The sequence below is a fragment of the Nocardioides endophyticus genome, assembly GCF_039543845.1.
Taxonomy (GTDB): domain Bacteria; phylum Actinomycetota; class Actinomycetes; order Propionibacteriales; family Nocardioidaceae; genus Nocardioides; species Nocardioides endophyticus.
Map to the genome: position 1 here is coordinate 1 of NZ_BAABKN010000026.1, position 113,694 is coordinate 113,694.

110 protein-coding genes and 1 riboswitch are annotated in these 113,694 nt (G+C 70.6%); of the genes, 15 read left to right on the forward strand and 95 right to left on the reverse strand.

The features are described 5' to 3' along the window. Positions 1-246 precede the first annotated feature (246 nt). The 9 genes from ABEA33_RS19850 to argC form a co-directional block, all read right to left on the reverse strand. Positions 247-861 (reverse strand): DNA-3-methyladenine glycosylase, encoded by a 615-nt coding sequence (locus tag ABEA33_RS19850; protein ID WP_345528691.1) that lies wholly within the window; start codon positions 859-861, stop codon positions 247-249. Beyond that, positions 845-2,260 carry an argininosuccinate lyase gene (argH, locus tag ABEA33_RS19855; RefSeq protein WP_345528692.1) on the reverse strand — a complete coding sequence of 472 codons (1,416 nt, stop codon included), beginning with the start codon at positions 2,258-2,260 and terminating at the stop codon, positions 845-847. The genes ABEA33_RS19850 and argH overlap by 17 nt, the downstream gene beginning before the upstream one ends. Before the next feature lie 153 nt (positions 2,261-2,413). Then, entirely contained in the window at positions 2,414-3,850 is a 1,437-nt protein-coding gene (gene argG, locus ABEA33_RS19860) for an argininosuccinate synthase (RefSeq protein WP_345528693.1), read from the reverse strand. Further along, positions 3,847-4,377 (reverse strand): arginine repressor, encoded by a 531-nt coding sequence (locus ABEA33_RS19865; protein WP_345528694.1) that lies wholly within the window; start codon positions 4,375-4,377, stop codon positions 3,847-3,849. The genes argG and ABEA33_RS19865 overlap by 4 nt, the downstream gene beginning before the upstream one ends. Next, the gene (gene argF, locus ABEA33_RS19870; protein WP_345528695.1) at positions 4,374-5,297 is read right to left on the reverse strand and encodes an ornithine carbamoyltransferase; all 924 of its coding nucleotides are present in this window, start codon (positions 5,295-5,297) and stop codon (positions 4,374-4,376) included. The genes ABEA33_RS19865 and argF overlap by 4 nt, the downstream gene beginning before the upstream one ends. After that, a complete protein-coding gene (locus tag ABEA33_RS19875) occupies positions 5,294-6,436 on the reverse strand; it encodes an acetylornithine transaminase (RefSeq protein ID WP_345528834.1) in 1,143 nt (380 codons plus the stop codon). The genes argF and ABEA33_RS19875 overlap by 4 nt, the downstream gene beginning before the upstream one ends. A 50-nt stretch (positions 6,437-6,486) precedes the next feature. Continuing rightward, the gene (gene argB / locus ABEA33_RS19880) at positions 6,487-7,425 is read right to left on the reverse strand and encodes an acetylglutamate kinase (protein ID WP_345528696.1); all 939 of its coding nucleotides are present in this window, start codon (positions 7,423-7,425) and stop codon (positions 6,487-6,489) included. Next, positions 7,422-8,573 (reverse strand): bifunctional glutamate N-acetyltransferase/amino-acid acetyltransferase ArgJ, encoded by a 1,152-nt coding sequence (gene argJ / locus ABEA33_RS19885; protein ID WP_345528697.1) that lies wholly within the window; start codon positions 8,571-8,573, stop codon positions 7,422-7,424. Before argJ ends, argB begins: the two co-directional genes overlap by 4 nt. A 70-nt stretch (positions 8,574-8,643) precedes the next feature. After that, positions 8,644-9,681, reverse strand: a complete 1,038-nt coding sequence (gene argC, locus ABEA33_RS19890; RefSeq protein ID WP_425577454.1) for an N-acetyl-gamma-glutamyl-phosphate reductase — start codon at positions 9,679-9,681, stop codon at positions 8,644-8,646. An 88-nt stretch (positions 9,682-9,769) separates the two neighbouring features. On the opposite strand from argC, the gene ABEA33_RS19895 reads away from it, so the two are divergent. Genes ABEA33_RS19895 through ABEA33_RS19905 form a run of 3 tightly spaced genes read left to right on the forward strand, consistent with a single transcriptional unit; the run spans position 9,770 to position 12,465 of the window. Beyond that, entirely contained in the window at positions 9,770-10,585 is an 816-nt protein-coding gene (locus ABEA33_RS19895; protein WP_345528699.1) for a maleylpyruvate isomerase family mycothiol-dependent enzyme, read from the forward strand. Between the two features lie 60 nt (positions 10,586-10,645). After that, positions 10,646-11,638, forward strand: a complete 993-nt coding sequence (locus ABEA33_RS19900; RefSeq protein ID WP_345528700.1) for an ATP-binding cassette domain-containing protein — start codon at positions 10,646-10,648, stop codon at positions 11,636-11,638. Next, on the forward strand, positions 11,635-12,465 hold the full coding sequence (locus ABEA33_RS19905; RefSeq protein ID WP_345528701.1) for an ABC transporter permease: 831 nt from the start codon (positions 11,635-11,637) through the stop codon (positions 12,463-12,465). Before ABEA33_RS19900 ends, ABEA33_RS19905 begins: the two co-directional genes overlap by 4 nt. 116 nt (positions 12,466-12,581) lie before the next feature. Here the strand turns inward: ABEA33_RS19905 and ABEA33_RS19910 are convergent, their stop codons facing one another. The 10 genes from ABEA33_RS19910 to ABEA33_RS19955 form a co-directional block, all read right to left on the reverse strand. Further along, positions 12,582-13,808: an IS30 family transposase gene (locus tag ABEA33_RS19910; RefSeq protein WP_425577455.1), complete on the reverse strand. Its 1,227-nt coding sequence runs from the start codon at positions 13,806-13,808 to the stop codon at positions 12,582-12,584. A 105-nt stretch (positions 13,809-13,913) separates the two neighbouring features. Continuing rightward, positions 13,914-17,060: an ATP-binding protein gene (locus ABEA33_RS19915; protein ID WP_345528703.1), complete on the reverse strand. Its 3,147-nt coding sequence runs from the start codon at positions 17,058-17,060 to the stop codon at positions 13,914-13,916. Next, positions 17,041-19,524, reverse strand: coding sequence for a phenylalanine--tRNA ligase subunit beta (gene pheT, locus ABEA33_RS19920; RefSeq protein WP_345528704.1), 2,484 nt, complete (start codon positions 19,522-19,524; stop codon positions 17,041-17,043). Before pheT ends, ABEA33_RS19915 begins: the two co-directional genes overlap by 20 nt. 4 nt (positions 19,525-19,528) lie before the next feature. After that, entirely contained in the window at positions 19,529-20,635 is a 1,107-nt protein-coding gene (gene pheS / locus ABEA33_RS19925) for a phenylalanine--tRNA ligase subunit alpha (protein ID WP_345528705.1), read from the reverse strand. 280 nt (positions 20,636-20,915) lie between these two features. Beyond that, on the reverse strand, positions 20,916-21,935 hold the full coding sequence (locus ABEA33_RS19930; protein ID WP_345528706.1) for a sensor histidine kinase: 1,020 nt from the start codon (positions 21,933-21,935) through the stop codon (positions 20,916-20,918). 26 nt (positions 21,936-21,961) lie between these two features. Further along, positions 21,962-22,735 carry a TrmH family RNA methyltransferase gene (locus ABEA33_RS19935; protein WP_345528707.1) on the reverse strand — a complete coding sequence of 258 codons (774 nt, stop codon included), beginning with the start codon at positions 22,733-22,735 and terminating at the stop codon, positions 21,962-21,964. A 14-nt stretch (positions 22,736-22,749) separates the two neighbouring features. Continuing rightward, on the reverse strand, positions 22,750-23,136 hold the full coding sequence (rplT, locus tag ABEA33_RS19940; RefSeq protein WP_345528708.1) for a 50S ribosomal protein L20: 387 nt from the start codon (positions 23,134-23,136) through the stop codon (positions 22,750-22,752). 76 nt (positions 23,137-23,212) lie between these two features. Next, positions 23,213-23,407 carry a 50S ribosomal protein L35 gene (gene rpmI, locus ABEA33_RS19945; RefSeq protein ID WP_028636711.1) on the reverse strand — a complete coding sequence of 65 codons (195 nt, stop codon included), beginning with the start codon at positions 23,405-23,407 and terminating at the stop codon, positions 23,213-23,215. An 87-nt stretch (positions 23,408-23,494) separates the two neighbouring features. Then, a complete protein-coding gene (infC, locus tag ABEA33_RS19950; protein ID WP_345528835.1) occupies positions 23,495-24,178 on the reverse strand; it encodes a translation initiation factor IF-3 in 684 nt (227 codons plus the stop codon). Between the two features lie 327 nt (positions 24,179-24,505). Next, positions 24,506-25,042: an SseB family protein gene (locus ABEA33_RS19955; protein ID WP_345528709.1), complete on the reverse strand. Its 537-nt coding sequence runs from the start codon at positions 25,040-25,042 to the stop codon at positions 24,506-24,508. 96 nt (positions 25,043-25,138) lie between these two features. Here ABEA33_RS19955 and ABEA33_RS19960 point away from each other — a divergent pair, with 96 nt between their 5' ends. Genes ABEA33_RS19960 through ABEA33_RS19990 form a run of 7 tightly spaced genes read left to right on the forward strand, consistent with a single transcriptional unit; the run spans position 25,139 to position 31,152 of the window. Further along, positions 25,139-25,960, forward strand: a complete 822-nt coding sequence (locus tag ABEA33_RS19960) for an ABC transporter permease (RefSeq protein WP_345528710.1) — start codon at positions 25,139-25,141, stop codon at positions 25,958-25,960. After that, on the forward strand, positions 25,948-26,751 hold the full coding sequence (locus ABEA33_RS19965; RefSeq protein WP_345528711.1) for an ABC transporter ATP-binding protein: 804 nt from the start codon (positions 25,948-25,950) through the stop codon (positions 26,749-26,751). The genes ABEA33_RS19960 and ABEA33_RS19965 overlap by 13 nt, the downstream gene beginning before the upstream one ends. Then, on the forward strand, positions 26,748-27,773 hold the full coding sequence (locus ABEA33_RS19970) for an ABC transporter substrate-binding protein (protein WP_345528712.1): 1,026 nt from the start codon (positions 26,748-26,750) through the stop codon (positions 27,771-27,773). Before ABEA33_RS19965 ends, ABEA33_RS19970 begins: the two co-directional genes overlap by 4 nt. A gap of 1 nt (position 27,774) precedes the next feature. Then, entirely contained in the window at positions 27,775-28,935 is a 1,161-nt protein-coding gene (locus ABEA33_RS19975; protein ID WP_345528713.1) for an LLM class flavin-dependent oxidoreductase, read from the forward strand. Between the two features lie 36 nt (positions 28,936-28,971). Beyond that, positions 28,972-29,406, forward strand: coding sequence for a hypothetical protein (locus ABEA33_RS19980; protein ID WP_345528714.1), 435 nt, complete (start codon positions 28,972-28,974; stop codon positions 29,404-29,406). Beyond that, on the forward strand, positions 29,406-30,623 hold the full coding sequence (locus tag ABEA33_RS19985; RefSeq protein WP_345528715.1) for an amino acid deaminase/aldolase: 1,218 nt from the start codon (positions 29,406-29,408) through the stop codon (positions 30,621-30,623). The genes ABEA33_RS19980 and ABEA33_RS19985 overlap by 1 nt, the downstream gene beginning before the upstream one ends. Continuing rightward, complete coding sequence (locus ABEA33_RS19990) at positions 30,607-31,152, forward strand: uridine kinase family protein (protein WP_345528716.1); 546 nt, start codon at positions 30,607-30,609, stop codon at positions 31,150-31,152. Before ABEA33_RS19985 ends, ABEA33_RS19990 begins: the two co-directional genes overlap by 17 nt. Positions 31,153-31,157: 5 nt before the next feature. Here ABEA33_RS19990 and ABEA33_RS19995 read toward each other — a convergent pair whose 3' ends face one another. The 12 genes from ABEA33_RS19995 to ligD all read right to left on the reverse strand — a co-directional run bounded on the left by ABEA33_RS19995 (position 31,158) and on the right by ligD (position 42,886). Continuing rightward, complete coding sequence (locus ABEA33_RS19995; RefSeq protein ID WP_345528717.1) at positions 31,158-31,640, reverse strand: PH domain-containing protein; 483 nt, start codon at positions 31,638-31,640, stop codon at positions 31,158-31,160. Beyond that, positions 31,624-32,472: an ATP phosphoribosyltransferase gene (gene hisG, locus ABEA33_RS20000; protein ID WP_345528719.1), complete on the reverse strand. Its 849-nt coding sequence runs from the start codon at positions 32,470-32,472 to the stop codon at positions 31,624-31,626. Before hisG ends, ABEA33_RS19995 begins: the two co-directional genes overlap by 17 nt. 21 nt (positions 32,473-32,493) lie before the next feature. Beyond that, positions 32,494-32,757 carry a phosphoribosyl-ATP diphosphatase gene (locus tag ABEA33_RS20005; protein ID WP_345528721.1) on the reverse strand — a complete coding sequence of 88 codons (264 nt, stop codon included), beginning with the start codon at positions 32,755-32,757 and terminating at the stop codon, positions 32,494-32,496. Positions 32,758-32,768: 11 nt separating this feature from the next. After that, positions 32,769-33,254: a 6,7-dimethyl-8-ribityllumazine synthase gene (gene ribH, locus ABEA33_RS20010; protein ID WP_345528723.1), complete on the reverse strand. Its 486-nt coding sequence runs from the start codon at positions 33,252-33,254 to the stop codon at positions 32,769-32,771. 1 nt (position 33,255) lies between these two features. After that, a complete protein-coding gene (locus ABEA33_RS20015) occupies positions 33,256-34,515 on the reverse strand; it encodes a bifunctional 3,4-dihydroxy-2-butanone-4-phosphate synthase/GTP cyclohydrolase II (RefSeq protein ID WP_345528724.1) in 1,260 nt (419 codons plus the stop codon). Beyond that, complete coding sequence (locus tag ABEA33_RS20020; RefSeq protein ID WP_345528725.1) at positions 34,512-35,213, reverse strand: nicotinamide mononucleotide transporter family protein; 702 nt, start codon at positions 35,211-35,213, stop codon at positions 34,512-34,514. The genes ABEA33_RS20015 and ABEA33_RS20020 overlap by 4 nt, the downstream gene beginning before the upstream one ends. Then, the gene (locus ABEA33_RS20025; RefSeq protein WP_345528726.1) at positions 35,210-35,812 is read right to left on the reverse strand and encodes a riboflavin synthase; all 603 of its coding nucleotides are present in this window, start codon (positions 35,810-35,812) and stop codon (positions 35,210-35,212) included. The genes ABEA33_RS20020 and ABEA33_RS20025 overlap by 4 nt, the downstream gene beginning before the upstream one ends. A 1-nt stretch (position 35,813) precedes the next feature. Next, complete coding sequence (gene ribD / locus ABEA33_RS20030; protein ID WP_345528727.1) at positions 35,814-36,848, reverse strand: bifunctional diaminohydroxyphosphoribosylaminopyrimidine deaminase/5-amino-6-(5-phosphoribosylamino)uracil reductase RibD; 1,035 nt, start codon at positions 36,846-36,848, stop codon at positions 35,814-35,816. 73 nt (positions 36,849-36,921) lie between these two features. Beyond that, positions 36,922-37,067, reverse strand: a riboswitch (FMN riboswitch). 136 nt (positions 37,068-37,203) lie between these two features. Beyond that, positions 37,204-39,720, reverse strand: coding sequence for a polynucleotide kinase-phosphatase (locus ABEA33_RS20035; protein WP_345528728.1), 2,517 nt, complete (start codon positions 39,718-39,720; stop codon positions 37,204-37,206). Continuing rightward, positions 39,713-41,074, reverse strand: a complete 1,362-nt coding sequence (locus ABEA33_RS20040; RefSeq protein WP_345528729.1) for a 3' terminal RNA ribose 2'-O-methyltransferase Hen1 — start codon at positions 41,072-41,074, stop codon at positions 39,713-39,715. The genes ABEA33_RS20035 and ABEA33_RS20040 overlap by 8 nt, the downstream gene beginning before the upstream one ends. A 40-nt stretch (positions 41,075-41,114) precedes the next feature. Further along, positions 41,115-41,780 carry a ribulose-phosphate 3-epimerase gene (gene rpe, locus ABEA33_RS20045; RefSeq protein ID WP_345528730.1) on the reverse strand — a complete coding sequence of 222 codons (666 nt, stop codon included), beginning with the start codon at positions 41,778-41,780 and terminating at the stop codon, positions 41,115-41,117. A 143-nt stretch (positions 41,781-41,923) separates the two neighbouring features. Beyond that, on the reverse strand, positions 41,924-42,886 hold the full coding sequence (ligD, locus tag ABEA33_RS20050; protein WP_345528731.1) for a non-homologous end-joining DNA ligase: 963 nt from the start codon (positions 42,884-42,886) through the stop codon (positions 41,924-41,926). Between the two features lie 39 nt (positions 42,887-42,925). Between ligD and ABEA33_RS20055 the strand changes: the two genes are divergently transcribed. The 3 genes from ABEA33_RS20055 to ABEA33_RS20065 are packed head-to-tail and all read left to right on the forward strand — an operon-like array spanning position 42,926 to position 44,887. After that, positions 42,926-43,660, forward strand: a complete 735-nt coding sequence (locus ABEA33_RS20055) for an AAA family ATPase (protein WP_345528732.1) — start codon at positions 42,926-42,928, stop codon at positions 43,658-43,660. Between the two features lie 49 nt (positions 43,661-43,709). Continuing rightward, positions 43,710-44,228 (forward strand): SigE family RNA polymerase sigma factor, encoded by a 519-nt coding sequence (locus ABEA33_RS20060; RefSeq protein ID WP_345528733.1) that lies wholly within the window; start codon positions 43,710-43,712, stop codon positions 44,226-44,228. Continuing rightward, positions 44,228-44,887 (forward strand): hypothetical protein, encoded by a 660-nt coding sequence (locus ABEA33_RS20065; protein WP_345528734.1) that lies wholly within the window; start codon positions 44,228-44,230, stop codon positions 44,885-44,887. Before ABEA33_RS20060 ends, ABEA33_RS20065 begins: the two co-directional genes overlap by 1 nt. 1 nt (position 44,888) lies before the next feature. On the opposite strand, the gene ABEA33_RS20070 is transcribed toward ABEA33_RS20065, so the two are convergent. The 22 genes from ABEA33_RS20070 to ABEA33_RS20175 all read right to left on the reverse strand — a co-directional run bounded on the left by ABEA33_RS20070 (position 44,889) and on the right by ABEA33_RS20175 (position 68,805). Next, positions 44,889-46,226: an RsmB/NOP family class I SAM-dependent RNA methyltransferase gene (locus ABEA33_RS20070; protein WP_345528735.1), complete on the reverse strand. Its 1,338-nt coding sequence runs from the start codon at positions 46,224-46,226 to the stop codon at positions 44,889-44,891. After that, positions 46,216-47,142, reverse strand: a complete 927-nt coding sequence (gene fmt, locus ABEA33_RS20075; protein WP_345528736.1) for a methionyl-tRNA formyltransferase — start codon at positions 47,140-47,142, stop codon at positions 46,216-46,218. Before fmt ends, ABEA33_RS20070 begins: the two co-directional genes overlap by 11 nt. After that, on the reverse strand, positions 47,142-47,687 hold the full coding sequence (gene def / locus ABEA33_RS20080) for a peptide deformylase (RefSeq protein ID WP_345528737.1): 546 nt from the start codon (positions 47,685-47,687) through the stop codon (positions 47,142-47,144). The genes fmt and def overlap by 1 nt, the downstream gene beginning before the upstream one ends. A gap of 27 nt (positions 47,688-47,714) precedes the next feature. Next, positions 47,715-49,745 carry a primosomal protein N' gene (locus ABEA33_RS20085; protein ID WP_345528738.1) on the reverse strand — a complete coding sequence of 677 codons (2,031 nt, stop codon included), beginning with the start codon at positions 49,743-49,745 and terminating at the stop codon, positions 47,715-47,717. A 38-nt stretch (positions 49,746-49,783) separates the two neighbouring features. After that, positions 49,784-52,573 (reverse strand): M4 family metallopeptidase, encoded by a 2,790-nt coding sequence (locus tag ABEA33_RS20090; protein ID WP_345528739.1) that lies wholly within the window; start codon positions 52,571-52,573, stop codon positions 49,784-49,786. A gap of 76 nt (positions 52,574-52,649) precedes the next feature. Then, positions 52,650-53,840 (reverse strand): methionine adenosyltransferase, encoded by a 1,191-nt coding sequence (gene metK / locus ABEA33_RS20095; RefSeq protein WP_345528740.1) that lies wholly within the window; start codon positions 53,838-53,840, stop codon positions 52,650-52,652. 78 nt (positions 53,841-53,918) lie between these two features. Then, a complete protein-coding gene (gene coaBC / locus ABEA33_RS20100; RefSeq protein ID WP_345528741.1) occupies positions 53,919-55,166 on the reverse strand; it encodes a bifunctional phosphopantothenoylcysteine decarboxylase/phosphopantothenate--cysteine ligase CoaBC in 1,248 nt (415 codons plus the stop codon). Positions 55,167-55,178: 12 nt separating this feature from the next. Continuing rightward, positions 55,179-55,499: a DNA-directed RNA polymerase subunit omega gene (gene rpoZ / locus ABEA33_RS20105; protein ID WP_345528742.1), complete on the reverse strand. Its 321-nt coding sequence runs from the start codon at positions 55,497-55,499 to the stop codon at positions 55,179-55,181. Between the two features lie 9 nt (positions 55,500-55,508). Then, positions 55,509-56,090 (reverse strand): guanylate kinase, encoded by a 582-nt coding sequence (gene gmk, locus ABEA33_RS20110; RefSeq protein ID WP_345528836.1) that lies wholly within the window; start codon positions 56,088-56,090, stop codon positions 55,509-55,511. 117 nt (positions 56,091-56,207) lie between these two features. Further along, positions 56,208-56,528: an integration host factor, actinobacterial type gene (gene mihF / locus ABEA33_RS20115; protein ID WP_345528743.1), complete on the reverse strand. Its 321-nt coding sequence runs from the start codon at positions 56,526-56,528 to the stop codon at positions 56,208-56,210. A gap of 113 nt (positions 56,529-56,641) precedes the next feature. After that, positions 56,642-57,073, reverse strand: coding sequence for a hypothetical protein (locus ABEA33_RS20120; protein ID WP_345528744.1), 432 nt, complete (start codon positions 57,071-57,073; stop codon positions 56,642-56,644). After that, the gene (pyrF, locus tag ABEA33_RS20125; RefSeq protein WP_345528745.1) at positions 57,070-57,879 is read right to left on the reverse strand and encodes an orotidine-5'-phosphate decarboxylase; all 810 of its coding nucleotides are present in this window, start codon (positions 57,877-57,879) and stop codon (positions 57,070-57,072) included. Before pyrF ends, ABEA33_RS20120 begins: the two co-directional genes overlap by 4 nt. Further along, positions 57,876-58,910, reverse strand: a complete 1,035-nt coding sequence (locus ABEA33_RS20130) for a quinone-dependent dihydroorotate dehydrogenase (protein WP_345528746.1) — start codon at positions 58,908-58,910, stop codon at positions 57,876-57,878. The genes pyrF and ABEA33_RS20130 overlap by 4 nt, the downstream gene beginning before the upstream one ends. Beyond that, the gene (gene carB / locus ABEA33_RS20135) at positions 58,907-62,212 is read right to left on the reverse strand and encodes a carbamoyl-phosphate synthase large subunit (RefSeq protein WP_345528747.1); all 3,306 of its coding nucleotides are present in this window, start codon (positions 62,210-62,212) and stop codon (positions 58,907-58,909) included. Before carB ends, ABEA33_RS20130 begins: the two co-directional genes overlap by 4 nt. Next, on the reverse strand, positions 62,212-63,339 hold the full coding sequence (gene carA, locus ABEA33_RS20140; RefSeq protein ID WP_345528748.1) for a glutamine-hydrolyzing carbamoyl-phosphate synthase small subunit: 1,128 nt from the start codon (positions 63,337-63,339) through the stop codon (positions 62,212-62,214). Before carA ends, carB begins: the two co-directional genes overlap by 1 nt. Then, on the reverse strand, positions 63,336-64,640 hold the full coding sequence (locus tag ABEA33_RS20145) for a dihydroorotase (protein ID WP_345528749.1): 1,305 nt from the start codon (positions 64,638-64,640) through the stop codon (positions 63,336-63,338). Before ABEA33_RS20145 ends, carA begins: the two co-directional genes overlap by 4 nt. Continuing rightward, positions 64,637-65,593 (reverse strand): aspartate carbamoyltransferase catalytic subunit, encoded by a 957-nt coding sequence (locus ABEA33_RS20150; protein ID WP_345528750.1) that lies wholly within the window; start codon positions 65,591-65,593, stop codon positions 64,637-64,639. The genes ABEA33_RS20145 and ABEA33_RS20150 overlap by 4 nt, the downstream gene beginning before the upstream one ends. After that, positions 65,590-66,162, reverse strand: coding sequence for a bifunctional pyr operon transcriptional regulator/uracil phosphoribosyltransferase PyrR (gene pyrR / locus ABEA33_RS20155; RefSeq protein ID WP_345528751.1), 573 nt, complete (start codon positions 66,160-66,162; stop codon positions 65,590-65,592). The genes ABEA33_RS20150 and pyrR overlap by 4 nt, the downstream gene beginning before the upstream one ends. Before the next feature lie 110 nt (positions 66,163-66,272). Further along, entirely contained in the window at positions 66,273-66,893 is a 621-nt protein-coding gene (locus ABEA33_RS20160; protein ID WP_345528752.1) for a cytochrome b/b6 domain-containing protein, read from the reverse strand. Beyond that, entirely contained in the window at positions 66,886-67,572 is a 687-nt protein-coding gene (locus ABEA33_RS20165) for a molybdopterin-dependent oxidoreductase (RefSeq protein ID WP_345528753.1), read from the reverse strand. Before ABEA33_RS20165 ends, ABEA33_RS20160 begins: the two co-directional genes overlap by 8 nt. Further along, the gene (locus tag ABEA33_RS20170; RefSeq protein ID WP_345528754.1) at positions 67,556-67,747 is read right to left on the reverse strand and encodes a hypothetical protein; all 192 of its coding nucleotides are present in this window, start codon (positions 67,745-67,747) and stop codon (positions 67,556-67,558) included. The genes ABEA33_RS20165 and ABEA33_RS20170 overlap by 17 nt, the downstream gene beginning before the upstream one ends. Positions 67,748-67,788: 41 nt before the next feature. Further along, entirely contained in the window at positions 67,789-68,805 is a 1,017-nt protein-coding gene (locus ABEA33_RS20175) for an NADPH:quinone reductase (protein ID WP_345528755.1), read from the reverse strand. A 56-nt stretch (positions 68,806-68,861) separates the two neighbouring features. Here ABEA33_RS20175 and ABEA33_RS20180 point away from each other — a divergent pair, with 56 nt between their 5' ends. Continuing rightward, positions 68,862-69,269, forward strand: coding sequence for a PPOX class F420-dependent oxidoreductase (locus ABEA33_RS20180; protein ID WP_345528756.1), 408 nt, complete (start codon positions 68,862-68,864; stop codon positions 69,267-69,269). 3 nt (positions 69,270-69,272) lie between these two features. On the opposite strand, the gene ABEA33_RS20185 is transcribed toward ABEA33_RS20180, so the two are convergent. The 28 genes from ABEA33_RS20185 to ABEA33_RS20320 all read right to left on the reverse strand — a co-directional run bounded on the left by ABEA33_RS20185 (position 69,273) and on the right by ABEA33_RS20320 (position 98,829). Continuing rightward, the gene (locus ABEA33_RS20185; protein WP_345528757.1) at positions 69,273-69,725 is read right to left on the reverse strand and encodes a hypothetical protein; all 453 of its coding nucleotides are present in this window, start codon (positions 69,723-69,725) and stop codon (positions 69,273-69,275) included. A gap of 106 nt (positions 69,726-69,831) precedes the next feature. Then, complete coding sequence (locus ABEA33_RS20190) at positions 69,832-71,163, reverse strand: MinD/ParA family ATP-binding protein (protein WP_345528758.1); 1,332 nt, start codon at positions 71,161-71,163, stop codon at positions 69,832-69,834. Between the two features lie 77 nt (positions 71,164-71,240). Next, the gene (locus tag ABEA33_RS20195; RefSeq protein ID WP_345528759.1) at positions 71,241-72,539 is read right to left on the reverse strand and encodes a dihydrolipoyl dehydrogenase family protein; all 1,299 of its coding nucleotides are present in this window, start codon (positions 72,537-72,539) and stop codon (positions 71,241-71,243) included. Beyond that, positions 72,536-73,342 (reverse strand): DUF1206 domain-containing protein, encoded by an 807-nt coding sequence (locus tag ABEA33_RS20200; protein ID WP_345528760.1) that lies wholly within the window; start codon positions 73,340-73,342, stop codon positions 72,536-72,538. Before ABEA33_RS20200 ends, ABEA33_RS20195 begins: the two co-directional genes overlap by 4 nt. Further along, complete coding sequence (locus ABEA33_RS20205; RefSeq protein ID WP_345528761.1) at positions 73,308-74,714, reverse strand: dihydrolipoyl dehydrogenase family protein; 1,407 nt, start codon at positions 74,712-74,714, stop codon at positions 73,308-73,310. Before ABEA33_RS20205 ends, ABEA33_RS20200 begins: the two co-directional genes overlap by 35 nt. Before the next feature lie 4 nt (positions 74,715-74,718). Next, on the reverse strand, positions 74,719-75,126 hold the full coding sequence (gene nusB / locus ABEA33_RS20210; RefSeq protein ID WP_345528762.1) for a transcription antitermination factor NusB: 408 nt from the start codon (positions 75,124-75,126) through the stop codon (positions 74,719-74,721). Next, positions 75,126-75,689, reverse strand: a complete 564-nt coding sequence (gene efp, locus ABEA33_RS20215) for an elongation factor P (protein WP_345528763.1) — start codon at positions 75,687-75,689, stop codon at positions 75,126-75,128. The genes nusB and efp overlap by 1 nt, the downstream gene beginning before the upstream one ends. A 96-nt stretch (positions 75,690-75,785) precedes the next feature. Continuing rightward, on the reverse strand, positions 75,786-76,580 hold the full coding sequence (locus tag ABEA33_RS20220) for an SIMPL domain-containing protein (protein ID WP_345528764.1): 795 nt from the start codon (positions 76,578-76,580) through the stop codon (positions 75,786-75,788). Positions 76,581-76,617: 37 nt separating this feature from the next. After that, positions 76,618-77,061: a type II 3-dehydroquinate dehydratase gene (locus ABEA33_RS20225; protein ID WP_345528765.1), complete on the reverse strand. Its 444-nt coding sequence runs from the start codon at positions 77,059-77,061 to the stop codon at positions 76,618-76,620. Continuing rightward, a complete protein-coding gene (aroB, locus tag ABEA33_RS20230; RefSeq protein ID WP_345528766.1) occupies positions 77,058-78,149 on the reverse strand; it encodes a 3-dehydroquinate synthase in 1,092 nt (363 codons plus the stop codon). Before aroB ends, ABEA33_RS20225 begins: the two co-directional genes overlap by 4 nt. A gap of 67 nt (positions 78,150-78,216) precedes the next feature. Further along, a complete protein-coding gene (locus tag ABEA33_RS20235) occupies positions 78,217-78,717 on the reverse strand; it encodes a shikimate kinase (RefSeq protein WP_345528767.1) in 501 nt (166 codons plus the stop codon). Between the two features lie 7 nt (positions 78,718-78,724). Beyond that, positions 78,725-79,903, reverse strand: coding sequence for a chorismate synthase (gene aroC, locus ABEA33_RS20240; protein WP_345528768.1), 1,179 nt, complete (start codon positions 79,901-79,903; stop codon positions 78,725-78,727). Between the two features lie 40 nt (positions 79,904-79,943). Beyond that, positions 79,944-80,657, reverse strand: a complete 714-nt coding sequence (locus ABEA33_RS20245) for a prepilin peptidase (RefSeq protein WP_345528769.1) — start codon at positions 80,655-80,657, stop codon at positions 79,944-79,946. Continuing rightward, the gene (locus ABEA33_RS20250) at positions 80,654-81,472 is read right to left on the reverse strand and encodes a shikimate dehydrogenase (protein WP_345528770.1); all 819 of its coding nucleotides are present in this window, start codon (positions 81,470-81,472) and stop codon (positions 80,654-80,656) included. Before ABEA33_RS20250 ends, ABEA33_RS20245 begins: the two co-directional genes overlap by 4 nt. Positions 81,473-81,483: 11 nt before the next feature. Next, positions 81,484-82,683, reverse strand: coding sequence for an endolytic transglycosylase MltG (gene mltG / locus ABEA33_RS20255; protein ID WP_345528771.1), 1,200 nt, complete (start codon positions 82,681-82,683; stop codon positions 81,484-81,486). After that, positions 82,680-83,150: a Holliday junction resolvase RuvX gene (gene ruvX, locus ABEA33_RS20260; protein WP_345528772.1), complete on the reverse strand. Its 471-nt coding sequence runs from the start codon at positions 83,148-83,150 to the stop codon at positions 82,680-82,682. Before ruvX ends, mltG begins: the two co-directional genes overlap by 4 nt. Positions 83,151-83,167: 17 nt before the next feature. After that, on the reverse strand, positions 83,168-85,843 hold the full coding sequence (gene alaS, locus ABEA33_RS20265) for an alanine--tRNA ligase (RefSeq protein ID WP_345528773.1): 2,676 nt from the start codon (positions 85,841-85,843) through the stop codon (positions 83,168-83,170). Further along, positions 85,843-86,130, reverse strand: coding sequence for a DUF6167 family protein (locus tag ABEA33_RS20270; protein WP_345528775.1), 288 nt, complete (start codon positions 86,128-86,130; stop codon positions 85,843-85,845). Before ABEA33_RS20270 ends, alaS begins: the two co-directional genes overlap by 1 nt. Positions 86,131-86,140: 10 nt before the next feature. Continuing rightward, entirely contained in the window at positions 86,141-86,647 is a 507-nt protein-coding gene (locus ABEA33_RS20275) for a hypothetical protein (protein ID WP_345528777.1), read from the reverse strand. Between the two features lie 507 nt (positions 86,648-87,154). Further along, complete coding sequence (locus ABEA33_RS20280; protein ID WP_425577456.1) at positions 87,155-88,510, reverse strand: replication-associated recombination protein A; 1,356 nt, start codon at positions 88,508-88,510, stop codon at positions 87,155-87,157. A gap of 14 nt (positions 88,511-88,524) precedes the next feature. Continuing rightward, positions 88,525-89,802, reverse strand: coding sequence for an ABC transporter ATP-binding protein (locus tag ABEA33_RS20285; RefSeq protein WP_345528779.1), 1,278 nt, complete (start codon positions 89,800-89,802; stop codon positions 88,525-88,527). Continuing rightward, on the reverse strand, positions 89,799-90,830 hold the full coding sequence (locus ABEA33_RS20290; protein WP_345528837.1) for an ABC transporter ATP-binding protein: 1,032 nt from the start codon (positions 90,828-90,830) through the stop codon (positions 89,799-89,801). The genes ABEA33_RS20285 and ABEA33_RS20290 overlap by 4 nt, the downstream gene beginning before the upstream one ends. 59 nt (positions 90,831-90,889) lie before the next feature. Next, entirely contained in the window at positions 90,890-91,906 is a 1,017-nt protein-coding gene (locus ABEA33_RS20295; protein WP_345528780.1) for an ABC transporter permease, read from the reverse strand. 101 nt (positions 91,907-92,007) lie between these two features. Continuing rightward, positions 92,008-93,753, reverse strand: a complete 1,746-nt coding sequence (locus ABEA33_RS20300) for an ABC transporter substrate-binding protein (protein ID WP_345528781.1) — start codon at positions 93,751-93,753, stop codon at positions 92,008-92,010. Between the two features lie 99 nt (positions 93,754-93,852). Beyond that, a complete protein-coding gene (locus ABEA33_RS20305) occupies positions 93,853-94,884 on the reverse strand; it encodes an ABC transporter permease (RefSeq protein WP_345528782.1) in 1,032 nt (343 codons plus the stop codon). Positions 94,885-95,019: 135 nt separating this feature from the next. Beyond that, positions 95,020-96,798 carry an aspartate--tRNA ligase gene (aspS, locus tag ABEA33_RS20310; RefSeq protein ID WP_345528783.1) on the reverse strand — a complete coding sequence of 593 codons (1,779 nt, stop codon included), beginning with the start codon at positions 96,796-96,798 and terminating at the stop codon, positions 95,020-95,022. Continuing rightward, the gene (gene hisS, locus ABEA33_RS20315; protein WP_345528784.1) at positions 96,795-98,156 is read right to left on the reverse strand and encodes a histidine--tRNA ligase; all 1,362 of its coding nucleotides are present in this window, start codon (positions 98,154-98,156) and stop codon (positions 96,795-96,797) included. Before hisS ends, aspS begins: the two co-directional genes overlap by 4 nt. A gap of 1 nt (position 98,157) precedes the next feature. Further along, positions 98,158-98,829 carry an MBL fold metallo-hydrolase gene (locus ABEA33_RS20320; RefSeq protein ID WP_345528785.1) on the reverse strand — a complete coding sequence of 224 codons (672 nt, stop codon included), beginning with the start codon at positions 98,827-98,829 and terminating at the stop codon, positions 98,158-98,160. 160 nt (positions 98,830-98,989) lie between these two features. On the opposite strand from ABEA33_RS20320, the gene ABEA33_RS20325 reads away from it, so the two are divergent. Next, positions 98,990-100,216, forward strand: coding sequence for a DUF349 domain-containing protein (locus ABEA33_RS20325; protein WP_345528786.1), 1,227 nt, complete (start codon positions 98,990-98,992; stop codon positions 100,214-100,216). Positions 100,217-100,294: 78 nt separating this feature from the next. Here ABEA33_RS20325 and ABEA33_RS20330 read toward each other — a convergent pair whose 3' ends face one another. From ABEA33_RS20330 to ABEA33_RS20395, 14 genes are all read right to left on the reverse strand, one after another. Beyond that, positions 100,295-102,604 (reverse strand): RelA/SpoT family protein, encoded by a 2,310-nt coding sequence (locus ABEA33_RS20330; RefSeq protein ID WP_425577457.1) that lies wholly within the window; start codon positions 102,602-102,604, stop codon positions 100,295-100,297. Between the two features lie 16 nt (positions 102,605-102,620). Further along, on the reverse strand, positions 102,621-103,169 hold the full coding sequence (locus tag ABEA33_RS20335) for an adenine phosphoribosyltransferase (RefSeq protein WP_345528787.1): 549 nt from the start codon (positions 103,167-103,169) through the stop codon (positions 102,621-102,623). 10 nt (positions 103,170-103,179) lie between these two features. Continuing rightward, on the reverse strand, positions 103,180-104,436 hold the full coding sequence (secF, locus tag ABEA33_RS20340) for a protein translocase subunit SecF (RefSeq protein ID WP_345528788.1): 1,257 nt from the start codon (positions 104,434-104,436) through the stop codon (positions 103,180-103,182). Next, on the reverse strand, positions 104,436-106,196 hold the full coding sequence (secD, locus tag ABEA33_RS20345; protein WP_345528790.1) for a protein translocase subunit SecD: 1,761 nt from the start codon (positions 106,194-106,196) through the stop codon (positions 104,436-104,438). The genes secF and secD overlap by 1 nt, the downstream gene beginning before the upstream one ends. Before the next feature lies 1 nt (position 106,197). Next, positions 106,198-106,518: a preprotein translocase subunit YajC gene (yajC, locus tag ABEA33_RS20350; protein WP_345528791.1), complete on the reverse strand. Its 321-nt coding sequence runs from the start codon at positions 106,516-106,518 to the stop codon at positions 106,198-106,200. 138 nt (positions 106,519-106,656) lie between these two features. Further along, on the reverse strand, positions 106,657-107,730 hold the full coding sequence (gene ruvB / locus ABEA33_RS20355) for a Holliday junction branch migration DNA helicase RuvB (protein ID WP_425577458.1): 1,074 nt from the start codon (positions 107,728-107,730) through the stop codon (positions 106,657-106,659). After that, on the reverse strand, positions 107,727-108,320 hold the full coding sequence (gene ruvA, locus ABEA33_RS20360) for a Holliday junction branch migration protein RuvA (RefSeq protein WP_345528793.1): 594 nt from the start codon (positions 108,318-108,320) through the stop codon (positions 107,727-107,729). Before ruvA ends, ruvB begins: the two co-directional genes overlap by 4 nt. Further along, positions 108,317-108,856 (reverse strand): crossover junction endodeoxyribonuclease RuvC, encoded by a 540-nt coding sequence (gene ruvC, locus ABEA33_RS20365; protein ID WP_345528840.1) that lies wholly within the window; start codon positions 108,854-108,856, stop codon positions 108,317-108,319. The genes ruvA and ruvC overlap by 4 nt, the downstream gene beginning before the upstream one ends. 134 nt (positions 108,857-108,990) lie before the next feature. Beyond that, positions 108,991-109,770, reverse strand: a complete 780-nt coding sequence (locus ABEA33_RS20370; protein ID WP_345528795.1) for a YebC/PmpR family DNA-binding transcriptional regulator — start codon at positions 109,768-109,770, stop codon at positions 108,991-108,993. An 11-nt stretch (positions 109,771-109,781) separates the two neighbouring features. Next, positions 109,782-110,324 (reverse strand): pyridoxal 5'-phosphate synthase glutaminase subunit PdxT, encoded by a 543-nt coding sequence (pdxT, locus tag ABEA33_RS20375; protein ID WP_425577459.1) that lies wholly within the window; start codon positions 110,322-110,324, stop codon positions 109,782-109,784. 53 nt (positions 110,325-110,377) lie between these two features. After that, the gene (gene pdxS / locus ABEA33_RS20380; RefSeq protein WP_345528797.1) at positions 110,378-111,265 is read right to left on the reverse strand and encodes a pyridoxal 5'-phosphate synthase lyase subunit PdxS; all 888 of its coding nucleotides are present in this window, start codon (positions 111,263-111,265) and stop codon (positions 110,378-110,380) included. Continuing rightward, positions 111,258-111,887, reverse strand: a complete 630-nt coding sequence (gene pgsA / locus ABEA33_RS20385) for a phosphatidylinositol phosphate synthase (RefSeq protein WP_345528798.1) — start codon at positions 111,885-111,887, stop codon at positions 111,258-111,260. The genes pdxS and pgsA overlap by 8 nt, the downstream gene beginning before the upstream one ends. A gap of 69 nt (positions 111,888-111,956) precedes the next feature. Then, entirely contained in the window at positions 111,957-112,292 is a 336-nt protein-coding gene (locus tag ABEA33_RS20390) for a hypothetical protein (protein ID WP_345528800.1), read from the reverse strand. 215 nt (positions 112,293-112,507) lie between these two features. Continuing rightward, positions 112,508-113,692 carry an ROK family protein gene (locus tag ABEA33_RS20395; protein WP_345528801.1) on the reverse strand — a complete coding sequence of 395 codons (1,185 nt, stop codon included), beginning with the start codon at positions 113,690-113,692 and terminating at the stop codon, positions 112,508-112,510. Positions 113,693-113,694: the final 2 nt, after the last annotated feature.

Consider the following 113,694-nt stretch of genomic DNA (forward strand, 5'->3'; position numbering starts at 1 on the left):
CATAACAAACTAATTCGTCGACTATGACACACTGTTGAGTTCTCAAACATCAGACGCACACCGAAGCAGGCCCTGGTGAGGGCCGCTGCCGGGGCAACCTGCAAAAACTTACCGGTTCCGATCCGCCCCGTCAACTTGCGGGCCGATCCTCACCTGCGCCGGGCGTGCGAGAACTCCGTCCAGTTGGCCTTGCGGCCCGAGGGGGAGTCGCTCACCGCGACGTGGAGAAACGTAGCAGCGCTCTGGTCAGAGTCCCAAATCGGGTCGGTTCGCACGCCTGAGCGGGGCTGCCGGACGGTAGGTGGAGACGCTTCGCTCCCCCGTGATCCAGTACCGCCACGGCCGATCCGGTGCCTGACGCAGGCCCACCCGCGGGCCGGTCGACACGTCGGTCGCCGGCTCGCGGAGGGTCACCGTGATCGGTCCGTTGACGAGGTCGGCGCCGTCATCCGAGAGCCGGATGTCGAGCGCACGGCACAGGCGCGCGGGCCCGCGGGCCAGGTCACGATCGGACGCCCCGGGTCGGCGCTGCCGGGCTACGTCGAGCCCGTCGGCGATCTCGCCGGCGCGCAGCAGGACCGCACTCGGGGTGCCCTCCGGGCCACAGACGACGTTGCAGCACACGTGCATGCCGTAGGTGAAGTAGCAGTACAGGTATCCGGGCGGCCCGAACATCACCGCAGTGCGCGCCGTCTGCCCGCGGAACGCGTGAGAGCCGGGGTCGTTGGCGCCGTCGTACGCCTCGACCTCGGTGATGCGTACGGCGACGTCGCCGTGGCGGAGTACGGCGCCCAGCAACCGGGGCGCGGCCTCGAGGACCGGCCCCGCCAGCACGTCGGGAAGCTCAGCCGAGCCGGGCACGGTGTGCATCGACGACGGCGGTCAGCTCGCCGAGCTGCTCGCGGACGCGGGCCGGGGCGGTGCCGCCACGACCCACCCGGGAGGCGACGGACCCTTCCACGGTGAGGACGTCGCGCACCGCCGGGGTCAGAGCCGGCGAGATGTCGGCGAACTGCTCGTCGGTGAGCTGGTCGAGCTCGATGTCGAGCTCCTCGCAGCGGCGTACGCAGGCGCCGGCCACCTCGTGGGCGACTCGGAACGGCACCCCCTCACGCACCAGCCACTCGGCGATGTCGGTGGCGAGCGAGAAGCCCTGGGGCGCGAGCTCGGTCAGCCGCGCGGTGTTGAAGGTCAACGTGGCGACCATGCCGGTGAAGGCGGGAAGCAGCACCTCGAGGGTGTCGACGGAGTCGAACACCGGCTCCTTGTCCTCCTGCAGGTCCCGGTTGTATGCCAGCGGGAGCGCCTTGAGCGTCGCCAGGAGGCCAGAGAGGTTGCCGATCAGGCGCCCGGCCTTGCCGCGAGCGAGCTCGGCGATGTCCGGGTTCTTCTTCTGCGGCATGATGCTCGACCCCGTCGACCAGGAGTCGTGCAGCGTCACGAAGCCGAACTCGCGGGTCGACCAGAGGATGACCTCCTCGGCGATCCGGCTGACGTCGACCCCGATCTGAGCCGTGACGTAGGCGAACTCGGCCACGAAGTCGCGGGAGGCGGTGCCGTCGATCGAGTTGGCCGTCGAGCCCGTGAAGCCGAGCTCGGCCGCCACACCTTCGGGGTCGAGACCGAGGCTGGATCCGGCCAGTGCACCTGAGCCGTACGGCGAGTCAGCGGCCACCCGGGCATCCCAGTCGCGCAGCCGGTCGACGTCGCGCAGCAGCGGCCAGGCGTGCGCCAGCAGGTGGTGTGAGAGCAGCACCGGCTGCGCGTGCTGCAGGTGCGTGCGGCCCGGCATCACGACATCGAGATGGTCACGCGCCTGCACGGTGAGGGCGTCGACCAGGTCGAGGACCTGGTCGGCGATCTCGGCGGCGTGGTCACGCAGGAAGACCTTGAAGAGCGTGGCGATCTGGTCGTTGCGGCTGCGTCCGGCGCGGAGGCGACCACCGACGTCGGTGCCCACCTCGTCGACGAGCAGCCGCTCGAGAGCACCGTGGACGTCCTCGTCGGACGGGTCGGGCAGGAGGTCGCCGGCGGCGTACCGCTCCCCCAGCACGTCGAGGCCGCGCAGCAGCTCGGCGTGGTCGCCATCGGTCAGCAGGCCGGCGCGGTGCAGCGCGTTGGCGTGCGCACGCGATCCGGCGAGGTCGTACGGCGTGAGCCGCCAGTCGAAGTGCGTCGAGCGGGAGAGCGCGTCGAGCTCGGGCGAAGGACCGCCAGCGAAGCGGCCGCCCCACAGCTTGCCGGTGTTGGTGGTGCTCACGGTCGTCCTCTCACGGCACGGATGGCGCTGGTCATGATGTCAGGGAGTCCCCGCCACAGCGGGACGGGCGGGGGTGCGGCACGAGCAGGAGCAGACTCCTGTCGACGTCCGCGACCGGGAGAACCCGCGCGGCGCTGCGTGGGAGGCGGACCATCAGTCGGTGCCGGACTCCATGGCGGCGTAGTCGAGAGCCTCGTCCTCGCCGGCCTCCTGCTCGGCGGCCGGGTTGCGCGCGATGCGGTCGGCTCCGCCGGCCTCGATCTCGCCGAAGAGGGTGCCGTTCTCGACGAGCACCTGGCCCTGGTCGAGCGGCTGCGCGGCGTACAGCTCGAGCTTGGCGCGCGAGTCGGCGATGTCGAGGTTGCGCATCGTGAGCTGGCCGATCCGGTCGTTGGGACCGAACGCGGCGTTGTCGGTGCGCTCCATCGAGAGCTTGTCGGGGTGGTAGGAGAAGTTCGCGCCGTCGGTGCGCAGGACCGTGTAGTCCTCGCCCCGGCGCAGCCGCAGCGTCACCTCGCCGGTGACCAGCGAGGCGATCCAGCGCTGGATGGACTCGCGGATCATCAGCGCCTGCGGGTCGAGCCAGCGGCCCTCGTAGAGCAGCCGGCCGAGCTGGCGGCCCTGCGCGTGGTAGTTGGCGATCGTGTCCTCGTTGTGGATCGCGTTGAGGAGGCGTTCGTACGACGTCCACAGCAGCGCCATGGCAGGCGCCTCGTAGATGCCCCGGGACTTGGCCTCGATGATCCGGTTCTCGATCTGGTCGGACATGCCGAGGCCGTGGCGGCCACCGATCACGTTGGCCTCGTGGACGAGGGCGACCGGGTCGTCGTACCGGACGCCGTTGATGGCGACGGGACGGCCCTGCTCGAAGCGGATCGTGACGTCCTCGGTGTCGATGACGACGTTGGGGTCCCAGAACTTCACGCCCATGATCGGCTCGACGGTCTCGAGCGAGACGTCAAGGTGCTCCAGGGTCTTGGCCTCGTGGGTGGCGCCCCAGATGTTGGCGTCGGTGGAGTAGGCCTTCTCCTGGCTGTCCCGGTAGGGCAGGTTGTTGTCGACGAGCCACTGGCTCATCTCGTGCCGGCCACCGAGCTCGGTGACGAAGTCGGCGTCGAGCCAGGGCTTGTAGATGCGCAGGTCGGGGTTGGCGAGCAGGCCGTAGCGGTAGAAGCGCTCGATGTCGTTGCCCTTGAACGTCGAGCCGTCGCCCCAGATGTCCACGCCGTCCTCGTGCATCGCGCGGACCAGCATGGTGCCGGTGACCGCCCGGCCGAGCGGGGTGGTGTTGAAGTAGGTGCGCGCTCCGGAGCGGATGTGGAACGCGCCGCAGGCGATCGCGGCCAGGCCCTCCTCGACCAGCGGGAGGCGACAGTCGACCGCGCGGGCGATCTCCGCGCCGTACTGCACCGCACGGTCGGGTACGCCGCTGATGTCGGGCTCGTCGTACTGCCCGATGTCGGCGGTGTAGGTGCAGGGGATGGCGCCCTTGGCGCGCATCCAGGCCACGGCGACCGACGTGTCGAGCCCTCCCGAGAACGCGATGCCGACGCGTTCGCCGACGGGGAGGGAGGTCAGGACCTTGCTCACGGAGTTTCTTCCTTCTGGTGGTGGGTGTCGGCGAGGGCCAGGAACCGGTGGGCGAGCGCGTCGCCGCCGCTCGGGTCACGGCCGATCACGAGGACGGTGTCGTCGCCGGCGATGGTGCCGAGGATCTCGGGGAACTCTGCCTTGTCGAAGGCGGAGGCCAGGAACTGGGCGGCGCCGGGAGGGGTGCGCAGCACGACCAGGTTGGCGCTGGCGTCGGCGCTGACGAGGAGCTCGCCGCACAGCCTGGCCAGCCGGGTCGCGGCGGCGGCGGTCTCCCCCGGCGCCGCGGGTCGTCGGTCGCCGCCCTCGGCGGGTACGGCGTAGACGAGCGCGCCGGACGGCGTACGGACCTTGACGGCGTCGAGCTCGACGAGGTCGCGCGACAACGTGGCCTGGGTGACCCGCAGGCCGCTCTCGGCCAGCAGCTCGGCGAGCTCACCCTGCGAGCGCACCTCGTGCTGGGTGACGATCTCGACGATGAGCTGGTGGCGCGCGTTCTTGGTCGTCGGCCGGAGGGCGGTGTTCATCGGTGCGCCTCGGCGAGGAAGGTCATGATTGCCTTCTGCGCGTGCCGGCGGTTCTCGGCCTCGTCCCAGACCACGCTCTGCGGACCGTCGAGCACGTCGGCGTCGATCTCCTTGCCGCGGTAGGCGGGCAGGCAGTGCATCGCGATGGCGTCGGGCTTCGCGCGCTCGAAGAGCGAGCTGGTGAGCGAGTACGGCGCGAACACCCCCGCGCGTGCGGCGGCCTCGTCCTCCTTGCCCATCGAGATCCAGGTGTCGGTGACGACGACGTCGGCGCCGGTCACCGCGGCGATCGGGTCGGGCTCCAGGACCGCGGAGCCGCCGGTGGTCTCGGCCATGGCTCCTGCGCGCTCGACCATCGCGAGGTCCGGCGCGTAGCCCTCGGGCGAGCTGACCCGCACGTGCATCCCGGCGATGGCGCCGGCGAGCAGCCAGGAGTTGCCCATGTTGCAGGCACCGTCGCCGACGAACGCGACGGTGAGTCCGGCCAGCTGCTGCTTGTGCTCCTGGATCGTCAGCAGGTCGGCGAGCAGCTGGCAGGGGTGGAAGTCGTCGGTGAGCGCGTTGATCACCGGGACACCGGAGTGCTCGGCCATCTCCTCGAGGTTGCTCTGCGCGTAGGTGCGCCACACGATCATCGACGACTGGCGCCCGAGGACCCGAGCGACGTCGTGCACCGACTCGCGCACGCCGATGCCGGCGAGCGCACCGTCCACCAGCATCGGGAAGCCACCGAGCTCGGCGATGCCGGCGGCGAACGACGACTGGGTGCGCAGCGTCTGCTTGTCGAAGATCATCGCGACGGTGCGCGGGCCGGCGAGCGGCTTCGCGTCGTACGGCGCGTGCTTGAGCTCGGCCGCTAGGGCGAGGACGCGCGCCTGCTCGGCGGGGCTCAGGTCGTCATCCGCCAGGAAGTGCCTCACGACTGTGCTCCCATCGCCTCGTCGAGGATCGCCGGCCAGGCGGCTAGGAACGCGTCGACGTCGTCGGCCGTGATCACGAGCGGCGGCACGAGCCGGATCCGTTTCGGGGTCGGGTTGTTGACGATGAAGCCCGCCCCCTGCGCGGCCGCCGCAACGTCGGCCGACGCGTCCGCGGACAGGTCGAGCCCGACGAAGAGCCCGGCACCGCGCACCTCGGCCACCCGCGGATCGGCGGCCAGTCCGTCGCGCAGCTTCTGGCCCAGGACGGTCACGTGCTCGAGCAGCTCCTCGTCCTCGATGGTGCGGATGACGGCGAGCGCGGCCGCGCAGGCGACCGGGTTGCCGCCGAACGTGGTGCCGTGGTTGCCGGGCTGCAGGAGGGACCCCGCGTCGCCGAGGCCGATGCAGGCGCCGATCGGGAAGCCGCCGCCGAGTCCCTTGGCGACGGTGACGATGTCGGGGCGGACGTCGGCGTCGTGGGCGAACCACTCACCGGTCCGACCCATGCCGGACTGGATCTCGTCGAGCCACAGCAGCGCGCCGTGCTCGTCGGCGATCGTGCGGGCGGCGGCCAGGTAGCCGTCGGGAGGTACGACGACGCCGGCCTCGCCCTGGATGGGCTCGACCAGGATCGCGGCGGTCCGGTCGGTGACGGCGGCGGCGAGCGCGTCGGCGTCGCCGTACGGGACGAAGGTGACGTCGCCCGGCAGCGGCTCGAACGGCTTGCGGTAGGCCTCCTTGGACGTCAGCGCGAGCGCACCCATGGTGCGGCCGTGGAAGCTGCCCTCCGCCACCACGATCTGGGTGCGGCCGGTGCGCCGGGTCAGCTTGAACGCGGCCTCGTTGGCCTCAGTGCCGGAGTTGGTGAAGAAGACCTTGCCCTCCCCCGGCTGCCTGCCGAGAAGAGCGAGCAGCTTCTCGGCCAGCTCGACCTGCGGGGCGCTGGTGAAGAGGTTGGAGATGTGCCCGAGCGTGCCGAGCTGGTTCGTCACCGCCTCCACCAGGGCCGGGTGGCCGTGGCCGAGTGCGTTGACGGCGACGCCGCCGAGGAGGTCGACGTACTCGTTGCCGTCGACGTCCCAGACGTGGGCGCCCTCACCGCGGGCTAGGACGAGCTTCGGCGGGCCGAAGGTGTTCATCAGGCTGGCGGCGTACCGCTGTGCGTAGCTCGAGTCGTTCACTGCGTCGTTCACTGCGAGTCCCTCGCCTTCCGGGTCTTGGTCTCGACGCCGGGCAACACCTGGGTGCCGACGCCTTCGTTGGTGAAGAGCTCGAGGAGTACGGCGTGCGGCTCACGCCCGTCGACGACGGTGGCTCGCGGTACGCCGCCCTGCACGGCCAGGAGGCAGGCACCCATCTTGGGCACCATGCCGCTGGCGAGGGTCGGGATGATCTCGGCGAGCTCCTCGGGGCTGATCTCGCCGATCACGTCGTCTGAGTTGGGCCAGTCCAGGTAGAGGCCCTCGACGTCGGTGAGCACGAGCAGCTTCTCGGCCTCGAGCGCGACCGCGAGCGACGCGGCGGCGGAGTCGGCGTTGACGTTGTGGATCACTCCGTTGACGTCGGGTGCGACGCTGGAGACCACCGGGATCCGGCCAGCCTCGATCAGGTCGAGGACCGACTCGGGTCGCACGCGTGCGACCTCTCCGACGAGGCCGAGATCGACCTCCTCGCCGTCGACGATCGTGCTCGCCGGCTCAGCGGTGAAGAGCCCGGCGTCCTCGCCGGAGCAGCCGACCGCGAGCGGCCCGTGCTCGTTGATCAGGCCGACGAGCTCGCGCTGCACCTGGCCGACGAGGACCATCCGGACGACGTCCATGGCCTCGGGCGTGGTGACCCGGAGGCCACCGCGGAACTCGGACTCGATGCCGAGCTTGTCGAGCATGGTCGAGATCTGGGGACCGCCTCCGTGCACGACCACGGGCTTGAAGCCGGCAAACCGCAGGAAGGCGATGTCCTCGGCGAACGCGCGCTTGAGCGTGTCGTCGGTCATGGCGTTGCCGCCGTACTTCACCACCACGATCTTGCCGTGGTAGCGCTTGAGCCACGGCAGCGCGGCCGCAAGGGTGCGCGCCTTGGCCTGGTCGGGCTTGCTGGTGTCGAACTGGCCGGAGCTGGAGTCGTTCATGAGGAGTACGCGCTGTTCTCGTGGACGTAGGCGTGGGTCAGGTCGTTGGTCCAGACGGTCGCCCGTTCGGAACCGGCCTTCAGGTCGATGGTCACGCTGACCTCGCGCGGCTTGAGGTCGACGGTCTCGGGGTCGGCGTGCGGCGTGGACTGCTTGCAGACCCAGACTCCGTTCATCGCGACGTCGAGGTCGGCCGGGTCGAAGGCGGCCTGCGTCGTACCGATGCTGGCGAGGACGCGGCCCCAGTTGGGGTCGTTGCCGAAGACAGCGGCCTTGAAGAGGTTGGAGCGCGCCACGCTGCGACCGACCTCGACCGCCTCGTCCTCGGAGGCCGCGTTGAGCACGGTGATCGCGATCTCGTGGTCGGCACCCTCGGCATCGCGGAGCAGCTGCATCGCGAGGTCGGTGCAGGCCTGGGTGAGCGCCTCGGTGAAGTCCGGCAGCGACGGGGTGATCCCGCTGGCACCGCTCGCGAGCACGGTCACCGTGTCGTTGGTCGACATGCAGCCGTCGGAGTCGAGCCGGTCGAAGCTGACCCGGGTGGCCGCACGCAGCGCGACGTCGAGGTCGGGGGCCGGCACGACGGCGTCCGTGGTGAGGACGACCAGCATCGTGGCGAGCTGGGGCGCCAGCATGCCCGCACCCTTGGCCATCCCGCCGATGGACCAGCCGGCACCCTCGACGACGACCTGCTTGCTGACCGAGTCGGTGGTCATGATCGCCTCGGCCGCCTGCTGCCCGCCGTCAGCCGCCAGGGCGTCGTACGCCGCGGTCGCGCCGGCGACGACCTGCTCGCGGTCGTTGGTGAGGCCGATCAGGCCGGTCGAGCAGACGACCACGTCGAGCGCGCCGATGCCGAGCTTGCCGGCGACGGTCTCGGCGACCGCGTGCGTGGTCTGGAAGCCCTCCGGGCCGGTATAGCAGTTGGCGCCACCGGAGTTCAGGAAGACCGCGCGGACGGTGCCGTCCTTGACGACCTCCTGGCTCCAGAGGACCGGATTGGCCTTGCAGCGGTTGGCGGTGAAGACGCTGGCGGAGTCGAAGGTCGGGCCGTCGTTGACGACAAGCGCGACGTCCTTGGCTCCGGTGGACTTGAGGCCGGCGGCGACGCCGGCGGCCCGGAAGCCTGCGGGGGTGGTGATGGTCATTCGGGCCCCCCGCAGAAGTGTGGGATGGAGGAGCGAAGCGGGGGAATCCCGCAGTTTTGTGGGGTGAAGTTCATGGGGCGATTCCTACTGTCGTGAGGCCCAGGCCTTCGTCGAGGCCGAGCGCGAGGTTCATGCACTGGACGGCAGCGCCGGCGGTGCCCTTGGACAGGTTGTCCACGGCACCGACGGCGATCATTCGTCGTGCGTCCTCGTCGACCGTGACCTGCAGGTGCACCGCGTTGGAGCCGGTCACCGACTTGGTCTGCGGCCACTGGCCCTGCGGGAGCAGGTGGATGAACGGCTCGTCGGCGTACGCCTTGGCGTAGACGTCGTACACCTCTTCGGCGGTCACTCCCCCGGTGAGCTTCGCGGAACAGGTCGCCAGGATGCCCCTCGACATCGGGACGAGCAGCGGGGTGAAGCTGACCGAGACGGTGCCGTCGGTCAGCTTCGACAGGTTCTGGGTGATCTCGGGCGTGTGCCGGTGGACGCCGCCGACGCCGTACGCGCTGGCGTTGCCCATGATCTCGCTGCCGAGCAGGTGGGGCTTCGCGGCCTTGCCCGCCCCGCTGGTGCCGGACGCGGCGACGACGGTGACGTCGGGCTCGACGATGCCGGCAGCGACTGCCGGGGCCAGCGAGAGGCTGGAGATGGTCGGGTAGCAGCCAGGCACGGCGACCCGGGTCGCGCCACGCAGCACCTCGCGCTGGCCGGGGAGCTCGGGCAGGCCGTAGGGCCAGGTGCCAGCGTGCTGACCGCCGTAGAACTTCTCCCACGCGGCGGAGTCGGCGAGCCGGAAGTCGGCCCCGCAGTCGATGACCACGGTGTCGTCGCCCAGCTGGGCTGCGACAGCGCCGGACTGGCCGTGGGGCAGGGCGAGGAAGACCACGTCGTGCCCGGACAGGGTTTCGATGCTGGTCTCCTCGAGCACCCTGTCGGCCAGGGGCACCAGGTGTGGCTGCAGCGCACCGAGCGGCTGACCGGCGTTGGAGGCACCGGTGAGCGCACCGATCTCAACGTCGGGGTGGCCCAGCAGGAGGCGCAGCAGCTCGCCCCCGGCGTACCCACTGGCTCCGGCGACAGCAACGCGCTTCCTCGTCATATGCATGACTATACACAGTATTGCATGTTCATTTGCACGGGGTCGCTTTTTACCCGGATGCGCGGTGTCGGTCCTGATGGCTACGTTGCTCATCATGGCGAGGCTCGCGTTCGACGACTACCTGGGGCACATCGAGAGCGACTCCGCGCGGTTCCGCGCGGTGCTGGCGGACTGCGATCCCGAGGCGCGGGTCCCCGGGTGCCCCGACTGGACGGCAGCCGACCTGCTGTGGCACCTCGCCCGGGTGCAGTGGTTCTGGGCCACCACGATCCGCAACCGCCCGGCGGCGCCGGAGGGCGACGATGACGACGATGACGACGAGGTCGCCGGGCCGGAACGCCCCACGTCGTACGACGGGCTGCTGGCGGCGTACGACGAGTACTCCGCGTCGCTGGTCCGCGAGCTGCGGGCGGCGGACCCGACGGAGCCCGCGTGGAGCTGGTCCGCCGAGCAGACCGTGGGCTTCACCTACCGCAGGCAGGCGCACGAGGCGCTGATCCACCGCTTGGACGCGGAGCAGACCGCGGGCCACGAGACCCCGCTCGACCCGGCGCTGGCGGCGGACGGCGTGGACGAGGTCCTCGACGTCATGTTCGGGGGCGCACCGGAGTGGGGCGAGTTCGCGCCGCTCCCCCACTACGTGCGGGTCGACATCACCGACCGCGAGGAGTCCCTGTGGGTCCAGATCGGCCGCTTCACCGGCACCGATCCCGACGGGCAGCACCACGATCTCGAGGACATCCGGGTGGTCCCGGCCCCCGGCGCCGAGCCGGACGCCGTGGTGAGCGGCACCGCGCCTGCGCTCGACGCGTGGCTGTGGCGGCGCAGCGACGACAGTGACGTCCGGGTCGCCGGTGACCTGGGCGTCTACGACAGGTTCCGGTTGGCCGTGAACCAGCCGATCACCTGACGAAACCGGTGAAACCGGTCTGAAGGCGGCACGAAACCGGGTCGCCGCAGTATTCGTGGCATGACACCAGCACCTGACACCGACCTGGCCGTCGCGGCCTCCGGGCTCGTCAAGACGTTCGCCGACTTCCGCGCGGTCGACGGGATCGACCTCGAGGTCCGCCGCGGCGAGGTCTTCGGCGTGCTCGGCCCGAACGGCGCCGGCAAGACCACGACCCTCAAGATGCTCGCCACCCTGCTGCCGATGGACGGCGGCGAGGCCAGCATCTTCGGTGTCGACGTCCGTCGACACCCCCACATGATCCGCCAGCTCGTCGGCGTGACCGGGCAGTACGCCTCGGTCGACGAGAACCTCACCGGCTCGGAGAACCTCTGGCTCTTCGGCCGTCTGCAGGGCCTGTCCTCCTCGAGGTCGAAGGCGACCGCCGCCGACCTCCTGGAGCGGTTCGGCCTGACCGAGGCCCGCGACAAGCAGATCTCCACCTTCTCCGGCGGCATGCGCCGCAGGCTCGACCTCGCGGCCAGCCTGATCTCGCAGCCGCCGCTGATCTTCCTCGACGAGCCGACCACCGGCCTCGACCCCCGCACTCGCGGCCAGATGTGGGAGACCATCCGAGAGCTGATCCGCGAAGGCAGCACCGTGCTGTTGACGACCCAGTACCTCGACGAGGCCGACCAGCTCGCCGACCGGATCGCGGTCATCGACCGCGGCATCAAGGTCGCCGAGGGCACCCCCGACGAGCTGAAGACGTCGGTCGGCAGCTCCACGCTGCAGCTGCGGATGTCCGACCCGGGCGAGACCGACGGTGCCGTCGACGTCGTACGCCGGGTGCTCGGCGAGGAGCCCGTCCTCACTCCCGAGTCGGGTGGCATGAACGCCGCCCTCACCGACGCCAACCAGGCCGCCGACGTCCTCATCGCGCTGCGCCAGTCCGGCCTCTCGATCGCGTCCGCGACCGTCCAGAAGCCCACTCTCGACGAGGTGTTCATGGCCATCACCGGCCACGGCGCCGAGAACGAGACCCACGAGCCCCAGATGGAGGCTGTCCGATGAGCACCACCCTCCTTGCCGAGCACGAGACCACCGAGGTGCTCGACCGCACCATCGTCACCCGACCGTCGTTCCGCGACACCCTCGACCAGAGCCTCGCGATGGCGTGGCGCGCGCTCAAGAAGATGCGTCGCAACCCTGAGCAGTGGTTCGACGTCACGATCCAGCCCCTGCTCTTAACGGCGATGTTCGCCTACATCTTCGGCGGCGCGATCTCCGGCAGCGTCGAGGACTACCTGCCGATCGTGATCACCGGCATCCTCGCGCAGACCGCGCTCACCGCCTGCATGGCGACCGGCATCCAGCTCCGCGAGGACATGGACAAGGGCGTCTTCGACCGGTTCAAGTCTCTGCCGATCGCCCGGATCGCCCCTCTCGTCGGGCCGGCCATCGCGGACCTGCTCCGCTACGCCACCGCGGCGACCCTGACCATCCTGACCGGACTGCTGATGGGCTACCGGCCCGGCGGTGGCTTCCTCGGCGTACTCGCCGGCTGGACGCTGACCATCGTCGCCGGCTGGTCGCTCGCCTGGATCTTCACCTACCTCGGCACCCGCGCGCGCAGCGCCCAGGCCGTCCAGGGCATCTCGATGGTGATCATGTTTCCGCTGACGTTCCTCTCGAACGCCTTCGTGCCTGCGGAGACCCTGCCGAACTGGCTCGAGGCCTTCGTCAAGGTCAACCCGGTCTCGCTGGTCATCTCCGCCGTACGCGACCTGATGAACGACGGGGCCCTCACCGCCAACGTCGGTTGGGCGCTGCTCGGGTGCGCGATCGTGGTCGCGATCTTCCTGCCGCTCTCCGTGCGGAGCTACTCGCGCAAGATGTGAGACGGCCAGCCAGATTGACCAAGCGACGCGACTGAGGAACGAAGTCGCACGAGCGCGTCGAAGTCCGGTGAGCCGAGAAGGAGCGGTGGTTTCGAGACGGGCCTGGCGGGGTGGATTCAACCGGTGAGTGCAACGCCGGGTGGGTTGTCGTTGTTGGAGAGTAGTTGGTCGAGGGCTTCGGCAGGGGTGCGCCAGGCGAGGCGTTTGCGGGGTCGGTTGTTCATCTCGAGGGCGACTTGCTGGAGGTAGCCGGGGCCCCAGAAGGACAGGTCGGTGCCTTTGGGGAAGTACTGGCGTAGCAGGCCGTTGGTGTTCTCGTTGCTGCCTCGCTGCCAGGGTGAGGCGGGGTCGGCGAAGTAGATATCCAGGCCGGTGGCGGCTGCGATCTGGGCGTGGTTGGCCATCTCGCTGCCGCGGTCCCAGGTCAGGGTCTGACGCAAGGTGTCGGGCAGGGTGGCCATGTATTCGCAGATCGCGGTCTGCATGGTGATGGCGGTGTGGTCTGTGGGCAGATGCAGCAGCCCGAGGAATCCGGTGGCGCGCTCGACCAGGGTGCCGATCGCGGAGGCGTTGACGGCGCCCATGATCAGGTCACCTTCCCAGTGACCGGGCACGGCGCGGTCCTCGGCCTCGGCCGGGCGTTCGCTGATCGAGATGACGTTGCGCAGCGCGCCGCCGCCGGTGCGGGCGGCGCGGTCACGTGCCTGGGCGCGTGGTCGGCGCAGCGCCCGTCCGGTGCGTAGATGCCCGGCCAGGTCCCTGCGGAGCGCGCCACGGCCCTGGACGTAGATTGAGGTGTAGATCGTCTCGTGGGACACGCGCATCTCCGGGTCGTGGGGAAAGTCCAGTGGCAGCCGGTTCGCGATCTGCTCAGGGCTCTCATTGTGCTCAAGGCGCCGTTCGACCTCGTCGCGTAGCCGGGTACATACCGCGAGCTTGACCTGCTTCGCGTGACCCTGCCGGGCCCGGTCGTCAGCCATCTTCTGAGCCGTCGTCGCCCGATACTGGGTGCCGCTGCTGTTGCGGCGCAGCTCGCGGCTGACCGTGGACTTGTGCAACCCGATCTCCTCGGCGATCTCGCTCAGCGTGCGCCCCAAGCGGTTCAGGTGGGCGATGTCCTCCCGATCAGCCGCGCTGAGGCGCCGACCGTGTGAACACGAGGAGGCAGGAGGGGACTCTCGGATCTGACGGGCCGGCATCACACCACCAGATGCTGCAAACCATCGATACGCCACCGGCCGGGACACGCCGACAGCGACCGCAGCACTCTCGGTGGATAACCCGGCCGCAACCTGCCGCCAAAACGCCTTCTGGACCTCACGCGGCCAAGGAGGACGAGCCATCAGCACACCTCGCTCAGATCAAGGCGTTGCACTCACCCCTGAACTCAAGCAGCCCTCCTCAACCAACGTCTGAACGGGCCTGGCGGCCCTCCTCAACCACCGCTGTCAGCGCAGCGCGAGGAGCAGGTCGCGCACGTGCTCGCGCAGGTCGGGCCCCAACTGGTCGCCGATCTCGGCGCGGACCCGGGCGACCTCACCGGGGAGCGCCGCCTCGGCGAGGGCGAGCGCGGGCTCCCAGCTCAGGCTGGGCAGCAGCCGGTTGTAGCCGAACGCGTCGGCGCAGACGAGCAGGCGTACGGCGCGGGCGAGGTCGACCGGCGTTGTGGCCGTGACGAGCTCCCACTCGGCCAGCGTGAACACCAGCGCTCCGACGACCGGGTAGTCGAGGAACCCCATCTTCGCGCCGAGCGCTCCTGGCGCCTTGACGAGCAGGTCAGCCCGCAACCGGGCGCCGTCCTCGAGCTGTCCGTGCCGGATGTGTGCCGACAGCGCCGCCGCCTCGGGGAACAACACCCACGGCTCGTAGTCCAACGCCACGTTGACGTTCGGGAGCGGTCGGTTGGTCAGGACCTCGACCGCCCGGCGGTAGCCGAGCAGCCCCTCCTCGATCCGGCCCATCGCCAGGTCGAGCTCGGGACGGCCGCACTGCACGATGATCGACGACCCGAAGACGCCGCCTCCGCCGTCGTCCTCGGCGATCTCGTCGAAGATCCGGCCGGCCTCGGCGTACCGGCCATCCGCCATCGCCGACATCGCGAGCACCGCCTTGAGCTGGGCGACGTCCTCGGTCGCCCCGAGCGCCTCCATCGCGGGGATCGCCGCGACGGCGAACCCGAGCGCTTCGTCGAGGTGGCCGACCTGCATCTTCAACCCGGCCAGCTGCGATCTCACCAGCGCGCCGGTCCACGGGCCGTCCCGGTCGTCCACGAGCGAGAGCGAGCGCTCTGCACGGACCCGTGCCTCGTCGAGGTCGCCGAGGTTCTCGTAGAACTGGCTGGCCCACTGCAGCGCCAGCTGACGAATCCGCGGCTGGGGGTGGTGGCACAGCCGGTCGAGAGCGTCGGCATCGCCATCGGTCATCCCGAACCGGGCGGTCAGGAGCACCATCGTCTGGGCTTCAGATCGGGTGCTGCCGTCGCCGGGCGGCAGGCTCTCGAGACGCGCGAGCGCCCGGTCGGTGCCGTACTCGGAGAAGATCATCGAGTTGAACGCGATCGCGGAGAGGGTCGAGCGCAGTGCCGGCACCAGGTCGTCGGTCACGTCAGCGTCGGCGACGACCTCCTCGACCTCGTGGGCGAGCGTCACGACCTTCAGGTGGCTGCCCTCGACGGTCCAGAAGTCCGAGAGGCAGGCCATCAGGGGGATCACGGCCGCTGCATCTCCCGCACACAGGCAGCGACGGAGCAGGTCGACGAGGTTACCCTCCTCGATCCGGATGGCGGTCATCGTCTCGATCTGCCGCGGACCGAACAGCTCGTCCGAGGCGCGGCGGCAGAAGTCGATGCCCCATGCCCGCAGCCGATGCCGGGTGCCCTCGTCGTCCCCGGCGTCGACGAGCTGCATCTGGCCGAACTCCCGGACCGTCTCGAGCAGACGGTAGCGCAGGTCTCCCCCGCCTTCGTGCACGGTCACGAGTGACTGCTCCACCAGGCTGGAGATCGCCGCGAGCGCGTCGCCGTCGACCACGGCATCGGCGCCTGCGAGCGAGAAGCCGTCGCGGAAGATCGACAGGCGGCGCAGAGCGATGCGCTGCTCCTCGTCGAGCAGGTTCCAGCTCCAGTCGATGACCGCGATCAGGGTCTGGTGGCGCTCCGGCGCCTCGCGGGAGCCGCCGCGCAGCAGCGCGAACCGGTTCTCCAGGCGTCGCTCGATCTCGGCGACCGACATCGCACGGACCTTGGCGGCGGCCAGCTCGACGGCCAGCGGGAGGCCGTCGAGGCGCGCGACCAGGGACCGCACCTCGTCGAGGTCGAGGCGTACGCCGGGCCGCGCGGCGGTCGCGCGCTCGCGGAACAGCTCGACGGCGTCGTCGAGGCCGAGCTGAGGCAGCTGGTAGACCCGCTCGGCCGCGATCCCGAGCGGGGCCCGGGTCGTCGTGAGGACCCGGAGTGCCGGCGTCCGGGTGACCAGCACCTGCACCAGGTCGGCGACCGCCTCGACGAGGTGCTCGCAGTTGTCCAGGATGAGGAGTGCCGGCACGGTGCCGATCTGGTCGATGATGCGGCTCAAGAGATCGGTACGGCGCGCGCCTCCGGTCAGCTTGCCGGCGAGCGACTCCCGGACGCCGAGCACGTCGCCGACCTCGACGACCACGCCGTCTGGCGAGGTCACGCCGGCGAGTTCGACGAAGTGCACGACCGGCTGCTCCGCGAGCCGGCCCATCAGGTGCGCGAGCCGGGTCTTGCCCAAGCCGCCAGGGCCGACGATCGAGGTGACCCGGGAGGTGCGGATCGTCTGGGCCAGGGCGACGACGTCCTCGTCGCGGCCGATCAGTCGGGACGCCTCGTAGAGCAACCCCTCGCGGACCGGGCTGTCGCGGACCAGCAGCTCGGCGTACAGCGCCTGGAGCTCGGGTGACGGGTCGATGCCGAGGCGGTCGACGAGCCGCTCACGGATGCGCTCGTAGCGTTGGAGCGCCGCCGGCACCCCGCGCACCGCAGCCTCGCTGCGCAGCAGCGCGACCAGCGTCGCGTCGGCGTCGCCGCCCTCCTCGAGAAGCGGCAGCGCCTCGGCGTGTCGGCCCAGCGCGGACAGCGCCCGACCGGCGATCGACCGGGTCGCCGTCAGCAGCCCGCGGGCCTGGTGGCGGAGCCGACCGAGCTCGCCCTCGTCATCGTCCTCGACGGTGAGCCCGAGCAGCGGCTCGGCCGCCGCCAGCGCGGCCGGCCAGTCCCCGGCCGATTCGGCGCTCCGGGCACCGTCGTGACCGCGCACCACGCGAGCCAGATCGGTGTCGGTGACGCCGAGGCGGTAGCCGTGCGGGGTCCGCACGACTGCCTCGGCGCTGGTGGCCGTCCGGGCCCGCGAGACCACGACCTGGAGCGCCTTGGTCGGATTCGCGGGCTCGTCGTCGCCCCAGATCTCGTCGATCAGACGGCCCTCGCTCACCCCTTCGTCGGGGCTGGCGGCGAGCGAAGCGAACAGCGCCTGGGTGCGCTCACCGGCCACCGGTACGCCGTACCAGCGGACGTCGGAGAGCAGCGTCAGCGCCGGTGTCGTGCCGGCGCTGTCGTCAGCTCCGCTGGACGGCACCGGTCCGCTCGGCGGCGAGCGCGACGGCTGCGTCGCGCGCGGCCGTCGTCTCCTCCTCAGTGAGGGTGCGGTCCGGCGCCCGGAAGCGCAGCGCGAACGCGAGCGACTTGCGCCCCTCGCCGACCTGGTCGCCCGTGAACACGTCGAAGAGCCGGATCGACTCGAGCAGGTCACCGGCTCCCTCGCGCAGCGCGGCCTCGACGTCGGCCGTGGTGACGACGGCGTCGACCACGAGCGCGACGTCCTCCTTCGCCTGGGGGTACGTCGAGAACTCGGGTCCGGGCGTGACGTCGCGGGCGTGCCGCATCAGGAAGTCGAGGTCGATCTCGACGGCGGCGCTTCGGGCGGGCAGACCGAAGGCCTGGCAGACCTTGGGGTGCAGCTCGCCGGCGTGGCCGAACTCGACGCCATCGACGAGTACCTGGGCGCAGCGACCCGGGTGCCACGGTGCGCGGGCGGTGGAGACGACCTCGACCTCGACGCCGAGCTCGGTGGCGAGGCGTCGCACGATGCTGATCGCGTCGGCCCAGCCGGCCTCACGGCCGGCGCCCCACCAGCCGGCGCGCTCCCGCTCACCGGCGAGGACCACGGCGAGGTGGAGCGGCTGCTCGGGCAGTGCGTCGAGCAGCTTGGCCAGCTCGTCGTCGCTCGGCCGCCAGTCGACGCCGTAGATCGGCGCAGGCCCGCGGTCAATAGGGAAGGCGACCGTGCCGGTCTCGAAGAGAGACACTCCGGCGGCGCCCCGACCGACGTTGCGAGCCGCAGCCTTGAGCAGGCCGGGCAGCAGCGTCGTGGTGTACGACGGCTCCTCGCTGGAGAGCGGGTTGGCCAGCCGTACCGTCTTGCGCAGCACGTCGTCGGCGGGCAGCCCGAGCGCGTCGAAGGCGGCGTCGCCGACGAACGGGAAGCTGATGACCTCGACGCAACCGGCCCCGGCCAGGGTGCGGCCGATCCGGCGACGCAGGCGCTGCTCGCGGGTCAGCCCGCGACCGGCGGCCTCGCGCGGCAGCACCGACGGGACCTGGTCGTAGCCGACGATCCGGGCGACCTCCTCGACCAGGTCGAAGGGGTCGCTCAGGTCCGGGCGCCACGGCGGCGGCGTCGCCGTCAGCGTGGTGTCCTGCTTGTCCAGCACGCAGCCGATCGCCTCGAGGTTGGCGACCGTGGTGGCCGCGTCGATCGGCATGCCGGTCACCCGGGCCGGCAGGTCGTAGGCCATCTCGATCGGTGCCTGCTGCGGCGGGATGCCGACGACCGTCACACCGGCGTCGGCCGTGCCGCCGCCGTACGTCGTCAGGAGCTCGACCACCCGGTCAGCCGCGGCCTGGGTGACCTGCGGGTCGACGCCACGCTCGTTGCGCTTGCCGGCCTCGGAGGTCAGCTTGTGGCGCTTCCCGGTGCGGAACATCGAGGTGGCGTCCCAGTGGGCCGCTTCGACCAGCACCGACGTCGTGGTCGCGGACATCTCGGTCGTCTCACCGCCCATGACGCCGCCGAGGCCGATGATCCCGGAGTCGTCGGTGACGACCAGGTCCTCGGTCGACAGCGCCCGGTCGATCCCGTCGAGCGTGGTCAGTCGCTCCCCCTGGCGCGCCCGGCGGACCCGGATCGGGCCGATGAGCTTGTCGGCGTCGTACCCGTGGATCGGGCGGCCGATCTCGAGCATCACGTAGTTGGTGATGTCGACGGCCAGCGAGATCGGCCGCATCCCGGCCTGGGTCAGCCGGCGCACCATCCAGTCCGGTGACGGAGCGGCGGGGTCGAAGCCGGTGACCTTGCGGGCCACGAAGACCGGACAACCGGACGGATCCTCGATCTCGACCGGGTAGCCGGTGGCGTTGGGCTCGGCGACCGCACGCTCGCCCGGGTCGTGGTACGGCGCGCCGTACGCCAGCGCCGCCTCACGGGCCACGCCACGCAGCGACAGCGCGTACGCGCGGTCGGGGTTGATCTCGAACTCGATGACCTCGTCGCTCAGGCCCAGCACCTCGAACGCGTCGGTCCCGGGAGCGCCGGCGTCGGCCGGGAGCACGATGATGCCATCGTGGTCCTCGCCCAGACCGAGCTCGCGCGAGGAGCAGATCATCCCCGCCGAGAGGTGGCCGTAGGTCTTGCGCGCGGAGATCTCGAAGGCCCCGGGCAGGACGCCGCCGGGGAGGATCACGACGACCAGGTCTCCGGGCTTGAAGTTGTGCGCACCGCAGACGATGCCCTGCGGCTCGCCGGTGCCGTTGGCGTCGCCGACGTCGACAGTGCACCAGTTGATGGTCTTGCCGTTCTTCTGCGGCTCGGGCTCCATCGTGAGCACCTTGCCGATCACGAGCGGGCCGGTGATCTGGTCGCCGGGCTTCTCGATCGCCTCGAGCTTGAGGCCGAGCGCGGTCAGTCGCGCGGCGAGGTCCTCGGTGGTGACGTCGGCCGGCAGGTCGACGTACTCCCGGATCCAGGAGACAGGGGCCTTCATGTCTTTAGAGTTCCGTTCCGAATGCCGTGGTGAAGCGGATGTCGCCCTCGAAGAGCTCGCGCAGGTCCTCGATCCCCTGGCGGAACATCAGCGTGCGGTCGATGCCCATGCCGAAGGCGAAGCCGGTGTAGCGCTCCGAGTCGATGCCGCAGGCCGCGAGCACCCGCGGGTTCACGACGCCGCAGCCGCCCCACTCGATCCAGCCCTCGCCGCGACAGGTGCGGCAGGGCGCGCCGTCGAGCACGCCGGCGCCACGGCAGACGAAGCAGACCAGGTCGACCTCGGCGCTCGGCTCGGTGAACGGGAAGTACGACGGACGGAAGCGGGTGCTGATGCCCTCGCCGAACATCGACGCGGCGAAGTGGTCGAGGGTGCCCTTGAGGTTGGCCATGGTGATGCCCTCGTCGATCGCCAGGCCCTCCACCTGGTGGAAGACCGGGCTGTGCGTGGCGTCGTACTCGTCGGTTCGGAAGACCCGGCCCGGGCAGACGACGTAGATCGGCGGCTTGCGGGTCAGCATCGTGCGCGCCTGCACCGGGGAGGTGTGGGTGCGCAGGACGAGATGGTTCTCCGGCGGGTCGGTCCAGAACGTGTCCTGCATGGTGCGGGCCGGGTGGTCCGGGCCCAGGTTGAGCGCGTCGAAGTTGAGCCACTCGGCCTCGATGACCGGACCCTCGGCGACCTCCCAGCCCATCGCGACGAAGATGTCGGCGATCAGCTCGGCGCCGGTGGTGAGCGGGTGCCGGGCGCCGGCGGGGACGCGGTCCGTCGGCAGCGTGACGTCGACGGTCTCCTCGACGAGCATCCGCTCCTCGTGCTCCGCCTCGAGCACCGCCTGTCGCTGGCCGAGCGCCTGGTTGACGGCACCACGGGCCTGGCCGATGCGCTGGCCGGCCTCCTTGCGGGCCTGGGGCGGCAGAGCGCCGATCTCGCGGTTGGCCAGCGCCAGCGGGGACCGGTCCCCCGTGTGGTCGATCCGCACCTGCTTCAGCTCGGAGAGGTCGGACGCCGCTGCGATCGCAGCCAGCGCGGCGTCACGGGCCGCCTCGACCTCCTCGGGCTTCAACGGGGTGACCTCCACAGGGTCGTAATCGGTGTTCGGTCCCGACATGTCTGCCTCTCGAGCGCGCGTGCAACTGGGCAAGTCTAGGAAGGTAGCGGGCAGTCGCGCGAACTGGTTCCCCACGCGGACGGCCGGGTCGATGATCGAGGCGTGACGTCACCTCGTCTGGAGCGCACGGTAGCCCTGCCCGCGATCATCTCGCCCTGGTCTGCCTGCTCGACGGCGCCCGGGGCGGGCGGTTTCCCCGGCTGCCCGGTGAAACCCCCGCGACACGCCGTACGGCACCGGCGTGTCGTGCGGGTTTCGGCTGACGGGTGCAGCGGTGTCGTCAGTCGACCGTCGCCGGCAGCTCGACGTCGATCCGGGCGCCGCCCCCGTCGGCGTCCCCGATGGTGACGGTGCCGCCGTGCGCCTTGACCAGCCCGTTGACGAGGTAGAGCCCCAGGCCGGAGCCGCCGCGCCCGCCGCCGGTCCAGAACTTCGTGAAGACCCGACGCCGCATCTCGGGTGATATCCCCTCGCCCTGGTCCTCGACGCGGATCCGGACCCCGTCGGCGTCGCCGGCCACGCTGACCTGGACGACTCCCTCTCCGTGGCGTACGGCGTTCTCGACGAGGTTGGTGACGACCTGGGTGAACTTGTCGGGGTCGACCGAGATCTCGGGCAGGCCGTCGCCGACGTCGAGCTCGATCGGGCGGCTGGTGCCGGCGTCGACCGACTCGATGACCCGCCGGACCAGGACCGCGGCGTCGGACGGGCGCGGGTAGAGCTGCAGCCTGCCGGTGTCGATCCGGGCGACGTCAAGGAGCTCTGCGATGAGCCGGCTCAGGCGATCGGAATCGGCGCTGACCGTGGTCAGCATCAGCTTCTTCTGGTCGTCGGTGAGCTTGTCCCAGCGGTTGAGGAGCGCCTGCACGAAGCCCTTCACGCCCGTCAGCGGCGACCGCAGCTCGTGAGCGACGGTCGCGACCAGGTCGGAGCGCTCCCGGTCCAGCCGGGCCCGGCCGCGGCCAGAGCGCAGGCTGACGGCGACCCGGGCGACCGGTTCGGTGAGGGCCGGGCGATGGATCCGGGCCACGACGAGGACCTCGGTGCCGTCGGGCAGCAGCCACGCCTGCTCGGGCACAGCGGAACGAGTGGGGAGGCCGCGGTAGGGGCAGTTGTAGGAGCACCAGTCACGGCCGTCGTGGTCCTGGAGCGCCAGCACTTCGTCGAGCGGACGGCCGACCGCCGTCACCGGGTCGACGCCGAGCCAGCTCGCCGCCACAGCATTGAGCGCCGTCACCACTCCCGCGCCGTCGGCGAGCACCACGCCGTCGGCGAGCAGGTCGAGGTCGGGTGGCTGCACGTCGCTCACCCTATGCGCGCGGTGCGCTAGCGGCGGTGCGCCCGCGCGGAGGCGTAGAGACACAGTGCGGCGGCAGTCGAGAGGTTGAGGCTCTCGGCGCGGCCGTGGATCGGGATCCGTACCCGGTGGTCGGCGAGCTCGGCCAGCTCGGCCGGGAGGCCCCAGGCCTCGTTGCCGAACAGCCATGCGGTGGGCGCGGCCAGCAGCTCGTCGGCGTGGTCGAGACCGACCTCGCCCGCGCCGTCGGCCGCGAGCACCTGCAGACCGGCGGCCTGGGCGGCGCGTACCGCGGCGGCCGGATCGGGCTCGATCGCAACCGGGAGGTGGAAGAGGCTGCCGACACTGGCCCGGACGGTCTTCGGGTTGTAGGCGTCGACGGACTGACCCGCGAACACGACGCCGTCGGCGCCCGCCGCGTCGGCGCAGCGGATCACGGTGCCGGCGTTGCCGGGGTCGCGTACGTCGGCGCAGATCGCGACCAGGCGTACGCCGTCGAGCACGTGCTCGACCGGTCGGTCGAGGAAGCGGCAGAGCCCGACGACTCCGGCCGGGGTGACGCTGTCGCTCAGCGAGGCGAGGGCCCGGTCATCGACCAGCGTCCACTGCGGCGCGACCGCGGCGAGGTCGGCGTACTGCTGGGTGGCCGCTTCGGTGGCGAACACCTCCACGACGCAGCCGGGCACCTCGAGCGCGCCTTCGACGGCCTTCGGGCCGTCGGCAAGGAAGAGCCGCCGCTCGGAGCGTTCCGAGCGGCGGCTGAGCTTCCGTGTCTCCTTGAGGCGAGCGTTGCTCGCGACCAAGGGAGCGTCGTGCGTCAGGCCGAGACCTTGGGCGCGTTGACGTCCTCGGGCAGCGCGGCCTTGGCGGCCTCGACGAGGACGTTGAACGCCGCGACGTCGTTGACGGCCAGCTCGGCGAGGATCTTGCGGTCCACCTCGATGCCGGCCAGGTTGAGACCCTGGATGAACCGGTTGTAGGTCATGCCCTGAGCGCGAGCGGCAGCGTTGATCCGCTGGATCCACAGCTTGCGGAAGTTGCCCTTGTTCTTGCGACGGTCGTTGTAGCTGTAGACCAGGGAGTGGGTGACCTGCTCCTTGGCCTTGCGGTACAGACGCGAGCGCTGGCCGCGGTAACCGCTGGCCCGCTCGAGGACGACCCGGCGCTTCTTCTGGGCGTTTACCGCCCGCTTGACGCGTGCCACGATTTACTCCTTGTTGCTGAAAAACTTCTCGGGTGCGGGGGTCTCGACAGGCTCGACCACCGAAGGGCGGGGTCGGTCAGAGACCGAGCATCTTCTTCGCGCGCGGGACGTCGGCCTTGGCGACCTCGACGGTGCCCGTCATGCGACGGGTGACCTTGGAGGGCTTCTTCTCCAGGTTGTGGCGCTTGCCGGCCTTCTCGCGAAGGATCTTGCCGGACCCGGTCACCCGGAAGCGCTTGCTCGCACCGGAGTGCGTCTTGTTCTTCGGCATCTCTGCTCTCTCTTCTCGTCCTGCTGGCGTGCTCGCGGCTGGCGCGGCCACCCGCGTGGTTCCGACGGCCCGGAGGCCGCCGAGGTCTCAGGCCTCGATCTCGGGATCGAGGTTCTCGGAGCGACCGCGCTCCTTCTTCTGGGCAACCGGCCCAGCGGCGTGCGCGGCGTCGCGCTCGGCCTGCTCGTCGGCGACCAGGGCGGCGCGCTCGGCAGCCTTGGCGTCCTTCTCGGCCTTGAGGTCGACCTTGGCGTCGGCCTTCTTCTTGTGCGGGCCGAGCACCATGATCATGTTGCGGCCGTCCTGCTTCGGCGACGACTCGACGAAGCCCAGCTCCGTCACGTCCTCGGCGAGCTTCTGCAGCAGCCGGAAGCCCAACTCGGGGCGGTGCTGCTCGCGACCGCGGAACATGATCGTGATCTTGACCTTGTCGCCCGCGCGCAGGAACCGCACGACGTGACCCTTCTTGGTCTCGTAGTCGTGGGCGTCGATCTTCGGACGAAGCTTCATCTCCTTGATGATCACGTTCGTCTGGTTGCGACGGGCCTCGCGCGCCTTTTGGGCGTTCTCGTACTTGAACTTGCCGTAGTCCATGAGCTTGCAGACTGGCGGCTTGCCCTGCGGGGCGATCTCGACGAGGTCGAGGTCAGCCTCCTGGGCGAGCTTCAGGGCCTGGTCGGTCGGCACGATGCCGACCGTCTCCCCGTTGGGTCCAACGAGTCGGACCTCGGGAACCCGGATCCTGTCGTTGATGCGCAGCTCGGTGCTGATGTGTCCTCCTGATGGCCATGTGACCGGAAGTCCCTGCCGGCCGGGCCTGGAGCAGGTCCGAAATCAACAAAGGCTTCCGCTTGTACAAGCGGAAGCCAGTCGCGACGCCCCCCACGCCATGGGAGTGCCGTCGAAAGCCGAGAGGCTCACGCCGTGGAACATGTCCACGCCGCAGGCCAAGCCTTCGGGACCGGACCCGACGACCTCTGGTGCAAGACCCAAGTTCTGGGGCGGTCGATGCGGGTGGGAGACGATGCTGCTGACTCCGCTTGTGAGATCTGCTCCGGCTCGGCCGCGGACGGACGGGTCGGAACTGATCGGTCAACGCTAGATGCTAGCCGAAGATTCCCGGTCCGGCCGAATCCACGCGGCGCCACCGGGGAGCCGGGCCAGCGTCCAGCCCTCCGCGAGCCCGCGCAGGTCGTCGCCCTCGACGACGAAGCGCACCGGCCCCGCGAGGTCGATCACGAGCGCCGCCGCCCCGTCCTGGACGGCGGACTGCGCTGCGACCTGGGCCGCGACCGGGACCGGGCGAGCCCGCGGATCCCAGCCGGTGAGCGTGGCCGTGGCGGTGAACGCGAGCAGGGCCAGCCGACCATCCGCCCCCTGCACCAGGACGGTGGCCATGTCGCTGTCCTTCTCGCGGGCGAGCCCGGCGTCGTCGTACTCGACCTCGCCGAGGACCGCGATGACCGGCACCAGGAGCCGCGAGCGCTGGAGCACCGCCAGCGCCTCGACGTACGTCGATGGGTCGCGCTGCCAGGCGGCCAGGGCCGCGGCGAGCTCCGGGTCGGCGGAGCCGTCGTCGCCGGCGAAACCGGGGTCCGGTATCACCCGCGACTGGCTGGGGTCGGGCTCGAGCACGTCTCCATTGTCACCAGCCGGCGGTCGGACACCGAATCCCAATTGTCGAGTGTTTCACTTGATTTAATAAGGGAAAGCGGTCTAGACATGAGCCCCATGTCCACAACAGCCCTGGCCGGAAGCCCGGCCACCGCTCCCCGACCACCCCGAGCCGCTCGCCGCCGCACCAGCTCACGCTTCGCGTTCGTGCGCCGCTGGGTCTCCCCGATCGCCATCATCGTGATCTGGCAGCTCCTCTGCATGGGCGGCTTCATCGACCCACGCACGATGGCCGCGCCGTCCGACATCGCGCAGACCGCGGTCGGCCTCATCAAGGACGGCACCTTGGGCGCCGAGACCCTGGTCTCGCTGCAGCGGGTCGTCCTCGGTCTGGTCATCGGCGGCTTCATCGGACTCTCACTGGCCGTCGTCGCCGGTCTGAGTCGAATCGGTGACGATGCCATCGACCCGCCCATGCAGATGCTGCGGACGCTGCCCCACCTCGGCCTGATCTCGCTCTTCATCACGTGGTTCGGGCTGGGCGAGACCCCGAAGGTCACCCTGATCGCGATGGGCGCCTGCTTCCCGCTCTACCTCAACACCCTCGGCGGGATCCGCGGCATCGACCGCAAGGTGCTCGAGGCCGCACGATCCATGCACCTGACCCATCGCCAGCAGATCCGGCACGTGGTCATCCCGGGTGCCCTCCCCCAGACCCTGACGGGCCTCCGGCAGAGCCTCGGCATCGCCTGGCTGTCGCTCATCGTCGCGGAGACGATCCCGACTGACGCCGGCCTCGGCCACCTGATCAACGAGGCTCGCGAGTTCCTCCAGGTCGACGTCATCGTCGTCGGCCTCGCCGTCTACGCCGCGCTCGGACTGACCACCGACGCCATCGTCCGCCACCTCGAGAGGAAGGCCCTCGCATGGCGAGCCTGACCCCGTCCCGCGCCACGTCCGCTGCAGCGCCCTCGGGGCCCGTCGCCCGGGTGCGCAACCACGACCGATCGTTCGGCGACACCCACGTGCTCCGCTCGGTCGATCTCGACATCGAGCCGGGTGAGTTCGTGGCGCTGCTCGGGCGCAGCGGCTGCGGCAAGTCCACGCTGCTGCGCAGCCTCGCGCACCTCGACCCGCCCCCTGTGGGCGAGGTCGAGGTGTCCGGTCGCACCTCCGTGGCCTTCCAGGAGCCGCGGCTGCTGCCGTGGCGCAAGGTGCAGGAGAACGTCGCTCTCGCCCTGCTCAACAGCCCCGAGCGCAAGCAGCGGTTCGAGCTCGCCGAGCAGACGCTCACCGAGGTGGGCCTCACCGACAAGCTGGACGCCTGGCCACTCCAGCTCTCGGGCGGGCAGGCCCAACGGGTCTCCCTGGCCCGGGCCCTGGTCAGCAACCCGGCGCTGATGCTGCTCGACGAGCCCTTCAGTGCCCTCGACGCCCTGACCCGCATCGACATGCACCAGCTCGTGATCGAGCTGTGGCGCCGGCACTCCATGGCCATCCTGATCGTCACCCACGACGTCGACGAGGCCATCGCGCTCGCCGACCGGGTGCTGGTCATGGACGGCGGCCGGATCGCCCGCGAGTGGTCGATCGAGCCGCGCCGCGACGACCGAGCGCCCTCCAAGCCCGAGATCGCGCGGATCCGCGCCGAGATGCTCTCCGCTCTCGGCGTGCACCCCACCCCGGCCAACCCCAACCGCAAGGCCGTCCACAAGCAGGGAGCAGCATGACTCCGCGTTCCGACCTCCGCCGCACGAAGCTCACCGTCCTCGGTGCCGTCCTCACGTCCGTCCTGGCCTTCGCCGGCTGCGGTGGCGACGCCACCGGCAACGAGGGAGCCGTCGATGACAACGGCAAGGTCGACCTGTCGAAGGTGACGCTGATCGTCGGTGACCAGAAGGGCGGCTCGAAGGCCCTGCTGCAGGCTGCCGGTCAGCTCGACGACGTCGACTACGAGATCGAGTGGAAGGAGTTCACGTCCGGGCCGCCGCTGCTGGAGGCGCTGAACGCCGGTGCGATCCACGTCGGCGGAGTCGGCAACACGCCGCCGCTCTTCGCGGCCGCCGCCCAGAGCCCGATCAAGATCGTCCAGGGCGCGACGTACGGCGGCACCGGCGACGCGATCGTGGTCCCGTCCGGCTCCCCCATCAAGGACGTGTCCGGGCTGAATGGCAAGACCGTCGCCGTCGCCGAGGGCAGCTCTGCCAACTACAACCTGCTCGCGCAGCTGGAGGAGGCCGGCCTGAAGTACTCCGACGTCACGGTCAAGAACCTGCAGCCCGGTGACGCCCTCGCCGCGTTCGACGCCGGCCACGTGGACGCCTGGGCCATCTGGGAGCCGTTCACGTCGCAGGCCGAGCAGGAGGCCGGCGCGAAGGTGATCGCCGACGGCAGCGAGCTCGCCAACGGCTACGTCTTCCAGGTCGCGTCCGAGACCGGGCTCGAGGACCCGGCGACGAAGGAGGCGCTCCAGGACTACCTGTCTCGGATCGCCCGAGCCCAGGTGTGGTCGCAGACCCACCAGGAGGACTGGGCGAAGGTGTGGGCTCAGGAGACCGGTCTCTCCGCCGACATCACGCTCGCCGCGGTCAAGAAGCGGAAGATCCAGGTCGTGCCGATCGACCAGACGGTCATCGACTCCGAGCAGGAGATGGCCGACTCGTTCGTGGCCAACAAGCTGCTGCCGGAAGAGTTCGACGTCGCACCGTTCTTCATCGACGACTTCAACGCGTCCACCACCGGGGAGCAGTGAGATGACTGTCAAGCTGCACTGGTTCCTGCCCACCTCCGGTGACAGCCGGTCGTTGGTGGGCGCCGGCCAGGGCGTGCCGGGCGGTCTCACCGGCCTCGGAGAGACGATCGAAGGCGACTTCCGGGCGCCGAGCATCGACTACCTGGCCCAGGTCGCCCGCACCGCAGAGCAGGCGGGGTTCGAGGGCGTCCTGACCCCGACGGGCACATTCTGCGAGGACGCCTGGCTGACCACGGCCGCCCTGCTGCGTGAGACGTCACGGCTGAAGTTCCTCGTCGCGTTCCGCCCGGGCGTCATCAATCCGGTGCTCGCGGCACAGATGGCGGCGGCCTACCAGCGTCTGTCGGGCGGTCGGCTGATGCTGAACGTCGTCACCGGCGGTGAGCCGCGTGAGCAGGCGCGCTTCGGGGACACCGCATCCAAGGAGGAGCGCTACGCACGCACAGACGAGTTCCTGTCGGTGGTGCGAGGCACCTGGACCCAGGCGCCGTTCGACTTCCACGGCCGCTACTTCGACGCCGAGGGCGCCCAGATCAGCGGCGGCATCGACCCGCTGCCCCAGATCTACTTCGGCGGCTCGTCCGGCCCGGCCGGGCCCGTGGCCGCGCGGCACGCGGACGTCTACCTGACCTGGGGCGAGCCTCTGGAGCAGGTGGCCGAGAAGCTGGAGTGGATGCGCGGACTGGCCGCGGAGCAGGGCCGCACGTTGCGGTTCGGCCTGCGCATCCACACGCTCTCGCGCGACACCTCGGAGGAGGCCTGGGCGCACGCCCAGTGGCTGCTCGACGGTCTCGACCCGGCGACCGTCGCCAAGGCCCAGGAGGCTTTGCGAGAGAGCGAGTCGACCGGGCAGCGCCGGATGATCGGGCTGCGGTCGCGTACGTCGTACTCCTCGGCGCGCGAGCTAGAGATCAGCCCGAACCTGTGGACCGGCGTCGGCCTGGTCCGCGGCGGCGCCGGTACGGCGCTGGTGGGCAGCCACGAGGAGGTCGCCGACCGTCTGGAGGACTACCACCGCCTGGGCATCGACGAGTTCGTGCTGTCTGGCTACCCGCACGTCGAGGAGGCGTACCGCTTCGCGGAGGGCGTGACGCCCGTGCTCCGGCACCGCGGGCTGCTCGGTGGTTCACCCGCACACGCCCGGGTTACTGCGCTCGCCTGAGCCCCCGCGTCACCTGGCATGTGGGACGCTGGAGACGTGGACGACGCAGCGTGGGCGGCACTCACTCTCAGCCTGACGGTGGCCGGTGGCATCTGGACCTGGTTCGCCTTCCGCAACCGGGGGCTGGCCTCGGGAACGCGCGCCCTGGGCTTCACGCTGCTGCCGCTCGCGGCGTACCTCACGAAGACGCTCCAGATGTTCACCGGCATCGCCGGCGAGATCGGAGACTGGGCGAGCCACCTCGTCTTCAGCCCGGTCGTGTGGATGGGCGTCGTGCTGGCGGGTGTCTCCGTGGTGCTGATCGGCGTCTCCGGGCGGCTGCGCAGCCGTCAGGTGGGGCGGGCCGAGAAGTCCGGCAAGACGAAGCCGCTGCCAGCGCCCGGATCCGATGGCAAGGGTCGTCCCGCGTTGGCCCAAGATGACGACATGGCCGAGATCGAGGCGCTGCTGCGCAAGCGAGGCATCAGCTGATGCCCCCCTCCGTCGTGGACCGCAACCAGCTGTGGTCCCGCCTGACCGACGCGGTCGCCAAGGAGGGCGTCCCGCTGCCCACCCCCGTCTTCGTCGTCGACCTCGACGCGTTCGACGCCAACGCCGACGACCTGGTCCGGCGGGCCGACGGTCTCCCCATCCGGGTGGCCTCCAAGTCGCTGCGCGTCCCGGCCCTGATCGAGCGGGCGCTGGTGCACGAGGGGTTCCACGGGGTGCTCGCGTTCACGTTGCGTGAGGCGCTCTGGCTGCACGTCGAGGGCATCTGCGACGACATCGTCGTGGCCTACCCGACGGTCGACCGCGGCGCGCTCGCCGAGCTGGTGGCTTCCCCGTCAGCAGCGGCAGCGATCACGCTGATGGTCGACAGCACCCCGCACCTCGACGTGATCGACAGCGTCCGGGTCTCCCCCACGACGCCGGTCCGGGTCTGCGTCGACGTCGACGCCGGTCTCCGGCTCGCGGGCAAGCACGTCGGCCCCAAGCGCTCTCCGCTGCAGGACACCGCTGCCGTCATCGACCTGGCGAGGGAGATCACCGGCCGCCCGGGCTTCCGGCTCGTCGGCGCGATGACCTACGAGGGCCAGGTCGCCGGATTGCAGGACTCCCTGCCGACCGCCCGGTCCCGGTCGGCGATCGTACGCCGCCTCAAGTCGCTCTCGATGTCGCAGCTCGCCGTACGACGCCGCGAGATCGACGTCGCGCTGCGCCAGCTCACCGACCTCGAGTTCTGGAACGCCGGCGGATCCGGATCGGTGCAGGCCACCGCCGCCGACCCCGTCGTCACCGAGATCGCGGCCGGCTCCGGCCTGCTGGTGCCGACCCTCTTCGACCACTACAGGTCCTTCGAGCCGCGCCCGGCGTCGTACCTCGGGCTGCCGGTCGTACGGCGTCCCAGCCCCGGCATGGTCACCGTGCACGGCGGCGGCATCGTCGCGTCCGGCCCGGCCGGCCCCGACCGGCTGCCGACGCCCTGGGCACCCGCCGGCCTGGAGCTCACCGGTCTCGAGGGCGCCGGTGAGGTGCAGACCCCGATCATCGGACAGCCTGCCGACCTCCTGGAGATCGGCGACCTGGTGTGGTTCCGGCCTGCGAAGTCGGGCGAGCCGTTCGAGCACGCGACGACCGTGCACCTGCTGTCGGGCAGCGAGCTCGTCGACACGGTGCCGAGCTACCGGGGCTGTGGCCAGGCCTTCTGACGCGCAGGGAGTCCTCGACCTGCTCCAGGCACGACCCCCGGCGTACGGCGGAGGGCGCCTGCTCTGCATCGACGGGCCTTCGGGCTCGGGCAAGACGACGCTCGCCGCTCAGGTCGCGGAGCACGAGTCGGGTGCGCGCGTGGTCCACATGGATGACCTCTTCGAGGGGTGGGGCGGCCTTCCCACCGTCGACGCCCAGCTCGACGGACTGCTCCGCCCCATCGCCGAGGGAGGCCCGGGGCACTACCGGCGCTACGACTGGCACCTCGGGTCGTACGCCGAGACCGTGACCGTGGAGCCCGCTCCCCTGCTGGTGCTCGAGGGCGTCGGATCCGGGTCGCTCGTCGTGGCAGATCTGGTCACGGTGCTCGTCTGGGTGGAGGCGGCACGCGACGTGCGAATGCGGCGCGGGATCGAACGCGACGGCGAGGCGTTCGCGCCGTACTGGGAGGCCTGGGCGGTCGCCGAGCAGGAGCACTTCGATCGGCACGGCACGCGCGAGCGCGCCGATCTGGTCGTCTCGACCTAGCGAAGCTAGGTTCGGTCCTGACGGGTCTGCTGCTCGGCGAGCGCGCGCAGCTGGCGTACGGCGGCCTTGGCGCGGGCGCCGTCGGAGTCCTGGATGCCCATGGCGGCGACCGTGGTGCCGTCCGCCAGGTCGAGGGTGGCCCAGGGAGCCCCAGGCGGCAGGCGCACCGCGACCAGCTGCGCCCAGACGAACTCGCGCCGCCGGTAGCCGTTGACGACCACCAGACGCTCGACCTCGGCGACGACCCGCGAGCGGACCAGTGCGTACCAGAGCGTGAACGCGAACAGGCCGAGCGCGATCACGGTGCCGCGCTGGAAGCCGGTGAACTTCGCCTGGGTCTCCTCGTCGAAGCCGACCCACGCGAGCGCACACACCACGAGCAGTCCCCCACCGAGGACGGCGCCGGCCATCCGGACTCCGAAGGGTCGCCAGGTGTGCGGCAGGGTCGGCAACGCAGGAGCCGCCGGGCGGTCAGAGTCGGCAGGCATGGATATCGGTGAGCAGGATGCCGCGGGCACCGATGTCGAACAGCTCGTCCATCAGTCGCTGGGAGCCGTCACGCGGGACCATCGCCCGGACCGCGACCCAGCCCTCGCGATGAAGCGGCGCGATCGTCGGGCCCTCGATGCCGGGCGTGAGGGCGACGGCCTCGTTGACGTTGGCCGACTCGATGTCGTAGTCCATCATCACGTAGCTGCGCGCGACCAGGACGCCCTCGATGCGGCGCTTGAAGACGCCGAAGCCGGACGGCACCGAGCTGCCACGAGTGACGAGGACCGCCTCGGACTCGAGGATGGTCTCGCCGAACACCTCGAGGCCGGCCTGGCGCATCGTGCTGCCGGTCTCGACGACGTCGGCGATCACGTCGGCGACGCCGAGCTGGATGCTGGTCTCCACGGCGCCGTCGAGGCGTACGACGATCGCCTCGATGCCGCGCTCCTCGAGGAAGGACCGCACCACGCCGACGTACGACGTGGCGATGCGGGTCCCGGCGAGCTGGCTCAGGTCGGTGAAGGAGCCCTGCGGGCCGGCGAACCGGAAGCGGCTGCGACCGAACCCGAGCCCGGTGACCTCCTCGGCCTTCGCGCCGGAGTCACGGAGCAGGTCGCGGCCGGTGATACCGACGTCGAGGGTGCCCTCGCCGACGTACAGCGCGATGTCGCGCGGGCGCAGGTAGAAGAACTCGACGCCGTTCTCGGTGTCGATGAGGGTCAGCTGCTTGGAGTCCTCGCGCTGCCGGTAGCCGGCCTCACGCAGGATCTCCGTGGCCGACTGCGAGAGCGAGCCCTTGTTGGGGACCGCGATTCTCAGGAGAGACATGTCAGGGCCTTCACGGGGCTTTCAGAGGTGGGCGTAGACGTCGTCGAGCTCGATGCCGGTCGCGAGCATGAGCACCTGGGCGTGGTAGAGCAGCTGGCTGATCTCCTCGGCCGCCCGCTCCTTGCCCTCGTGCTCAGCGGCCATCCAGGACTCGGCGGCCTCCTCGACCAGCTTCTTCCCGATGAAATGGACCCCGGCGTCGAGCTCACTCACGGTGCCGGATCCCTCGGGGCGCGACCGGGCCTTCTCACTCAGCTCGGTCCAGAGCTCGTCGAACGTCTTCACGGGCAGTCAGCCTACGGCGTACGACCTGCCAGCTCCGCCAGGGTCCGTGCGGTGAGCAGCGCGGCCGCCGTGGCCTCGTAGCCCTTGTCCTCGCGCGAGTGCGGCAGGCCGGCGCGTTCGAGCGCCTGCTGGTCGTTGTCACAGGTGAGTACGCCGAAGCCGATGGCGACCGTGTGATCGAGGCCGACCCGGACGAGGCCGTCGGTGGCGGCGTTGCAGACGTAGTCGAAGTGTGGGGTGCCGCCGCGGATCACGACACCGAGCGCCACGACCGCGTCGTACCCCTGCGCGGCGAGGGCGCTCGCGACGACCGGCAGCTCGAAGGTGCCGGGCACGCGGACGACCTGGTGGTCGGCGACACGGTAGTCGGCCAGCGCGCGTTCGGCGCCGGCGAGCAGGCCGTCCATCACCTGCGTGTGCCAGCTGGCCGCGACGACGGCGACCCTGAGGTCGCTGCAGTCGATGGGCTCTTGGTCAGGGGCTCCGTGTCCGGCCATGTCAGGCTCCGTTCGCGAGGTCGGCTGCCTCGGCAGCGAGGTTGGGCATGTCGTGGCCCATCCGGTCCCGCTTCGTCAGCAGGTAGGCCAGGTTGTGGTCGTTGGGGTGCGGCGTGAGGCCGACCCGCTCGGAGACGTGGACCCCGAAGTCCTCGAGGTTGTTGACCTTGTCCGGGTTGTTGGTCATCAGGCGGACGTTGGTGACGCCGAGGTCGCGCAGCACCTGGGTGGCCGTGCCGTAGTGGCGGGCGTCGGCCGGCAGCCCGAGGTCGAGGTTGGCGTCCACGGTGTCGCGACCCCCGTCCTGGAGCTGGTAGGCCTGCAGCTTGGCGACCAGGCCGATCCCCCGGCCCTCGTGGCCGCGCAGGTAGACGACGACGCCGCGGCCCTCCGTCACGATCCGCTCGAGCGCCTCGTCGAGCTGCGGACCGCAGTCGCAGCGGCTGCTGCCGAAGACGTCGCCGGTCAGGCACTCGGAGTGCACCCGGGTCAGCACCGGCTCGGGCCCGGAGACGTCGCCGTACACGAGGGCGATGTGCTCGGAGTCGTCGACGGTGATGCGGTAGCCGTACGCCGTGAAGTCGCCGTGGCGGGTCGGCAGGCGGGTCTCGGCGACCCGCTCGACGAGGTTCTCGTGGCGGCGGCGGTAGCGGACCAGGTCGTCGATCGAGATCATCGCGAGGCCGTGCTCGTCGGCGAACGCGCGCAGCTCGGGAGCCCGCTTCATGGTGCCGTCGTCGTTGACGACCTCGACCAGGACCCCGGCCGGGGTGAGCCCGGCGAGCTTCGCCAGGTCGACGGCCGCCTCGGTGTGACCGCGGCGGACGAGCACGCCGCCCTCGCGGTAGCGCAGCGGGAAGACGTGGCCAGGCCGGGTGATCTCCCACGGCTCGGTGGCCGAGTCGGCGAGCACACGCGCGGTGTGCGAGCGGTCGGCAGCGGAGATGCCGGTGCTGACGCCGTCGCGGGCGTCGACCGAGATGGTGTACGCCGTGCGCAGCTTGTCCTTGTTGTGCGGCGTCATCAGCGGGATCTCGAGGCGGTCGAGCATGTCGGCCGGCATCGGCACGCAGATCACGCCGCTGCTGTGCCGGATCGTGAACGCCATCAGCTCCGGGGTCGCCTTGCTGGCGGCGAAGATGATGTCGCCCTCGTTCTCGCGGGTCTCGTCGTCGACGACGATCACGGCCTTGCCGGCCGCGATGTCGGCGATCGCGCGCTCGATGCTGTCCAGGCGGACCTTCTCGCTGCGCTCGCTCATGCTGGAACCTTCTCTCGGAGTTGCTGGCCGGGTGCGGCCGCGGTGGCGCGCCACCAGGTGACGAAGCCGGCGATGCAGAGCCCGCCGTAGAAGACGTAGAGGATCGCGGAGGGGTAGTAGCCGGAGTGCCACAGCAGCGGTACGCCGACGAGATCGACGGCGATCCAGGCGAGCCAGAAGTCGTTCCAGCCGCGGGCCATGGCGTACGTCGCCAGCATCGAGCCGACGAAGATCCAGGCGTCGCACCAGTAGTACCAGCGCGGGGCCGGCCAGCCGGCCCCGACGACGGAGAACACCCACTGGCAGACGAGCACACCGGCCGCGGCGGCGATCAGGTAGGCCACCCGCTCTCGAGCCGTCGCCCAGCGCGGGTCGATCGCCGGGTCGTCCCCGCCACCGTGAGCGGCCTTGGCCTGCTGCCACCGGTGCCAGCCGTAGACGCTGGTGATGATGAAGAAGACTTGGCGCCCGGCCTGCCCGAAGAGCGGCTGCTGGGCCTGCGCGTCGAAGGTCGCCGCGATGAAGACGGTGAAGAGCAGGACGTTGCCGACGATGCCCACCGGCCAGGCCCACACCCGGCGGCGGAGGCCGCCGACGGCCGAGGCGAAGCCGAACCCGTTGCCGACGATCTCGCGCCAGGTGATCGGGTGGCCGGCGATGGTCAGATGGGCATCGTAGAAGGACGCGAGTGCGCTCACGGACGGTCCCCGGCGTAGGGCAGCAGGCGCTCGACGTACTTGGCGATGATGTCGACCTCGAGGTTGACCCGGTCGCCGGGCTGCCGAGTGCCGAGCGTGGTGCGGGCGAGGGTCTCGGGGATCAGGCTGACCGTGAACCGGTCGTCACCGGCCTCGACCACGGTGAGACTCACGCCGTCGACGGTGATCGAGCCCTTGTCGACGAGGTAGCGGGAGAGCGGCTCGGGCAGTGAGATCTCGACGACCTCCCAGTGCTCGCTGGGGGTCCGGCTCACCACCGTGCCGACGCCGTCGACGTGGCCCTGCACGATGTGGCCGCCGAGGCGCTTGTCGGCGGTGACCGCGCGCTCCAGGTTGACCGGGTCGCCGGGGCGTACGCCGTACAGGCTGGTCTTGTCGAGGGTCTCCTGCATGACGTCGGCGGTCCAGGTGCCGGCGTCGTACGACGTGATCGTGAGACAGCAGCCGTTGACGGAGATGGAGTCGCCGAGCCCGGCGTCCTCCAGGACGGTGGTGGCGTGGATGCTGAGGCGGATCGCGTCGCCCTGGTCCTCGATGGCGGCGACGGTGCCGAGCTCCTCGACGATTCCGGTGAACATGTCAGATCCTCTCTGGTGCCAGCGTGAGCCGGACGTTGTGCTCGGGATCGTCCTCGAGCACGGTGATGTCCGTGACCCGGGGACGGAACGCGTCGGTGATCGTGGTGATTCCGAGGTCGGCGACGGCGGAGCGACCCGCGCCGAGGAGCATCGGGGCGACGTAGACGACGATCTCGTCGACCAGGCCCGCCTGCAGGAAGGCTGCGGCCAGGGTGGGGCCACCTTCGAGGAAGACGTGCTGGTGGTCGCGGGCGTAGAGCTCGGCCAGCGCCTCCCTCGGGTCGCGGGTGCGCAGGTGGACCGACTCCGCGTCGCCGTTGAAGATCCGGCGACCCGGATCCAGGTCGCGCTCGCCCATCACCGCGCGCAACGGCTGGACGGCGAGGGGCCGGTCCTGGCCGTCGCGGACGGTGAGCAGCGGGTCGTCGACGGCGACGGTGTTGGTGCCGACCAGCATCACGTCGCAGAGCGCGCGCAGCCGGTGGGTGTCGAGGCGGGACGCCTTGCTGGACACCCAGCGGCTGGTGCCGTCGGCGGCGGCGCTGCGGCCGTCGAGGGTGGTCGCGAACTTCCAGGTCACGAACGGGCGGCCATGGTCGACCGCGAACGTCCAGACCCGGTTGAGCTCGCGCGCCTGGTCGGCCAGCAGTCCGCTCTCGACCTCGATCCCGGCCGCCCTCAGGGTGTCCGCTCCACCAGCAGCTGCCGGGTTGGGGTCGGCCTGGGCGAAGACCACGCGTCGTACGCCGGCCGACACCAGCGCCTGCGCGCAGGGGCCAGTGCGTCCGGTGTGGTTGCAGGGCTCGAGGGTGACGACGGCGGTGGTGCCGGCCGCCCGGTCGCCGGCCCGTGCCAGCGCGTCGGCCTCGGCGTGCGCGGTGCCCGCGCCCCGGTGGTAGCCCTCGGCGACGGTGGTGCCGTCGGCGCCCAGCAGGACACAGCCGACCCGGGGGTTCGGGCCGAGCGGGACGCCGGGGGTCGCCGCCAGCGCGAGGGCGCGCCGCATGGCTGCCTGCTCGGCAGCGGTGCTGGTCATTGCGGGCCCCTCATGTCCGATCACGGACTCCGGGGCTGGACGGGTCGCACACGTACGCCGTACGTGAGGACACCTGCGTGCGCTTCCCATCCGGACTTTGACCGTCGGTCCAGGAATCTCACCTGGTCAACCGGTCGCTGGCTGCGACCGGGTCGCGGACTTCTGGACTCTCGTCCAGTCACCGCCGGCTCGGAATTACACCGACCCCAGAGCACGCGAGTTGAAAACTCGTCGTGGCGAGTCTGCCACAGGGCAGCCTGTTCGGCTCCGTGGGACGAGTCACATCGTGGACCGGCTGGCCTCGGGACCGCCGGTTGGTCGCCAACCGGTGCACACGGCGGGACCCGGCAACCCATCAAAGCCGTGGGTCGACCGGCTCCGACTCGAGCGCGAGCACCGCGAAGACCGCCTGGTGCACCCGCCACAGCGGCTCGCGGTCGACGAACAGGCTCAGCGACTCCAAGCCGAGCCCGTGCTCGCGCAGCGCCAGGCTGCCCTTCTTGCCGGTGTTGCGGCCGCGGAGCAGGTCGAGCGAGTCGAGGTAGTCCGGACCGTAGACGAGGCGGAGGTACTCACGACCGCGCACCTTGAGCCCGGGCTGCACGCCGCCGCCGACCAGGTGGGCCGGCTTCACGACCATGCCCTCGCCCCCGGACCCGGTGAGCTCGAGCCACCACTCCGTCGCCGCGGCGCGCTCCGCCACCGACGAGAGGTCGACGAAGCGGTGCCGGGTGGGCGTCACCAGGTCGCCCCCGACCTTCGCGAGCTGCTCGAGGTGCCACGGGTGCGGCTCGGTGACCGCGAGCGTGCGTCCTTCGGCGGCCAGCACCTGGAACGGCGCCAGCGTGATGCCGTCAAGCCCGTCGGTCGGGAGGCAGTACGCCGCGTAGACGTCACGGAACGCCTCCGCCGACGTCGTACGGCGTGAGGTGCGGGCCGCGAGGTCCCCGACGTCGAGGCCGCGCGCTGCCGCGGAGTCGAGCACGGCCGCGACCGCCGGAAGGGCGTGGTGGGCGGCGGTACCGACCGCGGCGTACTGCTCGCGTACGAGCCCCATGGCCTTGGCCGACCACGGCAGCAGCTCGGCGTCGAGGACCAGCCAGTCGGTGTCGAGCGAGGCGAAGAGCGGCACGCACGCGGCCCGCAGCCGGTCGACGAGCGTCGCGGTGAGGTCAGGGTCGAAGAACGGCCGACCGGTCCGGGTGTGGACCGTGCCCGACGTGCCGTCGGTGACGCCGAACCTGGCCGCCGCCGCGTCGGCGTCGCGGGCCAGCACGACGATGGCGCGCGAGCCCATGTGCTTCTCCTCGCAGACCACCCGGGTGACGCCCGCCTTGGCGTACGCGTCGAAGGCGCGCTCGGGATGCTCCAGGAAGCCCGCCACCTGCGCCGCCGGGGCGGGGCCCATCGTCGCCGGCAGGTGGACCAGCCACCGCGGGTCGACGGCAAAGCGACTCATCACCTCGAGGGCCGCGGCGGAGTTCTCCTCGGCGATCTTGACCTTGCCGGCGTGGGTGGTGCTGAGCCAGGTCGGACCGCCGACGGTCAGCACGTCCTCCAGGCGGAGAGTCTCGGGCTCGCGCCCGACCGTCGCAGGGGCGAGCGGGCGGACCGGCTCGAACCACTGCTGCTCGGCCGAGACGGACACGATCTCCTTGGTCGGGTAGCGGAGAGCGGTCAGCGCGCCGCCGAAGACGGCTCCGGTGTCGAGGCAGATCGTGTTGTTGACCCACTCGGTCTCGGGCACCGGCGTGTGGCCGTAGACGACCATCGCGCTGCCGCGGTAGTCCCTCGCCCACGGGTAGCGCACCGGCAGTCCGAACTCGTCCGTCTCACCCGTGGTGTCGCCGTACAGCGCGAACGAGCGGACCCGGCCCGAGGAGCGGCCGTGGTAGGCCTCCTTGAGCCCGGCGTGGGCAACCACGAGCCGCCCCTCGTCGAGCACGTAATGGCTGATCAGCCCGCCCATGAACACGAGCGCGGCGTCGCGGAAGTCCTCGGGCTCGGCAGCGAGCTGGTCGAGGGACTCGGCCAGGCCGTGAGAGGTGGTGACTTTGGCGCCCTTGAGCGCGCGGACCAGCTTGGCCTCGTGGTTGCCGCTGACACACAAGGCGGTGCCGGCGGCGACCATGCCCATCACCAGCCGCAGCACCCCGGGAGTGTCGGGGCCGCGGTCGACGAGGTCGCCGACGAAGACGGCCGTCCGCCCCTCGGGGTGGGTGGCACCGACCGCCTTGCCCCGGTCGTCGAGGTCGAGGGTCCAGCCGAGGTCGGTCAGCAGGGTGCGCAGCTCGGAGGCACAGCCGTGGACGTCGCCGACGATGTCGAACGGGCCGGCGAGGTCGCGTCGGTCGTTCCAGGACCGCTCGGTCGCGAGCGTGGCTTCGGCGATCTCGTCCTCGCCGCGGAGCACGTGGACGCGACGCATCCGCCTGCCCATCTTGGACAGTCCCTTCTGGAGATCGCGGTGCTGGCGGGCGACGACGTGCGCGCCGAAGTCGCGGTCGGGCCGCTGCCGGTTGCGCTCCTGGGCGACGGCCTCCGGTACGTCGAGGACGATCGCGTCGACCAGGACGTCGTGCTCCTTGGCCAGCTCGATCAGGCTGGTGCGCGCGTGCTGCTGGACGTTGGTGGCGTCGACGACGGTCAGCAGGCCGCGACGCAGTCGGGTGTCGACGATGTAGTGCAGGACGTCGAAGGCGTCGCGGGTGGCGTCCTGGTCGTTCTCGTCGTCGGCGACCAGGCCGCGGCAGAAGTCGCTGGAAATGACCTGCGTCGGCAGGAAGTGGCGGGCGGCGAACGTCGACTTGCCGCTCCCGGAGACGCCGACGAGCAGCACCAGGCCGCGCTCGGGCACTCGGATCTCAGCCACGGCGGAACACCCCCAGCTGGGTCGGGGCGCCGAGCTCGGGGTCGGCGTCGCCGATGCCGCGCAGCTCGACCGTGTAGCCGTGGCGGTCGGCGACGCCGTCGGCCCAGGCGGAGAACTCCGCGCGCGACCACTCGAAGCGGTGGTCCGGGTGGCGCATCCCGACCAGCTGCCCGTAGCGCGGGTTGTAGTCGGCGTTCGGTGTCGTCACCAGCACCGCGCCCGGTCGGGCGCTGCCGAAGACGACGTGCTCGAGAGCGCCCAGGCGCGACGGGTCGATGTGCTCGACCACCTCCATCAGCACGGCGGCGTCGTACCCCTCGAGGCGCGGGTCCTCGTAGGTCAGCGAGCCCTGGAAGAGCTCGAGCCGGTCGGCCTGGCGCTCCCCCATGTCGTCGACGCGCAGCGATCGGGCTGCCTGGCGCAGGGCGTGGCTGGAGACCTCCATGCCGGCGACCTTCGCGTACGACGAGTCCTGGAGCAGCGCCGAGACGAGCTGGCCCTGTCCGCAGCCGAGGTCGATCACCGTGCCTGCCTTGAGCTCGCTCAGCGTCGCGATGACGGCGTCCCGGCGGCGAACGTTGAGCGGCGCGGGCCGCTCCTCGAGCTCCTCTGCCGGCTGGTCGTCGACCTCGGCGAGGCGGGCCAAGGCGACGCGGGTCAGGCCGGTGCGCGCCAGGTAGCGGCGGGTGATGAGCTCGCGCTCCGGGTGCGTGGCCAGCCAGTCACCGCCGGAACGCAGCAGCTTGTCCACCTCGTCGGCGGCCTGCCAGTAGTGCTTGGACTCGTCGAGCACCGGCAACAGCACATAGAGCTGGTTGAGCGCGTCGGAGAGCCGAGCCGCGCCGGTCAGACGGAGCCGGACGTAGCGCGACTCGCCCCAGTCGGGGAAGCGCTCGTCGAGCGGCAGCGGGTCTGCCTCGACTGTCCAGCCGAGGGGCTCGAAGAGCCGGTGCGCGACGTCCGCTCCCCCGCGGCACGGCAGCACCGGGAGCTCGAGCTCGAGCGGGATCGCGGTGTCGGCCAGGTCTTGACGGGAGTTACAGCGTCCGCTGCGGGCGGTGGCGAACACGTCGCCGAGCGCGACGGCCAGCAGCGAGGACGCGGCGTACGACCGGTCGTTGACGTACTGCGCGAGGCTGAAGTCGGGGGCGTTGCGCGGTCGCGACCGGGCCAGCCGGACCGGGTCGACGTCGAGCACGAGCGCGGCGGTGGTCCGCTCGTCGGTCGCCTCGGGGAACAGCACGGTCGCGGAGCCGAAGGACTGCTGGAACTCCTGGACCCGGTCGGGGTGCTTGTGCAGCAGGTATCCGAGGTCGCGTGCGTGCGCGATCGTCGTCGAGATGGTCAGGAGCACCGGCACAGTCTGCCCGCCGACAGGACGGGCGTCGCGCGGATTAGCCGCGAACGGCGTCGGCCTTCGCGCGTAGCTCCCCGATCATCCGGTCGGGGTCGCCGGCGGAGTAGACGGCCGACCCGGCCACGAAGACATCGGCGCCGGCCTCGGCGCAGCGCTCGATCGTCTCCAGGCTGACGCCGCCGTCGACCTGGAGCCAGGTCTCGACGCCGTGCTTGTCCATCAGCTCACGGGCGCGGCGGATCTTGGGCAGGCACAGGTCGAGGAACTTCTGGCCGCCGAAGCCCGGCTCGACCGTCATGATCAGCACCATGTCGAGCTCGGCGAGGAGGTCCTCGTAGGGGTCGATCGGCGTCGCCGGCTTCAGCGCCATGCTGGCGCGGGCACCGTGGGCGCGGATCTCGCGGGCGAGGCGCACCGGCGCCTTGGTGGCCTCGACGTGGAACGTCACCGAGCCGCAACCGGCCTCGACGTACGCCAGCGCCTCGCGGTCGGCGTCCTCGATCATCAGGTGCGCGTCGAGCGGTACGTCGGTCGACCGGGCGAGCGCCTCGACCATGGTCGGGCCGAAGGTCAGGTTCGGCACGAAGTGGTTGTCCATCACGTCGACGTGCACCCAGTCGGCACTGCCGATCCGGGCGACCTCCTCGCCCAGCCGGGCGAAGTCGGCGTTGAGGATGCTCGGCGTGATCTGGATGTGGCCCACGGGGCGTGAGTCTAGTGACGGGCTAGCGTGACGCCATGGCGACCTTCGAGGAGGACCTCGCCAGGGTGAGCGACCGCCCCTCTCAGGACGTCATACGGATGGTGTGTCCGCTTGCTCTGACCGTATGACGTCCTGAGGCGCCGTTACTCGTCCGGGTCGGCCGGGGGCTCGGCGCCCGCGGCATCGTCACGCTCCGCCCATTCCAGCAACGGCGCGATGTCGAAGACGTGGTCGTCGATGTCGGCGTGCAGGTCGCCGAGCTCAGCGAACCGGTCGGGCACCGTGAAGATCGTGAAGTCGTGGGGATCCGCGTCATCGACCTCGTCCCAGCGGATCGGGGTCGAGACCCGGGCGTCGGGCAGCCCGCGGACCGAGTACGCCGCGGCGATGGTGTGGTCGCGGGCGTTCTGGTTGTAGTCCACGAAGAGGTGGTGGGGGTCGCGGTCCTTCTTCCACCAAGTGGTCGTGACGTCGTCGGGCGCCCGGCGCTCGACCTCGCGGGCGAAGGCGAGCGCGGCCCGGCGTACCTGCTTGAAACCGTGCTCAGGGCGGATCCGCACGTAGATGTGCATCCCCTTGCTCCCGCTGGTCTTGGGGAAGCCGACGGCACCGAGCTCGTCGAGCACCTCGTGGGCCACGTGGGCCACCCGGCGTACCTGCGCGTAGTCGCTCAGCGGGCCCGGGTCGAGGTCGATGCGCCACTCGTCGGGCACCTCGGTGTCCTCGCGGCGGCTGTTCCAGGGGTGGAACTCCACCGTCGACATCTGTACTGCCCAGATCACCGCTGCGAGCTCGGTGACGCAGAGCTCGTCGGCCGTGCGGTTCCAGCGCGGGAAGTGCAGCTGGACCGTCTCGAGCCAGGCCGGCGCCCCCTGAGGGACCCGCTTCTGGTGCACCTTGTCGCCGGCCAGGCCCTTGGGGAACCGGTGCAGCATGCACGGGCGCTCGAAGAGGGCGTTGACGATGCCGGGGCCGACCGCGAGGTAGTACTCGACCAGGTCGAGCTTGGTCGCACCGCTCTCCGGGAAGTAGACCCGGTCCGGGTTGCTGACCCGCACCACCCGGTTGTCGACCTCGATCTCGACCGACGGCGACTTCGCGGGCATGGACCCAATGTAGGGGGTACGTCGTCGTACGGTTCGGACGTGGACTTCGACCAACCGCCCGTGGTGCGGGTGTCCGTGGAGGGCGGCCTGCCGGCAGGAGACTGGCCGATGACGATCCCGGCGGTGGCACAGCTGGCTCGCGACGGACTCGAACTGTCGCCGTTCGTCACCTTCCTCGTGGGTGAGAACGGCTCGGGCAAGTCCACGATCGTCGAAGCGGTGGCGGCGGCGTACGGCCTCTCGCCGGAGGGCGGTTCGACGCAGGGTCACCACTCGACCCGGGTGAGCGAGTCGCCGCTGGACGACGTGCTGCGGCTGGAGCGGGGCTTCGGTGCTCCCCGGTGGGGCTTCTTCCTGCGGGCGGAGACGATGCACAGCTGGTACACCTTCTACGAGGACGCCGGGAGCCAACTGCCGCCAGGGACACCGCGCGGCCCGGCGTACCACGAGATGAGCCACGGCGAGTCGTTCCTCGAGGTGCTGCGCACCCGTTTCGACTCCCCCGGCTTCTACTGCCTCGACGAGCCCGAGGCCGCGCTGTCCTTCTCGTCGACGCTCGCCCTGATCGGGGCGCTCGGCAGGATCGTGGAATCCGGCGGGCAGGTGCTCTGCGCGACCCACTCCCCGGTGCTCGCGGCCATGCCCGGCGCCACCATCCTCGAGGTCGGCGACTGGGGACTTCGCAGTACGACGTGGGAGGAGCTGGAGCTGGTCCAGCACTGGAAGGCCTACCTGGACTCCCCGGGCCGCTATCTCCGGCACGTCCTCGACTGATCCCCGGATCGGTGTAACGCGGGGCAGGGTTCGAGGAGTCTGATCTGGTGTGACGAGGAACGATGCCGAGGAGTTCACCGAGTTCGTGCGGGCGACCGCGCCGCGGTTGCACCGAGCGGCCCTGCTGCTCACCGGCGACCACCACCTCACGGACGACCTGACCCAGGCGACGTACGCCCGGGTCTACGCCTCCTGGCGGCGAGTCTCCCGGGCCGACGACCCGCTCGCCTACGCGCGGAGGACGCTGCTCAACACCTACCTCTCCCATCGCCGGCTGCGCCGCAACAGCGAGCTGCCGGCCGACCCCGCCCTGATGCCCCCGCTCATGACAGAGCACTCCGGTCCTGAAGGCGACCACGCGACCCGGGTGGACCTCCTGGACGCGCTCGCGATGCTGCCGCCGCACGACCGGGCGGTGCTGGTGCTGCGCTACTGGGAGGACCGCAGCGTCGCCGACACGGCTCACGACCTCGGGATCACCGAGGGGGCCGTGCGCACCCGATCCTCCCGCGCGCTCCAGCGGCTCCGGCCACTGCTCGGCGCCGACCTGACCGAAAGGACACCCTGATGACCGACCACGACCCCACCCAGCTCAGTGCCGCCCTCCGCGAGCGCGTGCGCGACGAGGACCCGGATCTCGACCAGCTGATCCAGGTGTCGACCCGCACCGGCGTCCGCCTGCGACGCCGGCGGACCCTCGGCATCTCGCTCGCCGGCGCGGCCGCCGGGGTCGCGGTCATCGGGATCGTCGGCGCGTCGCTCGGCGACTCCGGAGGTACTCCGGGCTCGGAGCCCGGCTTCGCCACCCAGCCGACGGCCGCAGCGTCGCCATCGGCACCGCCGGTCACGGCGGACGGCTTGGTGCTGGCCCCGATGAAGAGCTCGCCTCCGGCCTCGATGGATGTGCTGGCTCCGACGTCAGGGCTGCACCCCCAGAAGCTGCCGGTACGCGTCGCACCCTCGCTCAAGGGCTGGGAGATCGGCACGGCCGCGGATGACAAGTTCCCGGCGCTCAAGGATCGCTACTTCGTCAGTGTCAACGTCCGCCCGATGTCCGAGTACGCCTCGTGGTCGGGCAGTGACCCCGACCGCCCGGCCAGCCAGGTCGTGCACGTCGGCGACAACTACTTCGTCACCGTGCATGCACCGCCGGGCAGCGGCGTACCTCAGGGCGACATCGACGAGCTCGTCGCCGCGCTCCGCTACAAGCCGATATGGCGCAGGTAGCTCAGCTCTTGCGCAGCAGCGCCAGGAACATCGCGTCGGTGCCGTGCCGGTGCGGCCACAGCTGCATCGTCCCCGGCAGCGGACCGGCGGCATCGGACACATCGGGCAGCAGCTGGCCGACGTCCTCGAGCACGGCATCGGCGCGGCCCTCCAGGACGGCCGTGACCACTCCGCTGGTCTCGGCGAGCACGGGCGAGCAGGTCGCGTAGAGCACGATCCCGCCGGGTCGGGTCAGGTCCAGGGCGCCGTCGACCAGCCTCCGCTGCAGAGCCGTCAGCTCGACGAGGTCGGCGGGGCGCCGTCGCCACCGGGCCTCGGGCCGGCGACGCAGGGCGCCCAGCCCGGTGCAGGGTGCGTCGACGAGCACCCGGTCGAACGTCCCGGGGCGGTACGGCGCCGCGGTGCCGTCGGCCGCAACGACACCGAGCACGCCGCCAGCACCGCGCAGCGAGCGACGCACCAGCTGGGCCCGGTGCACCTGCCGCTCGGACGCGACCAGACCGGCTCCGCACTCGGCGGCCAGCGCCGCGAGCAGGGCGGCCTTGCCGCCGGGGCCGGCGCAGAGATCGAGCCAGCGCGCGTCCAGTCCCTCGACAGGGGCGGCGGCCGCCGCGATCGCGACCAGCTGGGAGCCCTCGTCCTGCACGCCCGCACGGCCCTCGGCGACGGCCGGCGCCTGGCCGGGGTCACCGCCGGGCAGCACGACGCCGTACGGCGAGAAGGCGGTCGGCTCCCCCGGGAGCTCATCGCGCGTGGAGCGCCCGGGACGGGCGACCAGGGTGACCTTCGGGGGTTCGTTGTCGGCGGCGAGGAGTGCGCCGAGCTCGGCGTCACCGCCGAGGGCCGCTCGCAGCTCGTCAACGACCCAGCCCGGGTGGCTGTAGGCAGTGGTCGGGTCGGTCCCGACCTGGGCGACCCACGCCTCGAGGTCCTGCTGCGCGACCTTGCGGAGCACCGCGTTGGCGAAGCCGGCCGCGCCCGCGCTGACCCGGTCGCGCACCAGGTCCACCGTGGTGCTGATCGCTGCGTGCGTCGGGACGCGCATGGCGAGCAGCTGGTGACAGCCGAGGCGGAGCGCGTCGAGGACCTTGGACTCGACCTTCCTCAGCGGGCGGTCGATGCACGCGGCCAGGATCGCGTCGTACGTGCCCTGCCACCGGATGGTGCCGGAGGCGAGCTCGGTGGCGAACCCGGCGTCGCGGCCGGTCAGCCCGTGCCGGCGGAGCAGGGCGGGGAGCACGAGGTTGGTGTAGGCGTCCTCGACCCGGACGGCCTTGAGGACCTCGAACGCGACGAGTCGCGCCGGGTCCGCGCCGGTCCGTCGTTGGCTACGGGGCATCGAAGCCGGCGCCGCTCTCGAAGCGAAGCCCGCGCGCCCAGTCGGCGGCCGCCATCTGCTTCTTGCCGTGGGCCTGCACGTCGCCGAGGCGTACGGCGTGGGTGCCGGTGCCGACGAGCACCTCTGCCTTGCGCACCTCGAGCACGCCCGGATCGAGGCGATCCTCGGTCAGGGTGACCGGACCGAGCTTGAGCCGCTCCCCGGCGTGCGTGGTCCAGGCACCGGGAGCGGGCGTGCAGGCACGCACCTGGCAGTCGACCGCGATCGCCGGGCGGGTCCAGTCGACGCGGGCGTCCTCGACCGAGATCTTCGGGGCGAAGGAGACCCCCTCGGCCTGCTGCGGCCAGGCTTCGACGGAGCCGTCGGCGATGCCGTCGAGCGTGGCGACCAGCAGCCCGGCACCACCCTCGGCCAGCCGCTCCAGCAGGTCACCGGAGGTGTCGTCGGGCCGGATCCGCTCGGTCATCACGCCGAACGTCGGTCCCGCGTCGAGCTCCTTGACGATCCGGAACGTGGTGGCTCCGGTGACCTCGTCGTTGTTCCAGATCGCGTGCTGCACCGGGGCCGCGCCACGCCAGTGCGGGAGCACCGAGAAGTGCAGGTTGACCCAGCCGTACGGCGGGATGTCGAGCGCCGACTGCGGCAGCAGCGCGCCGTATGCGACCACCGGGCAGCAGTCGGGCTCGAGCGCGCGCAGCGCGGCCTGGAACTCCGGGTCGCGCGGGTGCTCGGGCTTGAAGACCGGGACGCCGAGTTCTTCGGCGCGCAGGGCGACCGGGCTCGGCGTGAGCTTGCGGCCGCGACCCGAGGGTGCGTCGGGGCGGGTGACCACGCCGACCAACTCGTGGTCGGACGCGGCGACGGCGTCCAAGGCGGGTACGGCGACCTCGGGAGTGCCGGCGAAGACGAGGCGCATCAGAAGCCGAGGCCGTTGGTGGCGTGCGGGGAGACCTTGACCCGCGGTTGCTCCAGGCCGAACCACTCGGCCTCCCGGATCGCCTTCATCGCGGCCTTGCGGGCGTCGGCGTCGAGACGGTCGACGAAGAGGACGCCGTCGAGGTGGTCGGTCTCGTGCTGGATCGCGCGGGCGAGCAGCTCGGAGCCCTCGATCACAACCGGCTCGCCGTGCATGTCGAAACCGTGGGCGACCACCGACAGGGCACGGGTGCAGTCGAAGCTCAGGTCCGGGATCGACAGGCAGCCCTCGGGACCGTGCTGGGTGTCGGAGGACAGCTCCAGTCGCGGGTTCACCAGGTGACCGAGCTCCCCGTCGACGTGCCACGTGAAGACCCGCAGGCCGACGCCGATCTGCGGAGCCGCGAGCCCGGCTCCGGGCGCCTCCATCATCGTGTCGGTCAGGTCCTCGACCAGGCGACGCAGCTCCTTGTCGAAGTCCACCACCTCGATCGCGGGCTTGCGGAGGACGGGATCGCCGAACAGGCGGATGGGCTGGATGGGCACGGAGCGAGTCTAGTGAGCGCCCGCAGGTCACAAGGTCGGCGGATCGACCTGGATGCGTACGGCGTCGAGCTTGCGCGCCGACCGGAGCCGCTGCAGCTCGCCGAGCGCTCGGGACAGGTCGGGGCCTTCGGCCCGGGGCACCCGCACGACGATCCGGCTCTCCCCCTCGGCACCCCGCCCGTCGATGGCGACCGGCCCGAGGAGCTCGGCGGAGGCCGGCGCTGCGAGCAGGGTGACGGCGTCGTCGACCGCGCCGGGGTCGCCGGTGATCGTGGCCAGTCGGCTGGCCGGTGGCAGGTGGGCAGCCAGCCGCTCGTCGGTCTCTCGCTCGGCGTTGCCGGCCGGGTCCCAGCGCACCAGGGCCTGGAGGGTCGGGTGCGCCGGGTCGCCGACCGCGACGACCCGCCCACCGGGGCGGACCAGCGCGGCCGCGTCAGCCCACCGGCGCAGGGCCTCCTCGCCGGCGCGCAGGTCGATCCGGGAGAGCAGCAGCCAGGTGTCGAGCAGGACGACGGCGGCGTAGCCGCCCTCGGCGACCGGCTCGGCACCCGGCGTCGCGACGACCACCTGCTTGGCGGCGGAGACCGTCGCCAGCACGGTGTCTCCGGAGCTGGTGCGGACCCGGGTGTTGGGCAGCGCCCGGCCCAGCTCCTCTGCCGTACGGGCGTCTCCGAGGATCGGCGCCCGCAGACCACGGTGCCCGCACTCGGCGCAGGCCCAGGCCTCGTCGACGGTGCCGCACCAGCGGCAGGCCGGCGGCGTCGCCGGACCCGCGAGCGCCAGCGGGCCCAGGCACACCTGGCAGCGCGCGGGCGTGCGGCAGCGCTCGCACGCCAGGATGTTGACGTAGCCCAGCCGGGGCGTCTGGACGAGCACCGGCCCGGTCTCCAGGGCGTCCCGGACGGCGAGGTGGACCTCGCGCGGGATGCGTCCTCCCCGGGCCCGATCGGTCTCGGTGCCGGCGAGCTGCACGGTCACCCGTCGGCGTACCTCCGCCCGGTCCGCCGCGATCTCCTGCGCCCACCCGGTGCGCAGCAGGTAGGCCGCCTCCACCGTGCGCACGAACCCGCCGATCAGGGCACCAGCGCTCTCCCGCTCGGCGCGCAGCAGCAACGTTTCGCGGGTGTGTGGGTACGGCGCGCGCGGCTCGGCGTGCAGGTCGTCGCCGTCGTCCCAGATCACGACGAGCCCGAGGTCGTCGACCGGGGCGAAGCTCGCCCCGCGGGTGCCGACGACGATGCGCCGGGCCCCGCGGCTGATCGCGAGGAAGTCGCGGTAGCGCCGGGCCGGGCCGGCGTCGGCGGTGAGCGTGACGTGCTGGCCCTCCCCCAGGACGGCGATCAGCGCGCGGTCGACCCGAGCGACGTCCTTGCCGTCCGGGACGCAGATGACCACGCCCCGACCCGAGGCGTGGGTTGCGGCAGCAGCGTGCGCGACCAGCGCCGGCCAGTCCGTCGCCGGTGCTGCCGACCAGACGGCCCGCGGGCTGCCGCCGGTCGCGAGGTGCCGCAGGAACGCCGGTCCCGGCTGGTGGTCGACCCACGCCGCCTCCCCTGCGGCAGCGTCATGCGCCCAGGGACCGGCGGGGGCGGACGGTTCCTTCTCCGTGGTCGCATGCCGTTGCGGGATCGCGAGCCGGAGCACGTCGGAGCGGGTCCCGGCGTACCTCTCCGCCAGCTCGCCCGCCAGCGTCGCGATCTGCGGGTGCAGGACGGGCTCCGCGCTGACGACTCGGCGCAACGGGGCGAGCCGGCCGGTGTGGTCGCTCTCGGCGCCGCGGGCGAGCACGAAGCCGTCCACGTCCTGCCCGGCGAAGCGCACCTTCACCCGGGCACCCGGCACCGCTGTGTCGGCCATCGCGACCGGCACCGTGTAGTCGAAGGTCCGGTCGAGGTGTGGCAGCGGCACGTCGACCAGCACCCGCGCGACCGGGTCGACCGCCGCCGGCTCAGCCTCGGCAGCCTTGCGTGCCTTGGTGGCGCGCGCCTTGGCCTGCGACGCCTTGACCGTCGCCCGGACCATCCCGGGCAGCAGCTCCGGATCGTCGGCGTCGGCCATGGGCGCAGTTCTACCAGCGCCCACGGACGACCTCAGGACTACTGTCGCTTCTTGGGCTTCGCCTTCACCTTCCCGGTGGCCTTCGACGTCGCCGATGCCGTCTGGTAGCCGCTCTTCGACCCGGTCACCCGGACCGAGATCTTCTTGCCCTTGTCTCGGGCCACCAGCTTGTACTTGGCCTTCGTCGCCTTCTTGATCGGCTTGCCGTTGCGCAGCCACTGCAGCTTCACGCTCACGCCGGCGGGGCCCCAGGTCCCAGGTTTGGCGGCCAGGACCGAGCCGACCCGGGCCTTCCCCTTGATCGTCGGCTTCCCCTTGACGAGCGTGCCGGCGGCCGCAGCTGCCGTGGGAGCGCTGACCGCGGTGCTGGGGTTGGAGCCGGGGCGAGTGCCGGTCACCTGGACGGCGAGTGCCGCCCCGACGTCGGACGCGGTCGGCGTGTACGTCGTCGAGGTAGCGCCGGCGATCGGCGCGGCGTTGCGCAACCACTGGAAGGCGAACGCGACCTGGCCGGCTGGCGTCCACGCCCCCGGCGAGGCGGTCAGCGGCGAGTCCACCCGGGGGGTTCCGGAGATGATCGGTAGCGCGGAGTTCACGACGAGGATGTCGCAGGTGTACACGGTGATGTCGTCGAGGGCCCACCCGACGAGGCCGACCGAGCTGTCCGTCGAGAGCGTGAACTGTGCCTTGACGGTCTTGCCAGCGTACGACGAGAGGTCAGCGCGGCTGGCCACGAAGCCGCGGCTGTCGCCGCCGAAGCCGACCGTTGCGGTCGTCGGTGTGCCGTAGGTCTTGTCGATCACGTCTGTCGGACCGTTGACCCACGGGAGGCCGGCGGCATCTGCGGCAGGCGCGGCGTCGCCGGTGTCGTCCACCTCGACCGTGCCCGCGTCGTAGAAGGCGCCGGGCTCCCAGTCCAGCGCCCGCCACTGCTGGAAGTGGAGGTAGGAGGCCTGACCGGCGGGTAGCGTCACCCCGGCGCTCATCGCGAGCGACATCGTCCTCGTGGTCGAAGCGTCGGCCACGCTCCACGAGTCTGGTCCGGTGTGGGCGATCGCGCCGTCACGGCTCCAGCTGGTCGACGTGAGCTTCGTCGCCGCGACGCCGGTCTCGCTGTCGAAGAGGACCCGCTTGACCCCCGTCGGACAGGTCGCCTCCGCGTCCGCAGGCTGGGGATTGTTGGTCGGCGTCTGGCGCAGTTCGGTCGCCAGGGTCGCCTTGTGGACCTCGATGCAGTCGGCGGCGGTGAATCCGGCGGTCCCGGCGGCGAGCAGCGCCTGGCAGCTCTGGTCCAGCACCGCCGCCTCGTCGGCGTAGTCGCTGCCCGAGGTGAGGGTCTGGTCGACGAGGAGCCAGAGCTTGGCGGACTTCGTCAGCGCGGTGTCCCCGGAGTCGATCCCGGTCATGGTCTGGCCGTTGAACGACCCGCCCTGGGAGATCAGGTACGCCGTCTTGTTGCCGACGCCCGAGTTGGTGTGGACGCCGTCGTTGTCCGGGTAGGTGTAGGAATCCTGGACGTAGTGGGTGCTCGAGGTCTTGTCCGGGTCGCCCTTGAGCGTCGGGTCCTTCATGTTGCGGAGCCCGGTCGGATAGCCCGGGATGTCCTCTCCGAGGTTCCAGTCGGCATCGGACTCGACGCCATGTCGGTGGTCGACGATCTCGCCGATGATGTCCGAGATCGACTCGTTCATCGCCCCCGACTGGCCCCAGTAGAAGAGCCCGGAGTTGCGCTCGGTGAAGCCGTGAGTGATCTCGTGACCCACGACGTCGTCGGCGCCGGCGTAGCCCTGGCCGTAGTACATCTGCGAGCCGTTCCAGAACGCGTTGTTGTAGGGGCAGGAGGTTTCGACGTCCGTGTAACACCACCGAACCGTCGAGGCGAGCTTCTTGACGCCACCCACGTTGATGCCGAGGACCTCGGTGAGGTCGGTACCACCGACCTGCTGGTAGAAGTCCGAGACGACGCCGCTGAGGTCGTACGCCGTGTTGACGTCGGCCCCGGCCGTGGGGCCGCCCTCAACACGGGCGAAGCCCGCCGTGCAGGCGATGTCGTTGGCCCGCCGAACATTCCCGTTGTCGCAGACCACCCGGTCGGCGTGTGCGATCTCGTCGGTGTCCATCAGGATGCCGCCGGTGCGGTCGTCGACCAGGATCTGGCGCCGCTGGTCGACCCCGCGGGAGACGTGGACCCGCCACACGGTCCGGTCGGCCTGAGCGGGATCCCCGCCGATGAGCCCGGCGTCGAGCAGCCAACGACCGTCGCTCTCGACCGTCAGGTCACCGGCGCCGTTGCGCTTCACGAACGCGGCACGTGCCGCGTCGAGTGCCTCGTCCTCGGTCACGGTGGCGCCGGCCACGCTGGTCGCGTCGCTGGTCTCGGCCAGGATCGAGGAGAGCTCGTTCCCGGAGCCCATGCTGACGACGACCTGACCGCCCAGCACCGGGACGCCGTCCACCCTCTGCTGGTAGCGGACCACGTCACCGGTGGACGTCTCCGAGACATCGGTCCGGGCCAGCGTCGTACCAGACTCGGCGGTGCCGAAGGCGGCGCCGTAGCGCGCCACGTGAGCTGCCGCCGCGGCCGCCGGGCTCATGGAAGCCCGCACAGCCGGGTTGTCGACGTCGGCTCGGGCCGGGACGCCGACGAACTCGGCGGTGCCGTCACCGGACGCCCGGATCGTCAGCGGACGATCGGCATCCTGGTCGAGGCGAGCCAGCGCCTGGTCGACCGGGTCGGCGGCATCCGACGGCGCAGGGGTGACGGCGACGAGAGCACCTGCAGCGAGGGTGACGGCGAGCAGACGAGCGAGGCCATTGTCTCGGGGCACCCGCTCAGGCTAGGGGCACCAACAGACAGCGGACATGCCCCAGGTGGGCATGTCCGCTGTCCGGATGCTGTGAGACTCAGAGACCGGCGGCGGCCTTCAGGGCGTCGGCGCGGTCGGTGCGCTCCCAGGTGAACTCGGGGAGCTCGCGGCCGAAGTGGCCGTACGCCGCGGTCTTGGCGTAGATCGGGCGCAGCAGGTCGAGGTCGCGGATGATCGCGGCGGGCCGCAGGTCGAAGACCTCGAGCACGGCCTTCTGGATCGCCTCGTCGGGCACGACGCCGGTGCCGAACGTCTCGATGAAGACACCCACGGGCTGGGCCTTGCCGATCGCGTAGGCGACCTGGGCCTCGCAACGGCGGGCCAGACCGGCGGCGACGACGTTCTTGGCGACCCAGCGCATCGCGTAGGCGGCCGAGCGGTCGACCTTCGACGGGTCCTTGCCGGAGAAGGCGCCGCCACCGTGGCGCGCCATCCCGCCGTACGTGTCGACGATGATCTTGCGACCGGTCAGGCCGGCGTCGCCCATCGGACCACCGACCACGAAGCGACCCGTCGGGTTGACCAGCAGGCGGTAGCCCTCGGACGGGATCGGGAACGTGTCGAGCACCGGGTCGATCACGTGCTTCTTGATGTCGGCCTCGAGCGCGTCGAGCTCGGTCTCCTCGGCGTGCTGCGTGGACAGCACGACGGTGTCGACGCGCACCGGACGGTTGTCGGCGTCGTACTCGATGGTGACCTGGGTCTTGCCATCGGGGCGCAGGTAGGCCAGCGTGCCGTCCTTGCGGACGGCGCTCAGCTGCTCGGCGAGGCGCTGCGCGATCACGATCGGCAGTGGCATCAGCACGTCGGTGTCGTCGCAGGCGTAACCGAACATCAGGCCCTGGTCGCCTGCGCCCTGCTTGTCCATCGCGTCCACGGAGCCGGTGCGGCTCTCGTGGCCGGTGTCGACGCCCTGGGCGATGTCGCCGGACTGGCCGCCGATCGCGACCATCACGCCGCACGAGGCGCCGTCGAAGCCCTTGACGGACGAGTCGTAGCCGATCGCGAGGATCCGGTCGCGGACCTTCTGCTTGATGTCGACGTAGCCGGTGGTGGTCACCTCGCCGGCGACGACCACGAGGCCCGTGGTCAGCAGCGTCTCGACAGCCACTCGGCTGTGCGGGTCCTGCTCGAGCATCGCGTCGAGGACCGAGTCGCTGATCTGGTCGGCGATCTTGTCCGGGTGGCCCTCGGTCACCGATTCCGACGTGAAGAGACGTCCAGTCACTGCTGCTCCTTGTTGCACGGTGGTGGTGCGGAACACCCTAACGGGCGTCCCAGATGGCGGTACGGCGGTCTCAGAGCCTCATGCGAGGCGGGCGAGCACCTGGTCCCAGATGACATGGGCGAGGGCGGCCTTCGAACCGCGCGGCACTTCGACGACGGCACCGTCGGCCGCGAGGATCACGGCCTCGTTGTCGGGGCTGCCGAAGACGGCTCCCCCGCTCACGTCGTTGACGACGAGCAGGTCACAGCCCTTGCGAGCCAGCTTCGTCCGCGCCAGGTCGAGCACCGATCCCGTGGCGTCGCCGGTCTCGGCGGCAAAACCGACGACGACCTGCCCGGCGCGGGCCCGGTCGGCGCCGATCTCTCGGAGGATGTCGGGGTTCTGGACCAGCTCGATGGCCGGCGCGGACCCGTCGGCGGCCTTCTTGATCTTCGCGTCGCTGACGCCGGTGGGGCGGAAGTCCGCCGGGGCCGCGGCCATCACGACGGCGTCGGCAGCGGTTGCCGCGGAGACGACCTCCTGCCGCAGCTGCGCGGTGGTCTCGACCCGGACGACCTTCACGCCGGCAGGGTCCGGCAGGGTCACGTTGGCGGCGACCAGGGTCACCTCGGCGCCGCGGGCGGCCGCCGCACGGGCCAGCGCGTAGCCCTGGAGCCCCGAGGAGCGGTTGCCGAGGAACCGCACCGGGTCGAGGTACTCCCGGGTGCCTCCGGCCGAGACGACGAGGTGCCGGCCGGCGAGGTCGAGGCTCGTCGTGCCCCGGGCGAGCACCTCACGGCAGATCTCGAAGATCTCGTCGGGCTCGGGCAGGCGACCCTTGCCGGTGTCCTTGCCGGTCAACCGGCCCTCGGCCGGCTCGATCACCAGCACGCCGCGGGAGCGCAACGTCGCGACGTTGGCGCGCGTCGCGGGGTGCTCCCACATCTCGGTGTGCATCGCCGGCGCGAAGACCACCGGACAGCGGGCCGTGAGGAGCGTGTTGGTGAGCAGGTCGTCGGCCAGGCCGTGGGTGGCCTTCGCGAGCAGGTCGGCGGTCGCCGGCGCGACCACGACGAGGTCGGCCCCCTGCCCGATCCGGACGTGCGGGACCTCGTGGACCCCCGACCAGACATCGGTCGAGACCGGCTTGCCGGACAGCGCGGCCCAGGTCGGGGCGCCGACGAACTCCAGGGCCGCGGCCGTGGGGACGACGGTGACATCGTGGCCGGACTCGGTGAAGCGCCGGAGCAGCTCGCACGCCTTGTAGGCGGCGATCCCACCGGACACCCCCAGAACGACACGAGGCCGCATCCCGGAGGAAACGGCCTCGTCGTGGGTCTCGGTCATGGACCCTTCAGGTCACTTGTCCGCGGCCTCGGCGGCAGCCTGAGCGGCAGCCTCCTCGGCGGCGAGCTCGGCGGGGTCGATGTCCTCACAGACCAACAGGTCGTCGTTGATCTCGCGGAGCGCGATCGACAGCGGCTTCTCCTGCACGTGGGTGTCCACGAGCGGGCCGACGTACTCGAGCAGGCCCTCACCGAGCTGCGAGTAATAGGCATTGATCTGCCGGGCGCGCTTGGCGCTGAAGAGAACCAACTTGTACTTGCTGTCGGTCTTGGAAAGCAGGTCGTCGATCGAAGGGTTGGTGACACCCTCGGCGGCGATGTTCGGGGCAGACACGCAGAAGCCTCACAGGTTAGTTGGGGATTGCAGCATCAAGGCTACCAACTCCTCGGCTGCAGCGTGAACTTCGTGGTTCACGATGCTCACGTCGAACTCCGCCTCGGCGGCCAGTTCCTCGCGCGCGGTGACCAGTCGACGCTCGCGCTCCTCCTCGGTCTCGGTGCCGCGACCGACCAGCCGGCGGACCAGCTCGTCCCAGGACGGCGGCTTCAGGAAGACGAAAAGTGCGTCGGGCATCGTCTCCCGCACCTGGCGGGCACCCTGAAGGTCGATCTCGAGCATTGCCGGCCGCCCCTCGGCAAGCGCGGCCTCGACCGGCTGCCGCGGGGTGCCGTAGCGAGCGGCCTTGTGGACGACCGCCCACTCGAGCAGGTCTCCGCGCTCGACCATCGTGTCGAACTGGTCGTCGTCGACGAACCAGTAGTGCACTCCGTCCTGCTCCCCCGGTCGCGGCGCCCGCGTGGTCGCGGAGACCGAGATCCAGGCCTCGGGGTGGTGGCGGCGTACGTCGGCGGCGACGGTGCCCTTGCCGACCGCGGTCGGTCCCGCGAGCACGACGAGGCGGGAGCGTGGGGCCGAGCCCGTCACGGTCGGCGCGTCGGCTGCGGAGGTCTCGACACGCTCCGTCACGACCTCGTCCCTCGGTCGTGGTCGCTGCTCGACCACCATCGAGCGAACGCCCGTTCGTTCCTCACGGGCCTCCGCTCAATCACGCGCCGCGAACTCCTTCTCGAGCGCGGCCACCTGCTTGGTGCCCAGGCCCCGGACGCGGCGGCTCTCGGCGATGCCGAGCCGCTCCATCAGCTGACGGGCGCGCACCTTGCCGAGCCCGGGCATCGCCTGGAGCAGGTCGACGACCCGCATCTTCCCGATGACCTCGTTGCGCTGGCCCTCCTGGAGCACGTCGGCGATCGAGGCGCCGGAGTTCTTCAGTCGGTTCTTGACCTCGGCCCGCTCTCTCCGAGAAGCGGCGGCCTTGTCGAGGGCCGCCTGACGTTGTTCAGGGGTGAGCGGGGGCAGAGCCACGAGCGCGGGTCCTTCGGGGTGGGAGACGGGGGCAGGGACGCAAGTGGTCAATCTAGTCAGAACCGAGGACCCGCAGCAATCGGCGTCCACGGTGGTGCGGACGGCCCACAGCGTCAGAGAAAGAGCGGGGTGTGACAGACGTCGCGCACCTGCTGCTCGACGGCCTTCAGGGCCTGGAGGGTCTCCGCAGACGTGAGCCGGCGCGATGCCGCCAGGATCTGCTTCTGCTCCTCCGGTGTCACGCCGGGTGGCGGGCTCGCCGGGTCGTAGGTGTCCGGGTCTGCGCCTGCGGCCTCCACGGCCTCCCGCAGCCCCCCGATGCCACCTACCAGTGCCTGCCACTCGTCGGCGATGTCGCTCGGCGCCCGGTCCTGCAGCTCCCGGAAGATGTCGAGGGCCTCCAGGAGGGCATCTGGGTCCGTGCTCCCGATCTGCTCGCTGAGTGCCTTCTGGTTGTCCTTCACCGCGTCGCAGTAGCCGTCCTTGTCGTCCCCGCAGGCAACGAGCAGGGGCACGACCAGCCCGAGCAGGACCAGGCGCCTCACGAGCGCAGGTCGTCGTTGGCTCGCTGGACGGCGTCGCGCATGGCGGTCTGGTCGGGGCCGGCCCGGAGCACCTCGCGCGACGAGCTCGGCAGCACGACGGCGCTGCCGAAGATCCGCCGTACGTCGGCGACGGTCCCGCCCTGGGCTCCGAACCCCGGCGCGAGGATCGGGCCGTTGAAGCCGAAGTCCTCATCGGACTCGCCGATGGTGGCGCCGATGACGGCACCGAAGGATCCGAGCGGCTCGGCACCGTCGTTGAGCCGGCGCAGGTGCTCGAGCATCAGTCCGGCGACCGTGGCGCCGTCGTCGGTGCGCGCGTGCTGGACCTCCGGGCCCTCCTTGTTGGAGGTCAGCGCGAGCACGAACAGCCCGGCGTCGTTGACCCGGGCGGTCTCGACGAACGGGTCCAGGGACCCGAAGCCGAGGTAGGGGCTGACCGTCACGGCGTCGGCCGCGAGCGGCGAGCTCTGGTCGAGGTAGGCGTCGGCGTACGCCTGGCTGGTGGATCCGATGTCGCCGCGCTTCACGTCGAGCAGGGTGAGCGCGCCGGCGGCGCGGGACTGCGCCAGCACCTTCTCGAGGACGGCGATGCCGCGGCTGCCGAACCGCTCGTAGAAGGCCGACTGCGGCTTGACCACCGAGACGTACGGCGCGACCGCCTCGACGACCGTCAGCGCGAACGTCTCGAGGCCGGCGACGTCGTCGGCGAGCCCCCAGTCGAGCAGCAGGGCCGAGTGCGGGTCGATGCCGACGCAGAACGGGCCGCGGTCGGCGATCGCGGCGTGCAGACGGGCTCCAAAGGTCACTGGGCGACTCCCTTGACGATCCGGCGGGGCCACAGCGGCCCCTCGTAGATGAACGCGGTGTAGCCCTGGAGCAGGGTGGCGCCGGCGTCCAGGCGGGCCTGAGCGTCAGCGACCGTGGTGATGCCACCGACCCCGATGAGCGTGAGGTCCGGGCCGACCCGGCCGCGCAGCAGGCGGAGCACCTCGAGCGACCGGTCGGTCAGCGGGCGACCGGACAGTCCACCGGCGCCCACCTCCTGGACCTTGCTCGTCGGAGTCCGCAGTCCGGCACGGGAGATGGTCGTGTTGGTGGCGATGATGCCGTCCAGCCCGATCGCGAGCGCCATGTCGGCCACGCCGAGCACGTCCTCGTCGGCCAGGTCGGGGGCGATCTTCACCAGCAGCGGCACGCGGGTGTCCCGAGCCTGGTCCGCCGCACGACGGACGTGCTCGAGGAGCGGCTGGAGCTTCTCGACGGCCTGCAGGTTGCGCAGGCCGGGCGTGTTGGGCGAGCTGACGTTGACGACCAGGTAGTCGGCGTACGGCGAGAGCAGGCGGGCACTCTTCTCGTAGTCCGACTCGACCGCGGCCTGGTCGTCGTCGGGGACGACCTTGGTCTTGCCGATGTTGACCCCGAGGACGACGCCGGGCCTGCGGCCGCGGGCCTTCAGACGGGCGGCGACCACCTCGGCGCCGTCGTTGTTGAAGCCCATCCGGTTGACGACCGCGCGGTCCTCGGGCAGCCGGAAGAGCCGCGGCGTCGGGTTGCCGGGCTGACCCTCCCCCGTCACCGTGCCGATCTCGACGTGCCCGAAGCCCAGAGCCGCGAGGGCGTCGATGCCGACGGCGTTCTTGTCGAAGCCGGCCGCCAGGCCGAGCACGTTGGGGAAGGTCAGGCCCAACGCCTGCACCGGTGTCCCCGGCGCTCCGACACTTCTGGCCAGGAGAGCGGTGACCGGTCGCCCCGCCCGGATCGCCCGGAACGCCGTGTGGTGCGCCCTCTCCGGGTCGGTGCGGGTCAGGACGTGGTCGAAGAGAGCCCGGTAGATCACCGGCGGGCCCAGTCCTGCAGCGAGCGCACACCGATCTCGCCGCGCTTCAGCGCCTCGATGCCCTGGACCGCCGCGCCGAGGCCCTGGACGGTCGTGATGCACGGGATGTTGGCCATGATCGCCGCGGTGCGGATCTCGTAGCCGTCGAGCCGTGCGGACGCGCCGCTGGTCGAGCCGTTGGGTGTGTTGATGACCAGCTGGATGTCCCCGTCGAGGATGAGCTGCACGGTGGTCTGCTCACCGTTCGGGCCCTCACCCTCCCAGTGCTTGCGCACGATCGTGGTCTGCACGCCGTTGCGCCGCAGCACCTCCGCGGTGCCCTGGGTCGCGAGGATCTCGAAACCGTGGTCGGCGAGCACCTTGATCGGGAAGATCATGTGCCGCTTGTCGCGGTTGGCCATGCTCACGAAGACCTTGCCGCTGGTCGGCAGCGGGCCGAACGCCCCGGCCTGCGCCTTGGCGAAGGCCGAGCCGAAGTCGGCGTCGAAGCCCATCACCTCGCCGGTCGACTTCATCTCCGGGCCGAGCACGGTGTCGACCTGCTTGCCGTCGGGACTGCGGAACCGGTTGAACGGCATCACCGCCTCCTTGACGGCGATCGGCTGGTCGGCGGGCAGCGTGCCGCCGTCACCGGTCGCCGGCAGCAGCCCGGCGGTGCGCAGGTCGGCGATCGACTCACCGAGCATCACCCGCGCGGCGGCCTTGGCGAGCTGGGTCGCGGTCGCCTTGGAGACGAACGGCACGGTCCGGCTGGCGCGCGGGTTGGCCTCGAGCACGTAGAGCACGTCGGAGCCCAGGGCGAACTGGATGTTGAGCAGACCGAGCACACCGACGCCCTTCGCGATCGCCTCGGTGGCCGTGCGGATCCGGTCGATCTCGGCCTTGCCCAGGGTGATCGGCGGCAGCGCGCAGGACGAGTCGCCGGAGTGGATGCCGGCCTCCTCGATGTGCTCCATCACGCCGCCGAGGAAGAGCTCGGTGCCGTCATACAGCGCGTCCACGTCGATCTCGACCGCATCGTCGATGAACCGGTCGACCAGCACCGGGTGCGCCGGGCCGATCTCGGTCGAGCGGGCGATGTAGCCCTCGAGCGAGGTGTCGTCGTACACGATCTCCATGCCGCGGCCGCCCAGGACGTACGACGGCCGCACCATGACCGGGTAGCCGATCTCGGCCGCGATCCGGTGGGCGTCGGGGAAGCTGGTGGCCATGCCGTACTTCGGCGCCGGCAGCCCGGCGTCGGCGAGCACCCGCCCGAAGGCACCGCGCTCCTCGGCCAGGTGAATCGCCTCGGGTGAGGTGCCCAGGATCGTGACGCCGTTGTCCTTGAGTCCCTGCGCGAGACCCAGCGGAGTCTGTCCGCCGAGCTGGCAGATGACGCCCGCGACCGGTCCAGCCTGCTCCTCCGCGTGGACGATCTCGAGGACGTCCTCGAGGGTCAGCGGCTCGAAGTAGAGCCGGTCGGAGGTGTCGTAGTCGGTCGAGACCGTCTCGGGGTTGCAGTTGACCATGATCGTCTCGTAGCCGGCCTCGGAGAGCGTCAGTGAGGCGTGCACGCACGAGTAGTCGAACTCGATGCCCTGGCCGATCCGGTTGGGGCCCGAGCCGAGGATGATCACGGCCTGCTTCTCGCGAGGGGTCACCTCGGACTCCTCGTCGTACGACGAGTAGTGGTAGGGCGTGGCCGCGGCGAACTCGGCCGCGCAGGTGTCGACGGTCTTGTAGACCGGCCGGATGCCGAGCGCGTGCCGCACTCCGCGTACGACGTCGGCCGTCATGCCGCGGATCTTGCCGATCTGCACGTCGGAGAACCCGTGCCGCTTGGCCTTGCGCAGCAGCTCGGGCGTGAGCTCGGGAGCGGCGGTGACCTCCTCGGCGATCTCGTTGATCAGCAGCAGCTGGTCGACGTACCAGGGATCGATCTTGGTGTGCTCGAAGACCTCGTCGGCCGTCGCGCCGGCGCGGAGCGCGTCCATGACCTTCTTGAGGCGGCCGTCGTGCGGGACCTCGATCTCGGCGAGCAGCGCGTCCTTGTCGAGCGCGACCCACTCCTGGTGCCAGTCGAAGACGGCGTCCTTCGACTCCAGCGAGCGCAGCGCCTTCTGCAGCGCCTCGGTGAAGTTGCGGCCGATCGCCATCGCCTCGCCGACCGACTTCATGTGCGTGGTCAGCCGTGGGTCGGCACCGGGGAACTTCTCGAACGCGAACCGCGGCACCTTCACCACGACGTAGTCGAGCGTCGGCTCGAACGCCGCCGGGGTGCTCGAGCCGTCGGCGCGCAGGGTGATGTCGTTGGGGATCTCGTCGAGGGTGTAGCCGATCGCGACCTTGGCCGCGATCTTCGCGATCGGGAAGCCGGTCGCCTTGGAGGCGAGCGCGCTCGACCGGGAGACACGGGGGTTCATCTCGATGACGATCACCCGCCCGTCTGCGGGGTTGACGGCGTACTGGATGTTGCAGCCGCCGGTGTCGACGCCGACCTCGCGGATGATGCCGATCGCGAGGTCACGCAGGTGCTGGTACTCGCGGTCGGTCAGGGTCATGGCCGGCGCGACGGTGATCGAGTCGCCGGTGTGCACGCCCATCGGGTCGAGGTTCTCGATCGAGCAGATGATGACGACGTTGTCGGCCTTGTCGCGCATCACCTCCAGCTCGTACTCCTTCCAGCCGATGATCGACTCCTCGATGAGGACCTCGGTCGTCGGGCTGGCAGCGAGGCCGGCGCCGGCGATGCGCGCCAGGTCGTCCTCGCTGTACGCGATGCCGGAGCCGGTGCCGCCCATCGTGAACGACGGACGGACCACCACGGGGTAGCCGAGATCGGCGACCGCCTTCTCGCAGTCCTCGAGCGTGTGGCACACGAAGCTCTTCGCGGTCTCGCCGCCGACCTTCTCGACGATCGCGTTGAAGAGCTCGCGGTTCTCACCGCGGTGGATCGCGTCGAAGCTGGCGCCGATCATCTCGACGCCGTACTTCTCCAGCACGCCGTTCTCGTGCAGCGCGATCGCCGCGTTGAGGGCGGTCTGACCGCCGAGCGTCGGCAACAGCGCGTCGGGGCGCTCCTTGGCGATCACCTTCTCGACGAAGTCGGGCGTGATCGGCTCGACGTACGTCGCGTCGGCGAACTCGGGGTCGGTCATGATCGTGGCCGGGTTGGAGTTCACCAGGATGACCCGGATGCCCTCCTCCTTGAGCACCCGGCAGGCCTGGGTGCCGGAGTAGTCGAACTCGCAGGCCTGGCCGATGATGATCGGCCCGGAGCCGATCACCATGACGGACTTGATGTCCTCGCGCTTCGGCATCAGACGGTGCCCTCCATGAGCTGTACAAAGCGGTCGAAGAGGTACGCCGCGTCGTGCGGGCCGGCGGCGGCCTCGGGGTGGTACTGGACGGAGAAGCCCTTCAGCTTCCCTGCATCGCGGAGCTCGAGGCCCTCGACCACGTCGTCGTTGAGGCAGACGTGGCTCACCGTCGCCTCGCCGTACGGCGTCGTCGTGCTGCCCTCGAGAGGTGCGTCGACCGCGAAGCCGTGGTTGTGCGCGGTGACCTCGACCTTGCCCGTGGTGCGGTCCATCACCGGCTGGTTGATGCCGCGGTGGCCGTACTTCAGCTTGTAGGTGCCGAACCCGAGCGCGCGGCCGAAGAGCTGGTTGCCGAAGCAGATCCCGAAGTAGGGCAGGTCCCGCGCCAGCGCGCCCTGCAGCAGGGCGACCTGGTCGGTGGTCGCCGCCGGGTCGCCGGGACCGTTGGAGAAGAACAGCCCGTCCGGCTGGATCGCGAGCACCTCGTCGAGGGTGGCGGTCGCGGGGACCACGTGCACCTCGACGCCACGCTCGGCCATCCGGTGCGGCGTCATCGTCTTGATGCCGAGGTCGAGCGCGACGACTGTGAACCGCTTGTCACCGTGCGCCGAGACGACGTAGGTCTCCCCCGTCGACACCTCGGAGGCGAGCTCCGCGCCCGCCATCTCGCCCGACGCACGCACCCGCTCGAGCAGGGCTGCCGCGTCGGTCTCGGTCGACGAGATCCCGACCCGCATCGCGCCGCGCTCGCGCAGGTGGCGGGTCAGCGCGCGGGTGTCGATGCCCGAGATCCCGACGACACTCTGCGCCCGCAGCTCGTCGTCGAGGCTCCGCTCGGCGCGCCAGTTGGAGACGCGGCGGGCGGGGTCGCGCACGACGTACCCGGCGACCCAGATCCGCGAGGACTCGGTGTCCTCGTCGTTGACGCCGGTGTTGCCGATGTGCGGAGCCGTCATCACGACGACCTGGCGGTGGTACGACGGGTCGGTGAGCGTCTCCTGGTAGCCGGTCATACCGGTGTTGAAGACCGCCTCGCCGAAGGTCTCCCCCTCGGCGCCGTACGCCTCGCCGGTGAAGGTGCGCCCGTCCTCGAGGACCAGCAGTGCCGACTTCTTGCGGGCGCTCATGCGAGCTTCCCGTCGAGCACGGTCGCCTTGCCGCGGAGGAACGTCGCGACCACGCGGCCGGGCAGCTCCATCCCGCGGTACGGCGTGTTACGGCTCAGGCTGGCCGACTCCGAGGGGTCCACCGTGCGGGTCGCCGCCGGGTCGTAGAGCACCACGTTGGCAGGCTCACCCAGCTCGATCGGGCGGCCGTGCTCGGCCACCCGGCCGATCCGGGCCGGGGCGTAGGACATCCGCTCGGCGACGCCGGCCCAGTCGAGCAGCCCGGCGTCGACCATCGTCTGCTGCACAATCGAGAGCGCGGTCTCGAGGCCGAGCATGCCGAAGGCGGCGGCCGCCCACTCGCAGTCCTTGTCCTCGTGCGGGTGCGGCGCGTGGTCGGTGGCGACGATGTCGATGGTGCCGTCTGCCAGACCGGCGCGCAGCGCCTCGACGTCGGTCTGCGAGCGCAGCGGCGGGTTGACCTTGTAGATGGGGTCGTACGTCGTGGCCAGCTGGTCGGTCAGCAGCAGGTGGTGGGGGCAGGCCTCGGCGGTGACGTCGACGCCCTTGCTCTTGGCCCAGCGCACGATGTCGACCGAACCGGCGGTGGACACGTGGCAGACGTGCAGCCGGGAGCCGACGTGCTCGGCGAGCAGCACGTCGCGGGCGATGATCGCCTCCTCGGCGACCGCGGGCCAGCCCGCCAGGCCGAGGCGGCCCGAGAGCTCGCCCTCGTTCATCTGCGCGCCCTCGGTGAGCCGGGGCTCTTGGGCGTGCTGGGCGATCACCCCGTCGAACGCCTTGACGTACTCCAGCGCCCGGCGCATCAGCACCGCGTCGCTGACACACTTGCCGTCGTCCGAGAAGATCCGGACCCGGGCGGCCGAGTCGGCCATCGCGCCGAGCTCGGCGAGCCGCTCGCCCTCGAGACCGACGGTGACCGCGCCGATCGGGTAGACGTCGCAGTGGCCGGCCTCGCGGCCGAGGCGCCAGACCTGCTCGACGACGCCGGCGGTGTCGGCGACCGGCTCGGTGTTGGCCATCGCGTGCACGGCGGTGAAGCCGCCGAGCGCTGCGGCCTGGGTGCCGGAGTCGACCGTCTCGGCGTCCTCACGGCCCGGTTCGCGCAGGTGCGTGTGGAGGTCGACCAGGCCGGGCAGCGCGACCAACCCGGTGCCGTCGATCTCGACGACCTCGTCGTGGACGCCCTCCTCGGGCCGCACGCCGACGCCCCAGACAGATCCGTTGGCGATCACCAGATCGGTCGGTTCGCCGTCGAGGATGCGGACGCCGCGGATCCAGTAGGCGGTGGTGCTGGTCATTCCGTCTCTCCGATCGATGGCTCGGAACCCCCGAGCAGCAGGTACAGGACGGCCATCCGTACGGCGACGCCGTTGGTGACCTGTTCGACGATCACCGAGCGGTCGCTGTCGGCGACGTCCGCGGTGATCTCCATGCCCCGGACCATCGGCCCGGGGTGCATCACGATCGTGTGGTCCTGGAGCATCGCCATCCGCTTACCGTCCAGGCCGTAGCGGCGCGAGTACTCCCGCGCGGTCGGGAAGAACCCGCCGTGCATCCGCTCCCGCTGGACCCGCAGCATCATCACGGCGTCGGCCTTGGGCAGCACGCTGTCGAGGTCGTACGACGTCTCGACCGGCCAGCCCTCGATGCCGACCGGCAGCAGGGTCGGTGGCGCGACCAGGGTCACCTCGGCGCCGAGGGTCCGCAGCAGCAGCGCGTTGGACCGGGCGACCCGGCTGTGCAGCACGTCGCCGACGATCGCGATCTTGCGACCCTCCAGCCCGCTGGGCTTCGACTCCCCGAGGTGCTTCCACATCGTGAAGGCGTCCAGCAGCGCCTGGGTCGGGTGCTCGTGGGTGCCGTCTCCGGCGTTGACGACACTGGAGCGGACCCAGCCGGAGTGCGCCAGCAGGTGCGGGGCGCCGCTGGAGCCGTGCCGGACGACGACCGCGTCGGCGCCCATCGCCTCCAGGGTCAGCGCGGTGTCCTTGAGGCTCTCGCCCTTCGACAGGCTCGACCCCTTGGCCGAGAAGTTGATGACGTCCGCGCTGAGCCGCTTGGCCGCCGCCTCGAACGAGATCCGGGTGCGGGTCGAGTCCTCGAAGAAGAGGTTGACCACGGTGCGACCGCGCAGCGCCGGCAGCTTCTTGATCGGCCGATCGGCCAGCGACCTCATCTCGTCGGCGGTCGTGAGGACCAGCTCGGCGTCGTCGCGGCTCAGGTCGGCCGCGCTGAGCAGGTGCCGCTTCACGCCCCCACCCCCTGGATCGTGACCGCGTCGGTCTCGTCGACCCCGGCGAGGGTGACCTTGACCCGCTCGACCAGCGAGGTCGGCAGGTTCTTGCCGACGAAGTCGGCGCGGATCGGCAGCTCGCGGTGCCCGCGGTCGACCAGCACCGCGAGGCGCACCGCCTTGGGCCGGCCGATGTCGTTGAGCGCATCGAGCGCTGCGCGGATCGTGCGGCCGGAGAAGAGGACGTCGTCGACCAGGACGACGACCTTGCCGTCGATGCCGCCGGCCGGGATCTGCGTGGGCAGCAGCGCACGCGCCGGCTTCATCCGCAGGTCGTCGCGGTACATCGTCACGTCGATCGAGCCGACCGGGACGTCGAACCCCTCGACGGCTGCCATCCGCTCGGCGATCCGCTCGGCGAGCGGCACGCCGCGGCTCGGGATGCCCAGGAGGACGAGGTCCTGGGCGCCCTTGTTGCGCTCGAGGATCTCGTGCGAGATGCGGGTCAGAGCCCGGGTGATGTCACCGGCGTCGAGGACGACGCGGGACGCGGTCGATGGTTCGGGGGTTGCAGGCTGAGCACACACCAGTGCTGAGACCTCCTTCTCCGCCTCACGGGACGGCTCGTTAAAGGATGTCGATCGAGAGGAACCCTACCCGCGCCGCAGGCACCGGGCGAACCGGGCCCGGGCGATTCTCAGGAGTTGGACTGATCCTGTATCTCCTCGGCCCAGGCCCCGTGCTCGACGCGGGCCCAGTGCCGCGCGACCCGCCCGGTGCGCATCCCTCGGCGCGCCTCCGGGTCCCGGATCGCGTAGACGATGTGGCCGATCACCAGCAGCCCGAGACCGAGCGCGAACCAGTCGTGCACGAAGGTCGCGCCGGACCGCCAGGACAGGCGGACCAGCCCGGTCCAGTACATGACGGCGCCGGTGCCGAGGAGCACGCCGGTCGAGCCGGCCACCAGCCAGGCGTTGATCTTCTGGCCGGCGTTGAACTTGCCCACCGGGATGGTGTCGTCACGCCGGGTCCGGCTGCGCAGCCACTGCCAGTCGGCGGGGGTGAACCGGTTGAGCCGTCGCACGTCGGAGCGGTACGCCGCCGACAGCGCGCCGGCGATCATCGGGACCGGCAACGCGAGCCCGCTCCACACGTGGATGGTCTCGACGACGTGCCGGTGGCCGACCGCCATCATGATCGAGCCGTTGTAGAGGATCGCCGCGGTGATCAGGCAGCTGCCCATCAGGATCGCCACCAGCCGGTGCACGAGCCGCTCGGCGGGCGCGAACCTCGCGAACGACCCCGTCGGCTCACTCACCGATGAACCCGTCCAGCGGATAGCCGCGGTCCTCCCAGTAGCCCGGTTCGTTGTTGGGCGTCACCTCGATCTCGGACAGCCACTTGGTGCTCTTGTAGCCGTACATCGAGCCCGAGTAGATCCGCACCGGTCCGCCGTGGTCGTGAGTGACCGGGGCGCCGTACATGCTCAGCGCGACGATCACATCGTCCGCGCGAGCCTGGTCGAGCGTCATGTTCACCGAGTAAGTGCCGTCGAAGGAGTGGAACCGCACGCCGACCGCCTCAGCCGTCGGAGCGGCCGCATCCAGCAGGCCGGCGAGCCGTACGCCGGTCCACGGGACGTCGGGGACGTGCCACCCCGTCACGCATTGGAAGGTGTCGGTGAAGGCGGTCTGCGGTAGTGCCTCGAGGTCGGCCAAGCGGTACGTCGTCGGCCGGTCGACGAGCCCCGAGACCGTCAGCGCGTACGAGGTCGCATCGCGCGGCGTGACCGAGCCCGTCACCGAGTAGTAGCGCCAGGTGTTGCCGAGCGGGACCAGTGCGGTGAACCCCGTCGGGTCGCGCAGCTGGACCGGGGCGAGCAGCTCGCTCAGTCCGCCCTGGATCTTGCTGCCGGTGACGATGCCGACCGCACCGAGGCCGAACAGTCCCAGCACCACCCGGCGGCCGACCGGGGCGCCGTCAGGGTCTGCGCCCACGGATGCCGACCGACATGATGAAGGCGCCGACGAGCAGCACGATCGGTCCGATGATCGACCACGTCGTCGTACCGCTCATCGAGCTGCCCTCGATGACGTCGATCCCCTGCAGGGTCCACAGCAGGCCGAGAAGCACCAGGACGACGCCGGCAACCACCCACAACGGTTTGGCCATGGGTCCAACTCAACCACGCCCCTGGTCAAACGGTCTCGGTGTCAGTCGTCCGCCACGTCGACCAGGACCTTGCCGACGGCGCCCTCCTCGACCGCGTCCTGGGCCGCGGCGGTCTGCTGGAGCGGGAAGTGGTGCAGCGGTACGCCGGCGTCCGCGCCGACCCGCAGCGCACCGGCCGCGACGGCGGCATTGACGTCTTCGACGGCCGCCTGCACGAGGTGCTGGTGGAGCGTGTAGAGGATGAGGAACTGGAAGCGCAGGTTCTTCCCGAACGCCGCGCGCAGCGGCATGGTCAGCTCGTCGCCGCCGTTGTTGGCGTAGATCGAGACCAGGCCGTGCTCCTTGAGCACGTCGAGGTCGATGCCGATGTTCTGCGCCGGCGCCACCTCGACCGCGATGTCGACCCCGTCAGGCGCGATCGCCCGGATCTCCTCCGTCGTGTCGGACGTGCGGTAGTTGACGACATGGTCGGCGCCTGCGGCCCGGGCGAGGTCGGCCTTCTCGTCGCTGCTCACCGTCGTCACCACGGTGGCGCCGGACCAGCGGGCGAGTTGGATCGCGGCGTTGCCGACCGCACCGGCTCCCCCGGCGACCAGCACGACCCGGCCCGCGAGCGTGCCCGGCCCGAGCCGGTGCGGACCGTCCTCGGCCGCGGTCAGCGCCCGGTGCGCCGTCACCGCCGGGACGCCCAGGCTCGCGCCGAGATCGTACGACGCGGCATCGTCCAGCGGGGCAACCCGCCCGACAGGCTGGACCGTGAACTCGGCGGCGGTGCCGTAGGGCCGACCGTGCTGCGCCAGCACGGTCCACACCCGGTCGCCCACGGCGTACGCCTCGACGTCCGGGCCGACCGCGTCGACCACACCCGCACCGTCCTGGCCGGGAACGACTTCGTCGTGGCCCGCCATCATCCCGGCGCGGAACTTCCAGTCCGTCGGGTTCACGCCCGAACGGATAACCCGGATCCGCACCTCACCCGGGCCAGGCTCGGGCAGGTCACGCTCGACGACCTCCAGCACCGACGACGGACCGGTCTCGCGGTAGACGACTGCACGCATGCTGTTCCTCTCGGTGGGGACCCTAGGTTGGAGGTAACCCACGACGAGGAGGATCCATGCCCGAGCTGCCGTTCCCCGACGACGTCCGCGCGCTGCTCACCAAGGCCAACCCGGCGGTGGTGACGACGCTGCGCTCCGACGGCCAACCGATCTCGGTCGCGACGTGGTACCTGCTCGAGGACGACGACCGAGTGCTGCTCAACATGGACGACACCAGGGTCCGGCTGAAGCACCTGCGCCGCGATCCCCGCGCCACCCTCACCGTCCTCGACGAGGACAGCTGGTACACCCACGTCTCCCTGATCGGGCGGGTCGAGGGGCTGCGGCCGGACGAGGAGCTGGTCGACATCGACCGGCTGAGCAGGCACTACGGCGGCAACCCCTACCCCGACCGCGAGAGCCCGCGGACCAGCGCCTGGCTGCGGGTCGAGCGGTGGCACGGCTGGGGTGCCGCGAAGGTATGAGCGTCAGACGGACGCGCCGCGCTGGCCCCAGACGTGACCCCACTTGTCGACCTGGAGCTGGATCCGCTCCTCCCGCCTCTCGAGCACGGCCAGCAGCCAGAAGAAGGCACCGATGCCGAACGTCAGCACGGTCAGCACGGCGTACAGGAGATGGTTGACCGTCTTCGGGTAGCCGAGCACCGGACCGTGCGGGCCTTCGTGAATCACGGTCCCGCCGTGGTCCATGACGTGCCGCTCCACGGCCAACGCCAGCACCCGGTCGAGACGGTGCGCGGGCAGCTCCGGCCAGGTCGGCGGAGCTGCCTGCGCGCGGAGCACGTCGGGCTGCAGGGAGTAGAGCGCGGCCTTCCACTTCTTGCCGTCCCACCGCTGCCACCGCTCGCCGTACCAGGCAAGGTCGCCCACGACCCGGGGACCGACCTGGGCACGACTGCTGCGGGAATCGAGAACCGTCACCGGGTGAGGGTACGACGCCTCGGGCACCGCCGGCCGTGACTGGACGAAATGACGCCGACCCGCCCTCCCGGCCGGGTCGAGCGGCCGGGAGCAACGGGTCGACGGGTCAGAGGGCGGCGGCCATCCCGGCGCAGGCCTTGAGCCACTGCCTGCGGGTGTTGGCGGACAGCTGGGCGTAGGGCACGACTGATCCGGCGACGAGGGCAGGGTCGTACGGCACCCGGTAGACCCCCCGGGTGCGCTGCTGGTAGACGTCCACCAGGTCGGCCGCGAGCTTGGCGTCCACGTTGGCGGACGGGTCCGACAGCACCGTGACCGTCTTGTGCTTCAGGTCCTGGTAGCCGGCGTCCTGCAGGGCGTCCAGCATCCACAGGCCGCTGTAGCCGGTGTCCTCGCGGACCGTCGACGTCACGACCAGGAGGTCGGCGGCACCGGCGGCGGCGAGCCAGTTCTCGGCGCGCATGTTGTTGCCGGTGTCGATCAGGATCACCCGGTAGAACCGCTCCAGGAGCTTGTGCACCGAGTCGAAGTCCGAGGCCCGGATCGTGCCGGTCACGTCGGGCCGCTCGTCGGAGGCGAGGACGTCGAAGTGGGCGTCGCCCTGCGACCGCACGAAGGCACCGAGGTCACCGATGCGGGACTGGTAGACGTCGGTGAACCGCTCCAGGTCCTCGAGCAGCTCTCGCGTGGTGTTGCGGTGGGTGCTGCGAGTCCCGCGGATGCCGAGCGTGCCGCGGGTCTCGTTGTTGTCCCAGGCGACCACACCACCACCGCGCACGGTGCCGAAGGTGAAGCCCGCCGCCAGCACGCCGGTGGTCTTGGCCGCACCGCCCTTGGGGTTGATGAACGCGATGGTCCGCGGCCCGTCGAAGTCGCGCTGGATGGTCGCGCGGTCCACCTCGTACGCCAGCTCGTCGGGACCCATGCGCGGCGTGATCAGTCCACCGCTCCAGCGGCGCACCGTGCCGCGCCAGCCCCAGGTCGCGGGACCGTGCTCCTGCTCGGCGTCGCGGCGGTCGAGGAAGTCGGTGGCGCTCATGAAGCGCCGGACGTCGCCGTCCGGCTCGGGGTCCGTGGCCGGCGCCGTCGTCGGCGAAGCCAGCGCGTGGGCCGGCGGCTGGGGCGGGGCAGCGGCAACGACCGGCGGGTCGACGGGCGGCCGATAGGCCGGCGGCGGGGCCGCCGGTGGCGGCGTCGACGGCCGGTACGCCGGCGGTGGGCTCGTGGGGGCTGTCGGCGCCTGGACAGGCTGCACGGCACCCGGGAGCGGATCGGTCAGGGGGTCGCCGTACGTCATCGGCTCCCGGCCACCCGCCCCGCCGTCGCGGGTCTCCCGGCGCGCGGCGTACGCGGCGAAGTCCTCGGGCGTGTAGAGCTTGTCGCTGGTGTCGTCGGCCTCGTGTCGCGAGCCCCCGGAGCTCCATGCTTCCTGCGACATCGGTCCCTCCCTCAGAGCCAGGACCGTCCCGGCTCCCGCAGGTCCTTCCCCGAAATTGAGGTAGCCACACGCGTCGGTCAGAGGTCACCCAGCGCGGCCGCGATCGCGCGGTGGAACGTGGGGTAGGCGTAGTGCATCCCGCGCAGGGTCTCGACCGGGATCTCGGCGTGCACGGCCGCGGTGAGCAGGCCGAGCACCTCACCGCCGTACGGCGCCACGACCGTGCCACCGACGAGAACGCCCCGGTCCGCGTCCGCCACCACCTTGACGACGCCCTCGGCCTCGTTGATCCAGCCGCGCGCGGCCCGTGAGATCTCCGCGTGCCCGACCTCGATCCGCGTGCCCGTGTCGCGAGCCTGCTGCTCGGTGAGCCCGACCGAGCCGACCTCCGGGTCGGTGAACGTCACCCGGCTGACCGCTCGATAGTCCGCTACGGGACGATCCGCGCCGAGAAGGTCCGCCACAGCGACCTTCGCCTGGTAGAGCGACACGTGGGTGAACGCGCCCTTCCCGGTGATGTCGCCGACCGCCCACAGCCGCTCGGCGGCCCGCATCCGCTCATCGGTGTCGATCCGGTCGCCGCCCGGGTCCAGGCCGACGGTCTCGAGCCCGAGGTCGTCGAGGTTCGGCTTGCGGCCCACGGCCACGAGCAGGTGATCCGCACCCACCACGTCGCCGCCGACCTCCAGGACGAACCCGCCGTCATGCTGCACACGGGTCAGCTCGGCGCCGACCCGCACATCCACGCCGTCGGCGCGGAGCACCCGCGTCACGACCTCGGCGGCCTCCGGCTCCTCGGGACCGAGCAGGCGGTCCTCGGCCTCCACGAGCGCCACCCGAGTCCCGAACCGGGCGAACGCCTGCGCCAGCTCGCACCCGATCGGCCCGCCGCCGAGCACCACCAGCGAGCCCGGCGCCTCGACCTCGCGCATCACGTCGCGGTTGGTCCAGTACGGCGTACCGGCGAGCCCGTCGACCGGCGGGACGGCCGGCTCCGTGCCGGTGTCGAGCACCACGCCCAGCCGCGCGTCGTACGTCGTGCCGTCGACCTCGACCCGACCGGGACCGACGAGTCGACCGTGTCCGCGGACGATCCGGACACCGGCCTCCTCGAGCGGACCGGCGTGCTGGTCGTCGTGCCAGTCGTGGTTGGCCTCGCGGATGCGGGCGGCCGCGCGGGCGAAGCCCTGGCCCTCGTGCGCGGAGTAGATCATCAGCTTCGACGGCGTGCAGCCGTAGAACGGGCATTCGCCCCCGACGAGCTCACGCTCGACGCCGACCACGTCGAGCCCGGCGTCGGCGAGCTTGCGGGCGGCGTACTCGCCGCCGGCACCGAGCCCGAGCACGACCACGTCGACCGAGTTCGATCCGCTCATCTCGACAGGTGCCGGGCCTGCGCGAAGGTGAACAGCCCGAAGCAGACGAGGCCGAGCGCGACGAGCGTGAGCAGGACCGGGCCGAACGGCTGATCGAGGACCTCGAAGAGCGCCTGGTCGAGCCCGCCGGACTTCTTGGCGTTGTGGGTGACGGCTGCGTAGACGAACAGGCCACCGACGATCGCGAAGGCGACGCCTCGCGCGGTGTAGCCGGCCTTGCCGAACGCGATGTACGCCGTGCCCGACGTCCCGCTGCGGCCCTCGCCGTCGAGCTTGTCGGCGAAGCCCTCGGTCCAGGCGCGGTAGAACTGGAAGATCCCGAAGCCGATGATGGCGAGACCGACGACCGCGACCAGCACCTGTCCGGCCGGCAGGTTCATCAGCTTGGCGGTGAACGTCTCCTCGCCCTTGCCCGACGAACCGCTGCCGACCGCGATCTTCACACCGCTGAACCCGATGGCGACGTAGACGACCGCCTTGCCCACCGACGCGGCCCGCTTGGCGAGGCGCTTCTTGCCGTCCTCGTCGCGGTGCCCGAAGCCGGCCTCGAGCAGCTGCCACAGGGCGAGGAGGAACATCCCGATGGAGACGACCCAGATCAGCGCGCCGCCGAACGGCTGCTGCGCCAGCTCGCGCAGGGCACCCGAGCTCGACGGTGCACCGGACCGGTCACCCCAGGCCAGCTGCAGCGCCAGCCAGCCGATGAGGACGTAGACGACGCCGTACGCGACAAGACCGGCGCGGGCGACCCAGTCGATCCAGTCGCTGTCAGAAGAGATCGGCGAGCGCGGACTCGATGGCACGGTGGAAGGTCGGGTAGGCATAGATCATCGTCCTGAGCGTGTCGACCGGGACCTCCGCGTGGACCGCGACGGCCAGGAAGCCGAGGATCTCGCCACCGGCCGGCCCCACGGCCGTCGCTCCGACCAGGACCCCGCGGTCGGCATCCTCGACGACCTTGATCATCCCGTGCCCGCCCGGGCCGTGCGTGAAACCGCGCGAGGACTGCTCGAGCTTCGTCAGGCCGGTGCGCACGGTCAGTCCGGCATCTCGGGCCTGCTGCTCGGACATCCCGACGCCGCCGATCTCGGGATCGGTGAAGGTGACGTGCGGGACCGCGTGGTAGCGCGCCGCCGGGCCGTCCTCACCGAGCACGTCGCGCAGCGCGACCGCGGACTGGTACATCGAGACGTGCGTGAACGCGCCCTTGCCGGTCACGTCGCCGATCGCCCAGAGACGATCCTGCACAGCCCGACCCTGCACAGCCCCGTCCTGCACCCGTAGCCGATCGTCGACGTGGAGCGTCCGCGCGGTCGGGTCGAGGCCGATGGTGTCCAGCCCGAGGTCGTCGAGGTTGGGCGTGCGACCGGCGGCGACCAGCACCTTGTCGGCCACCAGCTCCTCCCCCGTGTCGAGCGCGAGGGTGAACGCGCCGTCGGCGTACGACGCACGCTGGAGCTCGACGTCGGTGAGCACCCGGATGCCCTCATGGGTGAACACCTCGGCGAGCAGGGCCGCCGCCTCGGGCTCGTTGGCCGGGACCAGCCGCGGGCCGTGCTGGACGACGGTGACGCGGACGCCGAACCGGGCGAACACCTGCGCGAGCTCGCAGCCGATCGGCCCACCACCGACCACGACCAACGACGCCGGCAGCTCGGAGAGCTGCACCGCGTCGCGGTTGGTCCAGTACGGCGTGTCCGCGAGCCCCTCGACCGGCGGCACCGCCGGACGGGTGCCGGGGTTGAGCACGGTGCCGCGGCGGGTCGTGTAGGAGATGACCTCGCCGTCGGCGGTCGTCACCTCCACGCGCCCGGGTCCGGCCAGACGGCCGACGCCGTGGTGCACGGTCGCGCCCGCGTCCTTCAGCCGGTCGACCGCGATGGTGTCGTCCCAGTGCGTCGTGGCGTCCTCGTCGACGCGTCGGTGCACCGGCGCCCAGGACGTGGCGATGGTGGCGTTCCCGGCGAGGGACGCGGCCCGGCGTACCTCGGCGACGGCGTCGCTCGCGCGCACCATCATCTTGGTCGGGATGCACCCGTAGTAGGGGCACTCGCCCCCGACCAGGTGCTTGTCGACGGCGACGACCTTCAGCCCCGCCTTGGCGGCCCCGGTGGCGAGGGCCTCGCCTCCCGGTCCGGTGCCGATGACGACCAGGTCAACCTCGAGAGCAGTCATGCCCTCAGACTAGGGACTCCTTGTTGCGCTGCACGGCTCCGAGCACGCCGTTGACGAACTGCGGCGACTCGTCGGTCGACAGATCGGTCACCAGGGCCATCGCCTCGGTGATCGCGACGCTGTCGGGCACGTCCTCGGCGTACAGCAGCTCCCAGACGCCCAGGCGCAGCACGTTGCGGTCGACGGCCGGCATCCGCTGCAGGGTCCAGCCCTCGGCGTACTGCGCCAGCACCTCGTCGATGTGGTCGCGGTGGTCCTCGACCCCCCGCACCAGGACGGCGGTGTAGTCGTTGGTCGGACCCTCGCCGTCGGCGATCGCGGTCTCGAGAGCCGTGGTCGCGGACTCACCACGGACGTCGGAGGCGAAGAGGACGTCCAGCGCGCGCTTGCGGGCCTTGGAGCGAGCTGACATCAGGACTTGACGCGACCCATGTAGGAGGAGTCGCGGGTGTCGACCTTGACCTTCTCGCCCTGGTTGATGAAGAGCGGCACCTGGATCTCGTGGTTGGTCTCGAGGGTCGCCGGCTTGGTGCGTCCGGTGGCCGAGTCTCCGGCGAGGCCGGGCTCGGTGAAGGTCACGACGAGCTCGACCGAGGCCGGGAGCTCGATGAAGAGCACGCGGCCCTCGTTGGTGGCCACGACGGCCTCCTGGTTCTCCAGGAGGAAGTTGGCGGCGTTGCCCACGATCTCGGGCGCGATCTCGATCTGCTCGTAGTCGGAGACGTCCATGAAGACGAACGACGAGCCGTCGTTGTAGAGGTACTGCATCGTGCGGCGGTCGACCGTGGCGGTCTCGACCTTGGTGCCGGCGTTGAAGGTCTTGTCGACCGTCTTGTTGGACTCGACGTTCTTGAGCTTGGTGCGCACGAAGGCGGGACCCTTGCCCGGCTTCACGTGCTGGAACTCGACAACGGCCCAGAGCTGGCCTTCGATGTTGAGAACCATGCCGTTCTTCAGGTCGTTCGTGGTTGCCATGCGCGCGTGCCAGCCTTCGTACGTCGGGAGGGTTCGTGAGGTCGCCCAACGGATGGGCACCAGCGGAGGAGTCTATCGGCTGCCGCGACGACTCCCCTATTTCAGGTGCCAGACGATCCGCACCGTCACCGACGCCTCGTCCCGGCCCGCCCGGATCGGCATCGCCGCCAGGTCCTTGGTCACTCGCGACAATGCGGCGTATCCCTCGACGGGCGTCGGCAGCGGCCGGGTCTTCACCTCGCTGATCGTCGCCACGTCACCGAGCTCCTCGCCCGAGGCCGCGGCGTACTGCTCCGCTTTGGCCCTGGCCTCGTCGACGGCAGCGTCCCGGGCCTGCTCCATCACCACGTCGGTGTCGCCGACGAGCAGCTTGAGATTGTCGACCCGGACCTCGTTGCCACCCGCGGCGACGGCGGCCGAGACGGCCGCACCGCCCTGCTCGAGCTCGCCGACCAGGACGTTGGCTCGCTCCGACACGCGGTAGCCGCGCAGCACAGGCGGACCGTAGTTGGGGTAGTCGTAGACCGGATCCATCGACAGGCCGGTGGTCTGCACGTCGCCCTTGTCGACGCCGTGCTCCTTGAGCGAGCCGAGCACGCGCGCCATCGACCTGTTCGCCGCCTCGAGCGCGGCGTCGAGCTCGGGTCGGGTGAGGTGGACCTCGAGGGAGAAGGACAGCTGGTCGGGCACGGCGCTCGCGTCGCCGGTGCCGGTCATCGTCAGCTCCCGCGGCGGGGCCGGATCCGACGACGCGGTGTCGTCGTCCGTCGCCCTGGCTGCCGCGGGCGACCCGCCCCCCGAGCTGCCCAGCAGGTAGGCCACGACCAGCGCCACCAGGACGACCAGGCCGATCACGAACGTACGGATGCTGAGGGTGATGTTCCCGTTCATGGAGGGTCGGACGATGCGGCCCTCCAGACGGTTCCGATCAGGAGCGCGCGATGACCTCGAGCGCCATCCGGTAGCCGTCGATGCCGTGGCCGGCGACGACCTCGACGGCGTACGGCGTCACGACCGACGTGTGCCGGAACTCCTCGGGCCGTTGGTGCGGGTCGGAGATGTGCACCTCGACGAGGGGGGCGACCAGCTGGGCGCAGGCGTCGAAGATCGCGTACGAGTAGTGCGTCCAGGCCGCGGCGTTGAGCACGACCGGGTTGCCCTCGTCGGCGGCACCGTTGAGCCAGTCGAGCATGGCGCCCTCGTGGTTTGTCTGGCGCACCTCCACCTCGAGGCCGAGCTCACGGCCCCACTCGACGCACTTCTCGGCGAGCTCGGCGTGGGTGGTGCTGCCGTAGATCTCGGGCTGGCGCTTGCCGAGGCGGCCGAGGTTGGGTCCGTTGAGGACGAGCACTCGGTTGTGGGTGGGGGTCACGAGGGGCCTCCGATCGCTGCGTACGCCGCGCGCAGGTCGTCCTCGCTCGGGCCGGCGAGCACCGTCGGCCGGGCCAGGTCGCTGAGCACGACCAGGCGGAGCAGGTTGCCCCGCGACTTCTTGTCGACCTTCATGGCTGCGTGCAGCGTGTCGAACGCGGCGCCGCCGTACGTCGTTGGCAGCCCGACCCGCGCGAACGCCGAGTGGTGCCGGGCCACGACGTCGGGAGCCAGGAGGCCCGCGAGTCCGGCGACCTCGGCGACGAAGACGCAGCCGATGGCCACCGCCTCACCGTGGCGGATCGTGTAGTCCTCGGTGCGCTCGATGGCGTGCGCGAGGGTGTGGCCGTAGTTGAGAGCCTCGCGACCAGGGTGGCCGTCGGTGCCACCGGTCTCCTTCAGGTCCCCCGCGACGACGTCGGCCTTGACCTGGACCGCCCGCTCGACGAGCTCACGGAGCACAGCGGAGCCGGCGGTGAGGTCGGCCGGCTCCGTGGCCTCGACCAGGTCGAGGATGACCGGGTCCGCGATGAAGCCGCACTTCACGACCTCGCCCAGGCCGGCGACCAGCTCGGCCCGCGGCAGGGACGCGAGGGTGGCGAGGTCGCAGAGCACACCGGTGGGCTCGTGGAACGAGCCGACGAGGTTCTTGCCGGCACCGGTGTTGATGCCGGTCTTGCCGCCGACCGCCGCGTCGACCATCGCCAGGAGCGTGGTCGGCACGTGCACGACCTTGACGCCGCGCAGCCAGGTAGCCGCGACGAACCCGCCGAGGTCGGTGGTGGCACCCCCGCCGTACGTCACGACGGCGTCGGACCGGGTGAAGCCGGCCTCGCCCAGGACCTCCCAGCACGCGGCGGCGACGGTGGCCGTCTTGGCGCGCTCCCCGTCCGGGACGGCGATGCCGATGACCTCGTAGTCGCGCTCCAGAGCCTCGATGATCTGGTCAGCGACGAGCCCCTCCGGGTGCACGACCGCGACCCGGGTGACGCCGTCGCCGAGCAGGGCGGGCAGCCGGTCGGCGACACCGTGGCCGATGACGACGTCGTACGGCGCCGGGCCGGCGACCCGGATGACGGTCTCGCTCATGCGGGGTCCCCGCGGAAGCGTGGGCTGGAGGAGCGAAGCGGGGGAAGACTGCGGTTCCGTGGGGTGTTCATGCTCGTGCTCCCAGGGCCGCGACGATCTCGTCGGCGATCTCCTGCGGCTCACGTCCGTCGGTCTCGACCGCAAGAGTGGCGACCGACTCATAGACGGGGGTGCGTTCGTCGAGCAGGGTCTTGATGCGGCCGCGCACGTTGCCCAGCAGCAGGGGTCGCGACGTCCCGAGCCCGACGCGCTTCACGGCGTCGGAGAGGCCGACCCGGAGGAAGACGACGTCATGGCCGACGAGCAGGTCCCGGGTCTCGGGGTCGAGCACCGCTCCCCCGCCCAAGGCCAGCACACCGTCGTGGGTCGCCAGGGCTTCGGCGACCGCGGCGCGCTCGAGCGCGCGGAAGGCGGCCTCGCCCTCGTCGACGAAGATCTCCGAGATCTCGCGACCGGCGGCGGCCTCGACGTCGTGGTCGGTGTCGCGGACGGCGGTTCCGAGCCGCTCCGCCACCAGTCGGCCGACCGTCGTCTTGCCGGACCCCATCGGGCCGATCAGCACGATCATCGACGGCTCACTTGTATCGGAGCGTGTCGAGGTAGGACTGCGCGTTGCGCCGGGTCTCCTGGACCGAGTCGCCGCCGAACTTCTCCAGCACCGCCTCGGCCAGCACGAGCGCCACCATCGCCTCGGCGACGATGCCCGCCGCCGGGACCGCGCACACGTCGGAGCGCTGGTGGTGCGCGACGGTCGCCTCGCCGGTGGCGAGGTCGACGGTGCGCAGCGCACGCGGGACGGTGGCGATGGGCTTCATCGCCGCCCGCACCCGCAGGATCTCGCCTGTGGTCATGCCGCCCTCGGTGCCGCCGGAGCGGCCACTCACCCGACGGATGCCGCCGGACGTCGACACGATCTCGTCGTGCGCGAGCGACCCTGGGGTGGCGGCCAGCTCGAAGCCGTCGCCGACCTCGACGCCCTTGATCGCCTGGATGCCCATCAGCGCGCCGGCCAGGCGCGAGTCCAGGCGACGGTCCCAGTGCACGTGCGAGCCGAGGCCGGGCGGGAGCCCGTGGACGACCACCTCGACGACGCCACCGAGGGTGTCGCCGTCCTTGTGCGCCTGGTCGATGCGCTCGACCATCCGCTTGCTCGTCTCGGCGTCGAGGCAGCGCACCTCGTCGGCGTCGAGGCGAGCCACGTCGTCGGGTTCAGGCCACTCGCCAGCGGGGGCACGCACGCCACCGAGCTCGATCACGTGGGAGACGATCCGGGCGCCCACGGCCTGCTCGACGAAGTTGCTGGCCACCCGGCCGAGCGCCACCCGGGCCGCGGTCTCGCGGGCAGAGGCCCGCTCCAGGATCGGCCGGGCGTCGTCGAAGGCGTACTTCTGCATGCCGGCGAGGTCGGCGTGGCCGGGTCGGGGGCGCGTCAGCGGAGCGTTGCGGGCCATCGCCTCGAGCTCGACCGGGTCGACCGGGTCGGCCGACATCACCTTGTCCCACTTCGGCCACTCGGTGTTGCCGACCTGGACCGCGACCGGGCCGCCCTGGGTCTTGCCGTGCCGGACGCCGCCGACGATCGTCACCTCGTCCTGCTCGAACTTCATCCGGGCACCGCGACCGTAGCCGAGCCGTCGCCGGGCGAGGGCGTCCGCGATGTCGTCGGAGGTCACCTGCACATGGGCAGGCAGCCCCTCGAGGATCGCGACCAGGGAGGGGCCGTGGGACTCGCCCGCGGTGAGCCAACGCAGCATGGGGGCAGTCTTTCACGGCCGGCACGACGTGCTCGGTCGGTCACCCGGAGACGAGATACCCCCACAGCGGTCCGCCCAGCACGACCCCGGCGAGCACGCCGGCGAGCAGGAACGGCCCGAACGGCATCGCGGTGCGCAGCGCCGACCGGTCGCGCCGTGCCGCCGCCCGGACGACACCGAGCACGGCGAAGACCAGGAAGGCGCCGTACACGCCGATCAGGAGCTCGGCCCACCCGAGGTAGCCGAGCACGAAACCGACGATCGACGAGAGCCGAACGTCGCCGTACCCCATGCCGACGGGGTAGACCCACCACAGGGCGTGGAAGAACCCGAAGACCACCGCCCCCGCGACGGCGGCACGGACGAACGCGCGCGGGTCGCTGTCCGCCAGGGCGGCCACCGCCGCCAGCACGACCGTGGCCGCGAGCGTCGGCCAGATGACCTTGGTCGGCAGCAGGTGGGTGTGCAGGTCCACGAAGGACAGCGCGACCGAGACGGGCACGAGCGGCAGCAGGAAGAGCAGCGGCCAGTCGAGACCGATCGCGCCGCCGATCAGTCCTCCAGCGACAGCGGCGATCACGGCCGCGCGGCCCCAGAGACCGGGCAGTGCGGCGACAGGGCCGTAGCGCGGGACAGGCTGCGCGCCGTCCTTCGGCACCGGTTCGGGGATCCGCGCGATCAGGGCCGGCACCCCCGCTCCGGCCGCACCGCAGAGCAGCGCGCCCAGCAGGACGCCGGCGACGTCGAGGTTCATGGGGAGGAGTGTCTGGCCGTGAGCTCGGCCTCGCCGGCGGCCCGCATGGCGGCCAGCGGGGCGGGTACGCCGGTGAAGAGCTGGAACTGCAGGACCGCCTGGTGCACGAGCAGGTCGAGGCCGGACACGAGCACGCGGTCCCCCGCCGCCGCCGCGATCGGCGTCGGCCACGGGTCGTAGATCACCTCGAAGACGACGGGCACGTCAGCGCACCGCGCCACCAGGGCATCGTCTTGCGCATCGGCCGGGATCGTGGCGACGACGACGTCACCCTCGACGGCCCCGGCGGCCAGGGTGTCCACCTCGACGGTCGGCGCCGACGGGTGGGCCGCCACGGCGGCGGCCGCCTCGGCGGCCCGGTCGACGCTTCGGGCGAGCAGCCGGATCCGTCTCGCGCCGAGGTCACACATCGCCAGCGCCGTCGACGCCGCCGTGGCTCCCCCGCCCAGGATCGTGGCGGCCCGCACCGGACCGTCGTACCTCTCCCGCACGGCGGCGGCAGCTCCGGGCAGGTCGGTGTTGTCGGCGAGGACGACGATCCCCCGCTCCAGCACCAGGGTGTTGGCCGCCCCGGCCAACCTGGCCCGGTCGGTGACCGTCCCGCCGAGCTCGAGCGCCCGGCGTTTGTGCGGCATCGTCAGCGACAGCCCGCGCCAGGTCTCGTCGAGGCCGGCCACGAAGCCGGCCAGACCGTCATCCGGGACGCGGACGGCGTCGTACGTGACGTCGTCCAGCCCGGCTGCGGCGTACCCCGCCCGGTGCAGGACCGGCGACAGCGAGTGGGCGATCGGGTCGCCCAGCACGGCACAGTGCATCGACCGTCCCGTCAGCAGCGGTCGGACTGCGTGTCGCAGTAGTCCCTGAGCTCCTGCTTGAAGGCGAGGAACTCGTCGTAGTCGGCGGTGAACTTGGTCTCGGCGGTCTTGAGGTTGACCGTCACGTAGAACAGCCAGTCACCTTCGGCCGGGTGCGCGGCAGCCTCGATCGCCTCGTCGCCCGGTGACTCGATCGGCGCCGGCGGCAGGCCGGTCTGCTTGTAGGTGTTGTACGGCGAGTCCGCGACCGAGTCGATCTCGTCCGTGGTCAGGACGGTGATGCCCGGGCGGCCGAGCGCGTAGTTGACCGAGGCGTCGACCTGCAGCAGCCCGTTGGTGATGCCGTTGTCGGGGTTCTCCACTCGGTTGTAGATGACCCGGGCGATCTTCGGCATGTCGTCGCCGCGGCCTTCGGCCTGCACCAGGCTCGCGACTGTCATCAGCTCCTGGGGCGTGTAGCCCAGCGCCGCCGCGGACTCCTCGAGCTTGGCGTCGTCGGCGGCCTGGCGCCAGCGCGTGACCATCGCGGTCAGCATGGACTCGGGCGTCGCGTCGGGGCCGAAGTCGTACGTGGCCGGGAAGAGGTAGCCCTCCGGGTTGCCGTCCGCGTAGTCGGGCAGACCCAGCTTGGCCGGGTTGTCGAGGACCTTCTGGAAGTCGGCCTTCGAGAACTTCGTCTTCTTGGCCAGGATCGCCACCGTGTCCGGGACCCGGAGCCCCTCCGGGATGGTGACCGTCGCCTTCACCATGTTGCTCGGGTCGACGAGGATCTCGACGACGTCGTCGGACGCCATCTTCTTCTTCAGCGGGAAGTAGCCGGCCTGGATGCTGCTGGCCTCGGGGTTGGCGTTCGCAGCGTCGATGAAGGCATCGACCGAGGCGACGACCCCGGCGGCCTTGAGGTTGCGGCCCATCGCGCCGATGGTGTCGCCCTTCTCCACCTGGAAGGTGACCTTGCCCTGCCCCGGTCCGGGGTAGTCCTCGGCCGACGAGAACTGGTCACCGATCTTGTCGATGCCCCAGGTGACGGCGAAGTAGCCGCCGCCGGCGACGACGGCGAGCGCGACCAGGACGGCGATGCAGCCGGGCAGGTTGCGCCGCCGGTGAGCGCGCCTGCGGCCAGGCTGGTACGGCGAACCGTCATCCCCGTCCTCGGACCGCTCGTCCAGGATCGGCGGGGTCTCGTGGTTCGAGTCGTACTCGTCCGTCATGAAGTCTCCTCGAGGATCTCCCCGGGCGCGGTCCCCGTCGCGCGCTCGGTGTCCAGTGCATGCTGCAGGATCAGCACAGCGGCGGCCTGGTCGACCACAGCTCGCCGCTTGCCCCCCTTGCGGCCTTGGTCGCGCAGCATAGCCTCCGCGGACACGGTGGTCATCCGCTCGTCGACGAGTCGCACCGGGATCGGCGCGACCCGGCGGGCGAGGCTGCCCGCGAACTCGCGGACCTTGGCGGCCGCCGGTCCCTCACGCCCGGAGAGCGAGCGGGGCAGGCCGACGACGACCTCGACGACCGTCGACTCCTCCTGCTCCGCGGCGAGGATCTTCGCGATCCGGGCGAGGTCGCCCTTGCCACGGCGCACGGTCTCCACCGGGCTGGCGAGGAAGCCCGAGGGGTCGCTCCGCGCCACCCCGATCCGAACGTCGCCGGGGTCGATGCCGAGCCGTACGCCGTGGCGCATCGTCGTGTCGGTCGCGGTCAGCCGGCCGCGACCCGGCCGACCTCCGCGGCCACGACGGCCAGCGCCTCGTCGATGCGCGAGGTGTCGGTGCCGCCACCCTGGGCGACGTCGTCCTTGCCGCCACCCTTGCCGCCGACCAGCGGCCCGACGGCGCGGACCAGGTCGTTGGCGCTCAGGCCGCGGCCGCGCGCCTCGTCGTTGACCGCGGCCACCACCGAGACCTTGCCGTCAGCGGCACCGATGATCACCACGACACCGGGCTCGCCCTGCGGCAGCCGCCCGCGGACATCGACGGCGAGCGTGCGTACGTCGCCTCCCCCGGCGCCGTCGGCGCGATGCGCGACGAGGTTGATCGGGCCGATCTTCGTGGCGCCGGCCGCGAGCGAACCGCCCGCAGCGAGGAGCTGGCCCACGCGGGCCTTCTCGATCTCCTTCTCGGCCGCGCGCAGACGCTCGACCAGGTCGCCGACCCGGCCGACGAGGTCGTCGGGCTGGGTCTTGAGCAGGCCGGTGAGCTGGGCGACGACGTCCCGCTCGCGAGCCAGGTAGGCGAAGCCCTCGACGCCGGTGAACGCCTCGATGCGGCGGTTGCCCGAGCCGACCGAGGCCTCTCCGGTGATGACGACGGTGCCGATCTGCGAGGAGTGGTCGACGTGCGTGCCTCCGCAGAGCTCGCGGGACCAGGGACCGCCGATCTCGACGACGCGCACCTTGGTGTTGTCGTAGGTCTCGCCGAAGAGTGCGATCGCGCCCCACTCCTTGGCCTCGGAGAGCGTCATGTACTGCCAGCCGACCGGCAGGTCGGCACGGAGCGCCTCGTTGGACACCCGCTCGATGTCGCGGACCTGCTCCGGTGACAGGCCGGTGGTCCAGCCGAAGTCGAGGCGCAGGTAGCCCGGCCGGTTGTAGGAGCCGGACTGCAGAGCCGAGGGGCCGAGCACCTCGCGGAGCGCCGCGTGCACGACGTGGGTGCCGGAGTGCGCCTGGCGCGCCCCGGTGCGCCACTCGGGGTCGACCCTCGCGTGCAGTTCGTGGCCACCGGGCGTGAACTCGCCGTCGACGACCCTGACCTGGTGGACGACGAGGCCCTTGATCGGCCGCTGCACGTCGATCACCTCGAGGCGGCCACCGTCGAACTCGATCGTGCCGGCATCGGCCGCCTGGCCGCCGGACTCGGCGTAGAACGGCGTCCGGTCGAGGATCAGCTCGCCGACGTCGCCGGAGGTCAACGACGTCGCGGGCGCACCACCGACGAGCAGCGCCAGCGCGCTGGACTCGGTGTCGAGCGTCTCGTAGGCGAGCCACTCCGTCGGGCCGTGCTCGTCGAGCACGGTGCGGTAGACACCGGTGTCGGCGTGCTGGCCGCGCTTGGCGCGCGCGTCGGCCTTGGCCCGCTCGCGCTGCTCGGCCATCAGCGATCGGAAGCCCGGCTCGTCCACAGCGAGACCGGCCTCGGACGCCATCTCCAGGGTCAGGTCGATCGGGAAGCCGTACGTGTCGTGCAGGGCGAACGCCTGGTCGCCGGACAGCGTGGTCCGCCCCGACTTCTTCACGTCCTGCGCGGCCAGGTCGAAGATCTGGGTGCCGGCCTGGAGCGTCTTGCGGAACGTCTCCTCCTCGGCGTACGCCACCCGCGAGATCCGCTCCCAGTCGGTGTGCAGGTCGGCGTACGTCTCGCCCATCTTGTCGCGGCTGACCGGGAACAGCTCCGGTAGCGCCGGGTCCTCGTAGCCCAGCAGCCGGATCGAGCGGACCGCACGGCGCAGCAGCCGGCGGAGCACGTAGCCGCGGGCCTCGTTGCCGGGCGTGACGCCGTCGCCGATGAGCATCATCGAGCTGCGCACGTGGTCGGCGATGACGCGGAACCGCACGTCGTCCTCGGGGCTCGCGCCGTACCGTCGGCCGGTGAGCTGCTCGGCCATCTGGATGACCGGGAACATCACGTCGATCTCGTACATGTTCTCGACGCCCTGGGTCATGAAGGCGACCCGCTCGAGGCCCATGCCGGTGTCGATGTTCTTCTTCGGCAGGGACCCCGAGATGTCGAAGTCCTCCTTGCTGCGGACGGCGCTCAGCTCGTCCTGCATGAAGACCAGGTTCCAGAACTCCAGGTAGCGGTCCTCGGCCGAGAAGTCGCCGTCGGCGCCGTACGCCGGACCGCGGTCGATGAGGATCTCGGAGCAGGGACCACCGGGGCCTGGCACGCCCATCGACCAGTAGTTCTCGGACTTGCCCAGGCGCGCGATCCGGTCGTCGGGCAGGCCGGTGATCTTGCGCCAGAGCGCGACTGCCTCGGGGTCGTCGACGTACACGCTCGGGTAGAGCCTGCTCTCGTCGAAGCCCCAGCCGCCGTCCGCGACCGGCTTGGTGACCAGGTCCCACGCGAGCTCGATCGCGTGCTCCTTGAAGTAGTCACCGAAGGAGAAGTTGCCGCACATCTCGAAGAACGTCCCGTGCCGGGTGGTCTTGCCGACGTCCTCGATGTCCGGGGTCCGCACGCACTTCTGCACGCTCGTCGCGCGGGTGTACGGCGGCGTCTCCTGGCCGAGGAAGTACGGCTTGAACGGCACCATGCCGGCGTTGACGAACAGCAGGTTCGGGTCGTCGAGCAGCAGCGAGGCCGAGGGCACCGGGGTGTGGCCGTCGCGCTCGAAGTGCGCCACGAACCTCCGGCGGATCTCCGCGGTGTCCATCAGTTGCTGCCTTCCTGGCTGTCGTTCGGCGGGGCGACCGCCTTGTGGCGGCCCCCGGTCAGTTCTGGGGTCCCATGAGGCACGAGGCCGAGCCGCTCGCGCAACTCGGATTCCTTGTCGGCCTTGCCCTGGGCGACCTCGTCGCGGAAGAGCCGGGCGCCCACCTCGAGCGCGCCGATCCGATCCTTGAGCCCGTCGACCGTGAATGCCTCGACGGCTCGTCGGCCCCGCACCATCGCATAGACGGCCGTGCCGGCTCCGGCGACGAACCAGAGTCCCCGTTTCATATGGCAGAGCTCATGCGGCTGAGTCCTCGTCGTTGCGGAGACCGGCGCGCTGACGCGCCTCCCACTCGCGCCGGGCCTCGCGGGTGTCCGCGCGGCGCTGCTTGCGCGCCCGCTTCACCTCACGCTTCATCTCGAACCGGATCCGGTTGCGGGTCTCCGGGTCGAGTGCTCGGCGCACGCCGTGGGCCAGGGAGGCTGCCTTCACGACGGTCTCGCGGAGCACCAGGTCAGCGAAGAGCGCGGAGCCGATCGTCGCCGGCGGCTGCTCGACCTCGTCCGGCTCCGACGTGGCCTCGAGGCCGAGGTCGGTGATCACGAACGACGCCTCCGGGTTGGCCGTCGGCCGGTCGAGACGACGCTCCAGAGCAGCGACCTGATCTCGCAGCACGGCCGTCTCGGCCTGCGCCTCGGCCAGCACCCGTTCGGTGCGCGACCGGGCCCGCAGGAGCGCAACAGCAAGGACCAACGCCACCAGCGCCAGCGCTCCCGCCGCGGCGGGCACGATCCAGTCCTGCATGGTGACCGACCCTATCGCGGTGCGGGTGGACGACGCGCCTCCGGTCGGCGACGTCCGTCAGGCGGCGAGGATGACGTTGCTGAGGTAGATCTCGCCGTGGCTGATCGGTCGCACCGTCGCTGGTGTCGGCATGACGAGTGCGGTGGATCGGACCTGATGTCCGGTGCGCGCTCTTCGCTCCGGGTGGTTCCGAGGCTGGGCACCAGCGCTCGGCCCCCGGTATCAGCCAACGGCAGCCAAGCTCCATTCCAGGTTCTGCGTTGCACGAACGTTCGAACAACGCGAACGTCACGTCATCGCTGAGGGGCCGGCGAGGTGACGGCCCGCGCGGCCCCCGGCGGTCGAGCCTGCCGAGACCCCCGCAGCCCAGACAGGGCGCTCGGGTGCGGGGGCCTCGACGACGCCTGCCGGAGCTCGCAGCTCGACCACCGGGACGCCCGCGCGCTCTTCGCTCCGGGTGGTTCCGAAGGTCGGCGCCAGCGCGCCTCCCACCTCAACCACCGAAGGTCACTTGCCACGGATGATCCGGCGTACCCGCTCCCAGCGCTCCTTGATCGACGCCTCGGCACCGAGGGAGGTCGGCTGGTAGTACTCGCGGTCGAGCACGATGTCGGGGGCGTACTGCTGCTCAGCGATGCCGAACGGCTCGTCGTGGCTGTACTTGTACGTCGAGCCGTGGCCGATCTTCTTGGCGCCGGCGTAGTGCGCGTCGCGCAGATGAGGCGGCACCTGGCCGATCTTCCCGGCCTGGACGTCCGCGATGGCAGCACCGATCGCGGTGGTGACGGCGTTGGACTTCGGGGCCACCGCGAGCGCGATGGTGGCGTGCGCCAGGGTCAGCTGGGCTTCCGGCATCCCGATCAGCTGGACGGTCTGCGCCGCGGCAACCGCGGTCGCCAGAGCGGTGGAATCAGCCAGGCCGACGTCCTCGGAGGCCAGGATCATCAGGCGCCGCGCGATGAAGCGCGGGTCCTCCCCCGCCTCGATCATCCGCGCCAGGTAGTGCAGCGCCGCGTCGGCGTCGGAGCCGCGGACCGACTTGATGAAGGCACTGACGACGTCATAGTGCTGGTCGCCCTGGCGGTCGTAGCGCACTGCCGCTCGATCGACAGCAGTCTCCGCGGTCGAGAGGTCGACGGTATCGAGACCCTGCGACGACGCGGCACCGGCCGCGGCCTCCAGATAGGTCAACGAGCGTCGGGCGTCGCCGCCGGCGAGCCGGACGAGGTGCTCGAGCGCCTCGTCCTCGACCTTGACCGATCCGCCCAGACCGCGTTCGTCGGTGATCGCCTGGTCCAGGACGGCGCGTACGTCGTCGTCGGTCAGCGACTCCAGCCGCAGCAGCAGGCTGCGTGAGAGCAGTGGCGAGATCACGCTGAAGAACGGGTTCTCGGTCGTGGCAGCGATCAACGTGACCCAGCGATTCTCGACGCCCGGGAGCAGTCCGTCCTGCTGCGCCTTGCTGAACCGGTGCACCTCGTCGACGAAGAGCACCGTCTCCCGACCGGTCGCGACCAGCTCGGCGCGGGCGGCGTCGATCGCGGCGCGGACCTCCTTGACGCCGGCCGACACGGCGGAGACCTCGACGAAGCGCCGGTCGGTCTGCTGGCTGACGATGGAGGCGATCGTCGTCTTGCCCGTGCCCGGCGGCCCCCAGAGCAGCAGCGACATCGACTGGTCGCCCTCCACCAGCCGGCGCAGCGGCGACCCGGGGGCGCGCAGCTGCGCCTGGCCGACGAGCTCGTCGAGGGTCCGAGGTCGCATCCGCACCGCCAACGGCGCGGACGCGTGCGTGTTCGCGTTCAGCGACCCACCCCCGGTGCGCGCGGCAGCACCAGGCGTCTCGAACAGTCCCTCTTCCACTCCTGGCCTGCCGGTCAGGCCTGGCGCAGGGTCTTGGCCTCGATGTCGAACCAGTGGTCGGCGAAGCCCGGACCACTGTCGAGGCCCGTCAACGGGGTCGCGCTCGGGTCCGGGGCGCCGTAGTCGTCGACACCGAGCATCCGGCCGGTGATGGGCTTGTCAGGGTGCTTGCCCAGCTGACCCGGGAAGTGACAGGCCACCTTGTGGCGAGGACCGACCTGCAGGAGGGGCGGCTCGACCCGGGCACAGATCTCCTGCGCGATCGGGCACCGGGTCCGGAACCGGCACCCCGACGGCGGGTTGATCGGGCTGGGCACGTCGCCAACGAGTCGGATCCGCTCCCGCCGACCACCGATCGCGGCCTGCTTGACGTCGGGGACCGCCGACAGCAGTGCTTGCGAGTAGGGGTGGTTCGGGCGGTTGTAGAGCGAGTCCCGGTCCGCGATCTCCACGATCTTGCCGAGGTACATGACGGCCACTTCGGGGCAGAAGTGCCGCACGATCGCCAGGTCGTGGGCGATGAAGAGGAACGCGATCCGGAACTCTTTCTGCAGGTCCTGGAGCAGGTTGACCACCTGCGCCTGGATCGACACGTCGAGCGCCGAGACCGGCTCGTCCGCCACCAGGAGCTTGGGCTGCAGGGTCAGCGCGCGGGCGATGCCGATGCGCTGCCGCTGACCACCGGAGAACTCGTGTGGGTAGCGGTTGTAGTGCTCGGGGTTGAGACCGACGATCTCCAACAGCTCCTGGACCCGCGCCAGCACCTGCTTCCGCGGCACGATCTTGTGGATCTCCAGGGGCGCACCGACGATCGAACCTACGGTGTGGCGCGGGTTCAGCGAGGTGTACGGGTCCTGGAAGATCATCTGGATCTCCCGGCGCAGTGGCTTGAGGCCGCGCTCCGAGGTCTTGGCGATGTCCTCACCGTCGAACCTGATCGCGCCACCGGTCGGCTCGTAGAGTCGGGTCACCATCCGGCCGGTCGTCGACTTGCCGCAGCCGGACTCACCAACCAGGCCGAGCGACCCGCCCTCCGGGACCTGGAACGAGACGCCGTCCACGGCCTGCACGTGACCGATCGTGCGGCGGAACAGGCCGGCCGACTTCACCGGGAAGTACATCCGCAGGTCCTCGACCTCGAGGATCGGCTTCGCCGCAGGGTCGGCGACCGCAGCGGAGTGCGAGGTGACCGGAGCGACGTAGTCGATCTCGTCCTGTTCGATCGGGTCCTCGCCAGGAGGATGCGGGTCCTCGTTCGGCATCCCGGTGCTGCTGGACAGTTGGCCGCTCATGCTTCCTCCACCAGACCCGGCGCGATCTCGGGCAGGACCTCTCGTTCGTACACCACGTCCGGATCAGGCAGGTGACACCGCTTGAGGTGCCCCGCGAACCGCTTGCCCGGCAGGAGCTCGGGCAGCGCCGTCCGGCACAGGTCTCCGGGCACCTTGTCACGGTGCAGGCACCGGGGATGGAACGCACAGCCCTGGGGCGGGTTAAGCAGCGACGGCGGGTTGCCGGGAATGGGCACCAGCCGTCCACCGGTGTCAGCGGTGACGTCGGGGACGCTGGAGAGCAGACCCCAGGTGTAGGGCATCTCCGGGTGGGTCAGGAGCTCCTTGGTCGAGCCGTACTCGACGGCGCGGCCGGCGTACATGACCAGCACATCGTCTGCCATCTCTGCAACGACACCGAGATCGTGGGTGATGATGATGACCGACGAGTCGAACTCGCGTTGCAGGTCTTGGAGCAGGTCGAGGATCTGAGCCTGCACCGTCACGTCCAGCGCGGTCGTCGGCTCGTCGGCGATCAGCAGGCCGGGGTTGTTGATCAGCCCCATCGCGATCATGGCGCGCTGCCGCATCCCACCCGAGAACTGGTGCGGGTAGTCGTCGACGCGACGGTCGGGCTGCGGGATGCCAACGCGGTCGAGCATCTCGATGGCACGAGCGCGCGCGGCCTTCTTGTTCGCGTCATGGTGCACGCGGTAGGCCTCGGCGATCTGCTTGCCCACGGTGAAGTAGGGGTGCATCGCCGAGAGCGGGTCCTGGAAGATCATCGACACCTCCTTACCGCGTCGCTGGCGCATCTGCTCGTCGCTGAGCGCGAGCAGGTCGGTGCCGTCGAGCAGGATCCGTCCGCTGACCTTGGCGCTGGTGCCCCGGTGCAGGCCGAGGATCGCCGAGCTCGAGACCGACTTGCCAGAACCCGACTCGCCGACGATGCCCAGCGTCTTGCCGCGTCCCAGCCTGAAGCTCAGGCCGTCGGTCGCCTTGACGAGGCCGTCGGGAGTCGGGAAGTGGACCCGGAGGTCGTCGACCATGAGATAGCTGCTGGTGTCGGAACCGGTATCGGGGTGAGCGTCCACCACGGTTGTCCTCACTAACTGAGCCGCACGCGCGGGTCGATGACGGCGTACAGCAGGTCCACGATGATGTTGGCGACGATGACGAAGACCGCCAGCAGGAGCACCAGTCCCACCAGAGTGGGCAGGTCGAAGTCGCGGTTGGCCTGGACGGCCAGCTTGCCGAGACCCGGGTAGTTGAACACCGACTCGGTGATGATCGCGCCGCCCAGGAGACCGGCGAAGTCGAGACCGGCCATCGTCACGATCGGTGTCAGCGCGGCGCGCAGGGCGTGCTTGAAGGTGACGGTGCGCGGAGGCAGGCCCTTCGCCCGGGCGGTGCGGACGTAGTCCTCGCTCAGGGACTCGAGGACGTAGGCGCGAGTCATTCGCACGTAGCCCGCCATGAAGAAGACCGCGAGCGTGATCGCCGGCAGCAACAGGCTGGACCCCCACCCGGACAGTCCACCGTCGGCGATGGTGGTGTAGCGAGGTATGTCGACCCATCCCCATTGGATGGCCACGAACTTGTACAGCAGCAGTCCGGTGAAGAATGTCGGGAGGGCGTAGAAGACCAGCGAGAGGCCGACGAGCCCACGGTCGATGATCGTGCCTCTCTTGAGAGCGGCGATCACGCCGAAGAGGACGCCGCCGAGGATCCAGAGGACGAAGGCCGCGAGCGCGATGGATGCCGAGACCGGCAGCGTTCGTTCGATCAGGTCGTTGACCGTCGAGGTGCGCTCGGTGGAGTAGCCCAGGCAGGGCGCCGGGCAGTGGGCGATCGTCTGGGGAGCGGTCTCCTTGAGCTCGGGGTCGTCCGGGAAGTCACGGCCGACGAAGACACCCTTGGCGAACTTGGCCCACTGCACCATGAAGTTGTCGTTGTATCCGAGCGCGTCCGCGGTCACTTCCTTCTGCGCGGCCGAGCAGTTCTTGCCACACGCGAACTGAGCCGGGTCGACGGGCGAGGCAAAGAACAGCGCGAACGTCACGATGCTCATCACAACGATCAGGATCACGCCGGCGATGACTCGACGGACGATGTAGGCAAACACGGGGACCTCTGCTGACGACGATGACGGGCGGACGGGGACGCGGCACCGGCGGCCGAGGATCCAGAAGAGGACCCTCGGCCGTCGGTCAGTTTACCGATCGATCAGCTCTCCACACCGATCACGGCGAGGTCGGCGTAGCCGTTCGTCGAGACGTTGTTGGAGTACCCGGTGACCTTGGACCCGTGGAGGAAGTTGAAGATCGTGATCTCCAGCGGGATGTAGGCGACGTCCTCACCGAGCTTGGCGTCGACGCCGGCCCACTTCTTGGCGGCAGCATCGAGGTCGGTCTCGGCGTAGGCTTCGTCGATGGCCTTGTCGACCTCGGGTCCGCCCTTGTAGTTGCCGTAGTCGTTGCCGTTCGAGTCACCGGTCAGGTTGATCCGGCTGTCGAAGAGCGGCGGGATGACCGTGCCGATGGACGGCCAGTCTGCACCCCAACCACCCCAGGTGACGTCGAAGTCAGCGTCGGGCTTCTGGATGACGGCGTAGTAGGTGTCGGCGAGCGGGTCGAGCTGAGTCTCGAAGCCCGCAGCGTCCCACGCCTCCTTGAGTGCCGCGGCCTGCTTGTCGGAGGTCGGGGTGCCACCGGAGTAGGTGAACTTGATCTTCACCGGCTTCGGAGCCGAGCACTCGGCGAGCTTGGCCTTGGCCGCGTCCTGGTCGCCCTCATCGGGGATGTCGGCGAACGCCGGGTTCTCGGTGTAGCCAGGAACCGACGGGTTGACCACGGAGTACGCGGGCTTGAACGCCTTGTCGCCACCACCGGCCTTGATCCAGGCAGCCTTGTCGGTCGCGAGCGCGAGCGCCTCGCGGCAGGCCGGGTCCTTGAAGACCGGGGAGTTGAAGTTCGGCAACACGTAGTCGACGTACGGCGACTCGACCTGCGTGTAGCGGTCCTCGGCCTCGGGGATCCGGTCGTAGAACGTCGGCGGCATGCGGCGCTCGGTCACGGCGTACTGAGCGTCGTCCGAGTCAGCGATCAACTGCTCGTAGATTGCCTCGTCCTCGTCACCCTCACGGAACTCCCACTCGTCGGGGAGAGCCTTGCGGATGGTGTCGGTGTCCTCGCTCCAGTTCTCGTTGCGAACGAACGTCCCACCGGTGCCCTCGGTCCACTTGCCCTCGAGCTTGTAGGGACCGTTGGAGATGATCTGGAAGTTGCTGGCGTCGCCCTTGTCGAGATCCGCACGGTACGGGTCGAGGTAGCGCAGCGAGGCCATGGACTGCGGGAAGTCCGGCCAGGCCTTCTTCATGTGGTACGTGATCGTCTGACCGTCGCAGGTGACCGCCTTGTCGAAGTCGGCTTGGCCGGTCTTCTTGTAGGGGCCCTTGTAGGTGGGCAGGCCGTCGGCGCCGGTGGGGACATCGAGGTAGGTGAACAGGTAGTTCGCTGGTCCACCGATGATCACGTCGGTTGCGAAGTTGCGCGAGGCGCCGTACTTGAAGTCCTCACACGTGATCGCCTCGCCGTCCTCCCACTTCACGTCGTCGCGGACGGTGAAGGACCACGTCTTGCCGCCGTCATCGGTCGTGCCGGTGTCCGTGGCGAGATCCGGGACAGGAGTGGTGCCCTCGGTCGGGTCGTTGGAGGCGGGGAAGGCCACCAGGCTCCGGTAGACGAGTCGGCCTGCGTTGTTCAGGTCACGGCCGATGTACATACGCTGGGGGTCCCAGTGCTCAGTGAACCGGGGGCCGTTGAAGAAGATCGCGGTGCCGCCCTTGGCGCCTTCAGCGTTGTTGCCGCTGTTGCTGCTTGGCTCGTCGTCACTGCCGCCGCACGCGGCAAGCGACATCGCAAGCGCCGCAGCAGCCGCCATGGCGACTAGCGGCTTCTTGGTGATGGCCATCCAACTGTCTCCTATCTGAGGGTGAACGTGCCGGGAGTCCGGCGTCAGCAGCAGCCTGACCAAGAGCGACGGCCGGCTGCCGTGTTTGTGGGTGTTCCGCTATCGGTGCGTCTTGGGGTCGAGCGCGTCGCGGGCGCCGTCTCCGACCAGGTTGAAGAAGACGACGGTCAGCACGAGCACGATGCCCGGCAGGAAGAAGAACATCGGGTCGGCGGTGGTGTAGTTGACCGAGTCGGCCAGGATGTTGCCGAGCGTCGGGGTCGGCGGCTTGATGCCGACGCCGAGGAAGCTGAAGGCGGCCTCTGCCGAGATGTACGCGGGGACCAGCAGCGTGAAGTACACGAGGATCGGGGCCCAGACGTTCGGCAGGACCTCCTTGAAGTACAGCCGGCGCTTGTTGGCGCCGATGAGCTTGGCCGCCTCCACGAACTCGCGCTCCCGGATGGACAGCACCTGACCACGGAGGACGCGGGCCACCGGGGGCCAGCCGAACGCAGCGAGGATGATGATCACGTAGAGCCCCGAGGCCAGGTCACGGTCGCTGAGGAACCCGAGACCCGGGGCGTCGGAGATGCTGTTCTGGATCATGTAGACCGCCGGGGCGGACAGCGCGAGCAACATCATCGTCTGGGGGAAGGAGAGCGTCAGGTCGATGAAGCGGCCGACGGTGGCGTCGGCCAGGCCCCCCGAGAAGCCCGAGATGATGCCGAGGGCCACGCCGATGATGACCGTGATCACAGTGCCGGTAAGCGCGATGCCCAGCGACCAGGTCATCGCCAGCATCAGCCGTGACAGCAGGTCGCGACCGGTGCCGGGCTCCAGGCCGAGCGGGTGGTCCCAGCTGATACCGCCCAGCGCGCCGAGCGGCTTGACGCCGTCGTCGGCGAGCAGGTCCTGGTTGAACGTGTAGGGATCGAGCACGCCCGCCGCCACCAGGATCGGCGCCGCGATCGCGCAGAGCACGAAGACGGCGGAGATCGCCAGGGCGATGACAGACAGCTTGTCCGCTCGGAACCGCCGAACCGCCAGCTGCATCGGCGAGCGACCGGCAGCCACCGATGGGACGGCGCCTTCCGGCGCGGTGAGCTCCTCGTCGCCGTGCGGCTCCAGGTTGGACGCGGTCAGCGTCACCAGGTTTCCCCTCTCAGATTTGTTGCACGGTAGGTCCCGGAGGGCCACCGCCTTCGGCACTCTATGTGACACCGAGAGCGAATTGCAGCGCGTGGCGGTAACGATCCGGTCTCGACCAGTAGAGCGTTCGTAGTTTCAGGCTGTTGGAGGGACGTTCTCCGCCAGAACGGCGTCTACACCCGCCTCTTTGCGCTGCTCGGCCGTGATCGGCGCCGGCGCAGCGGTGAGCGGGTCGAAGCCGCCACCGGACTTGGGGAACGCGATCACGTCGCGGATCGAGTCGGTCCCGGCCAGCAGCGCGCAGATCCGGTCCATGCCGACCGCGATGCCGCCATGGGGCGGCGCGCCGAAGGTGAACGCGTCCAGGAGGAACCCGAACTTCTCGTGTGCCTCCTCCTCGGTGAGGCCCATCACCGCGAAGACCCGCTTCTGCACGTCCTCGCGGTGGATCCGGATCGACCCGCCGCCGAGCTCGTTGCCGTTGCAGACGATGTCGTAGGCGTAGGCCAGCGCGGAGCCGGGGTCGCTGTCGAAGGTGTCGAGGAACTCCGGCTTCGGGCCGGTGAAGGCGTGGTGGACCGCGGTCCACGCACCGGCCCCCACCGCCACGTCGCCGCTGGCGACCGCGTCGGAGGCCGGCTCGAACATGGGAGCATCGACCACCCAGGTGAAGGCGAACGCACTCTCGTCGATGAGGCTCCCGCGGCGACCGATCTCCAGCCGAGCAGCACCCAGCAGGGCGCGACTCGGCTTGGTCGCTCCGGCGGCGAAGAACACGCAGTCACCGGGAGCGGCGCCCACGTGCGCGGCCAGGCCCGCCTTCTCCTCGTCGGACAGGTTCTTGGCCACAGGACCGCCCAGCTCCCCGTCCTCCTGCACCAGCACGTAGGCCAGACCCTTGGCGCCGCGCTGCTTCGCCCACTCCTGCCAGGCATCCAGCTTCTTGCGCGGCTGGCTGGCTCCACCGGGCATGACGACCGCCCCGACGTACTCCGCCTGGAAGACGCGGAACGGGGTGTCCTTGAAGTAGTCGGTGCACTCGACGAGCTCCAGGCCCATCCGCAGGTCGGGCTTGTCGGAGCCGAAGCGTGCCATCGCGTCGGCGTACGTCATCCGCGGGATCGGACGCGGGATGTCGACGTCGATGAGCTTCCACATCGCGGCGAGGACGTCCTCCATCAGGGCGATGACGTCGTCCTGGTCGGCGAAGCTCATCTCGATGTCGAGCTGGGTGAACTCCGGCTGCCGGTCAGCCCGGAAGTCCTCGTCGCGGTAGCAACGCGCGATCTGGAAGTAGCGCTCCATGCCGGCGACCATCAGCAGCTGCTTGAAGAGCTGCGGGCTCTGCGGCAGGGCGTACCAGCTGCCGGGCTGCAGGCGGGCCGGCACCAGGAAGTCGCGTGCGCCCTCGGGCGTGCTGCGGGTGAGGGTCGGCGTCTCGATCTCGACGAAGGCGTGGGCGTCGAGGACGTCGCGGGCCGCCTTGTTGATCTTGCTGCGCAAGCGGAGCGCGTGGTTGGGACCGGAGCGACGCAGGTCGAGGTAGCGGTGCTTGAGCCGGGCCTCCTCCCCCACGTCGACGTGGTCGCTGATCGGGAACGGCAGCGGGGCGGATGCGGACAGCACCTCGACGTCGCTGGCGACGACCTCGATGGCGCCGGTCGCCAGGTTGGGGTTCTCGTTGCCGTCCTTGCGAGCGGTCACCTCGCCGGTGATCTTGAGGCAGTACTCAGCGCGCAGCTGGTGGGCCACCTCCTCGTCGCGGATCACCACCTGGACGACGCCGCTGGCCTCGCGCAGGTCGATGAAGGCCACACCCCCGTGGTCGCGGCGGTTGGCCACCCATCCGGCGAGGGTGACGGTCTGGCCGACGTGCTCGGCGCGCAAGGCGCCGGCGTCATGGGTGCGGATCACTGTGAAACTCCTCGGTGGTCGAGCTTGTCGAGACCCAGGATCTGCGGTCGCAGGTCCTCGGTGGGTGGGGTCCAGGTCGCCGGGTCCGCGGCCACCTGCTCACCCGATCGGATGTCCTTGACCTCGTGGCCGCCGTCGGCGTCGGTGAACCAGACGAAGGGGATGCCACGGCGCTCGGCGTACCGGATCTGCTTGCCGAACTTCTGCGCGCTCGCCGCGACCTCACACGGGATGTCACGAGCCCGCAGCGCGCCGGCGATCGCGTCACTGGTGGCGCGCGACTCCTCGTCGACGACCACGACCAGCACGGCGCTCGGCACCGGGCGGCTGCCCGCGAGCACGCCGTCGGCGAGCAGCGGGATGAGTGAGCGGGAGACCCCGAACGAGACACCGACGCCCGGGTACGTCGTACGCCCGTCGGTCGCGAGCGCGTCGTAGCGACCGCCACCACCGACCGACTTCAGACGCTCGTAGCCGGCCATGAAGATCTCGACGACCGTGCCGGTGTAGTAGTCGAGGCCACGCGCGATGCGCAGGTTGGCCTCGACCATCACGTGCTGGTGGTCGCCTGCGGAGCAGCCCTCCACGACGGCCGCGAGCTCGGCGAGGCCCTCGTCGAGCAGCTCGTCGACCACGCCCAGGGCGCGCACCCGCTCGACGAACGAGGTGTCGGCGACCCGGATGGTCGCCAGCTCCAGACAGCGCTGGGCCTGCTCGGGGGTCGCACCGGCGTCGCCGACCAGCAGCTCGGCGACCTTGTCGGCAGGCAGCTTGTCGAGCTTGTCGATGGTGCGGATCGCCGCGGTCACGTCGGGCAGGCCGAGGCCGCGGTAGAAGCCCTGGATCAGCTTGCGGTTGTTGAACTGGAAGCTCACGGGCGGGATCGGGAGCGCGTCGAGCGCGTCCACCATCACCCGCATCACCTCGACGTCGTGGTGGAAGGGCAGCTCGTCGCGGCCGACGATGTCGACGTCGGCCTGGGTGAACTGCCGGTAGCGGCCCTCCTGCGGACGCTCTCCGCGCCAGGCCGGCTGGATCTGGAAGCGCCGGAACGGGAACTCGAGGTGGCCTGCGTGCTCGAGCACGTAGCGCGCGAACGGCACGGTGAGGTCGAAGTGCAGGCCGAGCCCCGCGTCCGCCTCGTCCGCGGCAGCGTGCAGCCGGCGCAGGACGTAGATCTCCTTGTCGACCTCACCGCCCTTCGCCAGACGGTCGAGGGGTTCGACGACCCGGGTCTCGATGTTGGCGAACCCGTGCAGCTCGAAGGTGTGCGCCAGCGACGCGATCACCTCGCGCTCGACCACGCGCGCGGAGGGCAGCAGCTCGGGGAACCCGCTCAGCGGGGTGGGCTTGGCCATGTCAGAGGTCCTGGAGGTATGGATTGGTCGCGCGTTCCCGGCCGATGGACGTCTGCTCCCCGTGGCCGGGGAGCACGACGATGTCGTCGGCGAGGGGCAGCACCTTGCTCTTGAGGCTCTGCAGCATCGTCGGATGGTCGCCGCCGGGCAGGTCGGTGCGGCCGATGGACCCGGCGAAGAGCAGGTCACCGGAGAACATCACCTCGGAGACGTCCTCGCGGTCGTACGGCGTCCGGAAGGTCACCGAGCCCTGCGTGTGTCCGGGCGTGTGGTCGGTGACGAAGCGCAGGCCGGCGAGCTCGAGCTCCTGGGCGTCGCCGAGCTCACGCACGTCGTCCGGCTCGGCGAACTCGTAGTTGCCGCCGAGCAGCATCTGCGTGGTCTCGGGGGACATGCCGGCCATCGGGTTAGCGAGCAGGTGCCGGTCCGCGGGGTGGATCCAGGCAGTCGCGTCGTAGGTCCCGGCGACCGGCGCGACACACCACATGTGGTCGACGTGGCCGTGGGTGACCAGGACCGCCACCGGCTTGAGGCGATGCTCGCGGACCACCTCGGCGATGCCCTCGGCCGCGTCCTTGCCGGGGTCGATGATGACGCACTCGGTGCCCGGCGCCGTCGCGGCGACGTAGCAGTTGGTGCCCCATGGACCTGCGGGGAAGCCGGCGATCAACACCACGGCAGACTATCGAGCCGACCAGGGCGACGTCGCATCGGTGCTGGACCATGGTTTGCTGGGCGCGCGGGCAGCGGCGCGGGGTTGACTAGCATGGTGCCGGGCGTCCCGACGGGGACGGTGCCGTGGCAGCCAAATACGCATCGAGCGGAGTGCACCAGTGACGAGTCATCAGTGGGGTCGAGTCGACGACGACGGAACCGTCTACGTGAAGACCGCCGACGGCGAACGCTCCGTGGGGCAGTATCCCGAGGGCTCCCCCGAGGAGGCGCTGAAGTTCTTCACCGAGCGCTTCGACGCGCTCGCTTTCGAGGTCGAGCTCCTCGAGAAGCGCGTCGCCAGCGGCGTCATGTCGCCCGAGGAGGCGGCCGCGTCCGTGCGTACGGTGCGCGAGCAGGTGACCTCCGCGAACGCCGTGGGCGACCTCGCCGCGTTGACCGGACGCCTCGAGGCGCTGGAGCCGGTGCTCGAGCAGCAGCGCGAGGCCCGCAAGATCGAGCGCGCCCAGCGGGCCGCCGAGGCCCGTGAGGGCAAGGAGAGGATCGTCGCGGAGGCGGAGGTCCTCGCGGAGGGCTCCGACTGGCGCAACGGCGCCAACCGGATGCGCGAGCTGCTCGACGAGTGGAAGGCGCTCCCCCGCATCGACCGGTCGTCCGACGACGCGCTGTGGCGTCGCTTCTCGACCGCGCGCACGGCGTACACCCGACGCCGCAAGGCGCACTTCTCCGAGCAGCACGAGAAGCGCGACGCCGCGCGCAGCGTGAAGGAGAAGCTCGCGGTCGAGGCCGAGAGCCTCGCCACCTCGACGGACTGGGGCGGGACCGCCGGCCGCTACCGGGACCTGATGCGCCAGTGGAAGGCCGCCGGTCCGGCCCCACGCGACGCCGACGAGGCGCTGTGGAAGCGCTTCCGCGGCGCCCAGGACACGTTCTTCGGCGCCCGTGACGCCGCCGCCGCCGAGCAGGACGTGGAGTTCGCTGCCAACGCCGAGGTCAAGGAGGCGCTGCTCGTCGAGGCCGAGAAGCTGGTGCCGGTCACCGACCTCGACGCCGCGAAGCGGGCGTTCCGGGACATCGCCGACCGCTGGGACGCGGCCGGCAAGGTGCCGCGCGATCGGATGAAGGACCTCGAGGCCCGGATCCGCAAGGTCGAGACCGAGATCCGCGGCGTCGAGGATGAGCAGTGGCGCCGCTCCGACCCCGAGAAGTCCGCCCGCGCCGACGACCTGGTCAGCAAGCTCGAGGCCGCCATCGCCAAGGTCGAGGCCGACCTGGAGAGGGCGAAGGCCGCCGGCAACGAGAAGAAGGTCAAGGAGCTCGAGGAGAACCTCGTCTCCCGCCAGTCGTTCCTGGAGATGGCCAAGCGGGCGAGCGAGGACTATTCGTAGCCGGATGCCTGCGAGCCCGCGACCGAGGCACGAGGTCGCGTCAGGCGTGTCGAGATCCGGTGAGCCGAGAAGCAGCCTCTACTGCGTGACGCGGTAGGCGTCGAAGACGCCGGGCACCGAGCGCACCGCCTTGAGGACCGTGTCGAGGTGCTTGGCCTCGGCCATCTCGAAGGTGAACCGGCTCTTCGCGACCCGGTCCCTCGACGTCGAGAGATTGGCGCTGAGGATGTCGACGTGGGCGTCGGAGAGCGCCATGGTGATGTCGGAGAGCAGCCGGGCCCGGTCCAGAGCCTCGACCTGGATGTTGACCAGGAAGCTGGACTGGCCCGTCGGCGCCCACTCGACGTCGAGCAGCCGCTCGGGCTGGGCCTGCAGGCTCGCCGCGTTGGTGCAGCTCTGCCGGTGGACCGACACTCCCCCGCCCTTGGTGACGAACCCGAGGATCGGGTCCGGCGGCACCGGCGTACAGCACTTCGCGAGCTTCACCCACACGTCAGGGGCACCCTTGACGATCACGCCGGAGTCGCCGCCCGGCTGCGCCTTGGCGCGGCCTCGGCGGCCGGTGATCGTGACGCCCTCTGCCAGGTCCTCGGCCGCACCGTCGTCGCCGCCGTGGAGATCGATGACCCGGCGTACGACGGCTTGAGCGCTGAGGTTGCCTTCCCCGACCGAGGCGTAGAGCGCCGAGACGTCGGCCAGCTTGAAGTGGACCGCGGCCAGCATCAGCGACTCGTGGGACATCAGCCGCTTGAGCGGCAGCCCCTCCTTGCGCATCAGCTTGGCGATCTGCTCCTTGCCCTGGTCGATCGCCTCCTCGCGCCGCTCCTTGGTGAACCATTGGCGGATCTTGGAGCGGGCGCGCGGCGACTTCACGAAGCCGAGCCAGTCGCGCGACGGCCCGGCGGTCGGTGACTTCGAGGTGAAGACCTCCACCACGTCGCCGTTCTCCAGCGCGGACTCGAGCGGCACCAGACGCCCGTTCACGCGAGCACCGATCGTGTGGTGACCGACCTCGGTGTGTACGGCGTACGCGAAGTCGACGGGGGTCGCGCCGGTGGGCAGCGCGATGACGTCGCCGCGCGGCGTGAACACGTAGACCTCGGCGCGGTTGATCTCGAAGCGCAGCGACTCCAGGAACTCGCCCGGGTCCTCGACCTCGTTCTGCCAGTCGAGGAGCTGGCGCACCCACGTCATGTCGTCGATGTCGCCGGGGCGGTCGGTGTCGACGCCGGCGCGGCCGTTCTCCTTGTACTTCCAGTGCGCGGCGACGCCGTACTCCGCCCGGCGGTGCATCGCGAAGGTGCGGATCTGCAGCTCGACCGGCTTGCCCTGCGGCCCGATGACCGTCGTGTGCAACGACTGGTACATGTTGAACTTCGGCATCGCGACGTAGTCCTTGAACCGACCGAGCACGGGGTTCCAGCGCGAGTGGAGCACGCCGAGGACGGTGTAGCAGTCGCGGTCGTCCTCGACGAGGACCCGGATGCCGACCAGGTCGTAGATGTCGGAGAACTCCCGACCGCCGACGATCATCTTCTGGTAGATCGAGTAGTAGTGCTTCGGTCGCCCGGTGACGGTGCACTTGACCTTGGCCTCGCGCAGGTCGGCGTCGACCTGGTTGATCACCTCAGCGAGGAACTGGTCGCGCGACGGCGCCCGCTCGGCCACCATCCGCACGATCTCGTCGTAGATCTTAGGGTGCAGGGTCGCGAACGCGAGGTCCTCGAGCTCCCACTTGATGGTGTTCATGCCGAGCCGGTGCGCCAGCGGGGCGTAGATGTCGAGCGTCTCGCGGGCGACCCGCTCCTGGGTCTCCTGCCGCACGTAGCGCAGCGTCCGCATGTTGTGCAGGCGGTCCGCGAGCTTGATGACGAGCACTCGGATGTCGCGCGACATCGCGACGATCATCTTGCGGATGGTCTCGGCCTGCGCGGAGTCGCCGTACTTGACCTTGTCGAGCTTGGTCACTCCGTCGACGAGCCGGGCGACCTCGTCGCCGAAGTCCTGGCGCACCTGCTCCAGGGTGTACGGCGTGTCCTCGACCGTGTCGTGAAGGAGCGCCGCGGCCAGCGTCGACTCGGTCATCCCGATGTCGGCCAGGATCGTCGTCACCGCGAGCGGATGCGTGATGTAGGGGTCACCCGACTTGCGCGTCTGCGTGCCGTGCATCTTCTCAGCGGTCAGGTAGGCCCGCTCGAGGAGGGCCAGGTCGGCCTTCGGGTGGTTGGCTCGCACCGAGCGGAAGAGAGGCTCCAGGACCGGGTTGGCCGACTGGTTGCGGGTCCCCATCCGCGCCAGCCGCGCTCGCATGCTGCGGGTGGACGGGCCGGGTTCGGACGCACGGCGCGGGCCTGCCGGGACAGGCGGCGCCGTGCTCTCCTCGGTCACGCTTGCAGTCTAGGCGTCAGACCGTGAGGAGGGTCGTCAGGTCGACGTCCCCGAGGGCGTCGCGCCCCCGGAGGAACCCGAGCTCCATCAGCATCGCCACCCCGTGCACGGTGGCGCCGGACTGGGCGACCAGCTCCATCGTGGCGCGAGCCGTCCCGCCGGTGGCGAGGACGTCGTCGACGAGCAGCACCCGGTCACCCGGCTGCAACGCGTCCTGGTGCACCTCGAGCGTCGCCTCGCCGTACTCCAGCGAGTAGGACACGGCGTACGTCGCGCGCGGGAGCTTGCCGGCCTTGCGGACCGGGACGAACCCGACCCCGAGTGCCAACGCGACCGGAGCGCCGAGGATGAAGCCCCGCGACTCCATGCCGAGCACCTTGTCGACGACCGGCCGGCCGTCGGCATCGCGACCCGGCGCCGACAGCGCTGCGACGACATCCGTGAGTGCCGTGTGGTCCGCGAGGAGCGGGGTGATGTCCTTGAAGAGGATCCCGGGCTCGGGGAAGTCAGGGACGTCCGCGATCAGTGCGAGCGCCGACTCCAGGTCCGGCCCCGGCTCAGTCATCTCCTCGAGGTCACTTCTTGTCGCGCTTGGACTTCGGCTGGCGGGAGGGCTGCTGGCGACCGGACGCCCGGCTCTCCTTCACCGGGCCTCGCGCCTCGGGCACGATGCGGCCGCGGCCGGCGGCCTGTGGGGCCCGATCAGGCGCGGAAGGCGCCACCGGGCGCGACACCGGAGCGCCGTCCTCGAGGTCGCCCTCGGCCTCGTCGAGGAGAGCTGGCTCGCCCTGGACCGGCATGTCCTCCGTGAACGCGGGGACAGATGCGTAGCGGTCCGCTTCGTGAGCTGCCCGGGCCTTCGCGCGCTTGTCTGCCAGCTTGACCTCGGACTCGGTCGACTTCATCTGCACCAGGATGCGCGGCGCGATGAAGACCGAGGAGAAGACGCCTGCTGCCATGCCGACGAACTGCGCCAGCGCCAGGTCCTTGAGCGAGCTCGCGCCCAGCTGGACCGCGCTAACGTAGAGGATGGCGCCGATCGGGATGAGCGCCACGATCGAGGTGTTGATCGACCGGACCAGGGTCTGGTTCACGGCGAGGTTGGCGGCCTGTGCGTAGCTGCGACGACCGGTGCGCAGGTTGGCGGTGTTCTCCCTGACCTTGTCGAAGACGACGACGGTGTCATACATCGAGAAGCCCAGGATCGCGAGCAGACCTGTCACCGCGGCCGGTGTCACGGGGAACCCGGAGAGCGAGTAGACGCCGATCGTGAGCGCGATGTCGTGGAACAGCGCGACCAGCGCGGCCACCGACATCTTCCACTCCCGGAAGTAACCCCAGATGAAGAGCACAACCAGCGTGAGGAAGATGGCCACGCCGATCAGCGCTCGTTTGGCGACGTCACGTCCCCAGCTCGCGCCCACCTCGGTCTTGGAGACGTCGTCGCCGCTGGCGCCCGTCACGTCCTCGATGATCGCGCGGACCTCCCGGTCGCCCGCGGCGTTGACGTTCTCGATCTGCACGATGAGGCCGTCGTCGCCTGCGGTCGTGACCTGGGGAGACGCCTCGCCACCGACGGGCGAGTCGCCGATCGCGCTGCCGAGCTCGTCGGCGGTCTCCTGGGTTGCGACATCGGAGGAGAGGTTCGTGATGGTGTACTGCGTCCCACCGGTGAACTCGATGCCGAAGTTCATGCCCTTGACCAGGATCACCAGGATCGCGAGCCCCACCAGGGTGCCGGAGATGGCGTACCAGAGGGCACGGTGACCGACGAAGTCGTAGGACTTCCGGCCCTGGTAGAGGTCGTTGCCGAGCCTCGAGAACTTGCCCATCAGGCCTTACCTCCCGTGGCGACGCGATCGATCCCGAGCGTGTTCGCGCTCAGACCGGAGAGCTCGCCGCCACCGTTGAAGAACTTGAACCGTGCCAGGTAGGTCACCATCGGCTTGGTGAACCAGAAGAGGATTGCCAGGTCGATCAGCGTCGAGAGGCCGAGGGCGAAACCGAAGCCCTTCACCGCCCCGGTCGCGAAGAGGTAGAGAACGCCGGCCGAGAGCAGCGACACCACATTGGCGGCGAGTCGCGTCTTCTTGGCGCGGACCCAGCCCGTCTCCACGGCGACCCGCATCGACTTGCCCTCACGCATCTCGTCGCGGATGCGCTCGAAGAAGATGATGAAGGAGTCCGCGGTGACACCCACGCCGATGACCAGGCCGGCAATGCCGGGCAGCGTCAGCGTGAAACCGGCCGTGTTGCCGAGCAGCAGCACCATGCCGTACGTGATCGCCGCCGCCGTCAGCAGCGAGGCCAGCACGACCAGGCCGAGACCGCGGTAGTAGACCAGGCAGTAGAGCATCACCAGGATCAGGCCGAGGAGGCCGGCGGTCAGTCCGGCCTGGAGCTGGTTGCCGGCCAAGGACGGGCCGATCTCCTCGATCTGCGTACCCTCCCGGTCGAAGGAGATCGGCAGGGCACCGAACTTCAGGCTGGTCGCCAGGCTCTCAGCGGACGTCTTGTTGAAGTTGCCGGTGATCTGGGCGTTGCCGTCGGGGATCCGGCCCTCGAAGTTCGGCGCCGAGATCACCTGACCGTCGAGCACGACCGCGAACTGCTGCTCGGTCCCGGCCATCGAGTCGGACAGATCGGCGAACGCCTTCTTGCCGTCGCCGCCCAGCTCCAGGTTCACCTGCCACTGGGTGTTCTGCGTGCTCGGGGCCAAGGCGCTCGCCGACTTCAGGTCCGTGCCCTCGATCGCCGCCGGCGAGAGCAGGTACTTGGTCGCCTCGTCGTCGTCGGTGCCACAGGTGACCAGCCACGTCGTCGGGTCGTCGACCGGCAGCTTGGCGGTCGGGCAGGTGTAGGCAGCGAACGCGTCGATCGCCTCCTGCGGCGGAGCGGTGATGAACGCGAGCGCCTCCTTCGCGGTGGCGCCCTTCGCGTCCGCCGGGGCGCTAGGGCTCGACGACGGGGACCCGCTCGGCGACTCGCTCGCCGAGGCACTCGGCGACTTCGACGGCGCGGTTGCCTTCTTGTTCTTCTTCTCGTCGGCCGTGAACGCCGGACGGCTCTTCGGCTTGGCCGACGACTTGTCCTTGGGCTTGGCCTTGTCGGAGCCCTTGGCCGTGGCGGACGGGGAGGGCGGAAGCGTCACGCCGACCCCGGGCTCCGCGCTGGCGCTCGGGTCCGCACTCGGATCGGCCGGCGTCGCGCTGGCACACGGGCCAGGGACGAGGCTGGTGCACGCCACGGTGCGGAACCGGAGCTGGGCCTGCCGGTTCACCGTGTCGAGCAGCGAGTTGTCGGTGTCACCGGGGACCTCCACCACGATGTACTGGCTGCCCTGGGTCGTCACCTCCGCCTCACTGAAGCCGGTCGCGTTGACGCGGCTGTCGATGATGGACGCGGCCTCGTCCAGGTTCTCCTGTGACGGGTTGCCGTTCGCGGTCAGCGTGATCCGGGTGCCGCCCTGGAGGTCGAGCCCGAGGGCCGGCTTCCAGGTCCCGCCGATGGCGACCAGACCGAAGAGCACGCCGATCCCGATCGCGAAGACGATCAACGTGCGGCCCGCGTGGGCGGCGGCGTTGCGTGCCATGTCAGTTCTCCTCGACGCCGTCGGCGCCAGCGCCCGGCTTGTCGTTCTCGGACTCGGTGTCGACCTCGTCCACGTCCTGCGGGATCTTGTTGCCGACCGCGCCGCGAGCCACCTTGATCACGACGCCCTCTGCGATCTCGACCTTCACGTGGTCGTCCTCGATCTCACGCACGGTCGCGTAGACCCCGGACGTCAGCATGACCTCGTCATTGACAGACAACGACGACTGCATGCTCCGGAGTTCCTTCTGACGCCGAGACTGCGGCCGGATGATGAAGAGCCAGAAGAGCAGCACGATGCCGACGAGCGGCAAGAACTCCACGACGAAAAGACCTCTCGAGCAGGAAAATGGGGCGTCGGAGCCACCAGCGGGGCCGACCGACGGGCCAGTGTAACCAGCGAGGTGGTCCGGATCACGAACCCGGGTCGGTCTCCCTCCCGACGTTCACCCGCCGGCCACTCACTCCTCGAAAAGGGGGCGGTCCGCCACGAGGGCCGGTGGCGGGGTCAGACCGAGGTGCTGCCACGCGGCCGGAGTGGCGATCCGGCCCCGCGGCGTACGCGCCAGGAAGCCGTTGCGCACCAGGAACGGCTCGGCCACCTCCTCGACGGTCTCCCGCTCCTCCCCCACGGCCACGGCCAGGGTGGAGATGCCGACCGGCCCGCCACCGAAGCGCCGGCACAGCGCGTCGAGCACGCCCCGGTCGAGGCGGTCCAAGCCGAGCTCGTCGACCTCGTAGAGCTCGAGCGCCGCCCGGGCCACGTCGAGGGTCACGACGCCGTCGGCCCGGACCTGGGCGTAGTCGCGGACCCGGCGCAGCAGCCGGTTGGCGATCCGCGGAGTGCCACGCGAGCGCGAGGCGATCTCGGCGGCGCCGTCGGCCTCCAGCACGACGCCGAGAAGCCCGGCCGAGCGGTGAATGATCAGGTCGAGCTCGTGCGGCTCGTAGAACTCGAGGTGGGCCGTGAAGCCGAACCGGTCGCGCAGCGGGCCGGGCAGCAGGCCGGCGCGCGTCGTGGCACCGACGAGCGTGAACGGCGGGATGTCGAGCGGGATCGCGGTCGCGCCAGGTCCCTTGCCGATGACGACGTCGACGCGGAAGTCCTCCATCGCCATGTAGAGCATCTCCTCGGCCGGGCGCGCCATCCGATGGATCTCGTCGACGAAGAGGACGTCGCCCTCGTTCATGCCGGACAGGATCGCGGCCAGGTCGCCGGCGTGGGTGATGGCCGGGCCGCTGGTCAGCCGGAGCGGTGAGGACATCTCGCCGGCGATGATCATCGCCAGCGTCGTCTTGCCGAGGCCGGGAGGACCGGACAGCAGCACGTGGTCAGGCGCTCGACCCCGCCGACGGGCGGCCTCGAGGACCAGACCGAGCTGGTCGCGGACGCGGACCTGGCCGACCACCTCGTCCAGGGTCCGCGGGCGCAGTGCCGCCTCGATGGTGCGCTCGTCACCGTCGGCCTCCGCAGCCGTCAGCGAGGCGAAGTGGACCTCCTCTGCCGCGGCCAGGTCGTCCTCGTGCATGCTCAGGCCTTGCTCAAGGTACGCAGCGCCGCTCGCAGCAGGGCACCGACGTCGGGACTGGAGCCGGCCTCGGGCGCGACGGCGTCGACGGCCTTCTCGGCATCGCGGGTCGTCCAGCCCAGGCCCATGAGCCCCTGGTGGACCTGGTCGCGCCACGACTCGCTCGAGGCGGCGGCCGCGGGGCGACCTCCTGTCGGGGCACCGATCCGGTCCTTGAGCTCGAGGATGATCCGCTGCGCACCCTTCTGACCGATACCCGGGACCCGGGTCAGTGTCTTGACGTCGTCGGAGGCGATGGCGCGGCGCAGGTCGTCGGGCGCGAGTACGGCGGTGATGGCCTGGGCGACCTTGGGGCCGACCCCGGAGGCCGTCTGGACGAGCTCGAAGATCTGCTTCTCGTCCTCGTCCGCGAAACCGAACAGGGTCAGCGAGTCCTCGCGCACGACCATGCTGGTGGGCAGCGTCGCCGAGTGACCCGGGCGCAACGTGGCGAGGGTGCCGGGCGTGCACATCAGCTCGAGACCGACTCCCCCGACCTCGAGCACGGCACTGGACAGCGTCACGGCGGCGACCTGGCCACGGACGAAGGCGATCATCTGCGTACTCTCCCGGGTATCGAGCCTGTCGAGGCACCGGCCGCGGCGAGGGCGGCATCGATGCGGGACTGGGCGCCTCCGCGCCAGATGTGGGTGATGGCGAGCGCCAGAGCGTCGGCGGCGTCGGCCGGCTTGGGTGGCGCATCGAGCCGGAGGATCCGGGTCACCATGGCGCCGACCTGCGCCTTGTCGGCCCGTCCGTTGCCCGACACGGCCGCCTTGACCTCGCTCGGGGTGTGCAGTGCGATCGGCAGCCCGCGCCGGGCGGCGCAGACCATCGCGATGCCGCTCGCCTGGGCCGTGCCCATCACGGTGCTGACGTCGGAGCGGGCGAAGACCCGCTCCACCGCGACCGCGTCGGGCCGGTACTCGTCGAGCCAGGCGTCGATGCCCTTCTCGATGGTCACGAGGCGCTCGGGCACCGGCAGGCCGGACGACGTGCGCAGCACGTTGACGTCGACCAGAGTGAGTGGTCGCCCCACCATGCCGTCGACCACGCCCATGCCGCAGCGGGTCAGCCCCGGGTCGATCCCCAGCACGCGCATCGGTCAGCCCTCCTGTCGAACACCTGTTCGGTGTCCACGCTAACCGTTGCTCCTCGGCTCACCGGGTCTCGACACGCCGGTCGTCTTGCTCGACCACCATCAGCGAGTCCGCCGGCGCGTCCTCGCTACGCGTCGATCGACTCGAGCACCTCGTCGGGGATGTCCGCGTTGCTGTAGACGTTCTGGACGTCATCGAGGTCGTCGACGGCATCCACGAGCCGGAAGACCTTGCCCGCGACCTCGACCTCGGCGACCGGGATGTCCATGGTCGCCACGAACTGGACCTCGGCGGAGTCGTAGTCGATGCCGGCAGCCTGGAGCGCCGTACGGACCGCCACCACGTCGCCGGACTCGGACTGGATCTCGAAGCTGTCCCCGAGGTCGCTCACGTCCTCGGCGCCCGCGTCGAGGGTCGCCTCGAGCACGTCGTCCTCGCTGACCTCCCACGGCTTGCCGCCGCGCTCCTGGCTCTTGCCGACCACGACGACGCCCTTGCGGGTGAAGAGTCGGGAGACCGAGCCGGGGTCGGCCATGGTGCCACCGTTGCGGGTGACCGCGGTGCGGACCTCCATCGCGGCCCGGTTGCGGTTGTCGGTCAGGCACTCGACGAGGAGCGCCACGCCCTGGGGCCCGTAGACCTCGTACATGATCGTCTCGTAGTTGACGCCGCCGCCGTCGAGGCCACCGCCGCGCTTGACCGCGGAGTCGATGTTCTTGTTCGGCACCGACTGCTTCTTCGCCTTCTGGATGGCGTCGTACAGCGTCGGGTTGCCGGACGGGTCGGGGCCACCCATCTTCGCCGCGATCTCGATGTTCTTGATCAGCTTCGCGAACAGCTTGCCGCGCTTGGCGTCGACGATCGCCTTCTTGTGCTTGGTGGTCGCCCACTTGGAGTGGCCAGACATACGTCCCTCTTCTACTCAGCCTCGGACACGAGGTCCACGAACAGGCGGTGCACCCGGGGGTCGCCACCCACCTCGGGGTGGAACGACGTCGCCATCAGCGAACCCTGACGGACCGCGACGATCCTACCCGCGGCCTCTCCTCCATCGACACGGGCGAGCACCTCGACCCGGTCGCTGACGGCCTCGACCCACGGCGCCCGAATGAAGATCGCGTGCACCGGAGCGTCGAGGCCCGAGAAAGCGAGGTCGCCCTCGAACGAGTCGACCTGTCGCCCGAAGGCGTTGCGGCGCACGGTGATGTCCAGCCCGCCGAGCGTCTCCTGGTCCGCCGTACCGTCCTCGATCCGGTCGGCCAGCATGATCATCCCGGCGCAGGTCCCGAACGCCGGCATTCCTTCCTTGAGGCGGTGCCGGATGGGCTCGAAGAGGTCGAACGTGCGAGCCAGCTTGGCCATCGTCGTCGACTCACCACCCGGGATGACGAGCCCGTCGCAGGCGTCCAGCTCGGAGGTACGCCGTACCGTCACCGCGCGGACGCCGAGACCGTCGAGCATCCGGACGTGCTCTCGCACGTCGCCCTGGACGGCGAGGACGCCGACGGTCCGGTTCACCAGCCGCGCTCGGCGAGCCGGTGCGGCTGCGGGATGTCCTCGACATTGATCCCCACCATCGCCTCACCCAGACCACGCGACACCTTCGCGACCACGTCCGGGTCATCGTGGAACGTCGTCGCCTTCACGATCGCCTCCGCACGCTGCGCCGGGTTGCCCGCCTTGAAGATCCCCGACCCCACGAACACACCCTCAGCACCCAGCTGCATCATCATCGCCGCATCCGCCGGCGTCGCGATCCCACCCGCGGTGAACAGCACCACCGGCAGCTTCCCGGCCCCGGCAACCTCCTTGACCAGGTCGTACGGCGCCTGCAGCTCCTTCGCCGCCACGAACAGCTCGTCGCCCTCCAACGCCCCCAGGCGACGGATCTGCTTGCGAATCGTGCGCATATGCGTCACCGCGTTCGAGACGTCACCGGTGCCGGCCTCGCCCTTGGAACGGATCATCGCCGCGCCCTCGGTGATCCGCCGCAGCGCCTCACCCAGGTTGGTCGCACCACACACGAACGGGACCGTGAACGCCCACTTGTCGATGTGGTTCTCGTAGTCCGCCGGCGTCAGCACCTCCGACTCGTCGATGTAGTCCACACCCAACGACTGCAGCACCTGCGCCTCGGCGAAGTGGCCAATGCGGGCCTTGGCCATCACTGGGATCGAGACGGCCTCTATGATCGAGTCGATCATGTCCGGGTCGCTCATCCGGGACACGCCGCCCTGGGCGCGGATGTCGGCCGGGACCCGCTCGAGCGCCATCACCGCGACCGCGCCCGCATCCTCAGCGATCTTCGCCTGCTCGGCGTTGACCACATCCATGATCACGCCACCCTTCAGCATCTCTGCCATGCCGCGCTTGACCCGGGTAGTGCCTGTGCTTTCACTCATGAGGAGAGCGTAGTGCCGCCTCCGCCAGCGCCTGCTTCCGGACCACCCAGACGCGTTGGCAGACCGTCACGGTGGACGCGATCGCCAGTGCCCAGAGGGCGATGTACATCAGGACCGGCAGGTCGAAGATGGCCCCCAAACCGGTCATCACCAGGATCGCGACCAGGCGGTCGGCGCGCTCGGCGATGCCGACCTTGACATCGAACCCGAGGGTCTCGCCGCGCGAGCGCGCGTACGACGTGACGCCGCCCATGAGCAGGCAGACCAGGCTGAGCACCAGATAGAGCTTGCTCGGCTCCTCCCAGGCGAAGTAAAGGGCGAGACCGATGAAGATCGCACCGTCGCCGACCCGATCGAGGGTGGAGTCCCAGAACGCGCCGAACTTGCTGACCCGGCCGGTCGTCCGCGCCATGTAGCCGTCCAGCAGGTCGCTGAAGACGAACGCGGTGATGACGAGGACGCCGGTGAGCAGCTTCCCCTGCGGGAAGAAGACCAGCGCTCCGGCACACACTCCGAGTGTGCCGACGAGCGTGACGGCGTCGGGGCTGACGCCGAGACGGATCAGCAGGTGGGCGACCGGAGAGATGACCTTCGTGAAGAAGGCGCGGAAACGTTCCATCATGGCGGCAGCAGGCTACCGGTCCGGCCGTCAACCACCCACCACGCCGCCCTACGCCGACCTCACGACCGATCAGCAGGTGACGTCGGTGTCGCCGCCGTCGACGCTGAGGCCGTGGGCCCGCGTGCAGAACGCACCTTCGCCCAGGTTCGTCGTCCACTTGAACGTCGACGTGGTATGGGACGACGGCGGCGCGTTCCAGTAGCCGGTGCGCCTGGTGTACACCGTGCCGTCGAGCGGGCTGTAGAGCTCGCAGGTCCAGTTGACCCTCGTTCCGGAACGCCAGCCCGCGAACGAGCAGCTGAAGTGCTCCGTGCCGTCGACGTTGTAGGCCGGCCTCTTCGCCGTCGCCGTTCCCGGAGAGTAGGCGTTGGCCGGCGACGCCCCGGGCAGCAGGAGAGCCGCCACCAGGACGAATGTGCCGCCGACTGCGCGTGTACGGGATCTCTTCAGCATTGCGCACCTCATCCACTCGTCGAAACCCGAGACCATCGGGAGCGAAGGTCTGTGCACGCCGGCCGCCCGTCACGCATGCGTCGCAGTCTTGGCGCGCTAACGGTGGATCCTCTACCTACGGACCTCCCATGTCAAGGAAGTCCTGCGCCGGCGGGTGTGACGGCCGATTAAACGGCTTGCGGCACGGCCTGGGGGTGGTCGAGCACCGGCCCGAAGGCGAGCTCGGCCGCACCGATCAGCGGTGAGTCGTCACCGAGAGCAGCGGATCTGAGAGCGGCATCGCCACGCGGGGACAGCAGGGTGTTGCGCTGGACGGACTCGACCACGCGAGACTCCGCGGCCCGCCACACCTGTGCCAACGAGCCCCCGAGCACGACGACCTGGGGATTGAACAGGTTGACGATCGCCCGGATGCCCACTCCGCACCAGTCGGCGACGTCGTTGACCGCCTCCGCGGCGCGGGGCTCCCCCGCCCGAGCAGCGGCGATCACCTCGGCCACGGCCTCGGGCCCGCCTCCGGCGAGCCGGCCGGCCCGCTGCAGCAGCACGTTCTCACCGACCTTGGTCTCCCAGCAGCCGACCGCCCCGCAGCGGCACGCAGGCCCGGCGCCGTCGACCTGCATGTGGCCGACCTCGCCGGCGTACCCGCTCGCACCCGTCAGCGGTCGCCCGCCGACCAGGAAGCCGCCGCCGATGCCCACGCTGGCGCTCAGGTAGGCGACGTCAGAGAAGCCCACCGCAGCACCCCGGATGTGCTCGGCGAGCACGCCCAGGTTGGCGTCGTTGCCCGTCGAGACCGGCCGGTTGAGCCGCTTGGACAAGAGCTCGGTGAACGGCTCCTCGACCCAGCCCAGGTTGGGCGCGAAGCGCACCAGACCGTCGTCGGCCCGGACGGCACCGGGCACCGCGACTCCGACCCCGAGACACCGCGTGTGGCGCGAGGCGCTCAGGGTCTCGTCGATCATCTGGGCGACCGACTCGACGACGTGGGCCACGTCGTGCTCGCCGCGCTGGTGGCCTCGGGTACGACGGTCCAGGACCTCGCCCCCGAGACCCACCAGCGCCACGGCGATCCGGTCGACGCCGACGTCGACCGCGACCACCACGTTGTCGTCGCTGGGCACCACCAGGTGTGACGGACGCCCGCGCCCACCCACCACCGCCGTCTGCTCGGTCACGAGACCGAGTGACTGCAGCTCGCCGGTCAGCGCGCCGATCGTGCTCCGGTTCAGCCCGAGCTGCTTCGTGAGGACGGCCCGTGTGGTCGGTCCGTGCGTGTGCACTGTCTGGAGGATGGCGCGCAGGTTCGCGCGTCGTAGCTCCTCGGTGCCGACGCCGGTGGGGGTGGGCATCG

What these genes read in the sequence shown, in the direction of transcription:
- ABEA33_RS19865 (WP_345528694.1), bottom strand. Translation starts at nt 4,377, where the DNA reads ATGAACACCGCCCTCCGGCCGACGACCAAGAACGCGCGCCACCAGCTC.
- ABEA33_RS19875 (WP_345528834.1), bottom strand. Translation starts at nt 6,436, where the DNA reads ATGAACACCTTCGGCCCGCCGAAGCTCGTCCTAGCCCGCGGTGAGGGC.
- argB (WP_345528696.1), bottom strand. Translation starts at nt 7,425, where the DNA reads ATGAACGACTCCAGCTCCGGCCAGTTCGACACCAGCAAGCCCGACCAG.
- argJ (WP_345528697.1), bottom strand. Translation starts at nt 8,573, where the DNA reads ATGACCATCACCACCCCCGCAGGCTTCCGGGCCGCCGGCGTCGCCGCC.
- argC (WP_425577454.1), bottom strand. Translation starts at nt 9,681, where the DNA reads ATGCATATGACGAGGAAGCGCGTTGCTGTCGCCGGAGCCAGTGGGTAC.
- ABEA33_RS19895 (WP_345528699.1), top strand. Translation starts at nt 9,770, where the DNA reads ATGGCGAGGCTCGCGTTCGACGACTACCTGGGGCACATCGAGAGCGAC.
- ABEA33_RS19900 (WP_345528700.1), top strand. Translation starts at nt 10,646, where the DNA reads ATGACACCAGCACCTGACACCGACCTGGCCGTCGCGGCCTCCGGGCTC.
- ABEA33_RS19905 (WP_345528701.1), top strand. Translation starts at nt 11,635, where the DNA reads ATGAGCACCACCCTCCTTGCCGAGCACGAGACCACCGAGGTGCTCGAC.
- ABEA33_RS19910 (WP_425577455.1), bottom strand. Translation starts at nt 13,808, where the DNA reads ATGGCTCGTCCTCCTTGGCCGCGTGAGGTCCAGAAGGCGTTTTGGCGG.
- pheT (WP_345528704.1), bottom strand. Translation starts at nt 19,524, where the DNA reads ATGAAGGCCCCTGTCTCCTGGATCCGGGAGTACGTCGACCTGCCGGCC.
- pheS (WP_345528705.1), bottom strand. Translation starts at nt 20,635, where the DNA reads ATGTCGGGACCGAACACCGATTACGACCCTGTGGAGGTCACCCCGTTG.
- rpmI (WP_028636711.1), bottom strand. Translation starts at nt 23,407, where the DNA reads ATGCCGAAGAACAAGACGCACTCCGGTGCGAGCAAGCGCTTCCGGGTG.
- ABEA33_RS19960 (WP_345528710.1), top strand. Translation starts at nt 25,139, where the DNA reads ATGTCCACAACAGCCCTGGCCGGAAGCCCGGCCACCGCTCCCCGACCA.
- ABEA33_RS19965 (WP_345528711.1), top strand. Translation starts at nt 25,948, where the DNA reads ATGGCGAGCCTGACCCCGTCCCGCGCCACGTCCGCTGCAGCGCCCTCG.
- ABEA33_RS19970 (WP_345528712.1), top strand. Translation starts at nt 26,748, where the DNA reads ATGACTCCGCGTTCCGACCTCCGCCGCACGAAGCTCACCGTCCTCGGT.
- ABEA33_RS19975 (WP_345528713.1), top strand. Translation starts at nt 27,775, where the DNA reads ATGACTGTCAAGCTGCACTGGTTCCTGCCCACCTCCGGTGACAGCCGG.
- ABEA33_RS19985 (WP_345528715.1), top strand. Translation starts at nt 29,406, where the DNA reads ATGCCCCCCTCCGTCGTGGACCGCAACCAGCTGTGGTCCCGCCTGACC.
- ABEA33_RS19995 (WP_345528717.1), bottom strand. Translation starts at nt 31,640, where the DNA reads ATGCCTGCCGACTCTGACCGCCCGGCGGCTCCTGCGTTGCCGACCCTG.
- hisG (WP_345528719.1), bottom strand. Translation starts at nt 32,472, where the DNA reads ATGTCTCTCCTGAGAATCGCGGTCCCCAACAAGGGCTCGCTCTCGCAG.
- ribH (WP_345528723.1), bottom strand. Translation starts at nt 33,254, where the DNA reads ATGGCCGGACACGGAGCCCCTGACCAAGAGCCCATCGACTGCAGCGAC.
- ABEA33_RS20015 (WP_345528724.1), bottom strand. Translation starts at nt 34,515, where the DNA reads ATGAGCGAGCGCAGCGAGAAGGTCCGCCTGGACAGCATCGAGCGCGCG.
- ABEA33_RS20025 (WP_345528726.1), bottom strand. Translation starts at nt 35,812, where the DNA reads ATGTTCACCGGAATCGTCGAGGAGCTCGGCACCGTCGCCGCCATCGAG.
- ribD (WP_345528727.1), bottom strand. Translation starts at nt 36,848, where the DNA reads ATGACCAGCACCGCTGCCGAGCAGGCAGCCATGCGGCGCGCCCTCGCG.
- ligD (WP_345528731.1), bottom strand. Translation starts at nt 42,886, where the DNA reads ATGCCCGCGAAGTCGCCGTCGGTCGAGATCGAGGTCGACAACCGGGTG.
- ABEA33_RS20065 (WP_345528734.1), top strand. Translation starts at nt 44,228, where the DNA reads ATGACCGACCACGACCCCACCCAGCTCAGTGCCGCCCTCCGCGAGCGC.
- ABEA33_RS20070 (WP_345528735.1), bottom strand. Translation starts at nt 46,226, where the DNA reads ATGCCCCGTAGCCAACGACGGACCGGCGCGGACCCGGCGCGACTCGTC.
- fmt (WP_345528736.1), bottom strand. Translation starts at nt 47,142, where the DNA reads ATGCGCCTCGTCTTCGCCGGCACTCCCGAGGTCGCCGTACCCGCCTTG.
- ABEA33_RS20085 (WP_345528738.1), bottom strand. Translation starts at nt 49,745, where the DNA reads ATGGCCGACGCCGACGATCCGGAGCTGCTGCCCGGGATGGTCCGGGCG.
- coaBC (WP_345528741.1), bottom strand. Translation starts at nt 55,166, where the DNA reads ATGACCGAGACCCACGACGAGGCCGTTTCCTCCGGGATGCGGCCTCGT.
- carB (WP_345528747.1), bottom strand. Translation starts at nt 62,212, where the DNA reads ATGCCGAAGCGCGAGGACATCAAGTCCGTCATGGTGATCGGCTCCGGG.
- carA (WP_345528748.1), bottom strand. Translation starts at nt 63,339, where the DNA reads ATGAGCGCCCGCAAGAAGTCGGCACTGCTGGTCCTCGAGGACGGGCGC.
- ABEA33_RS20145 (WP_345528749.1), bottom strand. Translation starts at nt 64,640, where the DNA reads ATGACCAGCACCACCGCCTACTGGATCCGCGGCGTCCGCATCCTCGAC.
- ABEA33_RS20170 (WP_345528754.1), bottom strand. Translation starts at nt 67,747, where the DNA reads ATGGCCAAACCGTTGTGGGTGGTTGCCGGCGTCGTCCTGGTGCTTCTC.
- ABEA33_RS20175 (WP_345528755.1), bottom strand. Translation starts at nt 68,805, where the DNA reads ATGCGTGCAGTCGTCTACCGCGAGACCGGTCCGTCGTCGGTGCTGGAG.
- ABEA33_RS20180 (WP_345528756.1), top strand. Translation starts at nt 68,862, where the DNA reads ATGCCCGAGCTGCCGTTCCCCGACGACGTCCGCGCGCTGCTCACCAAG.
- ABEA33_RS20190 (WP_345528758.1), bottom strand. Translation starts at nt 71,163, where the DNA reads ATGTCGCAGGAAGCATGGAGCTCCGGGGGCTCGCGACACGAGGCCGAC.
- ABEA33_RS20195 (WP_345528759.1), bottom strand. Translation starts at nt 72,539, where the DNA reads ATGAGCGGATCGAACTCGGTCGACGTGGTCGTGCTCGGGCTCGGTGCC.
- ABEA33_RS20205 (WP_345528761.1), bottom strand. Translation starts at nt 74,714, where the DNA reads ATGACTGCTCTCGAGGTTGACCTGGTCGTCATCGGCACCGGACCGGGA.
- nusB (WP_345528762.1), bottom strand. Translation starts at nt 75,126, where the DNA reads ATGTCAGCTCGCTCCAAGGCCCGCAAGCGCGCGCTGGACGTCCTCTTC.
- efp (WP_345528763.1), bottom strand. Translation starts at nt 75,689, where the DNA reads ATGGCAACCACGAACGACCTGAAGAACGGCATGGTTCTCAACATCGAA.
- ABEA33_RS20220 (WP_345528764.1), bottom strand. Translation starts at nt 76,580, where the DNA reads ATGAACGGGAACATCACCCTCAGCATCCGTACGTTCGTGATCGGCCTG.
- aroB (WP_345528766.1), bottom strand. Translation starts at nt 78,149, where the DNA reads ATGAGCGAGACCGTCATCCGGGTCGCCGGCCCGGCGCCGTACGACGTC.
- ABEA33_RS20235 (WP_345528767.1), bottom strand. Translation starts at nt 78,717, where the DNA reads ATGATCGTGCTGATCGGCCCGATGGGGTCCGGCAAGACGACGGTCGGC.
- aroC (WP_345528768.1), bottom strand. Translation starts at nt 79,903, where the DNA reads ATGCTGCGTTGGCTCACCGCGGGCGAGTCCCACGGCCCCTCCCTGGTC.
- ABEA33_RS20245 (WP_345528769.1), bottom strand. Translation starts at nt 80,657, where the DNA reads ATGAACCTCGACGTCGCCGGCGTCCTGCTGGGCGCGCTGCTCTGCGGT.
- ABEA33_RS20250 (WP_345528770.1), bottom strand. Translation starts at nt 81,472, where the DNA reads ATGCACTGTGCCGTGCTGGGCGACCCGATCGCCCACTCGCTGTCGCCG.
- mltG (WP_345528771.1), bottom strand. Translation starts at nt 82,683, where the DNA reads ATGACGGACGAGTACGACTCGAACCACGAGACCCCGCCGATCCTGGAC.
- ruvX (WP_345528772.1), bottom strand. Translation starts at nt 83,150, where the DNA reads ATGCGCCACGGCGTACGGCTCGGCATCGACCCCGGCGACGTTCGGATC.
- alaS (WP_345528773.1), bottom strand. Translation starts at nt 85,843, where the DNA reads ATGGACACCGCGGAGATCCGCCGGAGGTTCGTGGCGCACTTCGAGCGC.
- ABEA33_RS20270 (WP_345528775.1), bottom strand. Translation starts at nt 86,130, where the DNA reads ATGAAACGGGGACTCTGGTTCGTCGCCGGAGCCGGCACGGCCGTCTAT.
- ABEA33_RS20275 (WP_345528777.1), bottom strand. Translation starts at nt 86,647, where the DNA reads ATGCAGGACTGGATCGTGCCCGCCGCGGCGGGAGCGCTGGCGCTGGTG.
- ABEA33_RS20285 (WP_345528779.1), bottom strand. Translation starts at nt 89,802, where the DNA reads ATGAGCGGCCAACTGTCCAGCAGCACCGGGATGCCGAACGAGGACCCG.
- ABEA33_RS20290 (WP_345528837.1), bottom strand. Translation starts at nt 90,830, where the DNA reads ATGGTCGACGACCTCCGGGTCCACTTCCCGACTCCCGACGGCCTCGTC.
- ABEA33_RS20300 (WP_345528781.1), bottom strand. Translation starts at nt 93,753, where the DNA reads ATGGCCATCACCAAGAAGCCGCTAGTCGCCATGGCGGCTGCTGCGGCG.
- hisS (WP_345528784.1), bottom strand. Translation starts at nt 98,156, where the DNA reads ATGGCCAAGCCCACCCCGCTGAGCGGGTTCCCCGAGCTGCTGCCCTCC.
- ABEA33_RS20335 (WP_345528787.1), bottom strand. Translation starts at nt 103,169, where the DNA reads ATGACTGAGCCGGGGCCGGACCTGGAGTCGGCGCTCGCACTGATCGCG.
- secF (WP_345528788.1), bottom strand. Translation starts at nt 104,436, where the DNA reads ATGGGCAAGTTCTCGAGGCTCGGCAACGACCTCTACCAGGGCCGGAAG.
- secD (WP_345528790.1), bottom strand. Translation starts at nt 106,196, where the DNA reads ATGGCACGCAACGCCGCCGCCCACGCGGGCCGCACGTTGATCGTCTTC.
- ruvA (WP_345528793.1), bottom strand. Translation starts at nt 108,320, where the DNA reads ATGATCGCCTTCGTCCGTGGCCAGGTCGCCGCCGTGACGCTGTCCAGT.
- ABEA33_RS20370 (WP_345528795.1), bottom strand. Translation starts at nt 109,770, where the DNA reads ATGTCTGGCCACTCCAAGTGGGCGACCACCAAGCACAAGAAGGCGATC.
- pdxT (WP_425577459.1), bottom strand. Translation starts at nt 110,324, where the DNA reads ATGCTCGACGGTCTCGGCGTCCGCGCGGTGACGGTACGGCGTACCTCC.
- pdxS (WP_345528797.1), bottom strand. Translation starts at nt 111,265, where the DNA reads ATGAGTGAAAGCACAGGCACTACCCGGGTCAAGCGCGGCATGGCAGAG.
- pgsA (WP_345528798.1), bottom strand. Translation starts at nt 111,887, where the DNA reads ATGATGGAACGTTTCCGCGCCTTCTTCACGAAGGTCATCTCTCCGGTC.
- ABEA33_RS20395 (WP_345528801.1), bottom strand. Translation starts at nt 113,692, where the DNA reads ATGCCCACCCCCACCGGCGTCGGCACCGAGGAGCTACGACGCGCGAAC.